The 114,930-nt window shown below is 50.9% G+C and carries 106 protein-coding genes, 1 tRNA gene, 5 pseudogenes and 1 other annotated feature (1 of these 113 cut by a window edge); of the genes and pseudogenes, 64 read left to right on the top strand and 48 right to left on the bottom strand.

The window, feature by feature from the left end; all coding sequences use genetic code 11:
- The first annotated feature begins 310 nt into the window (after positions 1–310).
- Entirely contained in the window at positions 311–1,003 is a 693-nt protein-coding gene (locus tag D9742_RS01780) for a FadR/GntR family transcriptional regulator (protein WP_130235785.1), read from the top strand.
- Between the two features lie 22 nt (positions 1,004–1,025).
- Positions 1,026–2,453, top strand: coding sequence for a multidrug transporter subunit MdtD (gene mdtD / locus D9742_RS01775; protein WP_130235784.1), 1,428 nt, complete (start codon positions 1,026–1,028; stop codon positions 2,451–2,453).
- On the opposite strand, the gene rbsR is transcribed toward mdtD, so the two are convergent.
- The 7 genes from rbsR to kup form a co-directional block, all read right to left on the bottom strand.
- Positions 2,419–3,411 carry a ribose operon transcriptional repressor RbsR gene (gene rbsR / locus D9742_RS01770; RefSeq protein ID WP_130235783.1) on the bottom strand — a complete coding sequence of 331 codons (993 nt, stop codon included), beginning with the start codon at positions 3,409–3,411 and terminating at the stop codon, positions 2,419–2,421. The two genes, mdtD and rbsR, sit on opposite strands and share 35 nt — an antisense overlap.
- A 4-nt stretch (positions 3,412–3,415) precedes the next feature.
- Positions 3,416–4,345, bottom strand: coding sequence for a ribokinase (rbsK, locus tag D9742_RS01765; RefSeq protein WP_130235792.1), 930 nt, complete (start codon positions 4,343–4,345; stop codon positions 3,416–3,418).
- Between the two features lie 125 nt (positions 4,346–4,470).
- Positions 4,471–5,361, bottom strand: a complete 891-nt coding sequence (gene rbsB / locus D9742_RS01760) for a ribose ABC transporter substrate-binding protein RbsB (RefSeq protein ID WP_001056273.1) — start codon at positions 5,359–5,361, stop codon at positions 4,471–4,473.
- A 24-nt stretch (positions 5,362–5,385) separates the two neighbouring features.
- Positions 5,386–6,351: a ribose ABC transporter permease gene (gene rbsC / locus D9742_RS01755; RefSeq protein WP_000211858.1), complete on the bottom strand. Its 966-nt coding sequence runs from the start codon at positions 6,349–6,351 to the stop codon at positions 5,386–5,388.
- A gap of 4 nt (positions 6,352–6,355) precedes the next feature.
- Entirely contained in the window at positions 6,356–7,861 is a 1,506-nt protein-coding gene (rbsA, locus tag D9742_RS01750; RefSeq protein ID WP_130235782.1) for a ribose ABC transporter ATP-binding protein RbsA, read from the bottom strand.
- Positions 7,862–7,868: 7 nt separating this feature from the next.
- Complete coding sequence (gene rbsD / locus D9742_RS01745) at positions 7,869–8,288, bottom strand: D-ribose pyranase (protein ID WP_130215072.1); 420 nt, start codon at positions 8,286–8,288, stop codon at positions 7,869–7,871.
- 168 nt (positions 8,289–8,456) lie between these two features.
- Positions 8,457–10,325: a low affinity potassium transporter Kup gene (gene kup, locus D9742_RS01740; protein WP_000102319.1), complete on the bottom strand. Its 1,869-nt coding sequence runs from the start codon at positions 10,323–10,325 to the stop codon at positions 8,457–8,459.
- A 222-nt stretch (positions 10,326–10,547) separates the two neighbouring features.
- Between kup and ravA the strand changes: the two genes are divergently transcribed.
- A complete protein-coding gene (gene ravA / locus D9742_RS01735) occupies positions 10,548–12,044 on the top strand; it encodes an ATPase RavA (protein ID WP_130235781.1) in 1,497 nt (498 codons plus the stop codon).
- Entirely contained in the window at positions 12,038–13,489 is a 1,452-nt protein-coding gene (gene viaA / locus D9742_RS01730) for an ATPase RavA stimulator ViaA (RefSeq protein ID WP_130235780.1), read from the top strand. The genes ravA and viaA overlap by 7 nt, the downstream gene beginning before the upstream one ends.
- A 4-nt stretch (positions 13,490–13,493) precedes the next feature.
- Here the strand turns inward: viaA and asnA are convergent, their stop codons facing one another.
- Positions 13,494–14,486 (bottom strand): aspartate--ammonia ligase, encoded by a 993-nt coding sequence (asnA, locus tag D9742_RS01725; protein WP_130235779.1) that lies wholly within the window; start codon positions 14,484–14,486, stop codon positions 13,494–13,496.
- 151 nt (positions 14,487–14,637) lie between these two features.
- Here asnA and asnC point away from each other — a divergent pair, with 151 nt between their 5' ends.
- From asnC to phoU, 25 genes are all read left to right on the top strand, one after another.
- Complete coding sequence (gene asnC / locus D9742_RS01720; RefSeq protein WP_053292303.1) at positions 14,638–15,096, top strand: transcriptional regulator AsnC; 459 nt, start codon at positions 14,638–14,640, stop codon at positions 15,094–15,096.
- An 89-nt stretch (positions 15,097–15,185) separates the two neighbouring features.
- A complete protein-coding gene (gene mioC / locus D9742_RS01715) occupies positions 15,186–15,629 on the top strand; it encodes an FMN-binding protein MioC (RefSeq protein WP_000763742.1) in 444 nt (147 codons plus the stop codon).
- Between the two features lie 378 nt (positions 15,630–16,007).
- The gene (gene mnmG / locus D9742_RS01705) at positions 16,008–17,897 is read left to right on the top strand and encodes a tRNA uridine-5-carboxymethylaminomethyl(34) synthesis enzyme MnmG (protein WP_105285010.1); all 1,890 of its coding nucleotides are present in this window, start codon (positions 16,008–16,010) and stop codon (positions 17,895–17,897) included.
- 63 nt (positions 17,898–17,960) lie between these two features.
- On the top strand, positions 17,961–18,584 hold the full coding sequence (rsmG, locus tag D9742_RS01700; RefSeq protein ID WP_033804388.1) for a 16S rRNA (guanine(527)-N(7))-methyltransferase RsmG: 624 nt from the start codon (positions 17,961–17,963) through the stop codon (positions 18,582–18,584).
- A 616-nt stretch (positions 18,585–19,200) separates the two neighbouring features.
- Positions 19,201–19,581: a F0F1 ATP synthase subunit I gene (gene atpI / locus D9742_RS01695; protein WP_130235791.1), complete on the top strand. Its 381-nt coding sequence runs from the start codon at positions 19,201–19,203 to the stop codon at positions 19,579–19,581.
- An 8-nt stretch (positions 19,582–19,589) separates the two neighbouring features.
- Positions 19,590–20,405: a F0F1 ATP synthase subunit A gene (gene atpB / locus D9742_RS01690; RefSeq protein ID WP_130235778.1), complete on the top strand. Its 816-nt coding sequence runs from the start codon at positions 19,590–19,592 to the stop codon at positions 20,403–20,405.
- 46 nt (positions 20,406–20,451) lie between these two features.
- Entirely contained in the window at positions 20,452–20,691 is a 240-nt protein-coding gene (gene atpE, locus D9742_RS01685) for a F0F1 ATP synthase subunit C (protein ID WP_000429386.1), read from the top strand.
- A gap of 61 nt (positions 20,692–20,752) precedes the next feature.
- Entirely contained in the window at positions 20,753–21,223 is a 471-nt protein-coding gene (gene atpF, locus D9742_RS01680; protein ID WP_001052219.1) for a F0F1 ATP synthase subunit B, read from the top strand.
- Positions 21,224–21,237: 14 nt separating this feature from the next.
- Positions 21,238–21,771 (top strand): F0F1 ATP synthase subunit delta, encoded by a 534-nt coding sequence (gene atpH / locus D9742_RS01675; protein ID WP_001288587.1) that lies wholly within the window; start codon positions 21,238–21,240, stop codon positions 21,769–21,771.
- Positions 21,772–21,783: 12 nt separating this feature from the next.
- On the top strand, positions 21,784–23,325 hold the full coding sequence (atpA, locus tag D9742_RS01670) for a F0F1 ATP synthase subunit alpha (protein WP_001176745.1): 1,542 nt from the start codon (positions 21,784–21,786) through the stop codon (positions 23,323–23,325).
- A gap of 50 nt (positions 23,326–23,375) precedes the next feature.
- Complete coding sequence (gene atpG / locus D9742_RS01665; RefSeq protein WP_130235777.1) at positions 23,376–24,239, top strand: F0F1 ATP synthase subunit gamma; 864 nt, start codon at positions 23,376–23,378, stop codon at positions 24,237–24,239.
- Positions 24,240–24,265: 26 nt separating this feature from the next.
- On the top strand, positions 24,266–25,648 hold the full coding sequence (atpD, locus tag D9742_RS01660; protein WP_000190506.1) for a F0F1 ATP synthase subunit beta: 1,383 nt from the start codon (positions 24,266–24,268) through the stop codon (positions 25,646–25,648).
- Between the two features lie 20 nt (positions 25,649–25,668).
- Positions 25,669–26,088: a F0F1 ATP synthase subunit epsilon gene (locus tag D9742_RS01655; RefSeq protein ID WP_001251965.1), complete on the top strand. Its 420-nt coding sequence runs from the start codon at positions 25,669–25,671 to the stop codon at positions 26,086–26,088.
- Between the two features lie 387 nt (positions 26,089–26,475).
- Positions 26,476–27,846: a bifunctional UDP-N-acetylglucosamine diphosphorylase/glucosamine-1-phosphate N-acetyltransferase GlmU gene (gene glmU, locus D9742_RS01650; protein ID WP_130235776.1), complete on the top strand. Its 1,371-nt coding sequence runs from the start codon at positions 26,476–26,478 to the stop codon at positions 27,844–27,846.
- A 162-nt stretch (positions 27,847–28,008) separates the two neighbouring features.
- Positions 28,009–29,838, top strand: coding sequence for a glutamine--fructose-6-phosphate transaminase (isomerizing) (glmS, locus tag D9742_RS01645; RefSeq protein ID WP_130235775.1), 1,830 nt, complete (start codon positions 28,009–28,011; stop codon positions 29,836–29,838).
- 700 nt (positions 29,839–30,538) lie between these two features.
- Positions 30,539–31,141 carry a long polar fimbria major subunit LpfA2 gene (gene lpfA2 / locus D9742_RS01640; protein ID WP_000804045.1) on the top strand — a complete coding sequence of 201 codons (603 nt, stop codon included), beginning with the start codon at positions 30,539–30,541 and terminating at the stop codon, positions 31,139–31,141.
- A gap of 108 nt (positions 31,142–31,249) precedes the next feature.
- On the top strand, positions 31,250–31,930 hold the full coding sequence (locus D9742_RS01635) for a fimbrial chaperone (protein ID WP_240780501.1): 681 nt from the start codon (positions 31,250–31,252) through the stop codon (positions 31,928–31,930).
- A gap of 21 nt (positions 31,931–31,951) precedes the next feature.
- Entirely contained in the window at positions 31,952–34,486 is a 2,535-nt protein-coding gene (locus D9742_RS01630; RefSeq protein ID WP_000168517.1) for a fimbria/pilus outer membrane usher protein, read from the top strand.
- Between the two features lie 11 nt (positions 34,487–34,497).
- Positions 34,498–35,589, top strand: coding sequence for a fimbrial protein (locus D9742_RS01625; RefSeq protein WP_000722805.1), 1,092 nt, complete (start codon positions 34,498–34,500; stop codon positions 35,587–35,589).
- Between the two features lie 27 nt (positions 35,590–35,616).
- Entirely contained in the window at positions 35,617–36,699 is a 1,083-nt protein-coding gene (locus D9742_RS01620) for a fimbrial protein (protein ID WP_130235773.1), read from the top strand.
- A gap of 211 nt (positions 36,700–36,910) precedes the next feature.
- Complete coding sequence (gene pstS, locus D9742_RS01615; protein ID WP_053901344.1) at positions 36,911–37,951, top strand: phosphate ABC transporter substrate-binding protein PstS; 1,041 nt, start codon at positions 36,911–36,913, stop codon at positions 37,949–37,951.
- Positions 37,952–38,036: 85 nt separating this feature from the next.
- On the top strand, positions 38,037–38,996 hold the full coding sequence (pstC, locus tag D9742_RS01610) for a phosphate ABC transporter permease PstC (RefSeq protein ID WP_000741620.1): 960 nt from the start codon (positions 38,037–38,039) through the stop codon (positions 38,994–38,996).
- Entirely contained in the window at positions 38,996–39,886 is an 891-nt protein-coding gene (gene pstA, locus D9742_RS01605) for a phosphate ABC transporter permease PstA (protein ID WP_001251991.1), read from the top strand. Before pstC ends, pstA begins: the two co-directional genes overlap by 1 nt.
- Before the next feature lie 170 nt (positions 39,887–40,056).
- Positions 40,057–40,830 carry a phosphate ABC transporter ATP-binding protein PstB gene (pstB, locus tag D9742_RS01600; RefSeq protein ID WP_000063126.1) on the top strand — a complete coding sequence of 258 codons (774 nt, stop codon included), beginning with the start codon at positions 40,057–40,059 and terminating at the stop codon, positions 40,828–40,830.
- A 14-nt stretch (positions 40,831–40,844) separates the two neighbouring features.
- On the top strand, positions 40,845–41,570 hold the full coding sequence (gene phoU, locus D9742_RS01595) for a phosphate signaling complex protein PhoU (RefSeq protein WP_059228751.1): 726 nt from the start codon (positions 40,845–40,847) through the stop codon (positions 41,568–41,570).
- A 59-nt stretch (positions 41,571–41,629) separates the two neighbouring features.
- On the opposite strand, the gene cbrC is transcribed toward phoU, so the two are convergent.
- Positions 41,630–42,217 carry a PF03691 family colicin E2 tolerance protein CbrC gene (gene cbrC / locus D9742_RS01590; protein ID WP_130235772.1) on the bottom strand — a complete coding sequence of 196 codons (588 nt, stop codon included), beginning with the start codon at positions 42,215–42,217 and terminating at the stop codon, positions 41,630–41,632.
- A gap of 196 nt (positions 42,218–42,413) precedes the next feature.
- Positions 42,414–43,079 carry a 6-phosphogluconate phosphatase gene (yieH, locus tag D9742_RS01585; RefSeq protein ID WP_130235771.1) on the bottom strand — a complete coding sequence of 222 codons (666 nt, stop codon included), beginning with the start codon at positions 43,077–43,079 and terminating at the stop codon, positions 42,414–42,416.
- A 166-nt stretch (positions 43,080–43,245) separates the two neighbouring features.
- Here yieH and adeP point away from each other — a divergent pair, with 166 nt between their 5' ends.
- Entirely contained in the window at positions 43,246–44,583 is a 1,338-nt protein-coding gene (gene adeP, locus D9742_RS01580; RefSeq protein WP_010377951.1) for an adenine permease AdeP, read from the top strand.
- Positions 44,584–44,636: 53 nt separating this feature from the next.
- On the opposite strand, the gene yieF is transcribed toward adeP, so the two are convergent.
- The 12 genes and pseudogenes from yieF to D9742_RS01520 all read right to left on the bottom strand — a co-directional run bounded on the left by yieF (position 44,637) and on the right by D9742_RS01520 (position 54,783).
- Positions 44,637–45,203 carry a class I chromate reductase YieF gene (gene yieF, locus D9742_RS01575; RefSeq protein WP_130235770.1) on the bottom strand — a complete coding sequence of 189 codons (567 nt, stop codon included), beginning with the start codon at positions 45,201–45,203 and terminating at the stop codon, positions 44,637–44,639.
- Positions 45,204–45,224: 21 nt separating this feature from the next.
- Entirely contained in the window at positions 45,225–45,974 is a 750-nt protein-coding gene (locus tag D9742_RS01570) for a 4'-phosphopantetheinyl transferase superfamily protein (protein WP_130235769.1), read from the bottom strand.
- Positions 45,975–46,129: 155 nt separating this feature from the next.
- Positions 46,130–47,089, bottom strand: coding sequence for an HTH-type transcriptional regulator YidZ (gene yidZ, locus D9742_RS01565; RefSeq protein WP_130235768.1), 960 nt, complete (start codon positions 47,087–47,089; stop codon positions 46,130–46,132).
- Positions 47,064–48,239, bottom strand: coding sequence for a multidrug efflux MFS transporter MdtL (gene mdtL, locus D9742_RS01560; RefSeq protein WP_130235767.1), 1,176 nt, complete (start codon positions 48,237–48,239; stop codon positions 47,064–47,066). Before mdtL ends, yidZ begins: the two co-directional genes overlap by 26 nt.
- Positions 48,240–48,547: 308 nt before the next feature.
- Positions 48,548–49,796 (bottom strand): annotated as a pseudogene (gene tnaB, locus D9742_RS01555) (low affinity tryptophan permease TnaB).
- Positions 49,797–49,887: 91 nt separating this feature from the next.
- Positions 49,888–50,520 (bottom strand): annotated as a pseudogene (locus D9742_RS01550) (tryptophanase); the annotation flags it as partial.
- A 96-nt stretch (positions 50,521–50,616) separates the two neighbouring features.
- A complete protein-coding gene (gene mnmE / locus D9742_RS01545) occupies positions 50,617–51,981 on the bottom strand; it encodes a tRNA uridine-5-carboxymethylaminomethyl(34) synthesis GTPase MnmE (protein WP_001282361.1) in 1,365 nt (454 codons plus the stop codon).
- A 105-nt stretch (positions 51,982–52,086) separates the two neighbouring features.
- Positions 52,087–53,733 (bottom strand): membrane protein insertase YidC, encoded by a 1,647-nt coding sequence (gene yidC, locus D9742_RS01540; protein ID WP_000378258.1) that lies wholly within the window; start codon positions 53,731–53,733, stop codon positions 52,087–52,089.
- 2 nt (positions 53,734–53,735) lie between these two features.
- Positions 53,736–53,993: a membrane protein insertion efficiency factor YidD gene (gene yidD, locus D9742_RS01535; protein ID WP_001307474.1), complete on the bottom strand. Its 258-nt coding sequence runs from the start codon at positions 53,991–53,993 to the stop codon at positions 53,736–53,738.
- A complete protein-coding gene (gene rnpA / locus D9742_RS01530; RefSeq protein ID WP_000239730.1) occupies positions 53,957–54,316 on the bottom strand; it encodes a ribonuclease P protein component in 360 nt (119 codons plus the stop codon). The genes yidD and rnpA overlap by 37 nt, the downstream gene beginning before the upstream one ends.
- A gap of 16 nt (positions 54,317–54,332) precedes the next feature.
- A complete protein-coding gene (gene rpmH / locus D9742_RS01525; protein WP_000831330.1) occupies positions 54,333–54,473 on the bottom strand; it encodes a 50S ribosomal protein L34 in 141 nt (46 codons plus the stop codon).
- Positions 54,474–54,711: 238 nt separating this feature from the next.
- Positions 54,712–54,783 (bottom strand): hypothetical protein, encoded by a 72-nt coding sequence (locus D9742_RS01520; protein ID WP_130235790.1) that lies wholly within the window; start codon positions 54,781–54,783, stop codon positions 54,712–54,714.
- Positions 54,784–55,079: 296 nt separating this feature from the next.
- Between D9742_RS01520 and dnaA the strand changes: the two genes are divergently transcribed.
- From dnaA to gyrB, 4 genes are read left to right on the top strand one after another with little or no spacing between them, the layout of a single operon-like run.
- The gene (dnaA, locus tag D9742_RS01515; protein WP_000059098.1) at positions 55,080–56,480 is read left to right on the top strand and encodes a chromosomal replication initiator protein DnaA; all 1,401 of its coding nucleotides are present in this window, start codon (positions 55,080–55,082) and stop codon (positions 56,478–56,480) included.
- A 4-nt stretch (positions 56,481–56,484) separates the two neighbouring features.
- Entirely contained in the window at positions 56,485–57,585 is a 1,101-nt protein-coding gene (gene dnaN, locus D9742_RS01510; RefSeq protein WP_000673464.1) for a DNA polymerase III subunit beta, read from the top strand.
- Complete coding sequence (gene recF / locus D9742_RS01505; protein WP_130235765.1) at positions 57,585–58,658, top strand: DNA replication/repair protein RecF; 1,074 nt, start codon at positions 57,585–57,587, stop codon at positions 58,656–58,658. Before dnaN ends, recF begins: the two co-directional genes overlap by 1 nt.
- Before the next feature lie 28 nt (positions 58,659–58,686).
- Positions 58,687–61,101: a DNA topoisomerase (ATP-hydrolyzing) subunit B gene (gene gyrB / locus D9742_RS01500; RefSeq protein ID WP_130235764.1), complete on the top strand. Its 2,415-nt coding sequence runs from the start codon at positions 58,687–58,689 to the stop codon at positions 61,099–61,101.
- Positions 61,102–61,124: 23 nt separating this feature from the next.
- Here the strand turns inward: gyrB and D9742_RS23650 are convergent.
- A pseudogene (locus D9742_RS23650) lies at positions 61,125–61,223 on the bottom strand (hypothetical protein); the annotation flags it as partial.
- A gap of 117 nt (positions 61,224–61,340) precedes the next feature.
- On the opposite strand from D9742_RS23650, the gene D9742_RS01495 reads away from it, so the two are divergent.
- Together D9742_RS01495 and yidA are read left to right on the top strand one after the other, a co-directional pair.
- Positions 61,341–61,739, top strand: coding sequence for a YidB family protein (locus tag D9742_RS01495; protein ID WP_000522208.1), 399 nt, complete (start codon positions 61,341–61,343; stop codon positions 61,737–61,739).
- 114 nt (positions 61,740–61,853) lie between these two features.
- Positions 61,854–62,666: a sugar-phosphatase gene (gene yidA / locus D9742_RS01490; protein WP_130235763.1), complete on the top strand. Its 813-nt coding sequence runs from the start codon at positions 61,854–61,856 to the stop codon at positions 62,664–62,666.
- Positions 62,667–62,711: 45 nt separating this feature from the next.
- Here the strand turns inward: yidA and D9742_RS01485 are convergent, their stop codons facing one another.
- Entirely contained in the window at positions 62,712–63,368 is a 657-nt protein-coding gene (locus D9742_RS01485; RefSeq protein ID WP_130235762.1) for a hypothetical protein, read from the bottom strand.
- Positions 63,369–63,503: 135 nt separating this feature from the next.
- Between D9742_RS01485 and D9742_RS23305 the strand changes: the two are divergent.
- A pseudogene (locus tag D9742_RS23305) lies at positions 63,504–63,617 on the top strand (hypothetical protein); the annotation flags it as partial.
- On the opposite strand, the gene cbrA reads toward D9742_RS23305, so the two are convergent.
- Positions 63,614–64,678: a colicin M resistance lipid reductase CbrA gene (gene cbrA / locus D9742_RS01480; RefSeq protein WP_130235761.1), complete on the bottom strand. Its 1,065-nt coding sequence runs from the start codon at positions 64,676–64,678 to the stop codon at positions 63,614–63,616. The pseudogene D9742_RS23305 and the gene cbrA sit on opposite strands and share 4 nt — an antisense overlap.
- A gap of 100 nt (positions 64,679–64,778) precedes the next feature.
- Between cbrA and D9742_RS01475 the strand changes: the two genes are divergently transcribed.
- Positions 64,779–65,993 carry a DUF3748 domain-containing protein gene (locus D9742_RS01475; protein WP_205712863.1) on the top strand — a complete coding sequence of 405 codons (1,215 nt, stop codon included), beginning with the start codon at positions 64,779–64,781 and terminating at the stop codon, positions 65,991–65,993.
- A 1-nt stretch (position 65,994) separates the two neighbouring features.
- Here D9742_RS01475 and D9742_RS01470 read toward each other — a convergent pair whose 3' ends face one another.
- Positions 65,995–66,327 (bottom strand): YceK/YidQ family lipoprotein, encoded by a 333-nt coding sequence (locus tag D9742_RS01470; protein ID WP_130235760.1) that lies wholly within the window; start codon positions 66,325–66,327, stop codon positions 65,995–65,997.
- Between the two features lie 239 nt (positions 66,328–66,566).
- Positions 66,567–66,639 (top strand) — a sequence feature (ROSE (Repression Of Heat Shock gene Expression) occurs in the 5'-region of heat shock genes and acts as an RNA thermometer to modulate expression.).
- On the opposite strand from D9742_RS01470, the gene ibpA reads away from it, so the two are divergent.
- From ibpA to D9742_RS01455, 3 genes are all read left to right on the top strand, one after another.
- Complete coding sequence (ibpA, locus tag D9742_RS01465; protein ID WP_001243437.1) at positions 66,633–67,046, top strand: small heat shock chaperone IbpA; 414 nt, start codon at positions 66,633–66,635, stop codon at positions 67,044–67,046. Its footprint overlaps the feature before it by 7 nt.
- A gap of 110 nt (positions 67,047–67,156) precedes the next feature.
- Positions 67,157–67,585, top strand: coding sequence for a small heat shock chaperone IbpB (gene ibpB, locus D9742_RS01460; protein WP_001243426.1), 429 nt, complete (start codon positions 67,157–67,159; stop codon positions 67,583–67,585).
- A gap of 196 nt (positions 67,586–67,781) precedes the next feature.
- A complete protein-coding gene (locus tag D9742_RS01455) occupies positions 67,782–69,443 on the top strand; it encodes a putative transporter (RefSeq protein WP_130235759.1) in 1,662 nt (553 codons plus the stop codon).
- An 89-nt stretch (positions 69,444–69,532) separates the two neighbouring features.
- Here the strand turns inward: D9742_RS01455 and D9742_RS01450 are convergent, their stop codons facing one another.
- Positions 69,533–70,399 carry an AraC family transcriptional regulator gene (locus D9742_RS01450; protein ID WP_130235758.1) on the bottom strand — a complete coding sequence of 289 codons (867 nt, stop codon included), beginning with the start codon at positions 70,397–70,399 and terminating at the stop codon, positions 69,533–69,535.
- A gap of 166 nt (positions 70,400–70,565) precedes the next feature.
- Here D9742_RS01450 and D9742_RS01445 point away from each other — a divergent pair, with 166 nt between their 5' ends.
- A complete protein-coding gene (locus tag D9742_RS01445; protein ID WP_130235757.1) occupies positions 70,566–72,281 on the top strand; it encodes a solute:sodium symporter family transporter in 1,716 nt (571 codons plus the stop codon).
- The gene (locus D9742_RS01440; RefSeq protein WP_130235756.1) at positions 72,278–73,771 is read left to right on the top strand and encodes a sulfatase-like hydrolase/transferase; all 1,494 of its coding nucleotides are present in this window, start codon (positions 72,278–72,280) and stop codon (positions 73,769–73,771) included. The genes D9742_RS01445 and D9742_RS01440 overlap by 4 nt, the downstream gene beginning before the upstream one ends.
- A gap of 46 nt (positions 73,772–73,817) precedes the next feature.
- Here D9742_RS01440 and yidI read toward each other — a convergent pair whose 3' ends face one another.
- Positions 73,818–74,267, bottom strand: a complete 450-nt coding sequence (gene yidI, locus D9742_RS01435) for a protein YidI (RefSeq protein ID WP_130235755.1) — start codon at positions 74,265–74,267, stop codon at positions 73,818–73,820.
- A 108-nt stretch (positions 74,268–74,375) separates the two neighbouring features.
- Between yidI and D9742_RS01430 the strand changes: the two genes are divergently transcribed.
- From D9742_RS01430 to D9742_RS01420, 3 genes are read left to right on the top strand one after another with little or no spacing between them, the layout of a single operon-like run.
- Positions 74,376–74,723, top strand: coding sequence for a YidH family protein (locus D9742_RS01430; RefSeq protein ID WP_000703955.1), 348 nt, complete (start codon positions 74,376–74,378; stop codon positions 74,721–74,723).
- Positions 74,713–75,075 (top strand): DUF202 domain-containing protein, encoded by a 363-nt coding sequence (locus tag D9742_RS01425; protein WP_130235754.1) that lies wholly within the window; start codon positions 74,713–74,715, stop codon positions 75,073–75,075. The genes D9742_RS01430 and D9742_RS01425 overlap by 11 nt, the downstream gene beginning before the upstream one ends.
- Positions 75,072–75,569: a radical SAM protein gene (locus D9742_RS01420; RefSeq protein ID WP_130235753.1), complete on the top strand. Its 498-nt coding sequence runs from the start codon at positions 75,072–75,074 to the stop codon at positions 75,567–75,569. The genes D9742_RS01425 and D9742_RS01420 overlap by 4 nt, the downstream gene beginning before the upstream one ends.
- 7 nt (positions 75,570–75,576) lie before the next feature.
- Here D9742_RS01420 and emrD read toward each other — a convergent pair whose 3' ends face one another.
- Both emrD and tisB read right to left on the bottom strand, forming a co-directional pair.
- On the bottom strand, positions 75,577–76,761 hold the full coding sequence (gene emrD / locus D9742_RS01415; protein WP_130235752.1) for a multidrug efflux MFS transporter EmrD: 1,185 nt from the start codon (positions 76,759–76,761) through the stop codon (positions 75,577–75,579).
- A gap of 283 nt (positions 76,762–77,044) precedes the next feature.
- Positions 77,045–77,134: a type I toxin-antitoxin system toxin TisB gene (gene tisB, locus D9742_RS01410; RefSeq protein WP_000060506.1), complete on the bottom strand. Its 90-nt coding sequence runs from the start codon at positions 77,132–77,134 to the stop codon at positions 77,045–77,047.
- Positions 77,135–77,697: 563 nt separating this feature from the next.
- Between tisB and ivbL the strand changes: the two genes are divergently transcribed.
- The 7 genes from ivbL to uhpT all read left to right on the top strand — a co-directional run bounded on the left by ivbL (position 77,698) and on the right by uhpT (position 84,978).
- On the top strand, positions 77,698–77,796 hold the full coding sequence (gene ivbL, locus D9742_RS01405; protein WP_001300753.1) for an ilvB operon leader peptide IvbL: 99 nt from the start codon (positions 77,698–77,700) through the stop codon (positions 77,794–77,796).
- 105 nt (positions 77,797–77,901) lie between these two features.
- Entirely contained in the window at positions 77,902–79,590 is a 1,689-nt protein-coding gene (gene ilvB / locus D9742_RS01400; protein WP_130235751.1) for an acetolactate synthase large subunit, read from the top strand.
- Positions 79,591–79,593: 3 nt separating this feature from the next.
- Positions 79,594–79,884 carry an acetolactate synthase small subunit gene (gene ilvN / locus D9742_RS01395; protein WP_001181706.1) on the top strand — a complete coding sequence of 97 codons (291 nt, stop codon included), beginning with the start codon at positions 79,594–79,596 and terminating at the stop codon, positions 79,882–79,884.
- A 72-nt stretch (positions 79,885–79,956) separates the two neighbouring features.
- Complete coding sequence (gene uhpA, locus D9742_RS01390; protein WP_047612689.1) at positions 79,957–80,547, top strand: transcriptional regulator UhpA; 591 nt, start codon at positions 79,957–79,959, stop codon at positions 80,545–80,547.
- Positions 80,547–82,055 (top strand): signal transduction histidine-protein kinase/phosphatase UhpB, encoded by a 1,509-nt coding sequence (uhpB, locus tag D9742_RS01385; protein WP_130235750.1) that lies wholly within the window; start codon positions 80,547–80,549, stop codon positions 82,053–82,055. The genes uhpA and uhpB overlap by 1 nt, the downstream gene beginning before the upstream one ends.
- Positions 82,056–82,064: 9 nt before the next feature.
- Entirely contained in the window at positions 82,065–83,384 is a 1,320-nt protein-coding gene (gene uhpC, locus D9742_RS01380; protein ID WP_130235788.1) for an MFS transporter family glucose-6-phosphate receptor UhpC, read from the top strand.
- A gap of 202 nt (positions 83,385–83,586) precedes the next feature.
- On the top strand, positions 83,587–84,978 hold the full coding sequence (gene uhpT / locus D9742_RS01375; RefSeq protein WP_130206773.1) for a hexose-6-phosphate:phosphate antiporter: 1,392 nt from the start codon (positions 83,587–83,589) through the stop codon (positions 84,976–84,978).
- 46 nt (positions 84,979–85,024) lie between these two features.
- On the opposite strand, the gene adeD is transcribed toward uhpT, so the two are convergent.
- Complete coding sequence (gene adeD, locus D9742_RS01370) at positions 85,025–86,791, bottom strand: adenine deaminase (protein ID WP_130235749.1); 1,767 nt, start codon at positions 86,789–86,791, stop codon at positions 85,025–85,027.
- A 175-nt stretch (positions 86,792–86,966) separates the two neighbouring features.
- Between adeD and adeQ the strand changes: the two genes are divergently transcribed.
- Both adeQ and D9742_RS01360 read left to right on the top strand, forming a co-directional pair.
- Complete coding sequence (gene adeQ, locus D9742_RS01365) at positions 86,967–88,301, top strand: adenine permease AdeQ (protein WP_130235748.1); 1,335 nt, start codon at positions 86,967–86,969, stop codon at positions 88,299–88,301.
- Positions 88,302–88,353: 52 nt separating this feature from the next.
- A complete protein-coding gene (locus tag D9742_RS01360; RefSeq protein WP_130235747.1) occupies positions 88,354–88,806 on the top strand; it encodes a DUF1198 domain-containing protein in 453 nt (150 codons plus the stop codon).
- 124 nt (positions 88,807–88,930) lie between these two features.
- Here the strand turns inward: D9742_RS01360 and D9742_RS01355 are convergent, their stop codons facing one another.
- On the bottom strand, positions 88,931–89,254 hold the full coding sequence (locus D9742_RS01355) for a DNA-binding transcriptional regulator (RefSeq protein ID WP_130235746.1): 324 nt from the start codon (positions 89,252–89,254) through the stop codon (positions 88,931–88,933).
- Positions 89,238–89,591: a type II toxin-antitoxin system RelE/ParE family toxin gene (locus tag D9742_RS01350; RefSeq protein ID WP_130235745.1), complete on the bottom strand. Its 354-nt coding sequence runs from the start codon at positions 89,589–89,591 to the stop codon at positions 89,238–89,240. The genes D9742_RS01355 and D9742_RS01350 overlap by 17 nt, the downstream gene beginning before the upstream one ends.
- Positions 89,592–89,824: 233 nt before the next feature.
- On the opposite strand from D9742_RS01350, the gene nepI reads away from it, so the two are divergent.
- Positions 89,825–91,015 (top strand): purine ribonucleoside efflux pump NepI, encoded by a 1,191-nt coding sequence (gene nepI / locus D9742_RS01340; protein WP_130235743.1) that lies wholly within the window; start codon positions 89,825–89,827, stop codon positions 91,013–91,015.
- A gap of 40 nt (positions 91,016–91,055) precedes the next feature.
- Here the strand turns inward: nepI and yicS are convergent, their stop codons facing one another.
- Entirely contained in the window at positions 91,056–91,349 is a 294-nt protein-coding gene (gene yicS, locus D9742_RS01335; RefSeq protein WP_130235742.1) for a protein YicS, read from the bottom strand.
- 220 nt (positions 91,350–91,569) lie between these two features.
- Between yicS and nlpA the strand changes: the two genes are divergently transcribed.
- Entirely contained in the window at positions 91,570–92,388 is an 819-nt protein-coding gene (gene nlpA / locus D9742_RS01330) for a lipoprotein NlpA (RefSeq protein ID WP_130235741.1), read from the top strand.
- Between the two features lie 3 nt (positions 92,389–92,391).
- Here the strand turns inward: nlpA and D9742_RS01325 are convergent.
- Positions 92,392–93,316, bottom strand: a pseudogene (locus tag D9742_RS01325) (carboxylate/amino acid/amine transporter).
- A gap of 203 nt (positions 93,317–93,519) precedes the next feature.
- On the opposite strand from D9742_RS01325, the gene fliB reads away from it, so the two are divergent.
- Positions 93,520–94,734, top strand: coding sequence for a flagellin lysine-N-methylase (gene fliB / locus D9742_RS01320; RefSeq protein WP_130235739.1), 1,215 nt, complete (start codon positions 93,520–93,522; stop codon positions 94,732–94,734).
- A 152-nt stretch (positions 94,735–94,886) separates the two neighbouring features.
- Here the strand turns inward: fliB and D9742_RS01315 are convergent.
- Positions 94,887–94,981 (bottom strand) — tRNA-Sec (locus tag D9742_RS01315).
- A gap of 319 nt (positions 94,982–95,300) precedes the next feature.
- Between D9742_RS01315 and yicI the strand changes: the two genes are divergently transcribed.
- Positions 95,301–97,619 (top strand): alpha-xylosidase, encoded by a 2,319-nt coding sequence (gene yicI / locus D9742_RS01310; RefSeq protein WP_130235738.1) that lies wholly within the window; start codon positions 95,301–95,303, stop codon positions 97,617–97,619.
- A gap of 52 nt (positions 97,620–97,671) precedes the next feature.
- On the opposite strand, the gene D9742_RS01305 is transcribed toward yicI, so the two are convergent.
- Both D9742_RS01305 and xanP read right to left on the bottom strand, forming a co-directional pair.
- Positions 97,672–99,381, bottom strand: coding sequence for an AsmA family protein (locus D9742_RS01305; protein ID WP_130235737.1), 1,710 nt, complete (start codon positions 99,379–99,381; stop codon positions 97,672–97,674).
- Positions 99,382–99,502: 121 nt separating this feature from the next.
- On the bottom strand, positions 99,503–100,894 hold the full coding sequence (gene xanP, locus D9742_RS01300) for a xanthine/proton symporter XanP (protein WP_130222452.1): 1,392 nt from the start codon (positions 100,892–100,894) through the stop codon (positions 99,503–99,505).
- Positions 100,895–101,174: 280 nt separating this feature from the next.
- Between xanP and gltS the strand changes: the two genes are divergently transcribed.
- A complete protein-coding gene (gene gltS, locus D9742_RS01295) occupies positions 101,175–102,380 on the top strand; it encodes a sodium/glutamate symporter (RefSeq protein WP_062883740.1) in 1,206 nt (401 codons plus the stop codon).
- Between the two features lie 187 nt (positions 102,381–102,567).
- Here the strand turns inward: gltS and recG are convergent, their stop codons facing one another.
- The 5 genes from recG to gmk are packed head-to-tail and all read right to left on the bottom strand — an operon-like array spanning position 102,568 to position 108,431.
- Positions 102,568–104,649: an ATP-dependent DNA helicase RecG gene (gene recG / locus D9742_RS01290; RefSeq protein ID WP_130235736.1), complete on the bottom strand. Its 2,082-nt coding sequence runs from the start codon at positions 104,647–104,649 to the stop codon at positions 102,568–102,570.
- A 5-nt stretch (positions 104,650–104,654) separates the two neighbouring features.
- Complete coding sequence (gene trmH, locus D9742_RS01285) at positions 104,655–105,344, bottom strand: tRNA (guanosine(18)-2'-O)-methyltransferase TrmH (RefSeq protein ID WP_001070177.1); 690 nt, start codon at positions 105,342–105,344, stop codon at positions 104,655–104,657.
- Between the two features lie 6 nt (positions 105,345–105,350).
- The gene (gene spoT, locus D9742_RS01280; protein WP_105458627.1) at positions 105,351–107,459 is read right to left on the bottom strand and encodes a bifunctional GTP diphosphokinase/guanosine-3',5'-bis pyrophosphate 3'-pyrophosphohydrolase; all 2,109 of its coding nucleotides are present in this window, start codon (positions 107,457–107,459) and stop codon (positions 105,351–105,353) included.
- Between the two features lie 18 nt (positions 107,460–107,477).
- The gene (gene rpoZ / locus D9742_RS01275; protein WP_000135058.1) at positions 107,478–107,753 is read right to left on the bottom strand and encodes a DNA-directed RNA polymerase subunit omega; all 276 of its coding nucleotides are present in this window, start codon (positions 107,751–107,753) and stop codon (positions 107,478–107,480) included.
- A 54-nt stretch (positions 107,754–107,807) separates the two neighbouring features.
- Positions 107,808–108,431 (bottom strand): guanylate kinase, encoded by a 624-nt coding sequence (gene gmk / locus D9742_RS01270; protein ID WP_010344504.1) that lies wholly within the window; start codon positions 108,429–108,431, stop codon positions 107,808–107,810.
- 107 nt (positions 108,432–108,538) lie between these two features.
- On the opposite strand from gmk, the gene D9742_RS23095 reads away from it, so the two are divergent.
- Together D9742_RS23095 and ligB are read left to right on the top strand one after the other, a co-directional pair.
- Positions 108,539–108,784, top strand: coding sequence for a hypothetical protein (locus tag D9742_RS23095; protein WP_131131016.1), 246 nt, complete (start codon positions 108,539–108,541; stop codon positions 108,782–108,784).
- On the top strand, positions 108,690–110,372 hold the full coding sequence (gene ligB / locus D9742_RS01265) for an NAD-dependent DNA ligase LigB (protein WP_130235735.1): 1,683 nt from the start codon (positions 108,690–108,692) through the stop codon (positions 110,370–110,372). Before D9742_RS23095 ends, ligB begins: the two co-directional genes overlap by 95 nt.
- Here the strand turns inward: ligB and D9742_RS01260 are convergent.
- Together D9742_RS01260 and D9742_RS01255 are read right to left on the bottom strand one after the other, a co-directional pair.
- Positions 110,369–110,986: a trimeric intracellular cation channel family protein gene (locus tag D9742_RS01260; RefSeq protein ID WP_064526048.1), complete on the bottom strand. Its 618-nt coding sequence runs from the start codon at positions 110,984–110,986 to the stop codon at positions 110,369–110,371. The genes ligB and D9742_RS01260 overlap by 4 nt on opposite strands.
- 249 nt (positions 110,987–111,235) lie before the next feature.
- Complete coding sequence (locus D9742_RS01255) at positions 111,236–112,099, bottom strand: YicC/YloC family endoribonuclease (RefSeq protein WP_000621336.1); 864 nt, start codon at positions 112,097–112,099, stop codon at positions 111,236–111,238.
- A gap of 126 nt (positions 112,100–112,225) precedes the next feature.
- Between D9742_RS01255 and rph the strand changes: the two genes are divergently transcribed.
- Together rph and pyrE are read left to right on the top strand one after the other, a co-directional pair.
- Positions 112,226–112,942: a ribonuclease PH gene (gene rph, locus D9742_RS01250; RefSeq protein WP_001247086.1), complete on the top strand. Its 717-nt coding sequence runs from the start codon at positions 112,226–112,228 to the stop codon at positions 112,940–112,942.
- Positions 112,943–113,007: 65 nt separating this feature from the next.
- Positions 113,008–113,649 carry an orotate phosphoribosyltransferase gene (pyrE, locus tag D9742_RS01245; protein ID WP_000806154.1) on the top strand — a complete coding sequence of 214 codons (642 nt, stop codon included), beginning with the start codon at positions 113,008–113,010 and terminating at the stop codon, positions 113,647–113,649.
- A 36-nt stretch (positions 113,650–113,685) separates the two neighbouring features.
- Here the strand turns inward: pyrE and slmA are convergent, their stop codons facing one another.
- From slmA to coaBC, 3 genes are all read right to left on the bottom strand, one after another.
- On the bottom strand, positions 113,686–114,282 hold the full coding sequence (gene slmA, locus D9742_RS01240; protein WP_000818603.1) for a nucleoid occlusion factor SlmA: 597 nt from the start codon (positions 114,280–114,282) through the stop codon (positions 113,686–113,688).
- Positions 114,283–114,388: 106 nt separating this feature from the next.
- Positions 114,389–114,847 carry a dUTP diphosphatase gene (gene dut, locus D9742_RS01235; RefSeq protein ID WP_000976070.1) on the bottom strand — a complete coding sequence of 153 codons (459 nt, stop codon included), beginning with the start codon at positions 114,845–114,847 and terminating at the stop codon, positions 114,389–114,391.
- A protein-coding gene (coaBC, locus tag D9742_RS01230; protein WP_130235734.1) for a bifunctional phosphopantothenoylcysteine decarboxylase/phosphopantothenate--cysteine ligase CoaBC crosses the window boundary here: on the bottom strand, positions 114,825–114,930 show its final stretch. 1,115 nt of this gene lie beyond the right edge of the window; 106 of the gene's 1,221 nt are visible here — the last part of the coding sequence; its start codon lies beyond the right edge, outside the window; it ends in the stop codon at positions 114,825–114,827. Before coaBC ends, dut begins: the two co-directional genes overlap by 23 nt.

Raw genomic sequence — 114,930 nt, 5'->3', positions numbered from 1 at the left:
CGCGGGGTGTGCATAATACGCTTTCCCGCTACAGAGTCAAGCATTTTTTCGCTTTTCTCTGTCGGAATTCTCAGGAGAATCCCGCTGACCCGGCGGCTTGTTTGCCGTTGTTCCGTGTCAGTGGTGGCGCATTATAGGGAGTTATTCTGAGCTGACAAGAGGAAATTTAAAATAATTTTCCGAATGCGCGTTTTTTCAGCAAAACACCTGTAAGCGTGCCATAAAACAAGCAATTTGCCGTTTTTGCAACCGCAATCACACTTCCAGGTGGCATACTAAAGAGGAATAAAAAGAAAAAGGAAGATAAGTAATGCCTTTAAGCGCACAACAGTTAGCTGCACAGAAAAACCTTTCATATGTTCTGGCTGAGAAGCTGGCACAACGAATCTTAAAAGGTGAATACGCACCTGGCACCATTTTGCCAGGTGAAATTGAACTGGGTGAGCAATTTGGTGTGAGTCGTACTGCAGTACGCGAAGCGGTTAAAACATTAACGGCAAAAGGGATGGTTTTACCGCGTCCGCGAATTGGTACCCGGGTCATGCCACAATCCAACTGGAACTTTCTTGATCAGGAATTGCTCACATGGTGGATGACAGAAGAGAACTTTCATCAGGTCATTGATCACTTTCTGGTTATGCGTATCTGTCTGGAGCCGCAAGCCTGTTTACTGGCTGCAACGGTAGGAACAGCAGAACAGAAGGCGCATCTCAACACGCTAATGGCTGAAATGGTTGCATTAAAAGATAACTTTCGCCGAGAACGTTGGGTTGAGGTCGATATGGCCTGGCATGAGCACATCTATGAAATGAGCGCCAATCCGTTTTTGACCTCTTTCGCCTCGCTATTCCATTCGGTTTATCACACTTACTTCACGTCAATAACCAGCGACACCGTGATAAAGCTGGATCTGCACCAGGCGATCGTCGATGCGATTATCCAAAGCGATGGCGACGCGGCATTTAAAGCTTGTCAGGCGCTACTACACACTCCGGATAATTGATAACCAGACAAAGGGACATTGAATGAGCGAGAAAAAGAAGCGCAGTATGGCGGGTTTGCCATGGATTGCGGCGATGGCTTTCTTCATGCAGGCACTTGATGCCACTATCCTGAATACTGCCCTACCCGATATCGCTCATAGTCTTAATCGCTCCCCTCTTGCTATGCAATCAGCCATCATCAGTTACACGCTGACGGTGGCGATGCTTATTCCGGTCAGCGGATGGCTGGCCGATCGCTTCGGCACGCGCCGCATTTTTACCATTGCTGTTAGCTTGTTCACGTTGGGTTCTCTGGCCTGCGCACTCTCAAACTCGCTGCCACAACTGGTTGTCTTCCGTGTTATTCAGGGGATAGGCGGCGCAATGATGATGCCGGTCGCTCGCCTGGCGTTACTACGCGCATACCCTCGCAATGAACTCCTCCCTGTACTGAATTTTGTCGCCATGCCGGGTCTGGTTGGGCCGATTTTAGGGCCTGTTCTTGGGGGCATGTTGGTCACCTGGGCAACATGGCACTGGATCTTTTTAATCAATATTCCTATTGGTATTGCGGGCCTTCTCTACGCTCGCAAACATATGCCTAACTTCACCACAGCACGTCGAAAATTTGATATCACTGGTTTCTTACTGTTTGGTCTTAGCCTTGTGCTCTTCTCAAGTGGAATCGAGCTGTTTGGTGAGAAAATTGTTGAAACCCGGATTGCCTTGACGGTCATTGTGGCCAGCATAGTGTTACTGCTTCTCTATATTCTCCATGCCCGACGCACACAAAACCCATTAATCTCATTAGATTTATTTAAAACCCGCACTTTCTCGATCGGTATCGTAGGCAATATCGCAACCCGTCTGGGGACTGGCTGTGTACCGTTTCTTATGCCATTGATGTTACAGGTAGGATTTGGTTATCAGGCGTTTATTGCCGGCTGCATGATGGCACCGATAGCGTTAGGCTCCATTATTGCGAAATCGATGGTTACGCAGGTTTTACGGCGTCTGGGCTATCGCCATACGTTAGTTGGAATTACGGTGATTATTGGTCTGATGATCGCCCAGTTCTCATTGCAATCTCCGGCAATGGCGATATGGATGCTAATTTTGCCGTTGTTTATTTTAGGGATGGCGATGTCGACGCAATTTACCGCTATGAATACCATAACACTTGCCGATCTGACAGATGACAACGCCAGCAGCGGTAACAGTGTTCTGGCTGTCACGCAACAGTTGTCGATCAGTTTAGGCGTAGCCGTTAGCGCAGCCGTTCTTCGCGTTTATGAAGGGATGGAAGGCACGACGATTGTCGAACAATTCCACTATACGTTTATTACGATGGGGATTATTACGGTTGCTTCAGCAGCGATGTTCATGCTCCTGAAGGCAACTGATGGTAATAATTTGATTAAACGTCAGCAAAAATCTAAGCCGAGCCGCGCGCCATCAGAACAGGAGTAAGTTGTAATCGTTGTTGCTGTAAGGTTGGCTGCGCCATTCGGTGGATGAGCACATCAATCGCCAGCTCTCCCAGTTCATCTTTCGGTTGATGGATAGTGGTGAGCGGTGGCGTCATAAAGCTTGCCAGTTCAATATCGTCATACCCAATCACCGCAATATCCTGCGGGACATGCAATCCAGCCTGATACAACGCCTGGTAAACCCCCACTGCCATTGCGTCATTTCCGGTAAAGACCGCCTGAGGACGCAGAGGATGCAACAACAGCTGTCGCATCGCGTCAAACCCGCCGTTAAATTCAAAATCGCCAATCACTTCATAGCCATCGGGAATGTCGAGGCCAGCACGTTTCATCGCCGCCCGATAACCTTCCAGCCGCAAACGTGCAGGCGTTTTATCCAGAGGCCCGGTAATACAGGCTATACGAGTATGGCCTTTGTCGATCAGATATTGCGTTGCTAAATCGCCTCCCAGCAATGAGTTATCCTGAATGAGATCGCTGTCGCCATCGAACGGCGCCCAGTCCATCATCACGGTAGGCACTGTCGGATAACGTTGCATGATTTCACGCGAAGGCTGATGCGTTTCGGTGCAGAGTAACAGCAAGCCATCAACACGCTTTTGCATCAACGTTTCCAGATTACGATTCATTCGCTGCTCATCGCCTTCGGTATTACAAAGGACAAGACTATAACCGCGTTCGAAGCAGCTGCGTTCAACACCACGCACCAGTTCAGAATAGAAAGGATTGGTACTGGCGGTGATCAACATGCCAATGGTATGTGTTTGATTAAGCTTGAGGCTACGCGCCAGGGCTGATGGCGCGTAATTGAGTTCTTTAATCGCCGCTTCAACTTTGGCGGTAATCGCTTCACTGACGAAGCGATCTTTATTGATGACGTGAGAAACTGTTGAGGTAGAAACGCCCGCCAGGCGGGCAATATCTTTCATTGTAGCCAAGGCGTCACCTCTGCCTGTCTAAAAACGCGTCAATCTCTTTACGCCACGGTACTGACGGTTGTGCGCCTTTACGCGTTACGGCAATAGCAGCGGCGGCATGAGCAAAACGAATCGCCTCTGGCAACGGTTTTTCTTCCAGCAACGCCGTGATTAACGCGCCGTTAAAGGTATCTCCGGCAGCAATGGTGTCAACTGCCTGAACACGAAAACCGGGAACGCGCTGACCTTCGCCATTCATGCTAGCCCACACGCCACGACTCCCTAAGGTAATCAGGACAGTACGGATACCTTTCTCATGCAGTACCTGCGCAGCTTTCGCCGCATCTTCATCATTTTCAACACGAATGCCGGTAAGTTTTTCCGCTTCCGTTTCGTTTGGCGTAATGATGTCCACCAGCGCCAGCAATTCATCGGGTAATTCGCGAGCCGGAGCCGGGTTAAGCGCAACGATAGTCTTATTTTGATGGGCAATTTTCGCTGCTGCCATCACACTTTCGAGTGGTGATTCCAGCTGCATTAATAATGCTGAGGCATTCGCAATACGCTCGCGTTGCGCTTCTACCAGCACAGGGGAAAGGGCAGCGTTAGCTCCGGAATGAATACCGATGACGTTCTCGCCTTCACCATTAACAAAAATCAACGCCACACCAGTTGATTCACCTTTGATCACGCTTACAGGTGAAATATCAATGTTATCGGTGGCTAGCTGCTGACGAACACTCTCGCCAATACTGTCATCGCCAGTGCAGGCAATAAACGAGATATTCGCGCCGCTACGCCCTGCAGCCACAGCCTGATTCGCACCTTTGCCGCCAAATGCGACTTGATAGTGGTTACCGGTTACGGTTTCGCCTGGAGTAGGAAAAGATTGAAGATTAAGGATATGGTCAGCATTAATGCTGCCAAGAACAACGAGGCTGCCTGCGTTTTGCATATTCGGGATGTCCATAAAATGCGCCACCGGGTTAGGGTGGCGCGTGCCCTGCTTTTCTTTATATTACACGTTCATCTGTCGATGACGTATTGATGCCACTATCAGGTTATAAAACCTGACTAAGACTACTGCTTAACAACCAGTTTCAGATCAACCGGATATTTCGCCTGAACTTTTTCGCCTTTCAGAACTTTATCAGCGGTTTCGACACCTTTCGCGCCAATCTGATCGGGTAACTGAGCGATAGTCGCTGCCAGTTTGCCATCATTTACTGCTTTTTCGCCATCAGGTGTACCGTCAAATCCGACGACCATCACATCTGATTTACCAGCAGTTTGCAGTGCACGCAGTGCGCCCAGCGCCATTTCATCGTTCTGCGCGAACACAGCCTGCACATCCGGATGAGCGGTCAACAGGTTCTGCATTACGTTCAAACCTTTAGTGCGGTCGAAGTCTGCCGGCTGGCTGGCCAGGACGTTAAATTTGTGAGCAGCAACAGCCTGCTGAAAACCTTCACCACGTTCACGAGCTGCGGATGTACCGGCAATACCTTGCAGTTCGATAACTTTTGCACCTTCGCCAGCTTTCTTCGCGATGTAATCACCTGCGATTTTACCGCCCAGTACGTTGTCAGAAGCAATATGGCTAACCACTTCGCCTTTCGTTGCCTGACGGTCAAGGGTGATAACCGGGATATTCGCCTGGTTTGCCATCTTCACGGCGTTACCCACCGCGTCGGAGTCGGTCGGGTTAATCAGCAGAATTTTGGTGCCGCGAACGGTTAAGTCCTGCACGTTCGCCAGCTCTTTTGCCGGGTTGTTCTGAGAATCCAGCACCACCAGGTTATAGCCGAGTTTATCCGCCTCTTTCTGCGCACCATCTTTCAGCGATACAAAGAACGGGTTATTGAGCGTGGAAACCACCAGCGCAATGGTGTCTTTTGCCATTGCATTCGCACTAACGGTGGCGCTTAGCGCAACAGCAGAAACCAGGGTAGCCAGTTTTTTCATGTTCATATTCAAGATGTCCTGTAGTCGTTATTACTGTTTTTTGTTGTCTACCAGCACCGCCAGCAAAATCACCACAGCTTTGACGATCATCTGGTAATAGGAGGAAACACCTAACAAATTCAAACCATTATTAAGGAAGCCAAGAATTAATGCGCCGATCAACGTCCCAACAATGCGACCTTTACCGCCCGCCAGACTTGTACCGCCCAGAACCACTGCCGCAATGGCATCCAGTTCATAGCCAGTCCCCGCAGTCGGTTGGGCGGAGGAGAGACGCGCCACTTCAATGATCCCGGCCAGCGATGCCAGCAGACCACAAAGAGAATAGACGATGATTTTGATTTTATTGACGTTGATACCAGAAAGACGCGTTGCCGCTTCGTTGCCGCCCAGCGCGTAGATATAACGCCCCAGACGCGTGTGATGCAGCATGTACCAGGCCGCGAGGAAGACAATCCCCATAATCCACACTGGCGTAGGTACGCCCAGCGGACGACCAATACCGAACCAGCCAAACAGATCGGCGTTCTCGGTAAAGCCTGTATTCACCGGGCTACCGTTGGTGTAAACCATGGTCACACCGCGCAGTAAAAGCATCATAACCAGCGTAGCGATAAACGCCTGGACGCGACCTTTCGCCACAATCACTCCGGTTACCGCACCAATTGCGGCACCTAACGCGAGAGCGGCAGCGACAGCCACCAGCGCATTGACTTCAATGCCGACGATAGATGCAGCAACTGCGCCGGTCAGCGCCAACAGAGAACCTACCGATAAGTCGATGCCCGACGTCAGGATCACCAGCGTCATCCCGACCGCCATAATGGCGTTCACCGAGGTTTGCTGGAGAATGTTGAATAAGTTATTGATGGTGAAAAAGTTTGGACTTAACGTCGAGACAATCGCGATCAGCACCAGCAGAGCGATAAGCGATTTCTGCTCCATCAGCCACGCTTTCGTGAAATAACGGCGACCAGAGACAGTCTGGGTTGTCATTTTTTTACTCCTGATTCACGCGATTAAGCTTGCCCACAGCGGCAGCCATTAACACTTCCTGGGTGGCCTGCTCACGAGTAAATTCCCCGCTGAGATGCCCTTCATGCATGACGATGATGCGATCGCTCATGCCTAATACTTCTGGCATCTCCGATGACACCAGAATGATGCTCAAGCCATCGGCTTTGAACTGGTTAATCAGTTGATAGATCTCTTTTTTCGCGCCGACATCTACGCCACGGGTAGGTTCATCAAGGATAAGCACTTTTGGGCGCGTCATCAGGCCACGGGCAATCGCCACTTTTTGCTGATTGCCGCCGGAGAGCAGACCAATTGCCTGTTCCATTGACGGCGTTTTCACATTAAACAGACGAATGAAATCACTCACTGCCTGCTGTTCATCGGCATGCTTCAAACTGCCGCCAGTACGGCTGAAGTAGCGCAGCGCAGTCAGCGACATATTTTCTTTTACTGACATGCCCAGTACTAAACCGTCGCGTTTACGGTCTTCAGAGATATACACAATGCCGTTTGCCAGGCCATCCTGCGGCGAACGGGTAATAACTTCATGCCCATCCAGCGTGACATAGCCGCTAGTGCGCGGCAGTGCGCCATAGAGCACTTTCATCAATTCGGTACGCCCCGCCCCCATCAAACCAGAGACGCCAAGGATTTCGCCATTGCGTAGGGTAAAAGAGACGTTGTTAACACCAGGTCCGCAGAGATTATCTACTTTCAGGCGGATATCTCCCGGCGCTTTGTCCAGGTGTGGATATTGATCTTCCAGTTTGCGGCCCACCATCATCTCAATCAGCGAATCTTCGGTCAGTGATGCCACTTCACGCTCGGCAATAAATTGCCCGTCACGAAAAACGGTAACGTCATCGCAAATCTCGAAGATTTCTTTCATACGGTGAGAAATATAGACAATGCCGCGGCCTTGCGATTTCAGTTCGCGGATGACGCGGAACAGGGATTCGGTTTCGGTATCGGTCAGCGCATCGGTCGGTTCATCCATAATGATGACTTTCGACTCAAAGCTCAGCACTTTGGCGATTTCAACCATTTGCTGGTCACCGATGGAAAGATCGCCCACCAGCTTGTCGCTTTTAAAACGCAGGTTAAGTTTAGCCAGCAATTTATCCGCTTCGGCATACATGTTTTTCCAGTCAATTTTGCCAAAGCGATTAACAAACTCACGACCGAGGAAAATGTTTTCCGCAATGGTCAACTGCGGGATCAGGTTCAGTTCCTGGTGGATAATACCAATGCCAGCTTCCTGGGAGGATTTTGGCCCGGTAAACGTCGTTTCTTTACCCAACCATAAAAGCGTACCGGCATCACGACTATAGATGCCAGTAAGCACTTTCATCATGGTGGATTTACCCGCGCCGTTTTCGCCTACCAGCGCCATCACGCGGCCCGGATAGACATTTAACGCGGCGCCCGAGAGGGCTTTTACGCCCGGAAAGGCTTTATCAATACCTTTAAGCTGTAGTAATGCTTCCATGACGGCCTCAGAACGTCACGCCAGCACAGAGAATGATATTCGCATACGGAGAACATTCTCCGCTGCGAATTACCGCCTGACTTTCTGCGGTTAGTTGTTTGAATTGTTCATGCGTGGTGTAACGAATTTCAATGGTGTTTCCCTGGTGTTGTTGCAGCTGCTCAAGGTGAGTGAGCAACGTTTCGTGGAGTTGCGGATTATGTTGTTTGATCTCTTCCGCAATAATGGCTGCCTCAACCTGCATTTCACTCGTAACAACTCCCAGCACCTGCATAAAAGAAGGCACGCCCTGGGTTAATGCCATATCGATACGCGTTGTACTTTTTGGGATGGGTAAACCAGCATCACACACCACCAGCGTATCGGTATGCCCCAGACGGGAGATCACCGACGAAATATCAGAATTAAGAACGGCGCCTTTTTTCATTTTTTTCTCCATCAGCGAAACGTTTCGCTGACCAGCAGTTTAATCCTGACAGAGCAGAGAAAACCATCGCAACGTTACTGAAATGTGATCAACATCGAAACGTTTTACATCGTGATTAAGCATGAAAAACAAAAACGCCCCCTTTATGGAGAAAGGAGGCGTCTGGCGTTAGATTTCGACCTGAGTACCCAGTTCAATAACCCGGTTTGGTGGGATTTCAAACTGATCCGGTGCGCGCAGTGCATTACGCTGCAACAGCAAGTACAGTTTGCCACGCAAACGTAAGTACCACGGGCGTTTACCGAGGATCAGCGACTCATGGGACATAAAGAAGGAGGTTTCCATCATCCGACAACTTAACCCTTCCAGGCCACAGCGGTGGAAAACTTCTTCCACGTTTGGCGTTTCCCGCCAGCCGTAACTTGCCACCACGCGCCAGAAAGTGGGCGACAGTTGTTCAATCTGTACCCGACGAACGTTATGGACATATGGCGCGTCTTCGGTACGCAGAGTTAACAGAATCACCCGCTCATGCAATACCTTGTTATGTTTCAGGTTATGCATCAGAGCAAAGGGAATGACATTGATTGCACGCGACATATACACCGCGGTTCCGGGAACACGAACGGGCGGTGATTTCTCCAGCGAAGCAATCATCGCTTCCAGAGAATTACCATGTTCGTGCATCCGCCGCAGCAGGCGGAAACGCTCGCTTTTCCAGGTGGTCATCACGATAAACATCACCGTACCGAGGCTCAATGGCAACCAGCCGCCGGAGAGCAGTTTATCGAGGTTAGCGGTGAATAGCGGAATATCGACACAAAGGAAAGCAATCAGGATCAGCGCAACAAAATACTTATTCCAGTGCCAGTTCTGACGCGCCACGGTAGTCGAAAGAATAGACGTCAGTACCATCGTTCCGGTCACCGCAATCCCATACGCCGCAGCCAGGTTACTGGAATGCTCAAAGCTAACAATCACAATCACAACTGCGACATAGAGCATCCAGTTCACAAACGGTATGTAGATTTGCCCTGACTCCATTTCTGAAGTGTGAATGATGCGCATCGGCGACAGATATCCCAGACGTACCGCCTGACGCGTCAACGAGAAGACGCCAGAGATAACCGCCTGCGAAGCTATTACCGTCGCCAGTGCGGCGATGATCAGCAGCGGGATCAGCGCCCAGTCCGGTGCTAACAGAAAGAATGGGTTCTTAATTGCTTCCGGGTTCTTTAACAACAGCGCTCCCTGGCCGAAGTAATTAAGGGTTAAGGAAGGCAATACGACGGTGAACCACGCCAGACGAATCGGGAACTTACCAAAGTGCCCCATATCGGCATACAGCGCCTCGACACCAGTAATCGACAGCACCACCGCCCCTAATGCAATAAAAGAAACGGTTTTATATTCAAGGAAGAAATGCACCGCCCACATCGGATTCAGCGCATGCAGCACTTCCGGGTTAGCAATAATGCTACGTAACCCTAGTCCTGCCAGAATCAAAAACCAGGTCAGCATGATCGGCGCAAACAGTTTACCGACCATTGCCGTGCCATGTTTTTGAATCATAAACAGTAACGTGAGAACGATGATTGAGAGGGGAACTATCCAGGTATCCAGTTGCGGGGCGACGATTTCCAGACCTTCGATGGCAGACATCACCGAAATGGCGGGTGTTATGACGACTTCACCATAGAAAAAGCTGCCGCCGATTAGCCCCATAATCACTAACATTGAGGTCGTTCGAGCCGACGTATTACGCCCGGCAAGCGACATCAACGTCAGAATCCCCCCTTCTCCGGCGTTATCCGCGCGCATCACGAAGGTAAGATATTTGATGGAAACCACAAAGATTAACAGCCAGAAAATCAGCGATAAAAAGCCAAACACGGCATCGCGTTCAACGCCAAAACCAAACTGGCCGGACAAACATTCACGAAGTGTATATAACGGGCTGGTACCAATATCGCCGTAGACAACTCCAATCGCCGCGAGGGTAATCGCGGGCAACGATTGCTTATTATCAGTGCTCATAGACTAGTCTTTCGTTGAAATATGAAATGTGTGCGTAGTCCCTTGGCCCACAAAAAAGCGCTCAGTATGCACGATTAACGGCAAAATCGTACTCCTAAATGCGGCCACATTAACCTGGCTCAAAGAAAAATATCCCTTCTTTGAGACTATTTTTGCCACCAGCAAGAAACGTCTATACTCGCAATTTACGCAGAACTTTTGACGAAAGGACGCCACTTCATTATGGCTCACCCTCATTTATTAGCGGAAAGAATTTCCCGCCTGAGCAGCGCGCTGGAAAAGGGGCTTTATGAACGTAGCCACGCCATCCGCCTTTGTTTGTTAGCGGCATTAAGTGGTGAAAGCGTGTTCCTGCTTGGCCCGCCAGGTATTGCTAAAAGTTTGATCGCCCGGCGCTTAAAATTTGCCTTCCAGAATGCGCGCGATTTTGAATATCTGATGACCCGCTTCTCCACCCCGGAAGAAGTTTTTGGCCCCCTTTCCATTCAGGCGTTAAAAGATGAGGGACGCTATGAACGCTTAACCAGCGGTTACCTGCCAGAAGCGGAAATCGTCTTTCTGGATGAGATCTGGAAAGCGGGCCCGGCAATTCTTAATACCCTGCTCACCGCCATTAACGAACGCCAGTTCCGCAACGGCGCACACGTAGAAAAAATCCCGATGCGCTTGCTGGTGGCGGCCTCCAACGAATTGCCAGAAGCAGACAGCAGCCTGGAAGCATTATATGACCGCATGCTGATTCGACTGTGGTTAGATAAAGTGCAGGATAAAGCGAATTTCCGCTCCATGCTAACCAGTCAACAAGATGAAAATAACAATCCGGTTCCTGCCGCCTTGCAGGTCACAGATGAAGAATATGAACGCTGGCAGAAAGAGATTGGTGAAATTACGCAGCCCGATCATGTATTTGAGCTGATTTTTACGCTACGTCAGCAACTGGATAAATTACCGGATGCGCCATACGTCTCCGATCGTCGCTGGAAAAAAGCGATCCGTTTATTACAAGCCAGCGCCTTTTTTAGTGGTCGCAGTGCTGTTGCCCCGGTTGATCTTATCTTGCTGAAAGATTGCCTGTGGTATGACGCGCAAAGCCTGAATTTGATTCAACAACAGATTGACGTATTGATGACCGGTCACGCATGGCAACAGCAAAGTATGTTGACGCGTCTGGGCGCGATTGTGCAGCGTCGCCTGCAACTCCAGCAGCAACAAAGCGATAAAACAGCCTTAACGGTAATTCGTCTGGGCGGTATTTTCAACCGTCGTCAGCAGTATCAACTTCCAGCCGACTTAACCGCGTCCACGCTGACTCTACTGCTGCAAAAACCATTAAAACTGCACGACATGGAAGTGGTTCATATTTCCTTTGAGCGCAGCGCGCTGGAACAGTGGTTGAACAAAGGCGGTGAAATTCGCGGCAAACTGAACGGTATCGGTTTTGCCCAGAAACTGAATCTGGAAGTTGATAGCGCCCAACATCTTGTCGTTCGCGATGTAAGTTTACAAGGCAGTACGCTGGCACTTCCCGGTTCATCGGCTGAAGGTCTGCCAGGGGAAATAAAACAACAACTGGAAGAGCTTGAAAGCGACTGGCGCAAGCAACACGTTTTATTTAGCGAACAGCAAAAATGTCTGTTTATCCCTGGCGACTGGTTAGGTCGCATTGAAGCCAGCCTACAGGATGTCGGCGCCCAGATTCGCCAGGCGCAACAATGCTAACTCTGGATACGCTTAATGTGATGCTGGCCGTCAGCGAAGAGGGATTGATCGAAGAGATGATCATCGCGCTGTTGGCCTCACCGCAGCTGGCGGTCTTCTTTGAAAAATTTCCGCGCCTCAAGGTGGCAATCACTGATGATGTTCCTCGCTGGCGTGAGGTGCTGCGCAGTCGGCTGAAAGATGCGCGAGTCCCGCCGGAACTCACCGAAGAGGTGATGTGCTATCAGCAAAGCCAGCTCCTCTCCACGCCGCAGTTTATTGTGCAGCTACCACAGATCCTGGACTTACTGCATCGTCTGAATTCTCCATGGGCAGAACAAGCCCGACAGTTGGTTGATGCTAACAGCACGATCACTTCAGCGTTACACACACTTTTTCTCCAGCGTTGGCGTTTAAGTCTGATCGTGCAAGCAACGACGTTAAATCAACAGTTATTAGAAGAAGAACGCGAACAACTGTTGAGCGAAGTTCAGGAACGCATGACATTAAGCGGACAGCTCGAACCAGTTCTGGCGGATAACAACACCGCGGCCGGTCGTCTATGGGATATGAGCGCCGGTCAGCTTAAACGCGGCGACTATCAGTTGATTGTGAAATACGGTGAATTTCTTAACGAACAGCCGGAACTGAAGCGTCTGGCGGAACAGCTGGGACGTTCGCGGGAGGCCAAATCAATACCGCGCAACGATGCGCAGATGGAAACCTTCCGCACCATGGTGCGCGAACCGGCGACCGTTCCTGAGCAGGTTGATGGCCTGCAACAAAGCGATGATATTTTACGCCTTCTTCCGCCGGAACTGGCGACACTGGGTATCACTGAACTGGAATATGAATTTTATCGTCGGCTGGTGGAAAAACAGTTGCTCACCTATCGCCTGCACGGTGAATCATGGCGTGAAAAAGTGATCGAACGCCCGGTGGTACATAAAGATTACGACGAACAGCCGCGCGGGCCGTTTATTGTCTGCGTGGATACTTCCGGCTCAATGGGTGGTTTTAATGAACAGTGTGCGAAAGCGTTCTGCCTGGCATTGATGCGCATAGCCCTCGCTGAAAATCGACGCTGCTATATTATGTTATTTTCCACCGAGATCGTTCGTTACGAGCTTTCAGGCCCACAAGGTATTGAACAAGCGATCCGCTTTTTAAGTCAGCAGTTTCGTGGCGGCACCGATCTTGCCAGTTGTTTTCGCGCTATTATGGAGCGATTGCAAAGTCGGGAATGGTTTGACGCCGATGCGGTGGTGATTTCTGATTTTATCGCCCAGCGGTTGCCTGACGACGTGACGAGTAAAGTGAAAGAGTTGCAGCGGGTACATCACCATCGCTTTCATGCCGTGGCGATGTCAGCACATGGCAAACCCGGCATCATGCGCATTTTCGATCATATCTGGCGCTTTGATACCGGGATGCGAAGCCGCCTGCTCAGACGCTGGCGGCGATAAATTATTACAGCAGAGAAGGGACGCTCTCGCGAACAGCAGCTGGCCATACACCACACTGAACCTGACCAATATGTGGCAGTTGCAGCAGCAGCATGGTCAAACGAGACTGGCCGATACCGCCGCCAATGGTTTGCGGCATTTCACCACGCAGCAGCGCCTGATGCCATTCCAGCTGCAGACGATCTTCATCCCCGGTCAGCGCCAGTTGATGCTTCAGCGTGTTGGCATCCACGCGGATCCCCATGGAAGAAAGCTCAAACGCATCTTCCAGTACCGGGTTCCACACCAGAATATCGCCGTTCAGCCCTGCATGTCCCAGCTCTGACGGAGTGCTCCAGTCATCATAATCCGGTGCGCGTACGTCGTGACGATGACCATCGCTCAGCTTGCCGCCAATCCCGACAAGGAATACCGCGCCAAGATCTTTCGCAATCGCCCGCTCACGCCCTTTGGCGTCGAGATCCGGATAACGAGACAGTAATTCCTGGCTGTGTACGAAGTGGATCTGATCCGGCAGGAACGGTGCCAGACCAAACTCTTCGCTAACAGCAGCTTCGGTTGCTTTAATTCCCGCCCAGATCGCCTCTACTGTGCTTTTCAAAGTGGAGAATTGACGCTCACCGTCGCCCATTACGCGTTCCCAGTCCCACTGGTCAACATAGACCGAGTGCAGCGGGGAAAGACGGTCTTCATCGGGGCGAAGGGCTTTCATGTGCGTGTACAGCCCTTCGCCCACGCTGAAGTCGTGTTGCCCTAATGTCTGACGTTTCCACTTCGCCAGTGAATGAACCACTTCGAACTGGGCATCAGGCAGAGCTTTCACTTTTACCTGTACCGCTTTTTCACAGCCCGACAAGTTATCCTGCGTGCCATCCCCCACACGGCTAAGAATAGGCGCCTGGACTTCGATAAGCCCTAAGCGTTCTTCCAGTTGACGAGAAAAGTGAGATTTCACGAAGCTAATTTGACGTTGTTTGGCAATGTAAGCGGTTTTCATTTTTTATACTCCTGCGTCCTGTTGAATATGATTAAGCAACAGAAACCGGCACGTATGCAATATTCATTCAATAAAAAGCCTTACTCACTTTTGATTCATTAAAAAAGAAAGCTAAAATAGAATTAATCATCAATTCACATAAGAAAATCCTATGGAAAATTATCTGATCGACAATCTGGACCGCGGCATCCTGGAAGCGCTAATGAGCAATGCACGCACCGCTTACGCCGAACTGGCGAAACAATTTGGCGTAAGCCCGGGGACAATTCACGTTCGTGTAGAGAAAATGAAGCAGGCGGGGATCATTACCGGGGCGCGTATTGATGTTAGCCCGAAGCAGCTCGGTTATGACGTAGGCTGTTTTATCGGCATTATCCTGAAGAGCGCAAAAGACTATCCTTCCGCGCTGGCGAAGCTGGAAAGTCTCGACGAAGTCACCGAAGCCTATTACACAACTGGCCACTACAGCATCTTTATCAAAGTGATGTGCCGCTCGATCGACGCCCTCCAGCATGTACTTATCAACAAGATCCAAACAATTGATGAAATTCAGTCCACTGAGACATTGATCGTCCTGCAGAACCCGATCATGCGTACCATCAAGCCATGAGCGGCTTTTTTAATCCCATACTTTTCCACAGGTAGATCCCAACGCGTTCACAGCGTACAATACGCCACTCTTAATAAAGGTGGCGGTTTATGGCAGATATCACTCTTATCAGCGGCAGCACCCTCGGCGGTGCCGAATATGTAGCAGAACACCTGGCTGAAAAGCTGGAAGAGGCGGGTTTTACCACCGAAACGCTGCACGGTCCGCTGTTAGAAGATTTATCTGCCTCTGGGATCTGGCTGGTTATCAGCTCAACCCACGGTGCCGGAGACATTCCGGACAACCTTTCTCCTTTCTATGAAGCATTGCAGGAGCAAAAGCCCGATCTTTCTGCGGTACGCTTTGGCGCAATTGGTATTGGCAGTCGTGAATACGACACCTTTTGTGGGGCTATCGATAAACTCGAGGCAGAACTCAAAAATTCCGGTGCAAAACAGACAGGCGAAACACTGAAGATCAACATACTTGATCACGACATTCCTGAAGATCCGGCAGAAGAATGGCTGGGATCGTGGATTAATTTACTCAAATAAGTATACAGATCGTGCGATCTACTGTGGATAACTCTGGTAGGAAGCTTGGATCAACCGGTAGTTATCCAAAGAACAACTGTTGTTCAGTTTTTGAGTTGTGTATAACCCCTCATTCTGATCCCAGCTTATACTGTCCAGGATCACCGATCATTCACAGTTAATGATCCTTTCCAGGTTGTTGATCTTAAAAGCCGGATCCTTGTTATCCACAGGGCAGTGCGATCCTAATAAGAGATCACAATAGAACAGATCTCTAAATAAATAGATCTTCTTTTTAATACCCAGGATCCCGGGTCTTTCTCAAGCCGACAAAGTTGAGTAGAATCCACGGCCCGGGCTTCAATCCATTTTCATACCGCGTTATGCGAGGCAATCACCATGTTTTATCCGGATCCTTTTGACGTCATCATCATTGGCGGGGGTCATGCAGGCACCGAGGCCGCGATGGCCGCGGCGCGTATGGGTCAACAGACTCTGCTTTTGACACACAATATCGACACTCTGGGGCAGATGAGCTGCAACCCAGCGATCGGCGGTATTGGGAAGGGACATCTGGTAAAAGAAGTGGATGCACTCGGCGGTCTGATGGCGAAAGCGATCGATCAGGCTGGTATCCAGTTTAGGATACTAAACGCCAGCAAAGGGCCGGCGGTTCGCGCCACCCGAGCTCAGGCGGATCGCGTGCTCTATCGTCAGGCAGTACGCACGGCGCTCGAGAACCAACCGAATCTGATGATCTTCCAGCAGGCGGTTGAGGATCTTATTGTCGAAAACGATCGCGTAGTCGGCGCTGTCACCCAGATGGGTCTTAAGTTCCGTGCTAAAGCGGTCGTGCTCACTGTTGGGACTTTCCTTGACGGTAAAATTCATATCGGTCTGGATAACTACAGCGGTGGTCGTGCTGGCGATCCGCCGTCCATTCCGCTCTCACGCCGTTTGCGTGAGCTTCCATTGCGCGTTGGTCGTCTGAAAACCGGAACGCCGCCGCGTATTGATGCACGCACTATCGACTTCAGCGTGCTGGCGCAACAGCATGGCGATAACCCAATGCCGGTGTTCTCATTCATGGGCAATGCGGCCCAGCATCCCCAGCAGGTGCCGTGTTATATCACCCATACCAATGAGAAAACCCATGACGTGATCCGCAGTAACCTTGATCGCAGCCCAATGTACGCAGGGGTGATCGAAGGTGTTGGCCCACGCTACTGCCCGTCGATCGAAGACAAAGTCATGCGCTTCGCCGACAGAAATCAGCATCAGATCTTCCTTGAACCGGAAGGGCTGACGTCAAACGAAATTTATCCGAACGGTATCTCCACCAGCCTGCCGTTCGATGTGCAGATGCAAATTGTCCGCTCCATGCAGGGGATGGAAAACGCGAAGATCGTCCGTCCGGGTTATGCCATTGAGTATGACTTCTTCGATCCGCGCGACCTGAAACCGACGCTGGAGAGCAAGTTTATCCAGGGTCTGTTCTTTGCCGGGCAGATTAACGGCACTACCGGTTACGAAGAAGCCGCTGCGCAAGGTTTGCTGGCCGGTCTTAACGCTGCCCGTTTGTCCGCAGACAAAGAAGGCTGGGCACCTGCGCGTTCCCAGGCATATCTTGGCGTGCTGGTGGATGACCTCTGCACGCTGGGTACCAAAGAACCGTACCGTATGTTTACCTCCCGCGCAGAATATCGTTTGATGCTGCGCGAAGATAACGCGGATCTCCGTCTGACCGAAATCGGTCGTGAACTGGGCCTGGTGGATGACGAACGCTGGGCGCGCTTTAACGAGAAGCTTGAGAATATCGAGCGTGAACGTCAGCGTCTGAAGTCAACCTGGGTAACGCCTTCGGCGGAAGCTGCAGCCGAAGTGAATGCTCACCTGACTGCGCCGCTTTCCCGTGAAGCCAGTGGTGAAGATCTGCTGCGTCGTCCGGAAATGACTTATGAAAAATTAACCACGCTGACGCCGTTTGCCCCTGCGTTGACAGACGAACAGGCGGCGGAACAGGTTGAGATTCAGGTTAAATACGAAGGTTATATCGCGCGCCAGCAAGATGAGATCGAAAAGCAGCTGCGTAACGAGAACACCCTGCTACCAGCGACGTTGGATTACCGCCAGGTATCCGGTCTTTCTAACGAAGTGATCGCCAAACTAAACGATCACAAACCGGCCTCTATCGGCCAGGCTTCGCGTATTTCTGGCGTCACGCCTGCGGCTATTTCCATTCTGCTGGTGTGGCTGAAAAAACAGGGTATGCTGCGTCGTAGCGCATAACGCATTAAAAATGCCTGGTAAGCACCCGCTTACCGGGCAACGCATCAAGAACAGGTAATCACCGTGCTCAACAAACTCTCTTCACTGCTGAAAGACGCAGGAATTTCGCTTACCGATCACCAGAAAAATCAGCTTATCGCCTACGTAAATATGCTGCATAAATGGAATAAGGCGTACAACCTGACCTCGGTCCGCGATCCTAACGAGATGCTGGTACGCCATATTCTCGACAGCATTGTCGTTGCACCATATCTGCAAGGTGAGCGTTTTATAGACGTGGGAACCGGACCGGGGCTGCCTGGCATACCGCTTTCCATCGTGCGTCCTGAAGCCCATTTCACGCTGCTGGATAGCCTCGGTAAACGTGTGCGTTTCCTTCGTCAGGTGCAACATGAACTGAAACTGGAAAACATTGAACCGGTACAGAGCAGGGTAGAAGAGTTTCCGTCAGAGCCGCCATTTGATGGCGTAATTAGCCGCGCTTTTGCGTCTTTGAACGATATGGTGAGCTGGTGCCACCATCTGCCTGGTGAGCAAGGCCGTTTCTACGCACTGAAAGGGCAAATGCCGGAAGATGAAATCGCTTTGTTGCCCGAAGAATATCAGGTCGAATCAGTGGTTAAACTTCAGGTTCCAGCCCTGGATGGCGAACGTCATCTGGTGGTGATTAAAGCAAATAAAATTTAATTTTTATCAAAAAAATCATAAAAAATTGACCGGTTCGACTGTTAACAACAACCAGGTTTTTTACTGATATAACTGGTTACATCTAACGCCACGTTCACTCTTTTGTATCAATGAAGTAACGTGGCTTTTTTTGGTAAGCAGAAAATGGGTCATTAGTGAAAATATCAGCCTGCTAAAAATTGGCGCTAAGAACCATAATTGGCTGTTAAAATTTTATTAAGAATGTCAATGGTTGGTTTTTGTTGTGTAAATGCTATTTATGAAAACAGTATCTGTTTTTAGACTGAAATATCAGAAGCTTGCAATGGCATCATTTGCCAAGTAAATAAATATGCTACGGGTGAACATGCTCGATATGTGATCTGAAGCACGCTTTACCTCTAGTGTTTACGCGTTATTTACAGTTTTTCATGATCCACCACGGTTAGCAGAAAAGTCGCAATTGTATGCACTGGGAAAATATTTAAACATTTATTCACCTTTTGGCTACTTATTGTTTGAAATCACGGGGGCGCACCGTATAATTTGACCGCTTTTTGATGCTTGACTCTAAGCCTTAAAGAAAGTTTTATACGACACGCGGCATACCTCGAAGGGAGCAGGAGTGAAAAACGTGATGTCTGTGTCGCTCTTGAGTCGAAACGTTGCTCGGAAGCTTCTGCTCGTTCAGTTACTGGCGGCGATAGCAAGTGGATTGCTGTTCAGCCTCAAAGACCCCTTCTGGGGCGTCTCTGCGTTAAGTGGAGGCCTGGCAGTCTTTCTGCCTAACGTTTTGTTTATGATATTTGCCTGGCGTCACCAGGCGCATACACCAGCGAAAGGCCGGGTGGCCTGGACGTTCGCTTTCGGCGAAGCTTTCAAAGTTCTGGCGATGTTGGTGTTACTGGTGGTGGCGTTGGCGGTTTTAAAGGCGGTATTCTTGCCGCTGATCGTTACGTGGGTTTTGGTGCTGGTGGTTCAGATACTGGCGCCGGCTGTAATTAACAACAAAGGGTAAAAGGCATCATGGCTTCAGAAAATATGACGCCGCAGGATTACATAGGACACCACCTGAATAACCTTCAGCTGGACCTGCGTACATTCTCGCTGGTGGATCCGCATAACCCCCCAGCCACCTTCTGGACAATTAACATTGACTCCATGTTCTTCTCGGTGGTGCTGGGTCTGTTGTTCCTGGTTTTATTCCGCAGCGTAGCCAAAAAGGCAACCAGCGGCGTGCCAGGTAAGTTTCAGACCGCGATTGAGCTGATAATCGGCTTTGTTAATGGTAGCGTGAAAGACATGTACCATGGCAAAAGCAAGCTGATTGCTCCGCTAGCCCTGACGATTTTCGTCTGGGTGTTCCTGATGAACCTGATGGATTTACTGCCTATCGATCTGCTGCCGTACATTGCTGAGCATGTACTGGGTCTGCCAGCACTGCGTGTGGTTCCGTCTGCGGACGTGAATGTAACGCTGTCTATGGCACTGGGCGTATTTATCCTGATTCTGTTCTACAGCATCAAAATGAAAGGCGTCGGCGGCTTCACGAAAGAGTTGACGCTGCAGCCGTTCAATCACTGGGCGTTCATCCCTGTCAACTTAATCCTTGAAGGGGTAAGCCTGCTGTCCAAACCAGTTTCACTCGGTTTGCGACTGTTCGGTAACATGTACGCTGGTGAGCTGATTTTCATTCTGATTGCTGGTCTGTTGCCGTGGTGGTCACAGTGGATCCTGAATGTGCCGTGGGCCATTTTCCACATCCTGATCATTACGCTGCAAGCCTTCATCTTCATGGTTCTGACGATCGTCTATCTGTCGATGGCGTCTGAAGAACATTAATTTACCAACACTACTACGTTTTAACTGAAACAAACTGGAGACTGTCATGGAAAACCTGAATATGGATCTGCTGTACATGGCTGCCGCTGTGATGATGGGTCTGGCGGCAATCGGTGCTGCGATCGGTATCGGCATCCTCGGGGGTAAATTCCTGGAAGGCGCAGCGCGTCAACCTGATCTGATTCCTCTGCTGCGTACTCAGTTCTTTATCGTTATGGGTCTGGTGGATGCTATCCCGATGATCGCTGTAGGTCTGGGTCTGTACGTGATGTTCGCTGTCGCGTAGTAAGCGTTGCTTTTATTTAAAGAGCAATATCAGAACGTTAACTAAATAGAGGCATTGTGCTGTGAATCTTAACGCAACAATCCTCGGCCAGGCCATCGCGTTTGTCCTGTTCGTTCTGTTCTGCATGAAGTACGTATGGCCGCCATTAATGGCTGCCATCGAAAAACGTCAAAAAGAAATTGCTGACGGTCTTGCTTCCGCAGAACGAGCACATAAGGACCTTGACCTTGCAAAGGCCAGCGCGACCGACCAGCTGAAAAAAGCGAAAGCGGAAGCCCAGGTAATCATCGAGCAGGCGAACAAACGCCGCTCGCAGATTCTGGACGAAGCGAAAGCTGAGGCAGAACAGGAACGTACTAAAATCGTGGCCCAGGCGCAGGCGGAAATTGAAGCCGAGCGTAAACGTGCCCGTGAAGAGCTGCGTAAGCAAGTTGCTATCCTGGCTGTTGCTGGCGCCGAGAAGATCATCGAACGTTCCGTGGATGAAGCTGCTAACAGCGACATCGTGGATAAACTTGTCGCTGAACTGTAAGGAGGGAGGGGCTGATGTCTGAATTTATTACGGTAGCTCGCCCCTACGCCAAAGCAGCTTTTGACTTTGCCGTCGAACACCAAAGTGTAGAACGCTGGCAGGACATGCTGGCGTTTGCCGCCGAGGTAACCAAAAACGAACAGATGGCAGAGCTTCTCTCTGGCGCACTGGCGCCAGAAACGCTCGCCGAGTCGTTTATCGCAGTTTGTGGTGAGCAACTGGACGAAAACGGTCAGAACCTGATTCGGGTTATGGCTGAAAATGGTCGTCTTAACGCGCTCCCGGATGTTCTGGAGCAGTTTATTCACCTGCGTGCCGTGAGTGAGGCTACCGCTGAGGTAGACGTCATTTCCGCTGCCGCACTGAGTGAACAACAGCTCGCGAAAATTTCTGCTGCGATGGAAAAACGTCTGTCACGCAAAGTTAAGCTGAATTGCAAAATCGATAAGTCTGTAATGGCAGGCGTTATCATCCGAGCGGGTGATATGGTCATTGATGGCAGCGTACGCGGTCGTCTTGAGCGCCTTGCAGACGTCTTGCAGTCTTAAGGGGACTGGAGCATGCAACTGAATTCCACCGAAATCAGCGAACTGATCAAGCAGCGCATTGCTCAGTTCAATGTTGTGAGTGAAGCTCACAACGAAGGTACTATTGTTTCTGTAAGTGACGGTGTTATCCGCATCCACGGCCTGGCCGATTGTATGCAGGGTGAAATGATCTCCCTGCCGGGTAACCGTTACGCTATCGCACTGAACCTCGAGCGCGACTCTGTAGGTGCGGTTGTTATGGGTCCGTACGCTGACCTTGCCGAAGGCATGAAAGTTAAGTGTACTGGCCGTATCCTGGAAGTTCCGGTTGGCCGTGGCCTGCTGGGCCGTGTGGTTAACACTCTGGGTGCACCAATCGATGGTAAAGGTCCGCTGGATCACGACGGCTTCTCTGCTGTAGAAGCAATCGCTCCGGGCGTTATCGAACGTCAGTCCGTAGATCAGCCGGTACAGACCGGTTATAAAGCCGTTGACTCCATGATCCCAATCGGTCGTGGTCAGCGTGAATTGATCATCGGTGACCGTCAGACCGGTAAAACCGCACTGGCAATCGATGCCATCATCAACCAGCGCGATTCCGGTATCAAATGTATCTATGTCGCTATCGGCCAGAAAGCGTCCACCATTTCTAACGTGGTACGTAAACTGGAAGAGCACGGCGCACTGGCTAACACCATCGTTGTGGTAGCAACCGCGTCTGAATCCGCTGCACTGCAATACCTGGCACCATATGCTGGTTGCGCAATGGGCGAATACTTCCGTGACCGCGGTGAAGATGCGCTGATCATTTACGATGACCTGTCTAAACAGGCTGTTGCTTACCGTCAGATCTCCCTGCTGCTCCGTCGTCCGCCAGGACGTGAAGCATTCCCGGGCGACGTATTCTACCTCCACTCTCGTCTGCTGGAGCGTGCTGCGCGTGTTAACGCCGAATACGTTGAAGCTTTCACCAAAGGTGAAGTGAAAGGGAAAACCGGTTCTCTGACCGCGCTGCCGATTATCGAAACTCAGGCGGGTGACGTTTCTGCGTTCGTTCCGACCAACGTAATCTCCATTACCGATGGTCAGATCTTCCTGGAAACCAACCTGTTCAACGCCGGTATTCGTCCTGCGGTTAACCCGGGTATTTCCGTATCCCGTGTTGGTGGTGCAGCACAGACCAAGATCATGAAAAAACTGTCCGGTGGTATCCGTACCGCTCTGGCACAGTATCGTGAACTGGCAGCGTTCTCTCAGTTTGCATCCGACCTTGACGATGCAACACGTAAGCAGCTTGACCACGGTCAGAAAGTGACCGAACTGCTGAAACAGAAACAGTATGCGCCGATGTCCGTAGCGCAACAGTCTCTGGTTCTGTTCGCAGCAGAACGTGGTTACCTGGCGGATGTTGAACTGTCGAAAATCGGCAGCTTCGAAGCCGCTCTGCTGGCTTACGTCGACCGTGATCACGCTCCGTTGATGCAAGAGATCAACCAGACCGGTGGCTACAACGACGAAATCGAAGGCAAGCTGAAAGGCATCCTCGATTCCTTCAAAGCAACCCAATCCTGGTAACGTCTGGCGGCTTGCCTTAGGGCAGGCCGCAAGGCATTGAGGAGAAGCTCATGGCCGGCGCAAAAGAGATACGTAGTAAGATCGCAAGCGTCCAGAACACGCAAAAGATCACTAAAGCGATGGAGATGGTCGCCGCTTCCAAAATGCGTAAATCGCAGGATCGCATGGCGGCCAGCCGTCCTTATGCAGAAACCATGCGCAAAGTGATTGGTCACCTTGCACACGGTAATCTGGAATATAAGCACCCTTACCTGGAAGACCGCGACGTTAAACGCGTGGGCTACCTGGTGGTGTCGACCGACCGTGGTTTGTGCGGTGGTTTGAACATTAACCTGTTCAAAAAACTGCTGGCGGAAATGAAGACCTGGACCGACAAAGGCGTTCAATGCGACCTCGCAATGATCGGCTCGAAAGGTGTGTCGTTCTTCAGCTCCGTGGGCGGCAATGTTGTTGCCCAGGTCACCGGCATGGGGGATAACCCTTCCCTGTCCGAACTGATCGGTCCGGTAAAAGTGATGTTGCAGGCCTATGACGAAGGCCGTCTGGACAAGCTTTACATTGTCAGCAACAAATTTATTAACACCATGTCTCAGGTTCCGACCATCAGCCAGCTGCTGCCGTTACCGGCATCAGATGATGATGATCTGAAACATAAATCCTGGGATTACCTGTACGAACCTGATCCGAAGGCGTTGCTGGATACCCTGCTGCGTCGTTATGTCGAATCTCAGGTTTATCAGGGCGTGGTTGAAAACCTGGCCAGCGAGCAGGCCGCCCGTATGGTGGCGATGAAAGCCGCGACCGACAATGGCGGCAGCCTGATTAAAGAGCTGCAGTTGGTATACAACAAAGCTCGTCAGGCCAGCATTACTCAGGAACTCACCGAGATCGTCTCGGGGGCCGCCGCGGTTTAAACAGGTTATTTCGTAGAGGATTTAAGATGGCTACTGGAAAGATTGTCCAGGTAATCGGCGCCGTAGTTGACGTCGAATTCCCTCAGGATGCCGTACCGCGCGTGTACGATGCTCTTGAGGTGCAAAATGGTAATGAGCGTCTGGTGCTGGAAGTTCAGCAGCAGCTCGGCGGCGGTATCGTGCGTACCATCGCAATGGGTTCCTCCGACGGTCTGCGTCGCGGTCTGGATGTAAAAGACCTCGAACACCCGATCGAAGTCCCGGTAGGTAAAGCGACTCTGGGCCGTATCATGAACGTACTGGGTGAACCGGTCGACATGAAAGGCGAGATCGGTGAAGAAGAGCGTTGGGCGATTCACCGCGCAGCACCTTCCTACGAAGAGCTGTCAAACTCTCAGGAACTGCTGGAAACCGGTATCAAAGTTATCGACCTGATGTGTCCGTTCGCTAAGGGCGGTAAAGTTGGTCTGTTCGGTGGTGCGGGCGTAGGTAAAACCGTAAACATGATGGAGCTTATTCGTAACATCGCGATCGAGCACTCCGGTTACTCTGTGTTTGCGGGCGTAGGTGAACGTACTCGTGAGGGTAACGACTTCTACCACGAAATGACCGACTCTAACGTTATCGATAAAGTATCCCTGGTGTATGGCCAGATGAACGAGCCGCCGGGAAACCGTCTGCGCGTTGCTCTGACCGGTCTGACCATGGCTGAGAAATTCCGTGACGAAGGTCGTGACGTACTGCTGTTCGTTGACAACATCTATCGTTACACCCTGGCCGGTACGGAAGTATCCGCACTGCTGGGCCGTATGCCTTCAGCGGTAGGTTATCAGCCGACTCTGGCGGAAGAGATGGGCGTTCTGCAGGAACGTATCACCTCCACCAAAACCGGTTCTATCACCTCCGTACAGGCAGTATACGTACCTGCGGATGACTTGACTGACCCGTCTCCGGCAACCACCTTTGCGCACTTAGACGCAACCGTGGTACTGAGCCGTCAGATCGCGTCTCTGGGTATCTACCCGGCCGTTGACCCGCTGGACTCCACCAGCCGTCAGCTGGACCCGCTGGTGGTTGGTCAGGAACACTACGACACCGCGCGTGGCGTTCAGTCCATCCTGCAACGTTATCAGGAACTGAAAGACATCATCGCCATCCTGGGTATGGATGAACTGTCTGAAGAAGACAAACTGGTGGTAGCGCGTGCTCGTAAGATCCAGCGCTTCCTGTCCCAGCCGTTCTTCGTGGCAGAAGTATTCACCGGTTCTCCGGGTAAATACGTCTCCCTGAAAGACACCATCCGTGGCTTTAAAGGCATCATGGAAGGCGAATACGATCACCTGCCGGAGCAGGCGTTCTACATGGTCGGTTCCATCGAAGAAGCTGTGGAAAAAGCCAAAAAACTTTAACGCCTTAATCGGAGGGTGATATGGCAATGACTTACCACCTGGACGTCGTCAGCGCAGAGCAACAAATGTTCTCTGGTCTGGTCGAGAAAATCCAGGTAACGGGTAGCGAAGGTGAACTGGGAATTTACCCAGGCCACGCGCCGCTGCTCACCGCCATTAAGCCTGGTATGATTCGCATCGTGAAACAGCACGGTCACGAAGAGTTTATCTATCTGTCTGGCGGCATTCTTGAAGTGCAGCCTGGCAACGTGACCGTTCTGGCCGACACCGCAATTCGCGGCCAGGATCTCGACGAAGCGCGAGCCATGGAAGCGAAACGTAAGGCTGAAGAGCACATTAGCAGCTCTCACGGCGACGTAGATTACGCTCAGGCGTCTGCGGAACTGGCCAAAGCGATCGCGCAGCTGCGCGTTATCGAGTTGACCAAAAAAGCGATGTAACACCGGCTTGAAAAGCACAAAAGCCAGTCTGGAAACAGGCTGGCTTTTTTTTCGCGCGCCGCAGCGAGATTGGTTCTGCTATATCCTGCGCATTTTTATATCCCGCAATTAAACTCATTTTTATAAATCCGCAAAATCCTTAGCTGGTTTTCCTGTTTATTCATTGATCGAAATAAGAGCAAAAACATCAGCCTGACGCTTAAATAAAGGTGGTGTCTTACTTTTATGAAGACAAAAGGCGTGACGATGGTCGAAAATGGCTCTTTTGCTAGCGGGGATAATCCGTTATTGAACAATTTATCCTCTGTCCATTTCACGATGAAAAAAATGTAGTTTTTTCAAGGTGAAGCAGTTTAAATTCGTTCTAAAATTACAGTCAGGACGCGTATGTTGAATAATGCTATGAGCGTAGTGATCCTTGCCGCAGGCAAAGGCACGCGCATGTATTCCGATCTTCCGAAAGTGCTGCATACCCTTGCCGGGAAAGCGATGGTTCAGCATGTCATTGATGCTGCGAATGAATTAGGTGCAGCGCACGTTCACCTGGTGTACGGTCACGGTGGCGATCTGCTTAAACAGGCGCTGAAAGATGACAACCTGAACTGGGTGCTTCAGGCAGAACAGCTGGGTACGGGTCATGCAATGCAGCAGGCCGCACCTTTCTTTGCCGATGATGAAGACATTTTAATGCTCTACGGCGACGTGCCGCTGATCTCTGTCGAAACACTTCAGCGCCTGCGTGATGCTAAACCGCAGGGTGGCATTGGTCTGCTGACGGTGAAACTGGATGACCCAACCGGTTATGGTCGTATCACCCGCGAAAACGGCAAAGTTACTGGCATTGTTGAGCATAAAGATGCCACCGATGAGCAGCGTCAGATTCAGGAAATCAACACCGGCATTCTGATCGCTAACGGCGCAGATATGAAACGCTGGCTGGCGAAGCTGACCAACAATAATGCTCAGGGCGAATACTACATCACCGACATTATTGCGCTGGCGTATCAGGAAGGACGTGAAATCGTTGCTGTTCATCCACAACGTTTAAGCGAAGTTGAAGGCGTGAATAACCGCCTGCAACTCTCTCGTCTGGAGCGCGTTTACCAGTCCGAACAGGCCGAAAAACTGTTGTTAGCCGGCGTTATGTTGCGCGATCCGGCCCGTTTTGATCTGCGCGGTACGCTAACTCATGGGCGCGATGTTGAAATTGATACTAACGTTATCATCGAGGGCAACGTGACTCTCGGTAATCGCGTGAAAATCGGCACCGGTTGCGTGATTAAAAATAGCGTGATTGGCGATGATTGCGAAATAAGCCCGTATACCGTGGTGGAAGATGCTAATCTGGCAGCAGCCTGTACCATCGGTCCGTTTGCCCGCCTGCGCCCCGGAGCTGAGTTGCTGGAAGGCGCACACGTCGGTAACTTCGTTGAGATGAAAAAAACGCGTCTGGGTAAAGGCTCGAAAGCTGGCCATCTGACTTACCTGGGCGATGCAGAAATCGGCGATAACGTTAACATCGGTGCGGGAACCATTACCTGCAACTATGATGGTGCGAATAAATTTAAGACCATTATCGGCGATGATGTCTTTGTCGGTTCCGACACTCAGCTGGTGGCCCCGGTAACAGTAGGCAAAGGCGCGACCATTGCTGCGGGTACAACTGTGACGCGTAATGTCGGCGAAAACGCCCTGGCGATCAGCCGTGTGCCGCAGACTCAAAAAGAAGGCTGGCATCGTCCGGTAAAGAAAAAGTAATTCTGGCTGGGTAAATCCGGCCTCCTGGGATGAGGAGATAACATAATCTCCCTCCCACAAGCAGTAACTATAAAAATAACCCCACTCTCTACAAGGCTCGGGGCGCCCGAAAAAACGGGCATACAGGTTGACCGACAACGATATAAACCGGAATCAAAAACTATGTGTGGAATTGTTGGCGCGATCGCGCAACGTGATGTAGCAGAAATCCTTCTTGAAGGTTTACGTCGTCTGGAATACCGCGGTTATGACTCTGCTGGTCTGGCGGTTGTTGATGCAGAAGGTCATATGACCCGTCTGCGTCGTCTCGGTAAAGTACAGATGCTGGCTCAGGCAGCGGAAGAACATCCTCTGCATGGCGGTACGGGTATTGCTCATACTCGCTGGGCGACGCACGGCGAACCTTCAGAAGTGAATGCGCATCCGCATGTTTCTGAACACATTGTGGTGGTGCATAACGGCATCATCGAAAACCATGAACCGCTGCGTGAAGAGTTAAAATCGCGTGGTTATACCTTCGTTTCTGAAACCGACACCGAAGTGATTGCGCACCTGGTGAACTGGGAACTGAAACAGGGCGGCACTCTACGTGAAGCTGTTCTGCGCGCTATTCCGCAGCTGCGTGGCGCTTATGGCACGGTAATTATGGATACCCGTCACCCGGATACCCTGTTGGCGGCACGTTCTGGTAGTCCACTGGTGATTGGCCTCGGTATGGGCGAAAACTTTATCGCTTCTGACCAGCTGGCGCTGCTGCCGGTGACCCGTCGCTTTATCTTCCTCGAAGAGGGCGATATCGCTGAAGTAACTCGCCGTTCGGTAACCATCTTCGATAAATCAGGCGCGGAAGTGAAACGTCAGGATATCGAATCCAATCTGCAATATGACGCGGGCGATAAAGGTATTTACCGTCACTACATGCAGAAAGAGATCTACGAACAGCCTAACGCGATCAAAAACACCCTTACCGGGCGCATCAGCCACGGTCAGATAGATTTGAGCGAGCTGGGACCGAACGCCGACGAACTGTTGTCGAAGGTTGAGCATATTCAGATCCTCGCCTGCGGTACTTCTTACAACTCCGGTATGGTTTCCCGTTACTGGTTTGAATCGCTGGCTGGTATTCCGTGCGACGTCGAAATCGCTTCTGAATTCCGCTATCGCAAATCTGCCGTGCGTCGTAACAGCCTGATGATCACCTTGTCACAGTCTGGAGAAACCGCAGATACCCTGGCTGGCCTGCGTCTGTCGAAAGAGCTGGGTTACCTTGGTTCGCTGGCAATCTGTAACGTTCCGGGGTCTTCTCTGGTGCGTGAATCCGATCTGGCGCTGATGACCAACGCAGGTACGGAAATTGGCGTGGCCTCCACCAAAGCCTTCACCACCCAGTTAACCGTGCTGCTGATGCTGGTGGCGAAACTGTCTCGCCTGAAAGGTCTGGATGCCTCCATTGAACATGATATCGTGCATGGTCTGCAGGCGCTGCCGAACCGTATTGAGCAGATGCTGTCTCAGGACAAACGCATTGAAGCCCTGGCAGAAGATTTCTCTGATAAACATCACGCGCTGTTCCTGGGACGTGGCGATCAGTACCCAATCGCGCTGGAAGGCGCATTGAAGCTGAAAGAAATCTCTTACATTCACGCTGAAGCCTACGCTGCGGGCGAACTGAAACACGGTCCGCTGGCGCTGATTGACGCCGATATGCCGGTTATCGTCGTCGCGCCGAACAACGAGTTGTTGGAAAAACTGAAATCCAACATTGAAGAAGTTCGTGCGCGTGGCGGTCAACTGTACGTCTTCGCCGATCAGGATGCTGGTTTTGTAGGTAGCGATAACATGCACATCATCGAGATGCCGCATGTGGAAGAGGTGATTGCACCGATCTTCTACACCGTTCCGCTGCAGTTACTGGCTTATCACGTCGCGCTGATCAAAGGCACCGACGTTGACCAGCCGCGTAACCTGGCAAAATCGGTAACGGTTGAGTAATATTTTTCATTTGCTGAACGAAGGGCTGCCTTTTGGCGGCCCTTTTACTTACCAGCATTAATAATCTAACCTCATTCCAGATAATTAACTTCAGCTATTATTTGGGGCACCGTTGAACACTTGTTTTAACCGTAGTAGTAATTAAATACTTCGAATCATTGACAAACAATTGCCATAATTGACGTACTTTGTAATGAATAGCACGTTTTGTTCATTCAAGAATCGCTTGTAAAATAATCATCAATATGTAATTTGATTTAACTATGTAACAATGTGTGATAATAAATTATCACTGCAAATGTATAGTCTTTCCACAAATATAGGTAAAAAATATAACTTGGAAGTATGATTTACTAAAAAATAAGACTGTTTATACGCAAACTCATAGCCATGGTTTATGTAAATATGAAAAAATTGTCTGACATTCTGATATGTGATATAATTACAAAATCACATCGCCATAAAAATAATATTTATATCCATTTATTATTCACTCTTCTTTTAAGCAATCACATAACGATATAAATTTAGTTTTGCTTAACACCTAATTTAATTTATCTAAATGTATAAAATAAAAACCACTTGCGCCAAAGTATATTGGTAGTACTATTTGGCTTCTGATCAAATACCGATCGGGTTTATCCAAATTTAATAAATGGATAACACACAGGAATAATATCAAATTAATGGAGTTATATTTATGAAACCAAATATGATTGTAGGAGCATTAGCGTTAACTTCTGTGTTTATGGCAGGTCACCTACAAGCGGCTGATGGAACAGTCCATTTCCGTGGTGAAATTATTGACAGTACTTGCGAAGTCACACCTGAAACTAAAGATCAGGTCGTTGACTTAGGCAAAGTAAACCGTACAGCCTTTAGTGGCGTCGATGATGTGGCTGCCCCGACGGCTTTTTCTATCGATCTGACTCAATGCCCGGAAACCTTTAAGTCCGCCGCAATTCGTTTCGATGGTAATGAAGATGCTCATGGTAATGGCAACCTGGCAATCGGTACCCCGCTTGATAACTCTAACGATGCTGCCGCTGGTATTAGCCCGAGTGATAACAGTGGGGATTATACTGGTGCGGGTGCCGTTAGTGCAGCGAAAGGCGTAGCTATTCGTTTATATAACCGTGCAGATAACACACAGGTCAAGTTATATGAAAATTCTGCATCAACTCCGATTTCTAATGGTAATGCATCCATGAAGTTTATGGCTCGTTATATTGCCACGGAAACGACTATTGACCCTGGTACAGCTAACGCCGACTCGCAGTTTACAGTTGAATATATAAAATAAATCATTCTTAACATAATACCTTAAATAAAATGGCGCTCGCCATTATGGTTCTCTTTTACTAAAAAGAAGGGCGTCATTATTATATCTTTATGAGATACATTTATGCCTATGTATTTACTTAGATTATTTTTTGCTGTCACATTGATTACCCAGACGTCGATGGCTATGGCTGGTATTGTTGTTGGGGGAACTCGCGTTATTTTTTATGGTGACAAACCTGATACCACAATCTCTATTTTTAATAAAGAAACGAACCTTCCTTATCTATTGCAGACATGGGTTGATCCATTTAATAAAGAGGATAAAAGCAAACCGCCATTTTCAGTGATACCTCCCGTTTCTCGCATTGAACCACAGCAAGAGAAAATATTACGCATTTTAAAAACGGCTGGCGAGTTACCAAAAGATCGGGAGTCCGTATTCTGGTTGAACGTGAAAAACATCCCTCCTTCAATTGATAAAAAAAATACCAATGTTCTTGAGATAGCCATAAAAACAAGAATTAAGTTATTCTGGCGACCAGCCGCGGTAAAGATAATCCCTGAGCAGGCTATTAAAAATGTTAAATGGTCGCGGCAGGGTAATAATCTCATCGTCGAAAATCCAAATCCGATCCATATTAATGTAATGAGTGTGACGGTGGACGATAAAGACGTGTCGCTAAATATGATCCGCCCTTTTGAAACATTGACATTACCAATTCCGGCTGGCGTGGCAGGAAAATCGCTCGTTTGGCGCTTTATTAATGATTACGGTGCAATTAGTCAACCACTAAAGAAAAACCTTTAAGCGCCGGATAAGGATATATCGATGGCCTCTTCGCATCTTTTCATTACGCTTGCATCGGGCATATGTCTGCTCTGTTCCATATCTGCTTTTGCCCGGGATAGCTTGTTCAACCCCAGATTACTGGAACTGGATCATCCTGCGGATAATATTGATATTCACCAGTTCAACCGTTCGAATACCTTACCTGCGGGAACATACAAAGTTGATGTGATGATCAACGGCATGCTCTTCGAACGCCAGGAAGTTAAATTCGTCCAGGATAACCCTGATGCTGAACTCCACCCATGCTACGTGGCGATAAAAAACGTGCTGGCGACCTATGGTATAAAAGTTGATGCGATAAAATCTCTGGCGAATGTTGATGACAAAACATGCGTAAATCCAGTTCCGCTGATCGACGGGGCTACCTGGTTACTGGACGCCAGTAAGCTGGCATTGAATATTACTATTCCGCAAATTTATCTCAACAATGCAGTTAATGGTTATATCAGCCCTTCCCGTTGGGATCAGGGGATCAATGCCATGATGATGAATTATGATTTTTCGGCATCGCATACCATCCGGTCAAATTATGACGACGACGATGACAGTTATTATCTGAATTTGCGTAATGGTATTAATTTAGGCGCATGGCGTTTTCGTAATTACAGCACCCTGAATTCTTATGACGGTAATGTGGACTACCATTCCGTCAGTAATTACATTCAGCGCGACATCATGGCATTACGTAGCCAGATTATGATTGGCGATACCTGGACGGCAAGCGATGTATTTGATAGTACACAGGTGCGTGGCGTGCGGCTGTATACCGATGACGATATGTTGCCCTCCAGCCAGAACGGCTTTGCGCCAGTGGTACATGGAATTGCGAAAACTAACGCCACGGTGATCATCAAACAAAACGGCTACGTTATTTATCAATCAGCCGTACCACAGGGCGCATTTGCCCTCACCGACTTAAACACGACCAGTAGCGGCGGCGATCTCGATGTCACTATCAAAGAAGAAGATGGCAGCGAGCAGCACTTTATTCAGCCATTTACTTCACTGGCCATTCTCAAGCGTGAAGGTCAGACCGATGTAGACCTTAGCATTGGAGAAGTGCGCGACGAAAGCGGCTTTACGCCTGAGGTCTTGCAGTTACAAGCAATGCACGGTTTCCCTTTGGGAATAACTTTGTATGGCGGAACACAATTGGCAAATGATTACGCTTCTGCCGCGCTGGGTATTGGTAAAGATATGGGGGCGCTGGGCGCGATTTCTTTTGACGTGACTCATGCCCGCTCGCAGTTTGACTACGGCGATAATGAGAGTGGTCAATCGTATCGTTTTCTCTATTCCAAACGTTTTGAAGACACCAATACCACCTTTCGTCTGGTGGGTTATCGCTACTCTACGGAGGGGTTCTACACCCTCAATGAATGGGTGTCGCGACAGGATAATGATTCTGATTTCTGGGTAACGGGCAACCGTCGCAGCCGCTTCGAAGGCACCTGGACGCAATCTTTCACGCCAGGCTGGGGCAATATTTATTTAACATTCAGTCGACAGGAATACTGGCAGACCGATGAGGTCGAGCGTTTATTACAGTTCGGCTATAACAACAACTGGCGAAACATCTCCTGGAACGTTTCCTGGAACTATACGGACTCGATCAAGCGCTCATCGAGCAACCATCATGATGATAACAATGATAATTTCGGCAAAGAACAGATTTTCATGTTCTCAATGTCGATACCGCTATCGGGCTGGATGGAAGACAGCTACGTCAACTATTCGTTAACACAAAACAACCACCATGAAAGCACGATGCAGGTCGGTCTGAACGGAACGATGCTGGAAGGGCGTAACCTGTCTTATAACGTACAGGAATCGTGGATGCACTCTCCTGATGACTCCTACAGCGGCAATGCCGGAATGACCTATGACGGGACTTATGGCTCGGTCAATGGTAGCTATTCCTGGAGCCGTGACTCCCAACATTTTGATTATGGCGCCAGAGGCGGCGTGCTGGTGCATAGTGACGGAGTGACCTTCTCGCAGGAACTGGGCGAAACGGTGGCATTGGTCAAAGCGCCGGGCGCAGAAGGCCTGTCCATTGAAAACGCTACCGGGATTTCTACCGACTGGCGTGGTTATACCGTAAAAACGCAGCTTAGCCCGTATGACGAAAACCGCGTGGCATTGAACAGCGACTATTTCTCCAAAGCCAATATTGAACTGGAAAACACCGTCATCAACCTGGTACCAACGCGCGGTGCGGTGGTGAAAGCCGAATTTGTCACCCATGTCGGTTATCGCGTGCTATTTAACGTCCGCCAGGTCAACGGTAAACCAATAATGTTTGGCGCGATGGCAACCGCCTCTCTCGAAACGGGCACAGTCACCGGGATTGTCGGTGATAACGGCGAACTGTATCTCTCCGGGATGCCTGAAAAAGGCGAGTTTTTATTGAGTTGGGGACAAGCTGCGGATGAAAAATGTAAGGCGGCCTATCACATCACCCATAAACCTGATGATACCAGCCTGGTTCAAATGGATGCGATTTGTCGCTAAAGGAAGCATGAATGAAAAAAATATTATCAGGGTTGATTCTGCTGCTTTGCTGTCCTTATGGTTTCGCCGCTAATGGTGATGGCGTTTGTTTTAATAGTGATGGCGCAACGCACATGTCAAATTTATCATTTGGTCCGCTCACGGTGGCTGCGGCGAATAACCACTCCGGATACAATATTTTCGAGGCACTGAGCAACACGACTGGAACATACCCGGTGCGCTGTCACTGTGATGACACGCATGGCGGACCGGGCCAACAAACAGCATTTTTTCCTATCTTCTACACGGGGGATGCCGCACCGGGGCTTGTGCTTGAGCGCACTCTTAATGGGTTAAATTACTATGCTCTGAATGATTATTTATCGGTCGGCGTGACGATTTTTATTATTAATAACCAATATGCGGCCATTCCTTTTGAACACTTATCCAACCAATCCACCTCACCGCAACATACCTGTGGAGCAGGTAAAAATGGGAGCACTGTAAATCTGGATTCAGGGCGCTCGGCAAAATTATCTTTCTATGTTCGGCATTCTATTACTGGCACGGTGACAATACCCACAACGGAAGTCGCCTGGTTGTACGCGGGCATGTCCGATCATTTTCCCAAAACGACCCCCGTTTCTAAAGTGACAATTCGCGGACAACTAACGGCCCCGCAGAACTGTGAGTTAACGCCAAATCAGAGCATCGATGTCGATTTTCAAAAAATTAATAGCGCTGAGTTCTCCTCAACGGCGGGTTCAATTATTGCCGAAAGAAAGATCAAAACCGAAGTGACTGTATCCTGTACCGGGATGGAAGACGTAAGGTCCACGGAGGTGGTGAGTGCGTCGATGATTGCGGCAAACAGAAGTGCCGATGCCACGATGATCGTGACGAGTAATCCGGATGTGGGAATTAAGATTTTTGATAAGAACGACCGTCCAGTGAATGTGGATGGGGGCAACTTACCCGCTGATATGGGTGCTATTAGTCGATTAGGAAAAACCGATGGTAGCGTAACGTTTTATTCAGCGCCCGCCAGTCTGACGGGAGCAAAACCAGCGCCTGATAATGGATTTACCGCTACAGCCACGCTGGTTATTGAATTTACTAACTAATCTTGTGTTAGTAAAAGGAATAATTTCATGAAAAAATGGCATTATATATTTTGCATAATTCTCTTTCATTTAGGGTTGCCGTGCGGGTATGCGGCAAATGATGGCACTTGTGCAACAAGAGGCGGCACACATACGTTAAGCCTTAATTTTCCTTTGACAACGGTCAGTGCAGCAAATAATGTGCCTGGAAAAACATTAATAGATATTGCTAATGCAACATCTTCTGAAAATTATAGCGTTCTGTGTAACTGTGATTCAAAACATAGCAATGGCGCTTATCACGAAATATATTATACCGCAGACCCTGCTCCCGGTATGGTTTATAGCACCACCGCAAGTGGTCTTGCTTTTTACTATCTTAACGAATATGTCGATGTGGGAACAAAAATATCTGTGCTAAATGCGGGGTATACGGCAGTTCCTTTTGAACATGTTTCCAACCAGGCAACTACAACAGATCACACTTGTCAGGGAAACAAAACTACAGCGGTTGGCGTGAGCCTGAAAACCGGAGCAGATGCGAAGATTTCATTTCGTATTAAACGTTCAATAAATGGAACGGTAGTAATGCCTATCACCGATATTGCATTGCTGTATGCCAACATATCCAGCACCACGACCCGTGGTGAGGCGATTGCAAAAGTTCGAATTTCAGGCAGTTTGACCGCACCACAGTCTTGTCAGATAAATGCAGGACAGGTGATTTATTTTGATTTTGATACTATTCCTGCGTCCGAATTTTCATCTACTGCCGGGCAAGCCATTACTTCACGAAAAATCACTAAAACAGTGAGTATTGAGTGTACGGGGATGGGGGATGAGCGTACGCAGAAAGTCGATGCTTCTTTTACAGGGACGAATCGAAGCAGTGACGATACGATGGTTGCGACAGACAATGCCGATGTCGGGATCAAAATTTACAATAAATCGAATGCTGAAGTTAGCGTCAACAACGGAAAGTTACCCGCAGACATGGGCAACACGACCATTTTTGGTCGTAAAAATGGTTCGGTAACTTTTTCGGCAGCACCTGCCAGCTTTACCGGTGCCCGGCCTCAGCCCGGCGTTTTTAACGCTACCGCGACCTTAACCATTGAATTTGTAAACTAACCTTTTGCGGCTGTTTTATGACAGCCGTTCATATTTCCTCTCCTTTCATGAAAAAATGCTGATATTTTTCCCCTTCAATATCAATAAGTAATAACTTTCCTTTGGGTGTCATCAAACTGTCACATTCCTTACATATAACTGTCACCTGTTTGTCCTATTTTGCTTCTCGTAGCCAACAAACAATGCTTTATGAATCCTCCCAGGAGACATTATGAAAGTTATGCGTACCACCGTCGCAACTGTTGTCGCCGCGACCTTATCGATGAGTGCTTTCTCTGTGTTTGCAGAAGCAAGCCTGACAGGCGCAGGTGCAACCTTCCCTGCGCCGGTGTATGCCAAATGGGCTGACACTTACCAGAAAGAAACCGGTAATAAAGTTAACTACCAGGGTATCGGTTCTTCCGGTGGCGTAAAACAGATTATTGCCAATACCGTTGATTTTGGTGCCTCTGACGCGCCGCTGTCTGATGAAAAACTGGCTCAGGAAGGTCTGTTCCAGTTCCCGACCGTGATTGGTGGCGTGGTGCTGGCGGTTAACATTCCAGGTCTGAAGTCTGGTGAGCTGGTGCTGGATGGTAAAACCCTCGGCGACATCTACCTGGGCAAAATCAAGAAGTGGGATGATGAAGCCATCGCCAAATTGAATCCGGGTCTGAAACTGCCGTCACAGAACATCGCTGTAGTACGCCGCGCAGATGGCTCCGGGACTTCCTTCGTCTTCACCAGCTACCTGGCGAAAGTGAACGAAGAGTGGAAAAACAACGTTGGTACTGGCTCTACCGTAAAATGGCCGATCGGTCTGGGCGGTAAAGGTAACGACGGTATCGCCGCGTTCGTTCAGCGTCTGCCGGGTGCAATTGGTTACGTTGAATATGCTTACGCGAAGCAAAACAACCTGGCGTACACCAAACTGATCTCCGCTGATGGTAAACCTGTTTTGCCGACTGAAGAAAACTTCGCTAATGCAGCAAAAGGTGCAGACTGGAGCAAAACCTTCGCTCAGGATCTGACCAACCAGAAAGGCGAAGATGCATGGCCTATTACCTCTACCACGTTCATTCTGGTTCACAAAGATCAGAAGAAACCAGAGCAGGGTGTAGAAGTCCTCAAGTTCTTCGACTGGGCGTACAAAACCGGGGCTAAACAGGCAAATGACCTGGATTACGCCAGCCTGCCGGATAGCGTAGTGGAACAGGTTCGCGCTGCGTGGAAGACCAATATTAAAGACAGTAGCGGTAAGCCGCTGTACTAATAAAATTCCAGGCCGGATAAGGCATTAACGGCTTATCCGGCATTACAAAATGACTTTGTAAACGCGTTTAACTGAAGAGTAACTTATGGCTGCAACCAAGCCTGCTTTTAACCCACCGGGTAAAAAGGGCGACATAATTTTCAGCGTGCTGGTAAAACTGGCGGCGCTGATTGTGCTATTGATGTTGGGTGGCATTATTGTCTCTCTGATCATCTCCTCATGGCCGAGCATTCAGAAATTTGGTCTGGCTTTCCTGTGGACCAAAGAGTGGGATGCACCGAATGATATCTACGGGGCGCTGGTGCCAATCTACGGTACGCTGGTGACTTCGTTTATCGCGCTGCTGATCGCCGTCCCGGTGAGTTTCGGTATCGCCCTGTTCCTGACTGAGCTTGCTCCTGGTTGGCTGAAGCGCCCGCTGGGTATCGCCATTGAACTGCTGGCAGCTATTCCAAGTATCGTTTATGGCATGTGGGGCTTGTTTATCTTCGCGCCGCTGTTTGCCGTCTACTTCCAGGAGCCGGTCGGCAATATCATGTCGAATATCCCGATTGTTGGCGCGCTGTTCTCCGGCCCGGCCTTTGGTATCGGTATCCTCGCGGCAGGCGTGATCCTCGCCATCATGATTATTCCGTACATTGCGGCGGTAATGCGTGATGTATTCGAACAAACCCCGGTGATGATGAAAGAGTCGGCCTACGGTATCGGCTGCACCACCTGGGAAGTTATCTGGCGTATCGTTCTTCCGTTCACCAAAAATGGTGTTATCGGCGGCATCATGCTGGGGCTGGGGCGTGCGCTCGGTGAAACCATGGCGGTGACCTTTATTATCGGTAACACCTACCAGCTCGATAGCGCCTCGCTGTACATGCCGGGCAACAGTATCACCTCTGCGCTGGCCAACGAATTTGCCGAAGCGGAATCCGGTCTGCACGTTGCCGCACTGATGGAACTGGGCCTGATCCTGTTTGTGATTACCTTCATCGTCCTCGCCGCATCGAAGTTTATGATTATGCGCCTGGCTAAGAATGAGGGGGCACGCTAATGGCTATGGTTGAAATGCAAACCACTGCGGCACTGGCTGAATCCCGCCGCAAAATGCAGGCGCGTCGCCGCCTCAAAAACCGTATTGCACTTACGCTCTCAATGGCGACGATGGCCTTCGGTCTGTTCTGGCTGATCTGGATTTTAATGTCCACCATCACCCGCGGTATCGACGGTATGTCGCTGGCGCTGTTCACCGAAATGACGCCGCCGCCAAATACGGAAGGCGGTGGTCTGGCGAACGCCCTGGCGGGTAGCGGCCTGTTAATTTTGTGGGCCACGGTATTCGGTACGCCGCTGGGCATTATGGCGGGGATTTATCTGGCGGAATATGGTCGTAAATCCTGGCTGGCAGAAGTGATTCGCTTCATTAACGACATTTTGCTTTCCGCACCGTCGATTGTGGTTGGTCTGTTTGTTTACACCATCGTGGTGGCGCAGATGGAGCACTTCTCCGGTTGGGCGGGCGTGATTGCGCTGGCGCTGTTGCAGGTACCGATTGTTATCCGCACCACCGAGAACATGCTGAAACTGGTGCCGGACAGCCTGCGTGAAGCGGCTTATGCACTGGGTACGCCGAAGTGGAAGATGATCTCCGCGATTACGCTGAAAGCGTCGGTGTCCGGGATCATGACCGGTATCCTGCTGGCGATTGCCCGTATTGCCGGTGAAACCGCGCCGCTGCTGTTTACCGCGCTCTCCAACCAGTTCTGGAGCACGGACATGATGCAGCCGATCGCCAACCTGCCGGTGACGATCTTTAAGTTTGCGATGAGCCCATTTGCAGAATGGCAGCAACTGGCCTGGGCTGGGGTGTTGATTATTACCCTGTGCGTCCTGCTGCTGAACATTCTGGCGCGCGTTGTTTTTGCGAAGAATAAACACGGTTGATATTGCTTATACGGTTTTCCCCTCTCCCCAGAGGGGCGAGGGGACCGATCGAGCGCCTTTTTGACTCTGTACACGGTTAACACTTTGCCGGATGCGGCGTGAATGCCTGATCCGGCCTACGGTAAGCCTGATTAGCGAAGTGCATCAGGCACGATGAGGAAAAGATTGCAATGAGTATGGTTGAAACTGCCCCGAGTAAAATTCAGGTTCGTAATTTGAACTTCTACTACGGCAAATTCCATGCCCTGAAAAACATCAACCTGGATATCGCTAAAAACCAGGTAACGGCGTTTATCGGGCCGTCCGGCTGCGGTAAATCGACGCTGCTGCGTACCTTCAACAAAATGTTTGAACTGTACCCGGAGCAGCGCGCAGAAGGTGAAATTCTGCTCGATGGCGACAACATCCTGACCAACACTCAGGATATCGCCCTGCTGCGTGCGAAAGTGGGCATGGTGTTCCAGAAGCCTACGCCGTTCCCGATGTCCATTTACGACAACATCGCCTTTGGTGTCCGTCTGTTTGAGAAGCTCTCCCGTGCCGACATGGACGAGCGCGTACAGTGGGCATTGACCAAAGCCGCATTGTGGAACGAAACCAAAGATAAATTGCACCAGAGCGGTTACTCTCTCTCTGGTGGTCAGCAACAACGTCTGTGCATTGCGCGTGGTATCGCAATTCGTCCGGAAGTGCTGCTGCTCGACGAACCGTGTTCGGCGCTCGACCCTATCTCTACCGGGCGTATTGAAGAGTTGATCACCGAACTGAAGCAGGATTACACCGTGGTGATCGTAACCCACAACATGCAGCAGGCTGCGCGTTGTTCCGACCACACGGCGTTTATGTACCTGGGCGAATTGATTGAGTTCAGCAACACGGACGATCTGTTCACCAAGCCAGCGAAGAAACAAACAGAAGACTACATCACCGGTCGTTACGGTTGATTAAGGAGTGCGTTATGGACAGTCTCAATCTTAATAAACATATTTCCGGCCAGTTCAACGCCGAACTGGAAAGTATCCGCACGCAGGTGATGACCATGGGCGGCATGGTGGAGCAGCAGCTAACTGATGCCATCACGGCGATGCACAACCAGGACAGCGATCTGGCGAAGCGGGTGATCGAAGGCGACAAGAACGTCAACATGATGGAAGTGGCGATCGATGAAGCCTGCGTGCGCATTATCGCCAAACGTCAGCCGACGGCGAGCGATCTGCGTCTGGTGATGGTGATCAGCAAAACCATTGCCGAACTGGAGCGTATTGGCGACGTGGCGGACAAAATCTGTCGTACTGCGCTGGAAAAATTCTCCCAGCAGCATCAGCCGTTGCTGGTGAGCCTGGAGTCGCTGGGCCGTCATACCATCCAGATGCTGCACGACGTGCTGGACGCATTCGCGCGTATGGATATTGACGAAGCGGTGCGAATTTATCGGGAAGATAAAAAAGTCGATCAGGAGTACGAAGGCATTGTACGCCAACTGATGACTTACATGATGGAAGATTCGCGCACCATTCCAAGCGTACTTACCGCGCTGTTCTGTGCGCGTTCTATCGAACGTATAGGCGACCGCTGCCAGAATATCTGCGAATACATCTTCTACTACGTGAAGGGGCAAGATTTCCGTCACGTCGGCGGTGATGAGCTGGATAAGTTACTGGCGGGGAAAGATCCGAAAGAGTAACGCTAAGCGTGCACTGCACCAGGCACTCTGCCCGGTAAAACTTACCGGGCAGAGTAGCATTACGAAAAATCGCCCCACAGTCTCAGCTTGCCGCAGTGGAGACAGCGGAACAGATACCCCTGACAATCACCGCCGTTTTGTAAACATTTAGCTAGATCAGAATTTTTAATACCGAAATTTTCACAATCTTCTTCAAGATTGGCAAATTCATCGAGGCGATCTTTTATCTCATTCCAGCCCACATAGCCGATAAAAGCACAGAAATCGCCACAATGTGCGAGCCAGAATGCCTGCTGCCATCCATGATAACCTGGCGTGCGTTCAACCAATTCTTTCAGCATATCGTCAGGATATGTGTTCTTAACACCGGCAAATTCGCCCTCTTCATCATACTCAAATTCAACGCCTTCGATGTCTGTGTCATCCTGAAAACTACCTGCAAACTTTTCTGCCGCAGAACCGTCCGCAATGCACCATGGACAGAGATATTCAACTTCATCAACACAATAAAAAGGACCAGAGTAATAAACTGACGTCGGTTGTTCACAGCAATCGCACTCTACGGTTTTATCCTGCTTAAATGCGCCTGTTTCCAGTGGTTTTGGATGATATTTGAATAGGGGTAACGGCCTGATATTTTGAGTCATAGAAACATCCTGTCTGCTTTTGAGTAGATTAAAGATAAAGCATCCCGCTTAGCGTAAAGAGTCTGCTTCAGGACATTAAATACCTAATCCTGGTAGACGCGTGATGCATTACCCGACGTTGAACTGACATATCAAACTCCCTTTGCTTACCTTTGAGCGCCTTGCCGGGTGGAGTAAGTGAAGGGAGTTTGAAGCGTTATTCCGTAATATCCCAGCCTCGAGCCTTCCAGAGTGCAGGTAACTGCGCCAACTCGGTAAAGGTGGTGACTTTCGGATGAACGATCGGTTTATTGTGCGGATCAGCGCAGAAGTAGAACACTTCCATACCCGCATCGATTCCTGACTGCGCACCAGCGCTGGAATCATCGACCAGAATGCAGTTTTCAACGTTTACATTCATCGCTTTTGCCGCATGGAACATTAACGCCGGGTCGGGCTTCCAGCGTTGGATGTCATAGCCACTGAACAACTTTTCCGGGAAATAGTGCAGCATATTGAGCTTACCAAGCGAATGCTGCATCTTGCTGACCGGACCGTTAGAGACGACGCACATCGGCACTTTCATGCTTTCCAGCAAAGCATTTGCTCCTGCAATCACCTCAAGTTCGCTATCAAACAGGCGCGCCACTTCCGCACGGTAAACGTGTTCGGCATCGGCACGGACCATTTCTACGCCCTGTTCTTTGCTAATGATGTCGATGATTTCGTAGAGTTTTACGCCTTTAAAGCGGGTAAAAATTTCTTCAAGGTCAACGTTAATGCCAAATTCCCTGAACATCGTGACATAGGCACGAGAACAAATGACCTCGCTGTCGACCAGCGTACCGTCGCAGTCGAAAAATACTGCTTCTATCTGGGACATGTCTTTCCTTTATCGTTAGTTTAACGTTTTCGTCAGGCATATTCGCATGACGCAATCGTTGCCGTATAAGCAAATACAATGAAAAAAAGTTATCTTCAGCCGTCCATATTGTCTCATTTTGGTATACGATAGCGACGTATTTTCCCTCCTTGTTCGGAAATAGATAATGAGTCAACAACACACAACCCAGGCTTCTGGTCAGGGGATGCTGGAACGCGTGTTTAAACTGCGCGAACATGGCACGACGGCACGGACCGAAGTGATCGCCGGTTTTACCACCTTCCTGACGATGGTTTACATCGTTTTTGTTAACCCGCAAATTCTTGGCGTTGCTGGCATGGACACCAGCGCCGTCTTCGTAACCACCTGTCTGATTGCTGCATTCGGCAGTATTCTGATGGGGCTGTTTGCTAATCTTCCAGTTGCGCTGGCACCAGCTATGGGCCTGAACGCATTCTTCGCTTTTGTCGTTGTACAGGCGATGGGCTTACCGTGGCAGGTCGGGATGGGCGCAATCTTTTGGGGCGCAATTGGTCTGCTGTTACTGACAATCTTCCGCGTTCGCTACTGGATGATTGCCAACATTCCGGTGAGCCTGCGTGTGGGGATCACCAGCGGTATCGGCCTGTTTATTGGCATGATGGGGCTGAAAAACGCAGGTGTGATTGTCGCTAATCCGGAAACGCTGGTGAGCATCGGTAATCTGACTTCTCACAGTGTGCTGCTGGGTATCCTCGGCTTCTTCATCATCGCCATTCTGGCTTCGCGCAACATTCACGCAGCGGTGCTGGTTTCCATTGTGGTGACAACGCTGTTGGGCTGGATGTTGGGTGATGTGCACTACAATGGCATTGTCTCCGCGCCGCCGAGCGTGATGACCGTGGTGGGGCATGTGGATTTAGCTGGGTCGTTTAACCTCGGACTGGCAGGGGTGATTTTCTCCTTCATGCTGGTCAACCTGTTTGACTCCTCCGGTACGCTAATTGGCGTGACCGATAAAGCAGGTTTGGCAGATGAAAAGGGTAAATTCCCGCGCATGAAGCAGGCGCTGTATGTCGACAGTATCTCTTCTGTTACCGGGTCGTTTATCGGTACCTCTTCCGTTACTGCGTACATTGAATCTTCTTCCGGCGTTTCTGTTGGCGGGCGTACTGGTCTGACGGCAGTGGTTGTTGGCCTGCTGTTCCTGCTGGTTATTTTCCTGTCGCCGCTGGCGGGGATGGTGCCGGGCTACGCCGCGGCTGGCGCGCTGATTTACGTTGGCGTACTGATGACCTCAAGTCTTGCGCGCGTGAAATGGCAGGATCTTACCGAATCCGTTCCGGCGTTTATTACCGCCGTGATGATGCCGTTTAGCTTCTCGATTACCGAAGGTATTGCGCTGGGCTTTATCTCCTACTGCGTAATGAAAATTGGCACAGGCCGTCTGCGCGACCTTAGCCCGTGCGTGGTTATCGTGGCGCTGCTGTTTATTCTGAAGATTGTCTTTATCGACGCTCACTAAAATCGATAGCGCGTTAAAAACCCGCCATGCATGATTGCTGGCGGGTTTTTTATTTAGATCTTAACTCTCTGAATAAACTCGCCAAATGCGGTCAACTGCCCGGTCAGGTGGTCCAGCGTTCCCTGATCAATCACTTCTCCAGTCTGTGGATCGACTTTGTTCTGAATCACGCCGCCCATAAACTCCGGTTTGTTCATTACCATTGCATCCAGGAAGACCAGAATCTGACGCAGATGATACTGACAGCGTGCGCCGCCAATTACGCCCATTGAGCTGGTCTGAATCAACACCGGTTTACCGGCCAATGGCTGATCAGGCAGGCGGGAAAGCCAGTCGATGGCATTTTTCAGTCCACCCGGCACCGAGTAGTTATATTCCGGCGTCACGATCACCACACCATCCGCCTGACGAATCTGTTCCGCCAGAGCTTCAACCGTTGCTGGAAAACCGTCTTCCTGCTGTACGTCTGCGTCATATAAGGGAATGTCAGCAATGGATGGTAACGCGTTAACTTCCATACCCGCTGGGGCAATTTTTGGCAGAGTACGTGCAACCATGCCATTAAATGAGCCTTTGCGCAGGCTTCCCAATAACGTAACCACCTTCAATTTTTCAGACATGATGACTCCTGTGGTTGTCTATCAATTTGACAAAAATGACTTAACGGTAGAGAGCTGGGCAAAACGCATCATCCGGCTGGTAGGATTATTGGCGCGGCTGTGAATATCCGGCAGGTTTTTCCAGCCTTGCTTGCCATCAAACTCCCAGACATTGAGCTTTTCAATCGCTGGGCTGACCGCCACGGACCATACCAGCACCTCCTCTGCGTCGCATATCGCTTCTACATGATTTACATGGGCACATTTCAGGCGTCCCGCAATGGGCATCAACTGCAGATTTCGCGGGTCGTCATTCAACACATCACCGGTAAGTTTTAGCACGCTTCGGCGGAGCGTGATGAGCTGCGCTCGCGCTTCGTTAGGATCGTTCTGCTTACTGATCCATAGTGATTCATTGCTGGAAAAAGCATGGTTATCGGGCGCATGAGGGCTATGAAACCCGCGAGTCGCGCGCTGTAGTTCCATATCGAGGCCACATTCACCTTCTGTTGTTAACGCCACTCCGACCATGTTTCCGGCATAGGATATTGAAAATGATGGCAAGTTTTTATCGTAGAAAACCGGCTTTCCTTTAGCCTGGGTGACGATTTCCGGCAATTCGCTAATGCCGTACAGCAAGAACATCAGTTCTGCGAGTAAACCTCTGGACGCCAGGAAACGACTTTGACGATGAGGGGGAAGATTCAGGGCTTCTTGATGACACTGGGAGGGTAGACGAACAGATATCAGGTGTCCTTCCGTTAAAATCCCTCGGGCAAAATGAGTCGCCATTTTTCGCTCCATGCTTAATGGTCCATTATGAATACAGAGTAATCATTTACTGAAATTATGGACAGACTAAAGCGGCGAAAAGTTCGATTCAGACAAGCTTATTACATGTTTTTTACATTTTATCGCGAAATGTGGTCGCGTTTCATACGATTTAATTATGCCATCGAGGCGTAAAGATTTTTAATGGTTTCCCGTAACCAGACGATCTTCGGGTTATGGCTGTTCCGTTTGTGCCACAGCAGAGTAAACGGCACTTCCAGCTTTTTTTGCTGGATTTCGTCAAACGGGAGAGGGAGTGCAACCAGTGGAAGCTGGTGGAGCTGGTTGTAGTACTGACAGTAGCGCGGTGCGGTCGCCAGTAGCAGATTGTCAGGCTGCGCCGCCATAAACAGCGACTGCTCGAATTCTGGCAGACTCATGGCAATCGTGCGTTCGCGTCCTGATTCCTGCAACACATTGTCCAGCGCCCAGGTATCGCTCTGTTCCCAGCAAATGCTGATATGCGGATAACGTAAAAAAGTATCCAGATCCCATGCTTCACGCAGCGCCGGATGATCTTTGCGTAACCAGACGCACGGTAAGTCTGTAAATAATACTTCATAATCAATAGACAATGGCAGAAGACTAAGCTGTTCTCGCGAGCGTGGGTGGCTTTCTCGTCCGGTAAAACCGATATCCACTTCGCCACGAATAATTGCATCCAACGAGTCGTAATCCCAGTTGCGCAGTTTAATCGTCGCCTGTGGATAACGCTGGTAAATATGTTTCGACAGTGCATTAAACATAATCATCATCAGCGGCGATTCTGCTGCCAGCTCAAACTTCAGACCACGTGGCATTTGGTGGTGCGGTTTATCCAGCAGCAGATTGCTCATTTGCATCCACTCCGCCAGATTTTGCTCCATGCTGACCATCAGCGGCGTTGGCGTCAGGCCCAGCGGTGAGTTCACAAAGAGCAGGTCATCAAACCATATCCGAAGCTTTGCCAGAGACTTGCTCACCGCCGAAGGCGTCACGTTCATCCGTTTCGCCGCTTTGGTCACGCTGCGCTCCTGCATCAGCAGTTGCAGGCAGAGCAGCAAATTCAGATCAAGTGTGGTGATGGATTTCTTCATGAGCAGTAATGGGGCGTCCAGGCGCGACGAGCATAATCAGCAACAGACTCACTATGCTACAGGCAATCAGAATCCCGATCAGCATATTCCATGCACCTACGCCGACTACCGCCGCTAGCCAAATCCACAGTGATGAACCGCAAACCTGTGCAATGCCTAACGTCGAACTGGCCACGCCAGCGCGTAATGAAAACGGCCCTAAAGCCTGACTCATTGCCACGCCGAATCCCACCGAAAAGCCGGCGCAAATCAACGTGATGCCAAACAGCGAAACAGCATGGGAAGGCGAAATTGCAAGGATGATTCCCGCCGCCAGAAATAACACTTGCGAGGCGATCATCAATGTACGTGGCTTAAAAATCCCCAACGCAAATGGCGTGGAGAACGATACGGTCATGCTGACACCTGCGGTCAACGCCATAATGGTGGCGTATTCTCCGCGCGCAAAACCCATGATTTCCATCAGCAATACTGGCGAGGTATTCACGAAGGTAAGGATGACGGAGACGCTGAGGGTGGTGATAAGCACTCGGCTGAGGAAAAAGCGGTTAAGCAGCGACTCGGTATTTTCTCGTGGTTTACCCGAAGTGGTAGGTACCGCAGGGCGGGTTTCTTTTAAAATAAACAATGACAACATGAGTACCGCGACACCCATCAGCGCCATTACCCAGAACAGGCTTTGCCACGGGAACTTAAGCATAATCAGGTGGCCGAGCACTGGAGCTAACACCGGAATGATGCAGGTAATGCCGTTGAGTAATGACAGTACTTTTGCCCGACGTCGATCGTCCAACGTGTCGCGTAAAATCGCGAACGCCACCACGTAACAACAGCCCGCGCCCAGGCCCTGCAGAAAGCGTCCTGCAAGAAATAACGCGCTGGTTTCAGCCAGTGAACAGAGCACAGAGGCGATAATAAACAGCGCCGCGCCGGGGATGGCGACAGGTTTTCTCCCTGAACGATCGGCCACTTTACCGGCAAATAACATTGCTGCCGCCATCCCTGCAAGGTAAACGGAGAACGCAATATGCAACTGCGCCTCGCTGGCATTGAGATCGGCGGCGATGCGCGGTAAGCCGACCAGGTACATATCAATACCTGCGGGATAGAGTAAAACCAGGGCAAAACTACAAATTAAAAAGCGGGACATGAGATAAAGCGTCCTGACGGGAAGGTGACGCAAAGCATACGTGGTGAAGGAGAATCAGGCGAGTTGCCATTTGGACAAAAGAGATTTCCTGTCAGGCAACAAGCCAGAGAAATGGCTAGCTTCAGGTTGTTGACAACGTGCACTTTATTCATGCCGGATGCGGCGTAGACGCCTTATCCGGCCAACGAAAATACGCAAATTCAAAACATTACAGAGATCAGGTAGGCCTGATAAGCGTAGCGCATCAGGCAATTTTACGTTTGTCATCAGTCTTAAGCCAGCGAATGACCGCTGGCTTCTTTAAGGGTTTAGCCAAATTTAGGTAACACGTTAAAGACGTTACCGAACCAGCATAAAATTACGATTATACCAAAGAGAATGACAATCGCCGGAATAAGATTGCCGCCCCAGACCGTGAACATCTGATTGGGAAACTTCTTGCGAGCTTTGATTGCCAGCACTACGGGAATAATGACCGCCCAGATAGTGGCGCACAGCCCGGCACCGCCAATCCCGTAAATAAAGCCATTCGGGAAGACGAGATACAACAACGCGGGTGGCAGGAAGGTTAACAGCACGGTTTTGAAACGCCCGCCGTGGGAGTTATCAATCTTAAACAGATCCGCCAGATAATCGAACAATCCCAGCGTGACACCAAAGAACGAACTGGCAACAGCTAAGTTAGAGAACACCAGCAGGCAAAACTCGATAATGCCGTGCTGTTTGGTGCCGAGGAATGATTTCACCAGCGAATCAACGTTGCCGCCTGAGGAGATTATCGCCTTAAAGCTTTCGCGCGGAATATTCCCCATGGTGCAATAGAGCCAGAAGAGATAAATCACCAGCGCCAGCAGAGAACCGAAGACCACGCTTTTGATTAGCTTATCTTTGCGTTTGCCATAGCAAATAATCAGACTGGGAATATTGCCGTGGAAACCAAATGACGCCAGACACACCGGCAAAGCCATAAAGATATACGGGAAGTAAGACGTTCCCGCAGTGGAGCTGGTGGCATCGCGCAGAATGGAGTAATCGACCTGGAAGAAGAAAGAACCAAACACGATCACAAAGGAGATAATCTTCAGCCCGAGGAACAATGAGGTAATACGACTGGCGGCTAACGAGCTTATCCACAATACGCTGGCAACGAAAATGGCCGTACAGATCCCGACAATGCGTGGATTAGCGTGATAGCCCAAATTCATCGATATTGTTTCACTAATGATTGCGCCGTTAGCAGAGATATAGGCATAAGTGAGAATATAGAGAACGAAGGCAACGGTAATGCCGCTAATAATGTTCCAGGTGTTGCCAATTAAATCTTTAGTGATGGTGTTAAAACTGGAGCCGACGGGATAATTTAAGTTTGCTTCTAATAATAATAGCCCTGAGTGTAACATTGAAAACCAGGCGATAATAAGAATAAAAGCGCCCCAAAAAAACCAGGCACCGGCAAGGTCAACAGGTAAAGCAAACATCCCACCGCCAATTACTGTACCGGCTATAACCATAACCCCCCCAAAATGCAGAGTGCTTTTTTTCAGCTTGATCAGTCATGATGCCACCTTTAGAGGAAGGCTATTTTTGTTTTTGAGGATGTAGGGTAAGAGAGTGGCTAATATCCTTATAGCCACTCTGAATGTTTTAATTAAACTTCTTTCAGTTTTGCGGTGAAGTGACGCAATACTTTTGGTTCGTAGGTAAAGGTTAACCCTTTAATATTCGCCGCGTTCTCTCTCACATGTTTAAAGGCTTCAATAATGAAGTCCATATGTGTTTGAGTATATGTTGCTCGCGGAATGGTTAAACGCAGCAGTTCAGCCGGGCATGGCAGTTGTTTACCGGTTTTCGGATCGCGGCCTAACAGGAAAGAACCAATTTCTACCGCACGGATACCGGCGACTTTATACAGCTCGCACGCCAGCGCCTGTGCCGGGAATTGATCTGCCGGGATATGCGGCAACAGTTTACCGGCATCAACGAATGCCGCGTGACCGCCCGCCTGCTGGCAGACAACGCCAATCTCTTCCAGACCATCGACCAGATACTGCACCTGCGCAATACGATAAGCCAGCCAGTCCAGATTCATGCCGTCATACAGACCTACCGCCAGACGCTCCATCGCGCCGCCTTCCAGACCACCATATGTCGGGAAGCCTTCCTGTACCACGCAAAGGGTTCTGCACTCGGTGTACACATCAAAGAAGCTGTCGTCTTTCATGCACAGCAAGCCGCCCATCGGCACCATCGCATCTTTCTTGGCGGACATCGCCAGCATATCGTTTTAATGTTTAAAAAAAGGATTGAGGAATAACAGGAGTGCTAACAATGAAGCGAAGCCGCATCTGACAGTCAGAATGCGGCTTCGTAATCGCGGTTACTTACCGATACAGAAGCTGGAGAAAATCCGCCCCAGCAGGTCGTCAGACGTAAATTCCCCGGTGATTTCGCTTAAGTTCTGCTGTGCCAAGCGCAACTCTTCCGCCAGCAGCTCGCCCGCCCAGGCACCTAACAGTTGCGCTTTGCCCTGTTGCAAATGCTCCGCTGCCTGTTCCAGCGCCTGTAAGTGGCGACGACGCGCCAGGAAGCCGCCTTCCATATTGGTGTCAAAGCCCATGCTCTGTTTGAGATGGTTACGCAACACATCTACGCCTTCGCCAGTCCTTGCAGACAGACGAATCAACGCATGACCGTTCACTTCACTCATTCCCAGCGTTTCGCCGGTGATATCGGCTTTATTGCGCACCACGGTGATCGGCAGTTTCGCTGGCAGACGGGCGATAAATTCCGGCCAGATCTCTGCCGGATCAACGGCATCCGTGGTGGTGCCATCGACCATAAATAACACGCGGTCGGCTTGTTCAATTTCCTGCCACGCGCGCTCGATACCAATACGTTCCACTTCGTCGCTGGCTTCGCGTAATCCGGCGGTGTCGATGATATGCAGCGGCATCCCGTCAATGTGGATATGCTCACGCAGCACATCACGCGTGGTTCCGGCGATATCTGTCACGATTGCCGCTTCACGGCCCGCCAGCGCGTTTAACAGGCTAGATTTACCGGCGTTAGGACGCCCGGCAATCACTACTTTCATCCCTTCGCGCAACAAACTGCCCTGACGAGCTTCGGCGCGTACCGCGTCGAGATCGGCAATCACGTCATTGAGCTGGGCTTCAATTTTTCCGTCGGAGAGGAAATCGATCTCTTCATCGGGGAAATCAATCGCCGCTTCGACGTAAATGCGCAAGTGGGTGAGGGCTTCTACCAGATGATTAACCCGTGCGGAGAACGCGCCTTGCAGCGAATTAAGCGCCGAACGGGCCGCCTGTTCCGAGCTGGCATCGATCAGATCAGCAATCGCTTCGGCCTGGGCTAAATCGAGTTTATCGTTAAGAAACGCGCGTTCTGAAAACTCGCCAGGGCGGGCAATCCGCAGGCCTGGAATGGTCAGAATACGTTTTAACAGCAGGTCGAGGATCACCGGACCGCCATGACCTTGCAGTTCCAGCACATCTTCGCCGGTGAACGAGTTCGGGCCAGGGAACCATAGCGCAATCCCCTGATCGAGCACGCTGCCGTCTGCGTCTTTAAATGGCAAATAGTCGGCGTAGCGCGGCTTAGGCAGTTTACCCAGCACGGTTTCGGCAACTTCGCGTGCTTTGAGGCCGGAGATGCGCAGGATGCCAACGCCGCCACGTCCTGGAGGCGTGGCCTGGGCTACGATAGTGTCATTATCGCTCATGATGTTCCTGTTGCTTTGTTTGGCGGATGCGCTGTGCTTATCCGCCCTACGAAAAGAAAAAAGGCGGTCAACTGACCGCCCTTATTTTAGCGAAAACTCACCGAATCAGGATTTTTTCTTCTCGCGGCTATGCAGGCCACGTTTTTCCAGACCACGGTAAATCAACTGCTGCTGGATAATGGTTACCAGGTTGCTGACGATATAGTACAGCACCAGACCTGACGGGAACCACAGGAAGAACACGGTGAAGATGACCGGCATAAAGGTCATGATCTTCTGCTGCATCGGGTCGGTCACAGTGGTCGGCGACATCTTCTGAATGAAGAACATCGTTACGCCCATCAGGATCGGCAGGATGTAGTACGGGTCCTGTGCAGACAGGTCGTGGATCCACAGTGCGAACGGCGCCTGACGCAGTTCAACGGAACCCATCAGCATGTAGTACAACGCCAGGAAGATTGGCATCTGGATCAGCAGCGGGAAGCAGCCGCCCAGCGGGTTAACCTTCTCAGCTTTGTACAGCGCCATCATTTCCTGGCTGATACGCTGTTTGTCATCGCCCAGACGCTCACGCATAGCCTGAATCTTCGGCTGCAGCATCCGCATCTTCGCCATGGAGGTGTACTGCGCTTTGGTCAGCGGGTACATGATGCCACGAACGATAAAGGTGATGATGATAATGGAGAAGCCCCAGTTACCTACAAAGCTATGGATCCATTTCAGCAGTTTGAACAGCGGCTGAGAGATGAACCACAACCAACCGTAATCAACGGTCAGATCCAGGTGCGGAGCAACAGCTGCCATTTTGTCCTGGATTTCCGGGCCAACCCACAGGGTGCTGTTCATCGCGCCAGTCTGGCCAGGCTGAACCAGTACCGGCTGAGACTTGTAGCCGATAGCGGCGATGCCATTACCCAGATTAGCGGTGTAGAAGTTGTTGGTGCCGTCGTTATGTGGGATCCACGCAGTCGCGAAATACTGTTGCAGCATCGCCACCCAACCACCTTTTGAAGAGATGTTCAGGTTTTCGTTATCGGCAATGGTATCGAACTTGTATTTCTCGTACTTCTCGTCAGGCGTGGAGTACGCCGCGCCACGGAAGGTGTGCAGCGCAAAGTTGCTGCTTCCGGTGTCGAGATGCGGTGGCAGAGTGATGGATTGCTTCAACTGACCAAAGGTGGAGATCTCCAGCGGTTTCTCGCCAGCGTTCTGCACGTTGTAGTTGACGTTGACAGCGTAATCACCGCGTTTCAGGACAAACGTTTTGGTAAACGTGTTGCCTGCCGCGTCGGTATACGTCATCGGCACCTGCAGTTCGTTTTGGCCTTCAGCCAACACATAAGCGTCTTTTTCAACGTTATACAGCGGACGCGGGCCGTTAGCCGGGTTATCCGGGCCATCACGACCGGTCAGACCGCTCTGTGCCTGATAAATAAACTGCGGTGAAGTTTCCAGCAGCTGGAACGGCTGGGTAGAGTTCAGCTCTTTCGGGTAAGCCGGCAGCAGAGCCTGTTCAACATCACCACCACGGGTGTTGATGGTCAGATCAAGCACGTCGGTCTTAACAGAAATCAGTTTCCCCTGGCCACTGGCCGGTACGCCCTGGTCGGCGGCGCTACCCGCTGCGGTGGTCGTTGTCTGCGTGGTCTGTTGAGCTTGAGGTTGCGGATTTTTATCCTGCTCCCAGGCTTGCCAGATCATGAAAGACACGAACAGCAAAGCGATGACTAAAAGATTGCGTTGCGAATCCATCGTTAGTGTTCTCTGGTATCAAATGGTCCGGGCGGGACGGGATCGTCACCACCAGGGTGTAAAGGGTGGCATTTTAATACGCGTTTCACCGTCAACCAACTGCCTTTTATCACTCCAAACCTGCGCAATGCCTCAATTCCGTAGCTTGAACAGGTTGGAGTGAAACGACAATGCGGCCCGAGTAGCGGACTAATCAGGCGTTGATAGACCCGAATGAGGGCTATCAGGACCCGCGAGCCAGGCGACAGTGGCGGCGCCATAATTTTTCCAACGCTTCCGAGAGAGCACGGTTATCGAGGTCGGCAACCCCTTTTTTCGCCACCACCACGAAATCCATAGCCGGGAGTTCATGTTGGCGCAGACGGAAGCTTTCACGCGTCAGACGTTTAATCCGATTGCGTTCATGGGCGCGTCGAACGTTTTTCTTGGCGACTGTAAGACCGATACGGGGATGCCCCAGCGAATTCAGGCGGCCGAGAATGGTAATTTGCGGCGTGCCAGCCCGTTGTGGCTGCTGGAAGACGAATGTGAATTGACTGGGAGTTAACAAACGTAACTCCCTGGGAAATGCGAGCTTAACCACGCAGGGGTTAGCTATATTACTTAGAAACGGTCAGACGAGCGCGGCCTTTAGCACGACGACGTGCCAGAACCTGACGACCATTTTTAGTAGCCATACGAGCACGGAAGCCGTGAGAACGGTTGCGCTTCAGTACAGACGGTTGAAAAGTGCGTTTCATGGCGATTTCTACCTAAACTTGAATAAATTCAATGGCTTTATTGGATATCCGCCGAAAAATGAAACGATGGACACCGAAGCCATGGGTGATTAAAGAGGCCGGATTGTAATAATTGTACACTCCGGAGTCAATTCTCTTTCCTTATTTACCGCGCTTTTCCGCACCTTTTCGCTGGGAAAATGTACGGTCTCACACCAGTTAAAACCAGCATGGCGCGCCGGGGGGAGGATTATACGGGCTACCAGGTAAAGCGCAAGGATCGTCCAGGATCTTTATTAGATCGATTAAGCCTAATTTTGTCTAAGGTCATTAAATTTTCCAATATGCGGCGTAAATCGTGCCCGCCTCGCGGCAGGATCGTTTACACTTAGCGAGTTCTGGAAAGCCCTGTGGATAAATCGGGAAAATCTGTGAGAAACAGAAGATCTCTTGCGCAGTTTAGGCTATGATCCGCGGTCCCGATCGTTTTGCAGGATCTTGATCGGGCATATAACCGCAGACAGCGGTTCGTGCGTCACCCTCATGCAGGGTCTTTTCGACGTGCGTCAACAATCATGAATGTTTCAGCCTTAGTCATAATCGACTTTTGTTCGAGTGGAGTCCGCCGTGTCACTTTCGCTTTGGCAGCAGTGTCTTGCCCGATTGCAGGATGAGTTACCAGCCACAGAATTCAGTATGTGGATACGCCCATTGCAGGCGGAACTGAGCGATAACACGCTGGCCTTGTACGCGCCAAACCGTTTTGTCCTCGATTGGGTAAGGGACAAGTACCTTAATAATATCAATGGACTGCTAACCAGTTTCTGCGGAGCGGATGCCCCACAGTTGCGTTTTGAAGTGGGCACAAAGCCCGTGACACAAACGCTGAAAGTCCCTGCCAGCAATACAGTTGCACCCGCTCAGGCAGCGCAGGTGCAGCCACAACGTGCTGCGCCTGCGGCGCGCTCAGGCTGGGATAACGTTCCGGCTCCGGCAGAACCGACCTATCGTTCCAACGTCAACGTTAAACATACGTTTGATAACTTCGTCGAAGGTAAATCTAACCAACTGGCGCGCGCGGCGGCTCGCCAGGTGGCAGACAACCCGGGCGGCGCCTATAACCCGCTGTTCCTTTATGGCGGCACGGGGCTGGGTAAAACTCACCTGCTGCATGCGGTGGGTAACGGCATTATGGCGCGCAAGCCGAATGCCAAAGTGGTTTATATGCACTCCGAGCGCTTTGTTCAGGACATGGTAAAAGCCCTGCAAAACAATGCGATCGAAGAGTTTAAACGCTACTACCGTTCCGTTGATGCGCTGCTGATCGACGATATTCAGTTTTTCGCCAATAAAGAACGATCCCAGGAAGAGTTTTTCCATACCTTTAACGCCCTGCTGGAAGGTAATCAGCAGATCATCCTCACATCGGATCGCTATCCGAAAGAGATCAACGGCGTCGAGGATCGTTTGAAATCCCGCTTCGGCTGGGGACTGACTGTGGCGATCGAACCGCCAGAGTTGGAAACCCGCGTGGCGATCCTGATGAAAAAGGCAGACGAAAACGACATTCGTTTGCCGGGCGAAGTGGCGTTCTTTATCGCCAAGCGTCTACGATCTAACGTACGTGAGTTGGAAGGGGCGCTGAACCGCGTTATTGCTAACGCCAACTTTACCGGACGGGCGATCACCATCGACTTCGTGCGTGAGGCGCTGCGCGACTTGCTGGCATTGCAGGAAAAACTGGTCACCATCGACAATATTCAGAAGACGGTGGCGGAGTACTACAAGATCAAAGTCGCGGATCTCCTTTCTAAGCGTCGTTCTCGCTCGGTAGCGCGTCCACGCCAGATGGCGATGGCGCTGGCGAAAGAGCTGACTAACCACAGTCTGCCGGAGATTGGCGATGCGTTTGGTGGTCGTGATCATACAACGGTGCTTCATGCCTGCCGTAAGATCGAGCAGTTACGTGAAGAGAGCCACGATATCAAAGAAGATTTCTCTAATTTAATCAGAACATTGTCATCGTAAACCTATGAAATTTACCGTAGAACGTGAGCATTTATTAAAACCGCTACAACAGGTGAGCGGTCCGTTAGGTGGTCGTCCTACGCTACCGATTCTCGGTAATCTGCTGTTACAGGTTGCTGACGGTACGTTGTCGCTGACCGGTACTGATCTCGAGATGGAAATGGTGGCACGTGTTGCGCTGGTTCAGCCGCATGAACCAGGGGCGACGACCGTTCCGGCGCGCAAATTCTTTGATATCTGCCGTGGTCTGCCTGAAGGTGCTGAAATCGCCGTGCAACTGGAAGGTGAGCGGATGCTGGTACGCTCCGGGCGTAGCCGTTTTTCGCTTTCTACCCTGCCAGCGGCAGATTTCCCGAATCTCGATGACTGGCAGAGCGAAGTCGAATTTACCCTGCCGCAGGCGACGATGAAGCGTCTGATTGAAGCGACCCAGTTTTCTATGGCGCATCAGGATGTTCGCTATTACTTAAACGGTATGCTGTTCGAAACCGAAGGTGAAGAACTGCGTACCGTGGCAACCGACGGCCACCGCCTGGCGGTCTGCTCCATGCCAATTGGTCAGTCTTTGCCGAGCCATTCGGTGATCGTACCGCGTAAAGGCGTGATTGAACTAATGCGTATGCTCGACGGCGGCGATAATCCGCTGCGCGTGCAGATTGGTAGCAACAATATTCGCGCCCACGTAGGCGACTTTATCTTCACTTCCAAACTGGTTGATGGTCGCTTCCCAGATTACCGCCGCGTTCTGCCGAAGAACCCTGACAAACATCTGGAAGCAGGCTGTGATCTGCTCAAGCAGGCGTTTGCTCGTGCGGCAATTCTCTCTAACGAGAAATTCCGCGGCGTGCGTCTGTATGTCAGCGAAAACCAGCTGAAAATTACCGCCAACAACCCGGAACAGGAAGAAGCGGAAGAGATCCTCGACGTTACCTATAGCGGTGCGGAGATGGAAATCGGCTTCAACGTCAGCTATGTGCTGGATGTTCTCAACGCGCTGAAATGCGAAAACGTGCGCATGATGCTGACCGATTCGGTTTCCAGCGTGCAGATTGAAGATGCCGCATCACAGTCGGCTGCCTATGTTGTCATGCCAATGAGACTGTAATGTCCCTCACCCGCTTGTTGATCCGCGATTTCCGCAATATCGAAACCGCGGATCTCGCCTTATCTCCCGGCTTTAACTTTCTGGTAGGTGCCAACGGCAGTGGCAAAACCAGCGTGCTGGAAGCCATCTATACGCTCGGCCACGGTCGGGCGTTTCGCAGTTTGCAGATTGGCCGCGTCATTCGCCACGAGCAGGAAGCGTTTGTGCTCCACGGGCGTTTGCAGGGCGAAGAGCGCGAGACGGCGATTGGCTTAACCAAAGACAAACAGGGTGACAGCAAAGTCCGCATCGACGGTACTGACGGGCATAAAGTCGCGGAGCTGGCGCACCTGATGCCGATGCAACTGATAACGCCGGAGGGGTTTACTTTACTCAACGGCGGCCCCAAATACAGAAGAGCATTCCTCGACTGGGGATGCTTTCACAACGAACCCGGATTTTTCGCCGCCTGGAGCAATCTCAAGCGGTTGCTCAAGCAGCGCAATGCGGCGCTGCGTCAGGTGACACGTTACGAACAGCTACGTCCGTGGGATAAAGAACTGATCCCGCTGGCGGAGCAAATCAGCACCTGGCGCGCGGAGTATAGCGCCGGTATCGCGGCTGATATGGCCGATACCTGTAAGCAATTTCTCCCTGAGTTTTCTCTGACTTTCTCTTTCCAGCGAGGCTGGGAGAAAGAGACAGAGTACGCTGAGGTGCTGGAACGTAATTTTGAACGCGATCGCCAGCTAACCTACACCGCGCACGGCCCGCATAAAGCGGACTTACGCATTCGCGCCGACGGTGCGCCGGTGGAAGATACCTTATCGCGTGGGCAGCTCAAGCTGCTGATGTGCGCCTTACGTCTGGCGCAAGGAGAGTTCCTCACCCGTGAAAGCGGGCGGCGGTGTCTCTACCTGATAGATGATTTTGCCTCTGAGCTTGATGATGAGCGTCGCGGGCTGCTTGCCAGCCGCTTAAAAGCGACGCAATCACAGGTCTTTGTCAGCGCGATCAGTGCTGAACACGTTATAGACATGTCGGACGAAAATTCGAAGATGTTTACCGTGGAAAAGGGTAAAATAACGGATTAACCCAAGTATAAATGAGCGAGAAACGTTGATGTCGAATTCTTATGACTCCTCCAGTATCAAAGTCCTGAAAGGGCTGGATGCGGTGCGTAAGCGCCCGGGTATGTATATCGGCGACACGGATGACGGCACCGGTCTGCACCACATGGTATTCGAGGTGGTAGATAACGCTATCGACGAAGCGCTCGCGGGTCACTGTAAAGAAATTATCGTCACCATTCACGCCGATAACTCTGTCTCTGTACAGGACGACGGGCGCGGTATTCCGACCGGTATTCACCCGGAAGAGGGCGTATCGGCGGCGGAAGTGATCATGACCGTCCTGCACGCAGGCGGTAAATTTGACGATAACTCCTATAAAGTGTCCGGCGGTCTGCACGGCGTTGGTGTTTCGGTAGTAAACGCCCTGTCGCAAAAACTGGAGCTGGTTATCCAGCGCGAGGGTAAAATTCACCGTCAGATCTACGAACACGGTGTACCGCAGGCTCCGCTGGCGGTTACCGGCGAGACTGAAAAAACCGGCACCATGGTACGTTTCTGGCCTAGCCTCGAAACCTTCACCAATGTGACCGAGTTTGAATATGAAATTCTCGCGAAACGTCTGCGTGAGTTGTCGTTCCTTAACTCCGGCGTTTCCATTCGTCTGCGCGACAAGCGTGACGGCAAAGAAGACCACTTCCACTACGAAGGCGGTATCAAGGCGTTCGTTGAATATCTGAACAAGAACAAAACGCCGATCCACCCAAATATCTTCTACTTCTCCACCGAAAAAGACGGTATCGGCGTTGAAGTGGCATTGCAGTGGAACGATGGCTTCCAGGAAAACATCTACTGCTTTACCAACAACATTCCGCAGCGTGACGGTGGTACTCACCTGGCAGGCTTCCGTGCGGCGATGACCCGTACCCTGAACGCCTACATGGACAAAGAAGGCTACAGCAAAAAAGCCAAAGTCAGCGCCACCGGTGACGATGCGCGTGAAGGCCTGATTGCGGTCGTTTCCGTGAAAGTGCCGGACCCGAAATTCTCCTCCCAGACCAAAGACAAACTGGTTTCTTCTGAGGTGAAATCGGCGGTTGAACAGCAGATGAACGAACTGCTGGCAGAATACCTGCTGGAAAACCCAACCGACGCGAAAATCGTGGTCGGCAAAATTATCGATGCTGCCCGTGCGCGTGAAGCTGCGCGTCGCGCTCGTGAAATGACCCGCCGTAAAGGTGCGCTCGACTTAGCGGGCCTGCCGGGTAAGCTGGCGGACTGCCAGGAACGCGACCCGGCGCTCTCCGAACTGTACCTTGTGGAAGGGGACTCTGCGGGTGGCTCTGCGAAGCAGGGGCGTAACCGCAAGAACCAGGCGATTCTGCCGTTGAAAGGTAAAATCCTCAACGTCGAGAAAGCCCGTTTCGATAAGATGTTGGCTTCCCAGGAAGTGGCGACGCTTATCACCGCGCTTGGCTGCGGGATTGGTCGTGACGAGTACAACCCGGACAAACTGCGTTATCACAGCATTATCATCATGACCGATGCGGACGTCGACGGCTCGCACATTCGTACGCTGCTGTTGACCTTCTTCTATCGTCAGATGCCGGAAATCATCGAACGCGGTCACGTTTACATTGCCCAGCCACCTCTGTACAAAGTGAAAAAAGGTAAGCAGGAACAGTACATTAAAGACGACGAAGCGATGGATCAGTACCAAATCTCCATCGCACTGGATGGTGCGTCCTTGCATACCAACGCCAGTGCACCTGCTCTGGGTGGCGAAGCGTTAGAGAAGCTGGTGTCTGAGTACAATGCGGCGCAGAAAATGATCAACCGCATGGAACGTCGTTATCCGAAAGCGCTGCTGAAAGAACTTATCTATCAGCCGACGCTGGCGGAAGCCGACCTTTCCAACGAGCAGACCGTTACCCGTTGGGTGAACGCGCTGGTCAGCGAGCTGAATGACAAAGAACAGCACGGCAGCCAGTGGAAGTTTGATGTCCACGCTAATGCCGAGCAAAACCTGTTCGAGCCGATTGTTCGCGTGCGTACTCACGGCGTGGATACTGACTATCCGCTGGATCACGAGTTTATCACCGGCGGCGAATATCGTCGTATTTGTGCACTGGGTGAGAAACTGCGTGGTTTGCTGGAAGAAGATGCCTTTATCGAACGTGGCGAACGTCGTCAGCCGGTAGCCAGCTTCGAGCAGGCGCTGGACTGGCTGGTGAAAGAGTCCCGTCGCGGTCTCTCCATCCAGCGTTATAAAGGTCTTGGCGAGATGAACCCGGAACAGCTGTGGGAAACCACTATGGACCCGGAAAGCCGTCGTATGCTGCGCGTTACCGTTAAAGATGCGATTGCCGCTGACCAGCTGTTCACCACGCTGATGGGCGACGCCGTTGAACCGCGCCGTGCGTTTATTGAAGAGAACGCCCTGAAAGCGGCGAATATCGATATTTAATGGCGTAAACCATGCGAGCGTGCCTGATGCGCTACGCTTATCAGGCCTACGAGACTCCTGCAATGTATTGAATTTGCATGATTTTGTAGGCCGGATAAGGCGTTAACGCCGCATCCGGCAAGAAGCTATAAGAAAAGGGCGGAGATCATCTCCGCCCTTTTTATTCCTGCAATCCGCAATTATCATTCCACAGAACTATACTTTTTGAGTCAACACGTAACGCTTTACAGGTGATTATCATGGGGCTTTTTGATGAAGTTGTCGGTGCCTTTCTGAAAGGCGATGCGGGGAAATATCAGGCTATTTTAAGTTGGGTTGAGGAGCAGGGCGGCATTCAGGTGCTGTTGGAAAAACTGCAAAGTGGCGGCTTGGGTGCCATTCTCTCAACCTGGTTGAGTAATCAACAGGGCAATCAATCAGTTAGCGGCGAGCAACTGGAATCGGCACTCGGCACGAATGCGGTGTCCGATCTCGGGCAAAAACTTGGTGTGGATACCAGTACGGCTTCCAGCCTGCTGGCAGAACAATTGCCGAAGATTATTGATGCCCTCTCGCCACAGGGCGAAGTGTCACCACAAGCCAATAACGATCTGCTTTCCGCAGGCATGGAACTGCTGAAAGGGAAACTTTTCCGCTAAGCAAAAGGGGAGCATGCAACGCGCGTTGCATCCCCCTTTTCCCTCAGGTGTTGTACTGATTTTTGAGCGGAATCGCGTTAGCATGGGTCAGGAACCAATCTACCTGGGGAACTCATGGCTATCAAACTCATTGCTATCGATATGGATGGCACCCTTCTGCTGCCCGATCATACCATTTCACCCGCCGTTAAAAATGCGATTGCCGCAGCTCGCGCCCGTGGCGTGAATGTTGTGCTAACGACGGGCCGCCCTTATGCAGGCGTTCACAACTACCTGAAAGAGCTGCATATGGAACAGCCAGGCGACTACTGCATTACTTACAATGGCGCGCTGGTGCAGAAGGCCGCCGATGGCAGCACCGTGGCGCAAACCGCTCTCAGCTATGACGACTACCGTTTCCTGGAAAAACTCTCTCGCGAAGTCGGTTCCCATTTCCACGCACTGGACCGCACAACGCTGTACACCGCCAACCGCGATATCAGCTACTACACGGTGCATGAATCATTCGTTGCCACCATTCCGCTGGTGTTCTGCGAAGCGGAGAAAATGGACCCTAATATCCAGTTCCTGAAAGTGATGATGATTGATGAACCCGCCATCCTCGACCAGGCTATCGCGCGTATTCCGCAGGAAGTAAAAGAGAAATATACCGTGCTGAAAAGTGCTCCGTACTTCCTCGAAATCCTCGATAAACGCGTGAACAAGGGTACGGGCGTGAAATCGCTGGCCGACGTGTTGGGCATTAAACCGGAAGAAATTATGGCGATTGGCGATCAGGAAAACGACATCGCGATGATTGAATACGCAGGCGTCGGTGTGGCAATGGATAATGCTATTCCTTCGGTGAAGGAAGTGGCGAACTTTGTCACTAAATCCAACCTTGAAGATGGCGTGGCGTTTGCTATTGAAAAGTATGTGCTGAATTAATCAGTGGGCGGGCAAACTGCATAAACGCGTTTGCCCGCTTACTGATTATTGGTTTACTGCGTATACAACCAGAAATTGCAGCGGTGCAGTGATAATATCTAGCGTAACGGTCACTGGCAGTAATGCTGCGGTAACGCCATCCGGAATACCACTGGGTGAATGGTATTCATAAAATCGCACTTTAAATGGGTGGTAGAAAGCCATTACGTTTGAGTAATCCATGTTTTTATTTTTCTCATGGATAGTACCCTCCAGGTTTTCTACTGTCCGGGTACAGTGCTGAACACCACAGGCAAAACGATATTGTGTCACTCGTGCTTTTTCTTCTTCTGTGCTCCAGTTGTAATAGAGTGATATTGTGCCGGTAAATTTCTTTTTTCCCGCATTTAAAACAAATCTTGCGTCGTCAGCGACCTGAATATTATGTCTGTTAAGAGCTGGATCCTTGAGCATCTTAACGATGTCATCGGCACCATCAGTGATAAGGTAATCCAGCGATTCCCCTACAAAAACATAGCCTTTTGTTCCATTACTATCTTTTGCCTGCGATAGCCCCGTGATGGTGTCTGACTGCGATTGATACTTTCCTGAAGTACCCTTTGCGGTATGGGAAACCAGGGCATACGAGATACAGCCTGAAAGCATCAGTGCTAGTGGGAATAAACTGGCAGCCTTAAAAAATCCCTTAAAATTCAACTTCATGATTAATCCTTTAAACGAGTAGCTAAGCTATTGAAAGCATACTCTTCTTTCCCTCCTGTTTAGCACCTGATCTCCCTTTTCAGATTTCTGCCCGATATAAGACCTTTTCTTATGAGGTGTTTTTTTGTGGACTAATATCTGTTGCAAGGCTATGGGTTCGCCCCGGCACTGGTTTATATCTCCGCCGTCGCGTTTATTGGCGGGCTCTCTTACATCCTACTGGTGGGCGATGTGAAGCGCGTTGGCTAATCCTTCAACTGTGGAATATGCGCCACACCACTGCGCATAATCCACTTTCTCAAGGCCGGTGCAGTTAAGCATCGGCTTTTTACTATCTTGCCGAAGAGTTTTAAACGTAGTTTGCGGGTGGCGCGCCAGTAGGCTGCGTTGCACTTCTCTGGCTGCTTCAGTAACACCGAACGCAGAATGTCTGCGCTATCCAGCGCATAGCTAATTCCCTCCAGCGAGCTGGCGCTGATAAATCCCGCCGCTTCACCAATGAGAAAAGCATTGTCCTTACCGCAGACAAAATCCTGCCAGCGTGAGGGAAACAACACGGTGCATTTTTCGCTTTTCACCGCTTTGCCAAACTGGAACTGAAAGGCGCTCATTTTCTCTTTCAGTGCCGCAAAGCGCGCCTGGCCGTCTTTCATCGGATAGGCACCACCAAAGATAAAATAACCGTCTTTGCTGATACTCCATGAATAACAGTTAGTTATCGCATTATCAAAGATGCAGGAGTAGAACGGTACCGGATGTTTCTCTGCGAACCACTGCTGGATAGCGACATATTTACGAATCTGATGATCCGGGTAGAGATATCGCCGCACCATCGAGTTGGCACCATCGGCACCGACCAGATATCGGGCAGTAATATGCTGCTCCCAGCCGTCTGCGCGAAAAATGACATGCCATTTATCATCCTCACGCCAGATTTTCCGACACAGGCTGTCGTGGTAAACGTCAACGCTGGTGGGGATCAGCGACTTCATCCACAAGTCGAAGGCATGACGATTGATATTGATATAGCTTCGCTGGTAGTTACGCGTGAGCGACGCGGCGACGTCGACGGTTTTGACGCTGAAAATCTGCGGGTTGGCGATCACATCGACAGGAAGCGTCAGTCCATCGCGAATAAAAGATCGCTGCGCATCCGGTGCCAGCAGACCGCCGCAAGGCTTGCTGAAACCTTCTGTTCCGCACTGGTGCTTTTTATCCAGCGCGATCACCTGCATTTTGCCTGCCAACTTTCGCGCCAACGCCGACCCTGCCGGGCCGAGGCCAATAATCGCCACGTCGAAATGTTCCATCTTTTCACTCACATTCATCACGATGGCAAAAGACTATTGTCTGAAAGTGAAGTCCTTGTGAAGTATGATGGCGGGAACCGTTTTGTATCAGGACCGCGCCATGAAACAGATAACCTTTGCTCCCCGTAATCACCTGCTCACCAATACCAATACCTGGACGCCCGACAGCCAGTGGCTGGTATTTGACGTGCGTCCTTCTGGCGCGTCGTTTACCGGCGAGACCATTGAGCGTGTGAATATCCATACCGGCGAGGTCGAGGTTATCTATCGCGCGTCACAGGGCGCACACGTCGGCGTGGTGACCGTTCATCCAAAGTCAGAGAAATATGTCTTTATCCACGGACCTGAAAATCCTGATGAAACATGGCATTACGATTTCCATCACCGTCGCGGCGTGATTGTTGAAGGCGGCAAGATGAACAATCTCGATGCAATGGATATTACCGTTCCGTACACATCAGGGGCGCTGCGTGGCGGCAGCCATGTGCATGTCTTTAGCCCGAACGGTGAAATGGTGAGTTTTACCTATAACGACCATGTAATGCATGAACGCGATCCTGCGCTGGATTTGCGAAACGTCGGGGTGGCGGCGCCGTTTGGTCCGGTCAATGTGCAAAAGCAGCATCCGCGTGAATACAGCGGTAGCCACTGGTGCGTTCTGGTGAGCAAAACCACACCAATACCGCGGCCGGGCAGTGATGAAATCAATCGTGCTTATGAAGAAGGATGGGTAGGAAACCACGCACTGGCGTTTATTGGCGATACGCTTTCGCAAAAGGGCGAGAAAGTGCCGGAGCTGTTTATTGTCGAGTTGCCGAAAGATGAAGCTGGCTGGAAAGCAGCTGGTGATGCGCCGTTAAGCGGAACGGAATCAACTCTGCCCGCACCGCCGTGTGGCGTTGTGCAGCGACGTTTAACCTTTACGCACCATCGTTCTTACCCGGGCTTAGTCAACGTCCCACGCCATTGGGTGCGGTGTAACCCTCAAGGAACGCAAATCGCGTTTTTGATGCGTGATGATAACGGCATTGTGCAACTGTGGCTTATCTCGCCACAGGGCGGCGAACCGCGCCAGTTAACCAATAACAAAACAGATATTCAGTCGGCGTTTAACTGGCATCCGTCAGGAGAATGGTTGGGCTTTGTGCTGGATAATCGGATTGCTTGCGTACACGCGCAAAGCGGAAAGGTTGAATATCTAACCGAAAATCACGCCAGTTCACCTTCGGCGGACGCGGTGGTCTTCTCGCCGGATGGTCAATGGCTGGCGTGGATGGAAGCCGGCCAGCTGTGGATCACCAAAACTGGCCGCTAAATCAGTTCACGGGCATTCGGGCGGGGGGAATAACGGCATTGGTGGCTTGCGTGTCTGCTTCGCTTTTTTCAACGCGAGAGCGCAACGAGCTGTCTTTACGGAACACATCCCACGGCAGGAGTAACGTATCCATAACTGCGGTAAATGGCATGTCGAGAACTGCCAGCGATTTAGTGCCCCAGTTGGTGTCACTGTCACCAATCATGGTGGCACTGGCGCGGGTGCCGGGATACGTTCCCTCTTTCCCCCCGGTATGGGACATTACACTGGAGCATCCTCCGAGTAATGTCATTCCGCTGCATATCATGAGCGCTAACAACACATTTCTTATCATAATAAATTCATCTGTTGATCGTTGGTGTTGGCATGATGTGTTATAGCGATCCCTTGCTGAAAATAACATCATCATCATGTCGCACTGTGGCGGCTATCGCACTTTAACGTTTCGTGCTGTCCCCCCAGTCTATGCAATAGACCACAAACTGCAAAAAAAAGTCCGTCGAAAAGACTTGAAAAGTGCACATCCAGACCCATTTTTATACCGTAGCCAATGAGAACGCGCCTGATGGGTGTTCTGGCTATCCGACCTGTCCATTGTGGAAGGTCTTACATTCTCGCTGATTTCAGGAGCTATTAATTATGCGTAACTTTGATTTATCCCCGCTTTACCGTTCTGCTATTGGATTTGATCGTTTGTTTAACCACTTAGAAAACAACCAGAGCCAGAGTAATGGCGGCTACCCTCCGTACAATGTTGAACTGGTAGACGAAAACCATTACCGCATTGCTATCGCGGTGGCTGGCTTTGCCGAAAGTGAACTGGAAATTACCGCCCAGGACAATCTGCTGGTGGTGAAAGGTGCTCACGCCGACGAACAAAAAGAGCGCACCTATCTGTACCAGGGCATCGCTGAACGCAACTTTGAACGTAAATTCCAGTTAGCCGAGAACATTCATGTTCGTGGCGCTAACCTGGTGAACGGTCTGCTGTATATCGATCTCGAACGCGTGATTCCGGAAGCGAAAAAACCGCGCCGTATCGAAATCAACTAATTCTCTAAGGCCGCAGTGCGCGGCCTGACATTTGATGCTCGCCGTCAGGGAGCATATGCGAATCTTCGGATTTGCAGGTACTTACTCGCTTCTTAGAAGGAGAAATGACTATGCGTAACTTCGATTTATCCCCACTGATGCGTCAATGGATCGGTTTTGACAAACTGGCCAACGCTCTGCAAAACGCCGGTGAAAGCCAGAGCTTCCCGCCGTACAACATTGAGAAAAGCGACGATAACCACTACCGCATTACCCTTGCGCTGGCAGGTTTTCGTCAGGAAGATTTAGATATTCAACTGGAAGGTACGCGCCTGAGCGTAAAAGGCACGCCTGAGCAGCCAAAAGAAGAGAAAAAATGGCTGCATCAGGGGCTTATGAATCAGCCGTTTAGCCTGAGCTTTACGCTGGCTGAAAATATGGAAGTCTCTGGCGCAACCTTCGTTAATGGTTTACTGCATATTGATTTAATTCGTAATGAGCCTGAACCCATCGCAGCGCAGCGTATCGCTATCAGCGAACGTCCCGCGTTAAATAGCTAATTAGCTATTCTCTTTGCCCCGCCAGTTTGGTGGGGCTTTTTTTTACCTGCAATCTTCAACAATGTTTTAATTTTCGCCAGGTTAAGATATTCCGGCACTTTCTTTACCGTGATAATGTGCGCTGTAAGGCAAATCTGCTTCACCGATTCAGCCATAATCCGTAGCAATTAAAATGTTATTTCAAGAGAAATGGACGATGAGTGATATAGCATTAACAGTCAGCATCCTGGCTCTGGTGGCGGTCGTCGGTTTGTTTATCGGCAACGTCAAGTTTCGCGGCGTTGGATTGGGCATTGGCGGCGTACTGTTCGGCGGGATCATCGTCGGCCATTTTGTGTCACAGGCGGGGATGACATTAAGTAGCGACATGCTGCATGTTATCCAGGAATTTGGTCTTATCCTGTTCGTGTACACCATCGGGATTCAGGTGGGGCCGGGCTTCTTTGCCTCGTTGCGTGTCTCCGGGTTACGCCTCAATTTGTTTGCTGTTCTGGTTGTCATCCTCGGTGGTCTGGTCACGGCCATCTTACATAAACTGTTCGATATCCCACTTCCTGTGGTGCTGGGGATTTTCTCTGGCGCGGTCACCAATACGCCAGCACTGGGGGCAGGGCAACAGATCTTACATGACCTGGGCACACCGATGGATATGGTTGACCAGATGGGGATGAGCTATGCAATGGCGTATCCATTTGGGATTTGCGGCATTTTGTTCACTATGTGGATGCTGCGGGTTATTTTCCGCGTCAATGTTGAGACGGAGGCGCTGCAACACGAGTCCACGCGGACCAACGGTAGCGTGCTGATCAGGACCATTAACATCCGTGTTGATAACCCTAACTTACATAATTTAGCGATTAAAGATGTACCGATTCTCAATGGCGATAAAGTTATCTGCTCGCGATTGAAACGAGAGGAAACCCTCAAAGTACCTTCTCCGGAAACCATTATTCAGTTGGGGGACTTGCTTCATCTGGTGGGGCAGCCTGCGGATTTACATAATGCGCAATTGGTGATTGGTCAGGAAGTGGATACCTCGCTGTCGACGAAAGGCACCGATCTGCGCGTCGAACGCGTGGTGGTCACCAACGAGAATGTGCTTGGTAAACGTATTCGCGACCTGCACTTTAAAGAGCGCTATGACGTCGTTATCTCGCGCCTGAACCGTGCTGGCGTTGAATTAGTTGCAAGTAGCGATATTAGCCTGCAATTTGGCGATATTCTCAACCTGGTTGGACGCCCGTCCGCGATTGATGCCGTAGCGAATGTTTTAGGTAATGCGCAGCAAAAATTACAACAGGTGCAGATGTTACCTGTGTTTATTGGTATTGGGCTTGGCGTATTGTTGGGCTCCATTCCTGTGTTTGTGCCTGGATTCCCGGCTGCGTTGAAGTTGGGGCTAGCGGGGGGGCCGCTGATTATGGCGCTGATCCTCGGGCGTATTGGCAGCATTGGTAAGCTCTACTGGTTTATGCCGCCAAGTGCCAACCTGGCGCTGCGCGAACTGGGTATCGTACTGTTTCTCTCGGTAGTTGGCCTGAAATCCGGTGGCGATTTTATCCATACACTGGTGGATGGCGAAGGATTAAGCTGGATAGGTTATGGTGCATTGATTACTGCAATTCCGCTGATCACGGCCGGCATTCTGGCGCGGATGTTAGTCAAAATGAATTATCTCACGATGTGCGGGATGCTCGCGGGTTCAATGACCGATCCTCCGGCGCTGGCGTTTGCCAATAATCTTCATCCTACCAGTGGCGCGGCGGCGCTCTCTTACGCAACGGTGTATCCGTTAGTCATGTTCCTGCGCATTATCACACCGCAGTTACTGGCAGTACTTTTCTGGAGTATTGGCTAACTCCTTTTTGGGTGGAGTTACCGTCAATGGTACTCCACCTGGTATTTCTGAACATCATCGAGTCATTTACATACTCGCCATTCTGGTTATTACTGGTTTGTATTCTTCAGTACGGCTGACGGCGCATAACCAAATTTATGCTTAAAGGCTTTGCTAAAATGAAAAGAGTCGAAGAAGTTGAGCGTATCAGCGACTTCGCCAACCGAGTTCCCTTCTTGCTTTAATAGTGAGAGCGCAAGATCCAGACGCGCATCAAGGTAATATTCTTTCGGTGTCTTACCGGTGTAGCGTAAAAACAGGCGACGTAGCCAGGTTTCGCTACAGGGGATGGTGGCGGCCATATCGGCAACACTCCAGCGTTGTTGCAGGCTGGCATGTAAAGTAGCAATTAATTTTTCAATTTGCTGCCGTTGCGGATCTTTTTTGCCGTCTGCGTACATAAGACAAATCCACTGGTAAATAATTTTCGTCAGAAAAGCGACCGCCAGATTGTTTTTTATCGCCTCTGCTGAAGTAATTAATTCAGCAACCTCTGTGAGTTCTTGATTATAAACTTCGCCATTGTAAATAACGCTCTGTTGACCGACAGGAATATCCATCATGCTGGTGGGTGTAAATTCCATCCAGTACTGTTCCCAGACTAAACCTTCACAGTGATAAGAGTGAATATCCATCGGTTTTAAAAATATAATACAGTTGCCATGCAGTGTTATTTGTTCACCATTCTTTAAAAGAATTTTTCCACATCCTTGCACGGTATACACCGCCACCCAAGAGTTGGCGATAAGCGGTTTCTTCTTGTCTCGCGGCCAGATTACGCGGTAATGCTCATCGGCATAGGTATGCCAGAGTGAGATCAGAGAAATTCCGCTGGAGATCACATTTTCGTTAATCAATAAGGGAATATTGTATGGAGTATCGTTTTTTACATCCGAACTTTGCAAGTTTCCATTCATTTTAATATCCCTCCGGCGAATTATGCTCACAACCTGAACTTAACAGAAAACAATCCGTTCAGGGATATGACGTTTGTATTTTAAGAATCTGACTGCCTGACCCGACGCATTTTACCTCTCCCTATATTCATGCGTCCGGGACATAAACATAAATAAGGGCTATGAGATGAATTCGTTACAAATCTTGAGTTTTGTCGGTTTTACGCTGCTGGTGGCGGTCATCACCTGGTTGAAAGTTCGCAAAACAGATACCGGATCGCAACAAGGCTATTTTCTTGCCGGACGTTCACTAAAAGCGCCGGTTATTGCCGCTTCGTTAATGCTAACCAACCTTTCCACGGAACAACTGGTTGGCCTTTCCGGGCAGGCCTACAAAAGCGGCATGTCGGTGATGGGCTGGGAAGTGACTTCTGCGGTGACGCTGATCTTCCTCGCGCTAATCTTTTTACCGCGCTATCTGAAGCGCGGCATTGCCACCATCCCCGATTTTCTGGAGGAACGTTATGATAAAACGACGCGTATTATCATCGACTTCTGCTTCCTCATTGCCACCGGCGTCTGCTTTCTGCCGATTGTTCTCTACTCCGGCGCGTTGGCGCTCAACAGCCTGTTTCACGTCGGGGAATCGTTACAAATTTCCCACGGCGCGGCTATCTGGTTACTGGTGATTTTGCTCGGTCTGGCGGGGATTCTGTACGCGGTGATTGGTGGGCTGCGCGCGATGGCGGTGGCGGATTCCATCAACGGTATTGGGCTGGTTATCGGCGGGTTGATGGTGCCGGTGTTTGGCTTGATCGCGATGGGCAAGGGCAGCTTTTTGCAAGGTATTGAACAAATCACGACTGTTCATGCCGAGAAATTAAACTCAGTAGGCGGCTCGACCGATCCCTTACCGATTGGCGCAGCGTTCACCGGTTTGATTCTGGTTAATACCTTTTACTGGTGTACTAATCAGGGCATCGTGCAACGCACGCTGGCGTCAAAAAGTCTGGCGGAAGGGCAGAAAGGGGCGCTGTTAACGGCGGTACTGAAAATGCTCGACCCGCTGGTACTGGTGCTGCCAGGGTTGATTGCGTTTCACCTGTATCAGGATTTACCGAAAGCTGACATGGCCTACCCGACGCTGGTCAATAACGTTCTGCCAGTGCCATTGGTGGGGTTCTTCGGCGCGGTGTTATTTGGTGCGGTGATCAGTACCTTCAACGGCTTTCTGAATAGCGCCAGTACGTTATTCAGTATGGGTATTTACCGGCGCATCATTAACCAGAATGCCGAGCCGCAACAGCTGGTCACCGTCGGGCGCAAATTTGGTTTCTTTATCGCCATCGTTTCGGTGATGGTCGCGCCGTGGATCGCCAACGCGCCGCAGGGGCTGTATAGCTGGATGAAACAGCTCAACGGCATTTACAACGTGCCGCTGGTTACCATCATCATTATGGGCTTTTTCTTCCCGCGCATCCCGGCGCTGGCGGCAAAAGTGGCGATGGGGATTGGCATAATCAGCTACATCACCATCAACTATCTGGTGAAGTTCGACTTCCATTTCCTCTATGTGCTGGCCTGTACGTTCTGCATCAACGTGGTCGTGATGCTGGTGATCGGTTTTATTAAACCGCGCGCCACGCCGTTCACCTTCAAAGATGCGTTTGCGGTGGACATGAAACCGTGGAAAAACGTCAAGATCGCGTCAATTGGCATCCTGTTCGCGATGATTGGTGTCTATGCCGGGCTGGCTGAATTCGGCGGCTATGGTACGCGCTGGTTAGCGATGATCAGTTATTCCATCGCTGCCGTAGTGATTGTCTACCTGATTTTTGATAGCTGGCGGCATCGTCACGACCCAGCCGTAACGTTTACTCCCGACGCGAAGGATAGCCTATGAAACGCCCCAATTTTCTGTTCATTATGACTGACACCCAGGCCACCAATATGGTCGGTTGCTATAGCGGTAAGCCGCTGAATACGCAAAATATTGATTGTCTGGCGGCGGAAGGTATTCGCTTTAATTCCGCCTACACTTGTTCGCCGGTTTGTACACCTGCACGGGCCGGACTGTTTACTGGCATCTACGCTAATCAGTCCGGGCCGTGGACCAACAACCTTGCGCCAGGCAAAAACATCTCCACCATGGGGCGCTACTTTAAGGATGCGGGCTATCACACCTGTTACATCGGCAAATGGCATCTCGACGGCCATGACTATTTCGGCACTGGCGAGTGTCCGCCGGAATGGGACGCCGATTACTGGTATGACGGGGCGAACTACCTTAGCGAATTGACTGAAAGAGAGATCAGCCTGTGGCGTAACGGCTTAAACAGCGTCGAAGATTTAAAGGCAAACCATATCGACGAAACCTTTACCTGGGCGCATCGCATCAGCAATCGGGCAGTGGATTTTCTGCAACAGCCCGCGCGCGCCGAGGAACCTTTCCTGATGGTGGTTTCGTATGACGAGCCGCATCACCCGTTCACCTGTCCGGTGGAGTATTTAGAGAAATACGAAGACTTTTACTACGAATTGGGCGAGAAAGCTCAGGATGACCTGGTGAACAAACCGGAACATCACCGTTTATGGTCGCAGGCAATGCCATCGCCAGTCGGTGATGACGGGTTTTATCATCATCCGCTCTATTTTGCCTGCAATGACTTTGTTGATGACCAAATCGGACGAGTTATCCACGCATTAACGCCAGAACAACGTGAAAATACGTGGGTCATTTATACCTCCGATCACGGTGAAATGATGGGCGCACATAAGCTCATTAGCAAAGGAGCGGCGATGTATGACGATATTACTCGCATCCCGCTGATTATCCGCTCGCCGCAAGGCGAGTCGCGACAGGTTGATACGCCAGTCAGCCATATTGATTTACTACCGACAATGATGGCGCTGGCGAATATTGAAAAACCTGAAATTTTACCAGGGGAAAATATCCTCACAGCGAAAGAACCTCGTGGCGTGATGGTGGAATTTAACCGTTATGAGATTGAACATGACAGCTTTGGCGGCTTTATTCCGGTTCGTTGCTGGGTAACAGATGACTATAAACTGGTGCTTAACCTTTTCACCAGTGATGAACTTTACGATCGCCGTAACGACCCAAATGAACTGCATAACGTGATTGATGATGTCAATTTTGCCGACGTTCGCAGCAAGATGCATGACGCCTTACTGGATTATATGGACAAAATTCGCGATCCGTTCCGCAGTTATCAATGGAGCCTGCGTCCGTGGCGCAAAGATGCGCAACCGCGCTGGATGGGGGCGTTCCGTCCACGCCCACAGGATGGTTATTCTCCAGTGGTACGGGACTATGACACCGGTTTACCGACGCAAGGAGTGAAGGTCGAGGATAAAAAACAGAAGTTCTGACGATGATGCCCGCTGGCGGAAGCCTGGCGGGCAATATTCAGGCCGCTTAAACCAGTGAACCGCCGGTCAGGAAGGAAAAGATAAGGAATATCAGCAAAATGCTGCACACGATGCCGATACCAAAAAGCAAGGTATGGAAAGCCAGCGTCCCGCCGCCAAATACCAGTGCGCCGCGAATGCCCCAGCGATTTTCCTTACGCATACCGCCAATAAATGCGCAGAGTAGCGCGGCAATGGCCAGTGCGATACCACCTTGATCGAGGATTTTATCGACATCAACCGTCTCTTTTTTCTCCACCGTAGTAATTTTTTCATCTTTTATTCCGGCGAGAAGACCTCTTTTAATTTCAGCCGTTTTGTCCGCCACGATGCTTTCCAGCGTTGGAGGCGGTGCGGCAAAAGGGCCGAATGAAAAGTGGATAATACCCATCAATAAAGCGATGGCACCGAATAGCATGCCCAGTGAACTGCTTTTATTTTGCGCTATGATACCCATCAGACCTCCTTGTAGTGGATGGCAAAAGCATATCAGGAAACGGGCGGACCAAATTCTTAAAAATAACCGCTAAAGGCAGAGCGTTAGTGAAAGTGCAAAGGAGCAACAATGAAAATTTCCCGCCTCGGAGAAGCGCCTGATTACCGCTTTTCGTTGGCTAATGAACGTACATTTCTGGCATGGATCCGTACTGCGTTGGGATTTCTGGCGGCGGGCGTCGGGCTGGATCAACTTGCGCCAGACTTCGCCACGCCCGTCATTCGTGAACTGTTGGCGTTATTGTTGTGCCTGTTTTCCGGCGGGTTAGCGATGTATGGCTACCTGCGCTGGTTACGCAATGAAAAAGCGATGCGTTTGAAAGAGGACTTACCCTATACCAACAGCTTATTAATCATCAGCTTAATATTGATGATCGTGGCGGTAATAGTCATGGGGCTGGTACTGTATGCCGGATAGTCGTAAAGCCAGACGTATTGCTGATCCCGGACTTCAGCCAGAACGTACATCGCTGGCGTGGTTTCGCACCATGCTGGGCTATGGCGCGCTGATGGCGCTGGCAATTAAACACAACTGGCATCAGGCCGGCGCGTTGTTCTGGATTTCTATTGGCATCCTCGCCATTGTGGCACTAATACTTTGGCGCTATACCCGTAATCGTAATTTAATGGATGTGACTAATAGTGATTTTTCTCAATTTAACGTAATCCGTGACAAATTTATGATCTCCCTCGCGGTGTTATCTCTTGCAATACTGTTTGCTGTAACGCATATACATCAACTAGTCGTATTGATTGAGAGAGTCACATGACAGGAAGTCAGGTTGTCAATGCTGAAGAGGACAGGCATAAACTAGTTGTAGAGTATAAAGATGCGCTACAACCTGCCGATTTTTATCAGAATTTCAAACAGCGGGGTCTTCGCTCCGTGCAACTTATTCCCCATATAGAATTTGATGACCGGGGCAAGCTGACAGCTTCTTCGGTGACAGCTGAACTGTGGGGGCAATTTTTAATCGCTCTGTTCGAGCGTTGGGCGCGTGAAGATATTGGTCGTATATCAGTCGAACTTTTTGACGCCACGCTGCAAAAATGGTGCGGGAGCGAAAACGTACAACTTCGGCGGGAGTGTCAGATGTGCGACTGGCATCGCTTGTGTCTGCATTCCCCAGAGGATTGTCCTGACAACGCGCTTTGTGTTGGCTATCAAGCTTTTTATTCCTACTCTGCGCCGCACATGCGGGTGATGCGTGACTTGATAAAGCAGCATCGTTCTCCAATGGAGTTGATGACGATGCTGCGGTGACGTGAGCTTAAACGGGCTGCCCCTGATGCGACATCCGCGTCGCCAGCGGTAGCCAGCACAGCACGATCAACAATCCCATTAAGGTCATCAACAACCCCAAGCTACCCTGACCGGTTTGCGGCAGCATCGCGGAGAGCGACGCCAGCACGCCGGAACCAATATTTTGCAGGCCGCCGACTAGCGCGCCAGCCGTGCCAGCCAGGAAGGGGAATGGCTCCATTGCGCCACTGGTTGCCAGCGGAAACAACATCCCGGCACCGAAAAAGAACAGCGCGGCGGGAACGAGTAACGTCCAGACATTCATCACGCTAAACCAGCCGGGGATCCACATCATCATTCCTGCCAACAGGCAGCAGATAACCGACTGCCACATTAACGTAGAGAAGCGTTTGTTCGGTCGACCAGCAAACCATGCGCCGAAGAATGCCGCTGGAATTGGCAGAATAAACAAAATACTGACTGTCATGCTGCTTAACCCTAACACTGCACCCATCAACACACCGGAACAGGCTTCGAAAGCGGCAATCCCTGCCAGACCACCAATTAACATCAGCAAATAGCAGTTAAAGCCGCTATTGCCAAAGAGAGTTTTATAACTGGTGAGCAGGCGCGTACGCGGCGCGTCGACAGGGCGTGTTTCTGGCATCCAGCGCGCCATGCTGAACGTCACACCGGCACAAAGCACCAGTAAAAACAGATAACAGGCCCGCCAGCTCCAAAGGGTATTCAGCAGGCCGCCAATGAGTGGTGCGAGCAACGGACTAACAAGAATCCCCATATTTAACATGCTATTAGCGTGACGAAGCTGTGTCCGTTCATATAAATCACGCGGTAATGTACGCGCCATTACGCCGCCGACGCCGGTCCCCATCCCCTGTATCGCACTGGCGGCAATTAACACCGTCAGGCTGGAAGTGGTGACTGCTATCAATGTCGCCAACATAAAAATGGACATTCCGACGAGGATCACCGGGCGGCGTCCCACCCTGTCGGAAATTGGGCCATAAAATAGTTGTGAGATACCGTAGGTCAGCAGATAAGCGCCCATTACGCTCTGCACCGCCCCTTCACGGACGTTGAGATCTTGTGCCATATCGGCAATAGCAGGAATATAAATAGTTTGTGCCATCTGACCGACGGCCACGAGTAATACCAACATCAATAATAAATTGACGTTTCTATGCCTTTTCATTATCACAGACGCTTTTAAAAATATATTTAGAATAAGTTACTACGCATTCGAATAAATGCAGGAGAGGAATCTATCACATTGATAAATGTTAGCCAGATATATATACGGAATGATGAATAACAAAACGGCAGAAAATATAAACAACAGCGGCAATAAATGTTGCCGGAGTAGGGGGGGAACGTTTACGCCCTATTCCGCCAGCATCGCATCCGACACCAATTCGCAAGCAGAATATGAAAGGGGAGCGGTTTCCCACTCCCCTTAAGTGCGGCTTGAATCTGAATTACTTAAGATATTTCAGAACAGCATCAAGCAGTTGCAGTGCTGCAACAATGAGTTTGAGGATAAGAATGGCGATATCCACCAGGCTCATACGCGTCTCCTGTGGTTCAGGAGCACTGCCAGCTGACGTACCTTTCCGCTGCCTGTTGCCAGCTGTTGCGCACGCGGCTTCTTCAGAAGAAACGTTGTGCTTGTTGACATAACACAGTGTGCTCACGCGGGGTTAAGGCGCTGACGGCACCACCCGTTTCAGCCAGGACTTAGTGCGCCGGGTAACGATGCGGCCCCGCATAACACATTGCGTACAGTGATATTATAGAATTGCACTGTATAAATAAACAGTGAAAGTTAGACAAAATCAAAACTGTGATCGATACTCAATTATGCGCTAAATAAGTCAAAATTCGTGCCGAAATTGCGCGTTCTGCGCGGAACACGTATACTTTCAGTGTTGACATAATACAGTGTGCTTTGCGGTTACCAGCCGTGGGCGGCTGAAGGAACCTCGCTCCGGCGGGGTTTTTTGTTGCCTGCGTTTCAGTACAAAACGTGATCAATCCCCCAATTATTCCCTGATGAAAAATTTTCCATTGTCTCCCCTGTAAAGCTGTGCTTGTATAAATATTGTTAAACACAAAACCAACAAGGTCCCCAATGACTACTTCCATGCTCAACGCAAAACTACTACCAACTGCGCCATCCGCCGCAGTGGTCGTCGTGCGTGTGGTGGTGGTCGTCGGCAATGCGCCGTAGGGACTGGAACAACACACGATTCCAAAACCCCGCCGGCGCAAACCGGGCGGGGTTTTTCGTTTAAACACCTCCCGGAAAGTCGGCCCAGAAGAAAAGGACTGGAGCATGGCAAGTTCGGGCACAACATCGACACGTAAGCGTTTTACAGGCGCAGAATTTATCGTTCATTTCCTGGAACAGCAGGGTATTAAGATTGTGACGGGGATTCCGGGCGGTTCGATTCTCCCTGTTTACGACGCCTTAAGCCAAAGCACGCAAATCCGCCATATTCTGGCTCGTCATGAACAGGGCGCGGGGTTTATCGCCCAGGGAATGGCTCGCACTGATGGCAAACCGGCGGTTTGTATGGCCTGTAGCGGACCGGGTGCGACTAACCTGGTGACCGCCATTGCCGATGCGCGGCTGGACTCCATCCCGCTGATTTGCATCACTGGTCAGGTTCCCGCCTCGATGATTGGCACCGACGCCTTCCAGGAAGTGGACACCTACGGCATCTCTATCCCCATCACCAAACACAACTATCTGGTCAGACATATCGAAGAACTCCCGCAGGTCATGAGCGATGCCTTTCGCATTGCGCAATCAGGCCGCCCTGGCCCGGTGTGGATAGACATTCCTAAGGATGTGCAAACGGCAGTTTTTGAGATTGAAGCACAGCCCGCTGTGGCAGAAAAAGCCGCCGCGCCCGCCTTTAGCGAAGAAAGCATTCGTGACGCAGCGGCAATGATTAACGCAGCCAAACGCCCGGTGCTTTATCTGGGGGGCGGTGTCATTAACGCGCCCGCGCGGGTGCGTGAACTGGCTGAGAAAGCGCAGCTGCCTACCACCATGACCTTAATGGCGCTGGGCATGTTGCCAAAAGCGCATCCGCTGTCGCTGGGTATGCTGGGGATGCATGGCGTGCGCAGCACTAACTATATCTTGCAGGAGGCGGATCTGCTGATTGTTCTCGGTGCTCGTTTTGATGACCGGGCGATTGGTAAAACGGAAGAGTTCTGCCCGAACGCCAAAATTATACATGTGGATATCGACCGCGCGGAGCTGGGTAAAGTTAAACAACCGCACGTGGCGATTCAGGCGGATGTTGATGATGTGCTGGCGCAGCTGATCCCACGCGTGGAAGCCCAGCCGCGTACAGAGTGGCACCAGTTGGTGGCGGATTTGCAGCGCGAATTCCCGTGTCCTATTCCGAAAGCGTGCGATCCATTAACACATTACGGGCTGATTAACGCCGTTGCCGCCTGTGTCGATGACAATGCGATTATCACCACCGATGTAGGTCAGCATCAGATGTGGACCGCGCAGGCTTATCCTCTCAATCGCCCACGCCAGTGGCTGACTTCTGGTGGGCTGGGAACGATGGGCTTCGGTTTACCCGCAGCGATAGGTGCGGCGCTGGCTAACCCGGATCGCAAAGTGTTGTGTTTCTCCGGCGACGGCAGCCTGATGATGAATATTCAGGAGATGGCCACCGCCAGCGAAAATCAGCTGGATGTCAAAATCATTCTGATGAACAACGAAGCACTGGGACTGGTACATCAGCAACAGAGTCTGTTCTACAAGCAGGGTGTTTTTGCCGCCACCTATCCGGGCAAAATCAACTTTATGCAAATTGCTGCTGGGTTCGGCCTCGAAACCTGTGATTTAAATAATGAAACCGATCCGCAGGCGGCATTACAGGAAATTATTAATCGCCCTGGTCCGGCGCTGATCCACGTACGCATTGATGCCGAAGAAAAAGTGTACCCAATGGTGCCGCCAGGCGCGGCAAATACTGAAATGGTGGGGGAATAAGCCATGCAAAACACAACTCATGACAACGTGATTCTGGAACTCACCGTTCGCAACCATCCGGGCGTAATGACCCACGTTTGTGGCCTTTTTGCCCGCCGCGCTTTTAACGTTGAAGGCATTCTTTGTCTGCCGATTCAGGACAGCGACAAAAGCCATATCTGGCTACTGGTCAATGACGATCAGCGACTGGAACAAATGATAAGCCAGATAGACAAACTGGAGGATGTGGTGAAAGTGCAGCGTAATCAGTCCGACCCGACAATGTTTAACAAGATAGCCGTATTTTTTCAGTAACCGCTCAAGGCTTGAACAGTGACGCGCTTATCGTTAAGGTAAGCGCGTTTTTTTACCCGCCAGGACAAGACCATGATAACCGTTGCCCTTATAGACGATCACCTTATCGTCCGCTCCGGCTTTGCGCAGCTGCTGGGGCTGGAACCTGATTTGCAGGTAGTTGCCGAGTTTGGTTCCGGGCGTGAGGCGCTGACTGGCTTACCTGGTCGCGGTGTGCAGGTGTGTATTTGTGATATCTCAATGCCGGATATTTCTGGGCTGGAGCTATTAAGCCAGCTACCGAAAGGTATGGCGACAATTATGCTCTCCGTTCACGACAGTCCGGCGCTGGTTGAACAGGCGCTTAACGCGGGGGCGCGCGGTTTTCTCTCTAAACGCTGTAGCCCGGACGAGCTGATCGCTGCTGTGCATACGGTTGCAACTGGCGGTTGTTATCTGACACCGGATATCGCTATTAAACTGGCATCGGGCCGTCAGGACCCGCTAACCAAACGCGAACGCCAGGTGGCGGAAAAACTGGCGCAAGGAATGGCGGTGAAAGAGATTGCCGCCGAACTAGGTTTGTCGCCAAAAACTGTGCATGTACATCGTGCCAATCTGATGGAAAAACTGGGCGTCAGCAACGACGTTGAACTGGCGCGCCGCATGTTTGATGGCTGGTGATGAAGACGTTGTTCTCCCGCTTAATTACCGTTATTGCCTGCTTTTTTATCTTCTCTGCCGCATGGTTTTGCCTGTGGAGTATCAGCCTGCACCTGGTTGAACGCCCGGATTTGGCGGTATTGCTGTTTCCGTTTGGTCTGCGTCTGGGGCTAATGTTGCAATGCCCGCGCAGATACTGGCTGGTGTTGATGGGCGCAGAATGGCTGCTGATTTACTGGCTGACGCAGGCGGTTGGGTTAACGCATTATCCGTTATTGATGATCGGTAGTTTACTAACGTTACTTCCTGTGGCGTTGATTTCCCGTTATCGCCACCAGCGCGACTGGCGTACGTTGCTGTTACAGGGCGCGGCACTGACGGCGGCGGCGTTATTACAGTCGTCACCCTGGCTTTGGCATGGGTACGGAAACGAGCCCTGGAACGCCCTGTTGATGACCTTAACCGGCGGTCTGACGCTGGCCCCCATTTGTCTGGTGTTCTGGCACTATCTGGCGAATAACACTTGGCTACCGCTGGGGCCATCGCTGGTTTCCCAGCCTATCAACTGGCGTGGGCGGCATCTGGTCTGGTATTTGCTGTTGTTTGTTATCAGCCTGTGGTTGCAACTGGGGCTGCCGAACGAACTCTCGCGCTTTACCCCGTTTTGCCTGGCGCTGCCGATTATCGCCCTGGCCTGGCACTATGGCTGGCAAGGGGCGCTGATTGCGACGTTGATGAACGCCATCGCGCTGATCGCCAGTCAGACCTGGCGCGATCATCCGGTCGATTTATTGCTTTCACTGCTGGTGCAAAGCCTCACTGGCCTGTTGCTGGGCGCAGGCATCCAGCGGTTACGCGAACTTAACCAGTCGCTGCAAAAGGAACTGGCGCGTAATCAACATCTTGCCGAGCGGTTGCTTGAAACTGAAGAGAGCGTGCGTCGCGACGTAGCGCGTGAACTGCACGACGATATCGGCCAGACCATCACCGCCATTCGTACCCAGGCGGGCATTGTCCAGCGGCTGGCGGCGGATAACGCCAGTGTGAAACAGAGCGGACAGCTAATCGAACAACTGTCGCTGGGCGTTTACGACGCGGTGCGCCGCTTGTTAGGGCGGTTACGTCCGCGCCAGTTGGATGATCTGACCCTGGAGCAGGCCATCCGTTCATTGATGCGGGAAATGGAGCTGGAAGGGCGCGGCATTGTCAGTCATCTCGAATGGCGGATCGATGAATCAGCGTTAAGTGAAAACCAGCGTGTGACGCTGTTTCGTGTCTGCCAGGAGGGGCTGAACAACATTGTGAAACATGCCGATGCCAGCGCGGTTACACTGCAAGGTTGGCAGCAGGATGAGCGTTTAATGCTGGTGATTGAAGACGATGGTAGCGGTCTGCCGCCAGGTTCCGGGCAACAAGGTTTTGGCCTCACTGGAATGCGCGAGCGCGTAACCGCGCTAGGCGGCACCTTGACCATCTCCTGTCTGCACGGCACGCGTGTCAGTGTCTCTCTACCTCAACGTTATGTTTAAGGCTTGATGATGTTGCCGTTTCTGAAAGCGCCTGCCGACGCACCGCTGATCAGCGATAAAAGTGAAATTGATGCTCGCTACCGCTACTGGCGTCGGCATATTTTGCTGACCATCTGGCTGGGCTATGCGCTGTTTTACTTCACCCGTAAAAGTTTTAATGCCGCCGTGCCGGAAATCCTCGCCAACGGCGTACTCAGCCGTAGCGATATCGGCCTGTTAGCAACGCTGTTTTACATTACCTACGGCGTATCGAAGTTTGTCTCCGGCATTGTCAGCGATCGCTCAAATGCCCGTTATTTTATGGGGATAGGGCTTATCGCCACGGGCATTATCAACATTCTGTTTGGCTTTTCGACGTCGCTATGGGCGTTTGCCGTGCTGTGGGTGTTGAACGCCTTTTTCCAGGGCTGGGGTTCACCGGTTTGTGCGCGTCTGTTAACCGCCTGGTATTCACGTACCGAGCGCGGCGGTTGGTGGGCGTTATGGAACACGGCGCATAACGTCGGCGGCGCACTAATTCCCATCGTGATGGCCGCTGCTGCGCTGCATTATGGCTGGCGTGCCGGGATGATGATTGCCGGTTGTATGGCGATAGTCGTGGGGATTTTTCTCTGCTGGCGGCTGCGCGATCGCCCGCAGGCGTTAGGTTTACCGGCGGTCGGAGAATGGCGGCACGATGCGCTGGAAATTGCCCAACAACAAGAAGGGGCGGGGCTGACGCGTAAAGAGATCCTCACCAAATATGTGTTGCTGAATCCGTATATCTGGCTGCTTTCGTTTTGCTATGTGCTGGTCTATGTGGTCCGGGCGGCAATCAACGACTGGGGCAACCTGTATATGTCCGAGACGCTGGGCGTCGATCTGGTCACGGCGAATACGGCAGTGACGATGTTTGAACTGGGCGGATTTATCGGTGCGCTGGTAGCCGGTTGGGGCTCGGACAAGCTATTTAACGGCAACCGCGGGCCGATGAATTTGATTTTTGCTGCGGGGATTTTACTCTCCGTTGGCTCGCTATGGTTGATGCCATTTGCCAGCTACGTGATGCAGGCGACCTGCTTCTTCACCATTGGTTTTTTTGTCTTTGGCCCGCAGATGTTAATTGGTATGGCGGCGGCAGAGTGTTCTCACAAAGAAGCTGCGGGGGCGGCGACGGGGTTTGTCGGCTTGTTTGCTTATCTGGGGGCGTCACTTGCCGGTTGGCCGCTGGCGAAAGTGCTGGATACCTGGCACTGGAGTGGTTTTTTCGTGGTTATCGCCATTGCCGCCGGGGTTTCGGCACTGTTGTTACTGCCCTTTTTGAATGCCCAGGCTCCGCGCGAAGCGTGATGCATCTCACTTTTCTACCTCATATCCGGCAAAACTAAGAAATTTTCCTGGTTTTGCCTGGACGCTATCTCAAGCCTGATTTGCTGCTGGTTTTTACAATGCCATCATTCGTTAATTCTTTCCCCAAATAATTCAAGTTGCAGGAATGCGTGCAGCTAAGGCACTTGCGGCCTGAAGTATGAAGGGAAATCAGGAGTAACCCATGCTGGCTTTCTTAAACCAGGTCCGCAAACCGACCCTGGACCTTCCGCTCGAAGTGCGGCGCAAAATGTGGTTCAAACCGTTCATGCAATCCTATCTGGTGGTCTTTATTGGCTACCTGACGATGTACCTGATTCGCAAGAACTTTAACATCGCACAGAACGACATGATCTCGACCTACGGGTTGAGCATGACGCAGCTGGGGATGATTGGCCTGGGCTTCTCCATCACTTACGGCGTGGGTAAAACGCTGGTTTCCTACTACGCCGACGGCAAAAATACCAAACAATTCCTGCCGTTCATGCTGATCTTGTCCGCTATTTGTATGCTGGGCTTCAGCGCCAGCATGGGCAGCGGCTCGGTTAGCCTGTTCCTGATGATTGCCTTCTACGCCTTAAGTGGCTTTTTCCAGAGTACCGGCGGTTCGTGCAGTTACTCCACGATTACCAAATGGACGCCGCGTCGTAAGCGCGGGACCTTCCTCGGTTTCTGGAACATTTCCCACAACCTCGGCGGCGCGGGGGCGGCGGGTGTGGCGCTATTCGGCGCAAATTACCTGTTCGACGGTCACGTGATCGGCATGTTTATCTTCCCGTCGATTATCGCGTTGATTGTCGGTTTTATCGGTCTGCGTTACGGCAGCGACTCCCCTGAAGCGTATGGTCTTGGCAAAGCTGAAGAACTATTCGGTGAAGAGATCAGCGAAGAGGACAAAGAGACGGAATCCACCGACATGACCAAGTGGCAGATCTTTGTCGAATATGTTTTGAAAAACAAAGTGATCTGGCTGCTGTGCTTCGCCAACATCTTCCTGTACGTGGTACGCATTGGTATCGACCAGTGGTCAACCGTGTACGCTTTTCAGGAACTGAAACTTTCTAAATCGGTGGCGATTCAGGGCTTTACGCTGTTTGAAGCCGGTGCTCTGGTTGGCACGCTGCTGTGGGGCTGGCTCTCTGACCTGGCGAACGGGCGCCGTGGCCTGGTGGCGTGTGTTGCACTGGCGCTGATTATCGCCACGCTTGGTGTGTATCAACACGCCAGCAACCAATATATCTATCTGGCTTCTCTCTTTGCATTAGGTTTCCTGGTATTTGGTCCGCAACTGTTGATTGGCGTGGCGGCTGTTGGCTTCGTACCGAAAAAAGCGATCGGCGCTGCCGATGGGATTAAAGGCACTTTCGCCTACCTGATTGGTGACAGCTTTGCCAAATTAGGTCTGGGAATGATTGCCGATGGTACGCCAGTGTTCGGCCTCACTGGCTGGGCAGGCACCTTCGCCGCACTGGATATCGCCGCTATTGGCTGTATCTGCCTGATGGCGATAGTCGCGGTGATGGAAGAACGAAAAATCCGCCGCGAGAAAAAAATTCAGCAGTTGACAGTGGCATAAACGTAACTGGTGACTTTTGCCCGGCATGACGCCGGGCTTTTTTTTATTATTCCGTGACTTCCAGTGTGGTGAAGGCAAATTTCTCCCCATCAAACAGCCCCTGACTGGTCAGTTTCAATGCGGGGATCACCGGCAGGGAAAGAAACGCCATCTGAATAAACGGTTCATCGGGTAACGGACCACATTCACGGGCAGCGACTTTTAACGCGTCAATTTGCTCTGCCAGCGACTGCGCCGTGTCGGTGCTCATCAGCCCGGCAATGGGCAACGGCAGATGACTCTGTACTTGGCCGTTACGGACCACGCACAGCCCGCCGCCATCCTGAATCACCTGATTGACCGCCAGCGCCATCTCTTCTGCGCTACGACCGATCACCACAATATTATGGCTGTCATGGCTGACTGTCGCCGCCAGCGCGCCTTCATTCAGGCCAAAGCCGCCGAGCAAACCACAGGCCGGAGCCCGACGTTGCCCGTAACGCTCAAGTACGGCAATAAAACACACATCATCGCGATCAAAACCATTTTCTCTGTAGACGCTGGAGCGGGAGTGCGTGATCAGTTCGTTATGGATGACATCAATGACGCGATAGCGTTTTCCGGGGGTAAATTGCAGGGCAAAGTCGCTGGCGGAAACTGGCTGGCGATCAATGGTACTGCCATATGGCGGGGCGGATTGTGCCAGTCTCGCCGACTCTTCTGCCTGCAAGGTTTGTGCGTCAATCGGTTCGCCTTTCACCAGTACCTGTTGCACTGTGACTTTACGCGCGTCACTTAACAGGACAATGTCGGCCTGCTTGCCGGGAGCCAGTAAACCGAGATGATTCAGACCAAAATGGCGCGCCGTCGACCAGCTGGCTACGCGATATGCCACATGCAGCGGCACATTGTGTTGTTCAATCAGGCGGCGAATTAAGGCGTCGATATGCCCTTCGTGAGCGATTTCCCACGGGTTACGGTCATCAGTACAAAGCATGCATTGTGGGCTGTTAAATTCGTTGATCAACGGAGCCAGCGCGTTGAGATTGCGGGCAGCGGACCCTTCGCGGATCATCAACGACATGCCAAGTTGTAATTTCCGGCGTCCTTCTTCCAGCTGATAACTTTCGTGGCAGTTTTCAATACCCGCTGCAATATAGGCGTTAAGTTCTTTACCGCTTAGACCGGGGCAGTGACCATCCAGAGTCAGATGGCGAAAGGCGTCCAGTTTATCGAGCAGCGCATTTTGTCCGCTAATTACGCCAGGGTAGTCCATCATTTCTGCAAGGCCGGTAACCTGCGGATGGTCGCGCCAGGCGAGCATCTGTTCGAGGGTAAAACTGGCACCGTTAACATCGCAGCCTTCCAGGGCGGGTACGCAAGAGCTGACCTGCAAATACTGGTTTTGCTTTGCCTGTTCGGCACAGCGAGCAAACCAGGCAAACCCGGCTTCGCCCATCACGTTGACGATTTCATGAGGATCACAAATAACAGTCGTCAGGCCGCGCGGCAGGGTGGCAGTTTCAAAGGTGACTGGGGTCATCATGCTGGATTCAATATGCAGGTGAGCATCAATAAACCCTGGTACTGCCGTTGCGCCATGGGCATCAATTCGGCGCGAAGCCGGAGCGTCAGCGTATTCTGCGCCGACACCGGCAATGTAACGTCCTTTAATCACTATTGGGCCGGGAATTTCTCCGCCATTGATCAGATCCAGAATAGAGACATTATCAATAATATAATCGGCAGCGGCTTCGCCACGGGAAACGGCTAACAATTCCTGGTATTCTACCCGACTAATGTAATGAAATTTATGGCTAATAGAATTGTTCATATTTTTTCTCATTTTGATTTTATCAATTTGATTATTATTTATCATAAAGAAACGTCGCGAGATTATTAAAGAATATCCATTAATGTGCAATTGAAATGTGATAATTATCACTGAACCGTTGTTGTCATTTGTTTTACAAAAGCAAGGGATTAAATCTCCTCCAATGGACAAAAAAATGAATAATGACAATACCGATTACGTGAGTAATGAATCAGGGACGCTTTCGCGCTTATTTAAACTACCGCAACACGGAACAACCGTTCGCACAGAATTGATTGCGGGTATGACCACTTTTTTAACCATGGTGTACATCGTTTTTGTTAACCCACAAATTCTTGGCGCAGCGCAAATGGATCCAAAGGTGGTGTTTGTTACTACCTGTTTGATTGCGGGCATTGGCAGTATTGCGATGGGCGTTTTTGCTAATCTTCCCGTCGCGCTGGCGCCCGCGATGGGGCTGAATGCGTTTTTCGCCTTCGTGGTGGTTGGGGCGATGGGTATCACCTGGCAGACGGGAATGGGCGCTATTTTCTGGGGCGCAATTGGACTATTTTTGCTGACTCTTTTTCGTATCCGTTACTGGATGATCTCCAACATTCCGTTAAGTTTACGTATTGGTATCACCAGTGGTATCGGGCTATTTATTGCCTTAATGGGATTAAAAAATACCGGTGTTATTGTCGCCAATAAAGACACGCTGGTGATGATTGGTGATTTAAGTTCCCACGGCGTGTTGTTAGGTATTTTAGGGTTTTTTATTATAACCGTGTTGTCATCACGTAATTTTCATGCGGCAGTGTTGGTTTCCATCGTCGTCACTTCCTGCTGTGGATTATTTTTCGGAGATGTTCATTTCAGCGGAATCTATTCTATTCCACCTGATATTAGCGGTGTTATTGGCGAAGTTGATTTGAGCGGGGCGTTATCGCTTGAGCTTGCCGGTATCATTTTCTCCTTTATGCTGATCAACCTATTTGATTCATCAGGAACATTAATTGGTGTAACTGATAAAGCTGGCTTAATAGATAGTAACGGTAAATTCCCTAACATGAATAAGGCGCTATATGTTGATAGCGTGAGTTCGGTGGCTGGCGCGTTTATCGGAACTTCCTCTGTTACCGCCTATATTGAAAGTACTTCTGGCGTGGCGGTCGGCGGTCGCACGGGGCTGACTGCGGTTGTTGTTGGCGTTATGTTCCTGCTGGTTATGTTCTTCTCACCGCTGGTGGCGATGGTTCCGCCTTACGCCACCGCCGGGGCGTTAATCTTCGTTGGCGTATTGATGACATCGAGCTTGGCACGCGTTAACTGGGATGATTTTACCGAATCGGTACCCGCATTTATCACCACGGTAATGATGCCTTTTACTTTTTCGATCACTGAAGGGATTGCGCTCGGCTTTATGTCGTACTGCATCATGAAAGTGTGTACTGGTCGCTGGCGCGATCTGAATCTGTGTGTAGTGGTTGTAGCGGCATTGTTTGCGCTGAAAATCATCCTGGTGGATTAGTATCTGATAAGCGTTTCCAGATATCATGAGTGCCGGTTACGCAGGAGAACTCATGATCTGGATAATGCTCGCTACGCTGGCGGTGGTATTTGTTATTGGCTTTCGGGTACTGACATCCGGGGCCAGAAAAGCGATTCGCCGCCTCAGCGATCGGCTGAATATTGATGTTGTACCCGTTGAGTCAATGGTCGATCAAATGGGAAAGTCAGCCGGTGACGAATTTTTACGTTATCTGCATCGCCCGGATGAGTCGCACCTGCAAAACGCCGCGCAGGTGTTGCTTATCTGGCAGGTTGTCATTGTCGATGGCAGCGAACAGAACCTGCAACAGTGGCATCGGATCTTGCAAAAAGCCCGCCTCGCCGCGCCCATAACTGACGCACAGGTCAGGCTGGCGCTGGGTTTTCTGCGAGAATTAGAGCCTGAAATGCAGGAGATTAATGCATTCCAGATGCGCTACAACGCGTTCTCTCAGCCTGCTGAGGGCGTTTACTGGCTGCATTAAAACCGCTTTGCCTGATGCGACGCTGGCGCGTCTTATCATGCCTACATATGTAGAGGGAATAAGGCGTTCAGGCCGTATCCGCTATCGGATTTGGCAGTAGACGGATGCATTCTCTACGTTCTATTTACAGCAGCACCTCTAGCCCGTGTTTTTGCACAATACTAAGTAGTTTTAATGACATACCGCTGGGGCGTTTAGTGCCACTTTCCCATTTTTGTACAGTTGAAACACTGGTATTGAGATAGTGAGCGAAGACGGGTTGACTCACTTTTAATTTTTCCCGTAGTGCTTTTATCTCAACAGGTTGTAAGTCTGGCACGCTGGTCAGGCAGGCTTTGTCAAAAGTACGCATTGTTTCGGCAGAAATGGCATCAACGCTGGACAATCCAGCAGCTGCGCTGTGAATGGCCTCAAATGCAGGGCTTTTGAATTTAGTTTTTGCAGTCATAGCAGATCTCTGTCAGTTCTTTACTGTTAATCATGGCCGTCAGTTGGGCTTTCGTCAGGAAGGCATAATGCTTTGCAAGTTCTCGAAATCCAGCCAGTTCCTGACTATTGATGTTCGACATATCCTGTTTTGCATATAAAAACGTGTAAAACCAATTGCTGCCCCCTTTCGCCAGAATAATTGCACGCTCACGATTTTGGTGAAGTCGCTTTTTAAAAACGCCACCACCAAGCGCATCAGCTTTACCTTGATCCGTTTCTAAAATGGCCTGGCACAACTCTTCATCTGTTATTGCATGAGACCTGGCTTCCCTTGCAAACCATTTGGTTTTAAACACACGCATATCGTTGATGTCCTGTTATTAAAGTATATCACTAAGTGCGATACTTTATCCCTTGTTTCCAACGAAATCGCGTCAATGCATATCACCTTGCCATATGATTTTTATTTCCTCGAGCAGCCTCGAACTTTTCCCACAACATCGTAAAAGTTGCAAAAACGTTAAATACGTCACACATTTCAATGTTAGACTGGTCGGCTTTTCCCCTGAAACATGCCACGGGTAACACCATGAGTGAAATTATTGCCGAAAACCGCGGCGCGGATGCCATCACCCGACCGAACTGGTCAGCCGTTTTCTCGGTGGCGTTTTGCGTCGCCTGTCTGATTATCGTTGAGTTTTTGCCCGTCAGTTTGTTGACGCCGATGGCGCAGGATTTAGGAATTTCGGAAGGGGTTGCCGGGCAATCGGTGACCGTTACCGCTTTTGTGGCGATGTTTGCCAGTTTGTTTATTACCCAGACCATTCAGGCCACCGACCGGCGCTACGTTGTCATTCTGTTCGCCGTTTTGCTGACGCTCTCCTGCTTGCTGGTTTCCTTTGCCAACTCATTTAGTCTGCTGTTAATCGGTCGAGCCTGTCTGGGACTGGCACTGGGCGGATTTTGGGCGATGTCGGCGTCGCTGACCATGCGCCTGGTGCCGCCTCGTACGGTGCCGAAGGCGCTGTCGGTGATCTTCGGCGCGGTGTCCATCGCGCTGGTTATTGCCGCTCCACTGGGCAGTTTTTTAGGCGAGCTTATCGGTTGGCGCAATGTCTTTAATGCGGCGGCGGTGATGGGCGTACTGTGTATTATCTGGATTATCAAATCATTACCTTCGCTGCCTGGCGAACCGTCACATCAGAAACAAAATGCCTTTCGCCTGTTGCAGCGTCCGGGAGTAATGGCCGGGATGATCGCCATCTTCATGTCCTTCGCCGGGCAGTTTGCTTTTTTTACTTATATTCGTCCGGTGTATATGAATCTGGCGGGATTCGGTGTTGATGGTTTAACGCTGGTGCTGCTGAGTTTTGGTATCGCCAGTTTTGTCGGGACATCGCTTTCGTCCTTTATTCTCAAACGTTCGGTGAAACTGGCCTTAGCGGGCGCACCGTTTGTGCTCGCCCTGAGTGCGCTGGTTCTGACGCTGTGGGGAAGCGATAAAATTGTTGCTACTGGTGTGGCGATTATCTGGGGGCTTACCTTTGCTTTAATTCCCGTTGGCTGGTCAACGTGGATCACTCGCTCATTGGCCGATCAGGCAGAAAAGGCTGGGTCTATTCAGGTGGCCGTTATTCAGCTTGCCAATACCTGCGGTGCGGCAATCGGCGGTTACGCGTTGGATAACATTGGTCTGACTTCGCCGCTGATGTTGTCTGGCACATTGATGTTGCTGACTGCATTGTTGGTTACTGCAAAGGTGAAAATGAAGAAATCCTGATATCAGGTAAAGAAGCGTTGGTCAGTGGTTATTGCCGCTCTTACATATCCGGGCATTCTACCTTACCCAACGCTTCCCAATAATTGCTCTGATTATTACGTTCCATCGCCACGATGGCTTCGCGTATGTGTTGTTTATTATTTTCATCTGACAACATTAACTTTTCCCACGCTTCATCTGACAACGATGCCTTCGGGGTGCAAATTTTCCGCAAATCCTCTAATACCGTATTTTTCTCTTTTGCGGACTGCAGTGAGCTAAAAGGCGACTCGGCGTATACGATGCCGGGCATAGCGAAAACAGTGAAAATAAGCAGTAGTGTCGTTGGTTTCATGGATTCAACCTTTTACAAATGTGTATCGAATGAAGCATAAGTGTAGTTTGCTTTTATCGCTCTCATCATGCTGTACGAAACTCGCTTGTTTGGTCAGTAAGAAGTGCCAGACCTTATATTCCACTTTTATTCCTTTTTATTCTTATCGATAGCGTTTCGTTTTTTAAACCGCAGCGACCTTACCGCTATAGTCAGGTAATCATTAATAAAAGGATAAAAAATGAAACTGACAACACATCATCTACGGACAGGGGCTGCATTATTTCTGGCGGGGATCCTGCTGGCAGGCTGCGACCAACAAAACAGCGATGCCAAACACATTAAAGTTGGCGTCATTAACGGTGCTGAACAGGATGTGGCTGAAGTCGCTAAAAAAGTGGCCAAAGAGAAGTATGGCCTTGAAGTTGAATTAGTTGGGTTTAGTGGTTCGTTGTTGCCGAACGATGCAACCAATCAGGGTGAACTGGATGCCAATGTCTTCCAGCATCGTCCTTTCCTTGAACAGGATAATCAGGCGCACGGTTACAAATTGGTGGCGGTAGGAAATACCTTTGTCTTCCCCATGGCGGGCTATTCGAAAAAAATTAAAACGATCGATCAGCTAAAAGAAGGGGCGACAGTAGCGATTCCGAATGATCCGACCAATCTGGGTCGTGCGCTGTTACTGCTGCAAAAAGAGAAACTTATTACCTTGAAAGAGGGGAAAGGTTTACTGCCAACGGCGCTGGATATTACTGAGAATCCGCGCCATTTGCAGATAATGGAGCTGGAAGGGGCACAGTTGCCACGTGTACTGGACGACCCGAAAGTGGATGTAGCGATTATCAGCACCACTTACATCCAGCAAACAGGACTTTCTCCGGTGCATGACAGCGTATTTATTGAAGATAAAAACTCACCGTATGTGAATATTCTGGTGGCGCGGGAAGATAATAAGGATGCAGAAAACGTGAAGGAGTTTCTGCAATCTTATCAGTCACCAGAAGTTGCTAAAGCGGCAGAAACCCTCTTTAACGGTGGCGCGGTGCCTGGCTGGTAATGATCAACCGTGCCGCGCCGGATGATTACATTTTTCTGGCGCGGCGGCGGGAATCCATTGAAATCAAAATCACCGATGACAGAATCAGCAGCGTTCCCAGCCAATCTGGTAATGTGAAGGTGATCCCCAGTAACAGCAAAGAGAGTAGCGCGCTACTTAATGGTTCTGCGCAACTCAAAATACTGGCTTTCGGCCCGCCAATTAACTGTGCACCTTTCAGATACAGACTAAAGGTCAGTGAAGTTCCAATCACCACCAGATAGAAAAAAGCCAGAATCAGGCTGCCATTAACCACGAAATGTGTTCCTTGCCCGGCATAAAAGGGCAGCAGGACCAGCCCGCCAATGAGCATACTCCAGCCGACGACGGGCAACGTGCCGTAACGGGCAATGAGCGTTGAGGGGTATGTCGTATAGAATGCGGCAGCAAAGGCTGAAGCAACTCCCCAGAACAGCGCAGCAGGAGAGATCGACAACGATGTTGGATTACCGTGGGTGACCAGCAAAAATGTGCCTATCAGGGAGGTCAAAATCGCGGTAAATACCAGAATACCGGGGCGCGATTTTCGTACCAGTGAGAACCAGGCCACGATAATCGTTGGTGATAAAAATTGCAGCACCGTTGCTGTAGCTGCATTGGATTTTTCAATCGTCAGTAAGAAAGTAAGCTGGACGGTCAGAGCGCCAACAATAGAAAAAATAAGCAGGCTGACGGCATCCTTATGATTCTTAATGATCGAGAAGACTTTATCGCCGTGGACAAAAGAGAGCGTCAGCAGAATAAATCCGGCAAATATTAGTCGCGTCATAGTCAGAAACTGCGATGACATCTGACTTTGCTCCATGATGTATTGCGCGCAAACGCCTGAACTTCCCCATAATACGGCGGCAATCAGAACGTTTATCATCCCCTTTCTGGTGGAACCCATTTTTCCCTCTGCATACTGTTTTGTCGTTTATGTATGCAGGCATGATAGCAAAAATGGTGAGAATGCCCCCTTCCGGTAAACCAGTCATTTGATGGGACGAGATTTATGAAACGGGTGAAATACTTGTTAAACCGTCAGGTTATGACGTTATCATTTTGTTCTGACAGCGTGCTACTGTTCGCTTTTTATACGCGAAGATAGTTATGCAAATCCATAAAGTGATAACCCCCGAGTTTGTGAAGAAGTTTGCCTGCGTCGGTCCCAACTGCCTGATTTCCTGCTGTCAGGGATGGAAGATACACATCGACAAGAAAACCCATCATACTTACCTCAACGAACAACACCCGAAAATTGCCCAGTTGGCGAAAGAGAATCTATTACGGGTGCGAAATGGTAAAAGCCGCTATTCGATAATCAAACTAGACGCGCAGGGGCAGTGTCCGTTTCTCGATGAAAATAAACTCTGCATGGTCCATCGTGATCTGGGAGAAAAAGCGCTTTCAGACACCTGTGCTGTGTATCCACGTAGCAAAAGGCACTACGCGGATACAACTCGCCATTCGATGGTGCTCTCATGCCCAGAAGTAGCCCGACTGGTATTGTTTGATGCCGACAGCATGTTATTGCACGAACAGGATGAACTGTTGGCGAAGGCGAAAAATACCTTCACCGCCAAGCCGTCAGTTAATCAGATCCACCAGATTGTGCATCTCTTTGCCTGGCACCTCCTACAAGCTCCATCGTTGAACGTTGAAGAGAATCTGATGGCGCTGGCACAGTTTATGATTTACCTACAGCGCATTGAGTTCGATCTGCACAACCATTTTGCGCAGGCTGAACAGTACCATCAGGAACTAATAAGCAAGTTGGCGGCAGGTATGAGTCTGAATCGTCAATCAACCCCTACGGAGTCGGTGGGATTGAAGGTACGTGCGCTGACGGTATTGGGTTCGCTTGTCGCGAATAAGAGCAGCAGGGATCGTATTATTACTGACTTGCATCGTAAGATGGCGGTGTATTTAGACGTGGCAAACAGACCGGATAAGCAGGTTATGGCTGACAAGTTTGCTGTGCTGAACAAACAATGGCAGCAGCTATGCCAGGATTCTATCCTCAGTGCCCCGCATGTATTGCGCAATTTGCTGACCTACAAAATTTACCACAGTTATTTTCCGGGAGCTGATTTCTCAACGGCCATGCGTCAGGTTTACCATTTGATCCTCGACTATTTCTACATTAAGCATCTGTTGAGTCTGGTATCGCTGGAGGTCACTCCAGATGAGGCGACGGTACTGAAGATTGTGGCGAGTCTTGCCGAGACAACCTTGCACTCGCCAACTATTTACCAGCGGATGAATAAAGCGATCGACATGATTAATGCCGGGGACGATCTCTCCTGCCTGCTGTTGATTCGTTAAATTCGCCTGTCGGGGAGTGGGTTAAGCGTTTGTCTGACATGTCGCTTCCGTTGTAATAAATATTAAGAACAACTCCGGTAAAGCAGATTGAGAGGAAATTATCTGCTTTAAACGGTATTACAAGGGATTGCTGAACGTCAGGAGAGGAACTTTGGCGGAAGATCACAGGAGTCGAACCTGCCCGGGACCGCTGGCGGCCCCAACTGGATTTGAAGTCCAGCCGCCTCACCGGAGACGACGATCTTCCGCGCCTCGATTGCTACATGGAGGCGGGGCGCATTATAGCTAGTTCCTCGCCTTATCACATCCCCCATCACACTTTTTTCCGCTTCGTTTCACCTTGCCATGATCCCCTTCACAGAAACCTTCAGCAAATCCATAAGTTACATTTTGGCGTTACCACGATCACAGAAAACAAGAAACGTAATTTGATAACAAAAAATAGCAATATCCCCACTCTTTCGGATGGTTTACAAAGCAAGTCTGGGTATCGGGCTGCCTTACTGGTGTTTTCTTCTCTTGTCATGCCTGGAGTAACAAAACTTTCAGAGCGAAAGGAACGAATTATGAAAATCAGCGATGGAAACTGGCTCATTCAACCTGGTCTTAATTTGATTCACCCCATCCAGGTTTTTGATGTTGAGCAACAGGAAAATGAGATGGTGGTTTACGCCGCGCCGCGTGATGTGCGCGAACGCACCTGGCAGCTGGATATGCCGCTGTTTACGCTGCGCTTTTTCTCGCCGCAGGAAGGTATCGTTGGTGTAAGAATTGAGCATTTTCAAGGGGCGCAGGATAACGGCCCCCATTACCCGCTTAATGTGTTGTATGACGTTCCGGTGGAGATGCAAAACACCAGTGAGTTTGCCGAGCTGAAGAGCGGTAATTTGAGCATCCGTGTGACCAAAGGGGAGTTCTGGTCGCTCGATTTTCTGCGCAACGGCGTGCGTATCACGGGTAGCCAGTTGAAAAACAGCGGCTATGTGCAGGATACCAACACCCATCGTAACTACATGTTTGAGCGCCTGGATCTCGGTGTTGGTGAAACCGTTTACGGTCTGGGGGAACGTTTCACCGCGCTGGTGCGTAACGGGCAGACGGTAGAAACCTGGAACCGCGACGGCGGCACCAGCACCGAACAGGCATACAAAAACATCCCGTTCTATATCACTAATCGCGGCTACGGCGTGCTGGTCAATCATCCGCAGTGCGTCTCGTTTGAAGTGGGATCTGAGAAAGTCTCCAAAGTGCAGTTCAGCGTCGAGAGTGAATATCTCGAATATTTTGTTATCGACGGTCCGACGCCGAAAGCGGTACTCGATCGCTATACCCGTTTTACAGGGCGTCCGGCGCTGCCGCCCGCATGGTCATTCGGTCTGTGGTTGACGACCTCATTTACCACCAACTACGACGAAGCCACGGTAAATAGCTTTATCGACGGTATGGCAGAGCGCAATTTGCCGCTACATGTTTTCCACTTCGACTGTTTCTGGATGAAAGCCTTCCAGTGGTGCGATTTTGAGTGGGATCCGATAACCTTCCCGGACCCGGAAGGGATGATCCGCCGCCTGAAAGCGAAAGGGCTGAAAATTTGCGTCTGGATTAACCCCTATATCGGGCAAAAATCACCCGTCTTTAAAGAGTTACAAGAAAAAGGCTATTTACTCAAACGCCCGGATGGTTCGCTGTGGCAGTGGGATAAATGGCAGCCAGGTCTGGCGATTTATGACTTTACCAATCCGGATGCCTGCAAATGGTACGCCGATAAACTGAAGGGTCTGGTCGCGATGGGCGTTGATTGCTTTAAGACCGACTTTGGCGAACGTATTCCAACAGATGTTCAGTGGTTTGACGGTTCCGATCCGCAGAAAATGCATAACCATTATGCGTACATCTATAACGAACTGGTATGGAACGTGTTGAAAGACACCGTCGGTGAGGAAGAAGCTGTCCTGTTTGCCCGTTCTGCTTCTGTCGGCGGACAGCAATTTCCGGTGCACTGGGGCGGCGACTGCTACGCCAATTATGAATCGATGGCGGAAAGTCTGCGCGGTGGTTTATCTATTGGCCTTTCTGGTTTTGGCTTCTGGAGTCATGATATTGGCGGCTTTGAAAATACCGCACCGGCGCATGTTTACAAACGCTGGTGCGCATTTGGCTTGCTCTCCAGCCATAGTCGTCTGCATGGCAGCAAATCCTACCGAGTACCGTGGGCCTATGATGATGAATCCTGCGATGTTGTGCGCCACTTTACGCAGCTGAAATGCCGCATGATGCCATATCTGTATCGCGAAGCCGCTCGCGCTAACGCGCAGGGTACGCCGATGATGCGTGCAATGGTGATGGAGTTCCCGGACGATCCGGCTTGTGATTACCTTGACCGTCAGTATATGTTGGGCGACAGCGTGATGGTTGCGCCGGTGTTCACTGAAGCGGGCGATGTACAGTTTTATCTGCCGGAAGGTTGCTGGACGCACCTGTGGCATAACGATGAAATCGACGGTAATCGCTGGCATAAACAGCAGCATAATTTTATGAGTTTGCCGGTTTACGTGCGTGATAATACCTTACTGGCGCTGGGCAACAACGATCAACGTCCTGACTACGCATGGCATGACGGCACGGCTTTCCAGCTCTTTAATCTGCAAGACGGGCGTGAAGCCGTCTGTGAAGTGCCGGCCGCCGATGGTTCTGTGCTTTTCACCCTGAAAGCGGCGCGTAGTGGCAGCACGATTACCGTGACAGGCGCGGGGGAAGCGAAGAACTGGACGCTGTGCTTGCGCAATATTGTGAAAGTAAGTGGTCTACAAGGCGGTTCGCAGGCTGAAGGTGAGCAGGGGCTGGTGGTGACGCCTCAAGGGAATGCGCTAACAATTAATTTGTAATTTATTGAAGGAATGCCGGGTACGGCTGTGTCGTACCCGGAGAGATTGATTTTTACTGCACTGGTTCTGTCGACGTGACTTCACCGCTGGAAACGACGCCAGCATTCATGGTCTGGGTCACTTGCTGTTTCTCGGCGTTAACCGCATGGAGTTGCCCGTTAACCGTGGGTTTTAGCGGTGCATCGGCCTGAATATTGCCGTTGGCGGTGAGCTGAATATTGCCATCGCCAGTAATCGGTAGCTCTGGCCATCCCCACTGTTGCAGAATATTCACCGGCACACCGCGCCCGTTCAGGCTGATATGCGTCTGGCGCTGGGGCGTTTGTGAAACGCTGGCAGTGGCTTCCAGAATGCCTTTCTCGGTAAACGCGCTAAGTTCGCTGATATTCACCGTGCTGCTGTTAGCGGCCAGCGCCAGCGACGGACGGCGAACATCAACACGATTGAACGTCGCGGCGGCGGCATTCAGATTCGTTGTGCCACTCCAGATGCCCCATTGATGATTGGCAACCAGTGTCAGATTCGCGCCATAGCCATCGAGCGCGGTGAGTTGCCATGGAAAGTCAGGGTCGATATCAATGATCAGGTTGCGGCTGGCGCTAAATCTCTTCAGTTGCAGGCTGTTTAACCAGCCGGGTGTCGTTTCCATCCATAACTGTTGCCAGTTTTTTGGCAGGGTATATTCCAGCCCGACAATTGCCGCATCATCGAGGATCAGCGTTTTCCCGTCGCGTTGCCAGTTTCCTGATGTTCTGACCATTCCCCCTTCCCAGCGGCTGGTGAACTGGCGCAGCGCCACGCCCTGCGGGGAGAATTCTGCGTTCATAATCGGGTCAAACAAATGCAGCGAACCATAAATAAACTCGCTGGCGTTCATCGACAGCTTGCCTTCCTGTGTCTGCCAGTCATCTTTACTGAAGGTCATGTTGCGCAAGCTGAGATCGAGATCGGTCACCGCCCAGTCCGGACCTTGCAGGCGAGCATCTATCACTTCCAGTCGACCAATCTGTAACGAAGGTACAGAGCGCAATGGCGCAAAGAAATCAGTCAGTGATTTTTCGCTTTGCAGACGGATATCCGCCATGCGCAGGTTTTCCACCTGCCAGCTACCGTCGGCGTTACGCTGCGCGTTTCCGGTTAATGTGCCACGCGCGATATCGGCACCCAGATTGGTCAGCGTAACGCGATCGTTATCAATACTGCCTTCAACCAACACATTGGTGGCAGGGACATCATTGAGCGACAGGGAGCCAGCACTGAACTGAATCTGCGCTTTCGTTCCCAACACTTTACCGGCTTCTGGTGACCACGGAATGACGCCGCCATTTACCCGCTGCGCACTCAATTTCCACTCGCTATTTGGGCTATTAAATGCCATATCGCGCAGTTGCAGGCGATCGGCTTTGAACGGTAACGGCGCGGTCTGGTCGGTGAGATTCAGCGTCCCGTTTTCCAGCAGAATGGTATCGACATGGCGTGGTTCGGTCAGTTGTCGACTACTCAAGGCGATATCAACACTTTTTGCCACCAGGGTAGCGGGCTGTCCATCACGACCAAATGTGACGTTCTCCAGTATGATATGAGATGGCGCGGAAAAGCGGTGATCCATTGCCCCGAAGGCCAAATGATAGTCGCTATTTTCGGAAATCCATGCGCTGATATGCTCCGCACCCCAACGGGTTTGCAGAAGAAAATAGAGGCCAGTTATCACTACGAGTAGCGCGACGAAAATGTAGAGAAGCAGCTTCCCAATAAATTTCATAGTCTTCCATCCCGCGAAATACACATAAGGGAGTTATGCACGATTTACGCGCATTCCTCAAGGCGGGAATGGTGAAAGTGAGTCGCTGCGGCGGTACAGAAACTTACCGCCGCTAAGTGAATTACGGTTTTTCCGGCGGGAAAATCAGGTTCAGCACAATGGCAGTAATACCGCCAGCGGCAATACCTGAAGAGAGCAGATTTTTCAGCCAGTCAGGGGCAAATTGCAAAATCAGCGGCTGCTGAGAAACGCCCAGACCGACGGCCAGCGACAGCGCAATAATCAGAATTGCCCGACGGTTCAGCGGCTCGCGGGAAACGATGCGCACACCGGATGCGGCGATGGTGCCAAACATCACAAGCGTAGCGCCGCCCAGAACTGGCTCTGGGATGTGTTGCACAAAACCGCTCACTGCCGGGAACAGACCCAGCACTATCAACATCAGTGCCACCACAAAACCGACATAACGGCTGGCAACACCTGTTAACTGGATTACACCGTTGTTCTGTCCGAAGCAGGAGTTCGGGAAGGTGTTAAATACTGCTGAGACAAACGAGTTCAGGCCGTTTGCCAGCACGCCGCCTTTCAGACGTTTCATGTACAGCGGACCGGAAACCGGCTGTTCGGAAACGTCGGAGGTCGCGGTGATATCGCCAATGGTTTCCAGCGAGGTGATCATAAAGACCAGCATCAGCGGCAGCAGCAGACTCCATTCAATACCAAGACCGTAATAGAGCGGCGTTGGCACCATAATCAGTTCTTGCGTCATCGGCTCGTTGCTTTCTGGCAACATGCCCATAAACCACGCCAGCGCATACCCGGCCGCCATCGCAATCACCAGAGAGGCCACGCGTAAGTAAGGGTTACGTTGGCGGTTAAGCAGAATGATTAAGGCTAAGACCACGCCCGCCAGTAGCAGGTTTTTCGGTGCGCCAAAGGTATTGTCGCTCATGGCAGCATAGCCGCCACCAATGGACGTTAACCCAACCTGAATCAGCGACAGGCCGATAATCATCACCACGACGCCAGAAACCAGCGGCGTAATAATGCGGCGCGCCAGATGCAGAACACGGGAGATCACCATCTCCGTGCAACTTGCCAGCATCAGCGTACCGAACAGCGCTGCCATCATGGTGGGAACATCAGCACCGCCGGTCTTCAACGCCGTGCCGCCCATAATCAGCGGGGCAACGAAGTTGAAACTGGTACCCTGAATCGACAACAACCCGGAACCTACCGGCCCCCAGGCTTTAATCTGAATAATTGATGCCACACCGGAGGCAAACAGCGACATACTAATAATGTGTTGCGTGTCCTGTGCCGGTAAACCTAACGCCTGGCAGATTAACAGTGCTGGCGTGATTACCGCGACAAACATCGCCAGCAGATGCTGACAGGCGGCAAACAGAGTTTGAGCAAGCGGTGGACGATCTTCAAGACGATAAATCAGTTCGCTGTTTTGAGTCTGCGCAACCGGTTGCGCATTTTCTGACTCGAGGGTGGAAACAGACATCGAAAACAATCCCGTGGTAGCAAAGCGGGCATTTTAGCTGACCGAAGGGCAAAAGCAAACGTTTGCCATGCATTCTTATAAATATTTAAATGCGATAAATGCACTTTTTTATATAACTTTTGGTTGTTTTCTGCTTAAAATCCATGCCATTTTTTTATTTTCAGCTAAGAATTCGAACCGGGAATGCATGACTCGAAACTCGTCATAGTGCACCTTACAGTACATGTGCGATGAAGTATGACGAGTATGAAAGAGTGGTGCGGATACAAAGGAGCTATCTATGTTTCATCTCGACACTTTAGCAACGCTTGTTGCCGCAACGCTGACGTTGCTGCTCGGGCGCAAATTAGTTCACTCTGTCTCCTTTTTGAAGAAATACACCATACCGGAACCTGTTGCGGGTGGTTTGCTGGTGGCGCTGGCGCTGCTGGTGCTGAAAAAAAGCATGGGCTGGGAAGTCAACTTTGATATGTCGCTGCGCGATCCGTTGATGCTGGCTTTCTTTGCCACCATCGGCCTGAACGCCAACATTGCCAGCTTACGTGCCGGTGGACGTGTGGTGGGTATCTTTCTGATTGTGGTTGTTGGCTTACTGGTGATGCAAAACGCCATCGGTATTGGTATGGCCAGCCTGTTAGGACTTGATCCGCTGATGGGGCTGCTGGCCGGTTCTATTACGCTTTCCGGCGGTCACGGTACGGGAGCTGCGTGGAGTAAATTGTTCATTGAACGTTACGGCTTTACTAACGCGACGGAAGTGGCGATGGCCTGTGCAACGTTCGGTCTGGTACTGGGCGGGTTGATTGGTGGCCCGGTGGCGCGTTATCTGGTGAAACACTCCACCACACCGAACGGTATTCCGGATGACCAGGAAGTCCCGACGGCGTTCGAAAAGCCAGATGTAGGGCGTATGATCACCTCGCTGGTGCTGATTGAAACTATCGCGCTGATTGCTATCTGCCTGACAGTGGGCAAAGTCGTTGCTCAACTTTTGGCTGGCACTGCTTTTGAATTACCAACCTTCGTTTGTGTGCTGTTTGTAGGCGTGATTTTGAGCAACGGCCTGTCAATGATGGGCTTTTATCGCGTCTTTGAACGTGCGGTATCGGTGTTGGGTAACGTAAGTCTGTCGTTGTTCCTGGCGATGGCGCTGATGGGCCTGAAGCTGTGGGAGCTGGCTTCGCTGGCGCTGCCGATGCTGGCGATTCTGGTGGTACAGACCATCTTCATGGCGTTGTACGCCATATTTGTCACCTGGCGCATGATGGGCAAAAACTACGATGCGGCGGTGCTGGCTGCGGGTCACTGTGGTTTTGGCCTCGGTGCAACGCCAACGGCAATCGCTAACATGCAGGCGATCACCGAACGTTTTGGCCCTTCACATATGGCCTTCCTGGTGGTGCCGATGGTCGGTGCGTTCTTTATCGATATTGTTAACGCGCTGGTGATTAAGCTGTATTTGATGTTGCCGATTTTTGCGGGTTAACCGATGAAGCGGCGGTGTAAGTGCCGCCGCAACAAAGACAAATGCCAGATGCGCTTCGCTTATCAGGCCTATGTATTGATCACCATTTATTGAGTTCGTAAGTTTCTGTAGGCTGGATAAGGCGTTCACGCCGCATCCAGTAGGAAGGTAGATCAACCTGAAACGGCGGTCTTCTCACCGCCGTCTTTTACGCGTTGGAGTAACGTTCTGTTTCTGGCATCCAGCGTTCTATCAGGGCTTTAGCCTGTTGTGGATAACGTTCGTGAATATGCCGCGCCAGGCGTTGAACTTCCGGGATCATCGCCTGATCGCGCAGTAAATCTGCCACTTTAAATTCAGCATTACCCGTCTGACGCGTGCCTAACAGTTCACCCGGTCCGCGAATCTCTAAGTCTTTCTGTGCAATCACAAACCCGTCGTTGCTGTCGCGCAGCACTTGCAGGCGAATTTGCGCCGTTTTAGACAGCGGCGTTTTGTAGAGCAGCACACAGTGAGAAGCCACCGCGCCACGACCTACGCGCCCGCGAAGCTGGTGCAACTGTGCCAGACCCAGACGCTCCGGGTTTTCGATGATCATCAGGCTGGCGTTAGGCACATCAACGCCGACTTCAATAACGGTTGTGGCAACCAGCAGGTGTAGCTCACCTTGTTTAAACGACGCCATCACTGCCTGCTTCTCGGCTGGTTTCATCCGTCCGTGTACCAGGCCAACGTTCAGTTCTGGCAACGCCAGTTTCAACTCTTCCCACGTAGCTTCTGCTGCCTGTGCTTCCAGTAACTCTGACTCTTCAATCAACGTACAAACCCAGTACGCCTGACGCCCTTCAGTCATGCAGGCGTGGCGTACGCGGTCGATAATGTCGTTACGACGCGTATCCGGGATTGCCACTGTCGTCACTGGGGTACGTCCTGGCGGCAGTTCATCAATGACTGAGGTATCGAGATCAGCATACGCAGTCATCGCCAGCGTGCGGGGGATCGGTGTGGCGGTCATGATCAACTGATGCGGATGGAAGCCTTGCTGCTGGCCTTTCTCCCACAATGCCAGACGCTGATGCACGCCAAAGCGATGCTGTTCGTCGATAATCACCAGCGCCAGGCCGTTAAACTGCACCTGTTCCTGGAAAATAGCGTGAGTGCCAACAATCATCTGTACCTGACCGCTGGCAATGGCTTCTTGCTGAGCCAGTCGCGCTTTACCTTTCTGTTTACCGGCGAGCCAGCCCACTTCGATACCGAGCGGTTCAAACCAGTTGCGGAAGTTATTGGCGTGCTGTTCAGCAAGCAGCTCGGTTGGTGCCATCAATGCCACCTGTTTACCGTGAGCAATAGCACGCAACGCGGCGAGGGCGGCAACCAGCGTTTTACCGGAACCTACATCGCCCTGCACCAGGCGCATCATCGGCACATCCAGCGCCATGTCGCGCTCGATCTCCGCCACTACGCGTGCCTGTGCGCCCGTTGGCTTGAATGGTAAGGCAGCGAGGAGTTTATTTTTCAGCGCGTCGTTGGCGCTAAGCGGCTGGGCATGAAAACGTTGTGCTCCGGCGCGTAACGCCAACATGCTGAGGTTGTGCGCTAGCAGTTCTTCCAGAATCAGACGACGTTGCGCCGGATGCTGCCCGGTTTCCAGATCGCTTAGTTGCAGCGTCGGCGGTGGGCGATGCAGGGTGCGCAAGGCCTCCGGTAACGTCATCATTCCTTTTGATAACTCTGGCGGTAATAACTCTTCAATGGCGCAGGTGTCGAGCAGATCCAGTGCCTGGTCGGTTAATTTACGCAGCGTTGTCTGCTTTACGCCTTCGGTAGTTGGATAAACCGGTGTGAGTGTCTCCTGCAACTCCGGCATGCTGAGATCGCCCTGTACGCGGTATTCTGGGTGGATCATCTCCGCACCATATTTGCCACGCTTTGCTTCGCCGTAAGCCAGCACGCGTCGCCCGGTCGCCAGGCTATTTTTCATCGCCGCGCTGAAATTGAAAAAGCGCATGGTGAGAATGCCGGAACCGTCGCTAATCTGGCAGGTCATCATGCGCCGACCGCCGAAGGAGATATTGCAGTTCAGTACTTCGCCTTCTACCGTGGCATAAACACCTGGCAGTAGCTCACCGATGGGGTAGAGATGGGTACGATCTTCGTAGCGCAAGGGAAGGTGTAAGAGTAAATCCTGCACGGTATGCAGGTTGATTTTCGCCAGTTTGTTACTTTGCGCTGCGCCCACGCCCGTTAGGGAACTGAGCGGGACAGCATCTAACAGGCGACCTTTCATGGCGTTTACCCTGCGGCCTGCATAGTGGCCCACCAGTCTGCATCAGCTTCAATCTCGCCTTGCTGATTGACATGGGGGTAGGGCAGACCTTTGCGTTTCGCGACCTTTGCCAGCACCGGATAGCCGCCTTCAAACAGCAGACGTTGTTGCTCTGCTTCCGGCAACATACTGTTTTCACGCAGATACATGCCTGCATTTTGCCGCTGACGTTGGGCTTCGTAGAGAATGAGAGCGGAGGCAACAGAGACGTTCAGTGACTGCACCATGCCGATCATCGGAATGATGATGTCCTGATCCGCCAGTGCTAACGCTTCCTGAGTGATGCCCGTTTTCTCCTGACCCATCAAAATACAGGTCGGGCGGGTGTAATCAATTTCGCGGAAATCGACAGCGTTATCAGAAAGATGGGTTGCCAGAATCTGCATGCCCTGACCTTTCAGATGGGCGACGGCATCGCCAATGGTACGGTGTGTCTTCACTTGTACCCAGCTGTTGCTGCCCGCTGCTGCTGAGGCCATGGTGCGCATTCGGCTGCCTGGCCAGACGGCGTGGACTTCGTGTACACCAACGGCATCTGCGGTACGAATGATCGCAGAAACGTTATGAGGTTTGTGGACCTGCTCCATGCAGACGGTCAGATCAGGCTGCCGCCTGGCGAGCATTTCGCAGATACGTGCATAACGTGTTGGGTTCATAAAGCATTAATTTCGGTTTCGGGTGACTTTAATCACGTCTGGCATCACGCGGATTTTGCGCATGATATTCGCCAGATGCACGCGGTCACGGGCGGTCAGACGAATAAAGGCGCTGTAGACGCGACCATCTTTCTCTTCCGTATTCAAACTTTGAATATTGGAGGTCGTGGTGTTAATTGCCGCCGTCAGGTTTGCCAGTGCGCCCTGGTGGTTAAACATCTCCACCTTAATTTCGGTGATGAACTCCTGCGCCGTCTCTTTATCCCATTCCACAGCCATAAACTTCTCTGGCTCTTTCTGGTAGCCACGGATGTTACGGCAGGATTCATGGTGGATCACCAGACCTTTGCCGGGGCTGACGTGGGCAATAATCGGGTCGCCAGGGATAGGGCGGCAGCATTTTGCAAAGGTGATCAGCACGCCATCGGCACCTTTAATCGGCAGATGCCCGTGACTTTGGGTCGCTGGCGGAATGGAAGCGTCACCATGTTGCAGATTTTTCGCGACCACCACGCTCATTGCGTTACCAAGGCCGATTTCCGCCAGCAGATCGTCAAGAGTCGCCAGCTTCATGCGGTCCAGTTCGCGCTGAATATTTTCCTGCGGGATTTCATTGAGCTTACGGCTACCACCCAACGCGTGGTTGAGCAGGCGACGCCCCAGGCTAACGGAGTCATCACGCTTGAGGTTTTTCAGCAACTGACGAATCTTGGCGCGCGCTTTCGAGCTGACGACAAAGTTCAGCCACGCAGCATTCGGGCGAGCGCCCGGTGCGGTAATGATTTCAACGGTCTGGCCGCTGGAGAGCGGCTGCGACAGCGGGTAAGGCTGACGGTCAACACGTGCGCCCACGCAGGCATGACCGATATCGGTATGCACCGCATAAGCGAAGTCGACAGGCGTTGCACCGGCAGGCAGCTCGACAATGCGCCCTTCCGGTGTGAAAACGTAAATCTCATCCGGGAAGAGATCGGATTTAACGCTCTCGATAAATTCGAACGAGCTACCGGCGCTCTGTTGCAGCTCCAGTAGGCTTTGCATCCAGCGCTGGGCGCGGATTTGTGCGGTAGTGCTGGTTTCGCCGTGCTCTTTATAAGCCCAGTGCGCGGCAACACCCATTTCTGCCATCTGATCCATATCTTCGGTACGGATCTGGACCTCAACCGGCACGCCGTGCGGGCCAATCATCGAGGTGTGCAAAGACTGATAGCCGTTTGCTTTTGGAATGGCGATGTAGTCTTTCACGCGACCTGGACGCGGCTTATACAGGCTGTGCATCTGGCCGAGCACGCGATAACAGGTGTCGGAATCATTGACGATCACGCGGAACGCGTAGATGTCCATGATTGAGTGAAAACGCTGCTCTTTGAGCACCATTTTGCAGTAAATCGAATAAAGATGTTTCTCGCGACCACTGACGCGGCACGGAATTCCCGCTTCCTGCAAACGCCCTTCGATTTCCGAGAGGATTTTTTGGATCATCTCTTTACGATTGCCGCGCGCGGCTTTCACCACTTCTTTAATTACGCGATAACGGTTGGGATACAGCGCCTCAAAACCCAGCTCTTCGAGTTCGGTTTTAATGTGGTGGATACCTAAACGGTGCGCCAGCGGGCTGTAGATTTCGAGAGTTTCACGGGCGATGCGGCGACGTTTATCCGGGCGAAGTGAGCCCAGCGTGCGCATGTTGTGGGTACGGTCGGCAAGTTTGATGAGAATGACGCGGATATCCTGCACCATCGCCATAATCATCTTGCGAAAGTTTTCGGCCTGCGCCTCTTTCTTATCGCGGAACTTGAGTTTATCAAGTTTCGACACCCCCTCTACCAGTTCGGCGACGCTTTTACCAAAAAGCTGTTCCATATCCTGGTAGGTGGCGGGAGTATCTTCAATTACGTCATGCAGTAGCGCTGCCATCAGCGTTTCATAGTCGAGTTTCATCTCGGCCAGAATGCAGGCAACCGCCACCGGGTGCGTGATATAGGGTTCACCGCTTGAACGTGTTTGCCCCTCGTGAGCATCACGTGCAACGAGATACGCCTGCCGCAGACGCTTGATTTGGTCTTCCGGCAGGTAGGTTTGAATCAGTTGATTCAGGCTTTCAAACAGATACAAGGGCGACCCGCTTTGTGATTAACGACGACCTTCAGCAATAGCGGTAACGGCTTGTAATTCAGCGGCTTCCTGCTCTTGCTGTTCCTGGCGTTCGCGAACGTCGAGGATCTGGTTGTTGATCAGACCTTCTTCGATTTCGCGCAGCGCGATTACTGTGGTTTTATCGTTTTCTTCCGGTACCAGCGGATCCTTTCCGCCTACCTGCATCTGACGAGCGCGACGCGCGGCGACCAGTACCAGGTCAAAACGGTTACCAATTTTCTCTACAGCGTCCTGAACAGTTACGCGTGCCATACTTAAAAAGCTCCACAGGTGAAGAAATGACTGGGCATGATACTGAAAGAAGGTTCAGTCTGCCAACAATTTGCTGATTAAAGCGTCATGACGTTGCTTTTGGCGACTCATGCGCAAGCGTTCGGCGCGAATGATAGTCTTTAGATCACCCAGAGCGGTGTCGAAATCATCATTCACTATTAAATAATCATATTCGGCGTAATGGCTCATTTCTGCAACTGCTTGCGCCATTCGCTTTGCAATGACCTCTTCGCTGTCCTGACCTCGACCCCGTAAACGGCGGTCTAACTCAATTTTGGACGGCGGTAAAATAAAGATACTCCGCGCATGTGGCATCTTCTGGCGAATTTGCTGCGCGCCCTGCCAGTCAATATCCAGAAAAACATCCACGCCGCTCGCCAGTACTTGCTCAATGGCCTCGCGTGAAGTGCCATAGTAATTACCGAACACTTCCGCGTGCTCAAGGAATGCATCTCTGCTAATCATCTCTTTAAATTCATCATGATTAACAAAGAAGTAGTGTTCGCCATGTACTTCACCTGGGCGCGGTGCGCGCGTGGTGTGTGAAACAGAAACCTGAGTGTCGTACAACGGTTGGGTTTTTAATAAAGCCTGAATCAGGCTGGATTTACCCGCGCCACTGGGGGCAGAAACAATATAAAGCGTGCCTTGAGCCATGAGTATCTTTCGTATGTGATTAAGCGAAATAAAGCCTACATACGGGCTTATTATACACGGCGCAGCCATGTGACGTAGCCCTTGCTCACACTTTTTGCGCAAAGTTGTTGCGTTTTGCGTACCTGTTTCCGCAATTCCCGGTCATTTACTGCAACAAGGACGATTCTCTGGAAGCGTCCTCGCAGACTCCGTTTTTGCCACTCGGCTTTGCCTTCACCACGTTGTATATCTGCCCGCCTGACTACAGCGGAGGTGACGATGAAAGTATGGATTGCAGTGGTAATGAGTATTTTGTGCTGGCAATCATCAGTGAAGGCGGTCTGCCCGGCCTGGTCGCCAGCCAGAGCGCATGAAGAAATCTCCCGCCTGCAACAGCAAGTAAAACAGTGGGACGATGATTACTGGAAAAAAGGGAAAAGTGACGTGGAAGACGGGGTTTACGATCAGTTAAGCGCCCGCCTTGCACAGTGGCAACGCTGTTTTGGGAACGAGACCCGCGATGTGATGATGCCGCCTTTAAACGGTGCGGTTATGCATCCGGTTGCCCATACGGGTGTACGCAAAATGGCGGATAAAAACGCATTAAGTCTGTGGATGCGCGAACGTAGCGATCTTTGGGTGCAGCCAAAAGTTGATGGCGTTGCGGTAACCCTGGTTTATCGGGACGGGAAACTGAACAAAGCAATCAGTCGTGGCAATGGCCTGAAAGGCGAGGACTGGACGCAGAAAGTTAGTTTAATTCCCGCTGTGCCGCAAACCGTTAGCGGGCCTTTAGCCAATAGTACGCTTCAGGGGGAAATATTTCTCAAACGCGAGGGGCATATCCAACAACAAATGGGGGGAATAAATGCCCGCTCAAAAGTTGCTGGTCTACTGATGCGCCAGGACGATAGCGACACGCTGAATTCACTGGGCGTTTTTGTCTGGGCATGGCCGGATGGACCGCAGTTAATGACCGATCGTTTAAAAGAGCTGGCTACCGCAGGTTTTACTCTAACGCCGACGTATACCCGTGCGGTTAAAAATGCTGATGAGGTTGCGCGCGTACGCAATGAGTGGTGGAAAGCGAAATTACCCTTCGTCACCGATGGCGTGGTTGTGCGTGCGGCGAAAGAACCCGAATCCCGTCATTGGCTACCGGGTCAGGCGGAGTGGCTGATAGCGTGGAAATATCAGCCTGTAGCCCAGGTTACTGAAGTGAACGCGATACAGTTTGCTGTCGGTAAGAGCGGAAAAATCTCGGTGGTGGCGTCACTCGCGCCTGTCTTGCTGGATGATAAAAAAGTCCAGCGGGTGAACATTGGTTCCGTCAGACGATGGCAGGAGTGGGATATTGCACCTGGCGATCAAATCCTCGTGAGCCTTGCCGGTCAGGGTATTCCACGCATTGATGAAGTGGTCTGGCGCGGTGCTGAACGCACAAAACCGACGCCGCCAGAAAACCGTTTTAACGCGTTCACCTGCTACTTTGCTTCTGATGTTTGTCAGGAACAATTCATATCGCGATTAGTCTGGCTGGGATCAAAACAGGTTTTGGGGCTGGAGGGCATCGGTGAATCTGGCTGGCGCTCGCTACATCAGACGCATCGCTTTGAGCATATTTTTTCCTGGCTTTCATTAACGCCAGAGCAATTGCAGCACACACCGGGGATCGCGAAAAGTAAAAGTGAGCAGTTATGGCATCAGTTTAATCTGGCACGTAAGCAGCCTTTTACCCGCTGGGTGATGGCAATGGGAATACCGTTAACCCAAGCGGCGCTTAATGCTAACGACATCAGCACCTGGGAGCAACTTTTGCAGAGAAGCGAACAGTATTGGCAGCAACTACCGGGGACAGGACTGCGTCGCGCAAGTCAGGTTATGGAATGGAAGGATAATGCGCAAATCAAGATGCTGGGCAACTGGCTGGCTGCCCAGCAGCTCACAGGTTTTGTGCCTTAGTGGCCTTCGTGGCTGTAATAAAAGACCGGCAATCCCAGTTTAAGACGCAGCGCCAGCAAGCGAGCGAAAAAGCCGAATACCAGGGTGGAGATAATCACCACATCATGGTTGGAAACATAGTGTTGCAGCGCGATGTAAAGCACGGCGGAAGCAAAAGAAACCCCGGCGTACAACTCTTTCTGGAATACCAGTGGGATGCGTTTGCAGAACATATCGCGCAAAACGCCGCCAAACACGCCGGTCGTCACAGCTGCGACAACGGCAATGATCGGGCCGTGCCCCATATCCAGCGCGACTTGTGCGCCAATGATAGAAAAAACCACCAGTCCGAGTGCATCGAGCACCAAAAAGACTTTACGCAGGTAAGGCATCACGGGAGCAACGATGGTGGTGAACACGGCGGCGGTGGCGACGATAATCACATACTCCGGGTGTTTTACCCAGCCGAGCGGATAGTGGCCCAGCAGAATATCACGTACTGATCCTCCGCCAATTGCGGTGGCGGTAGCAATGATAATTACGCCAAATGTATCCATGCGCCGCCGTCCGGCCGCCAGCGCCCCTGTCATGGCTTCGGCAGTAATGCCAACCAAATACAAAATGTGTAACAGCATGGTTTTCTCCCTAAAAATCTGCCTGGCAGGGTAGCGATTTGTGCGCATTGTCACGATTGAGATTTTTTAAGGAGAGAGGTTATTGATAAGTTTTATTTATGTGAAATGATTATTTTCTATAGCGTAGATGCATTTTTCTGATGTTGTGTTAAGAAAAATGCATTAGAAAAAGTATGGGGATTTTGACGTCTTTTGGGTAGGTGTACGTAGAGCCGCTGAAATTAACAACGGCCTACAATACTATGTCGCTTACTCAATATTCTGAATCTGCTCGCGCATCTGTTCGATCAACACTTTCAGCTCGATGGCGGAGTTTGTCACTTCGGCATTGATAGATTTCGACGCAAGAGTGTTCGACTCGCGGTTAAATTCCTGCATCATAAAGTCCAGTCGACGGCCAACCGCTTCTTTTTTCTTCAGAATGTTGTACGTTTCTTTAACATGCGCTTCGAGGCGGTCCAGCTCTTCGGCAACGTCAATTCGTTGTGCCAGCAGAACCAACTCCTGCTCCAGACGGTTGTTTTCCAGTTGCACCTGGGCGTCTTCCAGCTTCGCAACCAGACGCTCACGCTGCCATTGCAGGATTTCCGGCATATGGGCGCGCACTTTGACCACTTCGGCGGTGACGCCTTCCAGACGCTGCTCAATCAACGCTTTCAGCGCCTGACCTTCGGTTTCGCGTGCGACGATAAAGTCGTCCAGCGTACCATCGAGAGCAGCGAGAATTTCAGCAGCAATGGCGTCGAGGTCTTGCTCCTGGGCTGCCATCACACCTGGCCAGCGCAGAATATCAACCGGGTTGATTTCCCCTTCGTCACTCTGCATTTTCACCCAGTTCGCGGCAGTTACCAGCTGTTTAGCCAGTTTTTCGTTGAGAATCAGTTCACCTTGCGCGCTAACATCTGGTTCATAGCGCAGGGTACATTCCACTTTACCGCGCGTCAGACGAGAGCGAATACGCTCACGAACGACAGGTTCAAGGCTACGGAACTGCTCCGGCAGACGAAAGTAAGTTTCCAGATAACGCTGGTTTACCGAGCGCATTTCCCAGGTTGCGCTCCCCCATTCACCCTTGATTTCACGCCGGGCGTAGGCGGTCATACTGCGGATCATAGACGTTCCTGTTTATAAAAGGAGAGGTGGAAGGATTATAGCCATCGATGCCTTGTCAGGATAGGAATAACCGCCGGAAGTCCGTATAATGCGCAGCCACATTTGTTTCAAGCCGGAGATTTCAATATGCGTCCAGCAGGCCGTAGCAATAATCAGGTGCGTCCCGTTACCCTGACTCGTAACTATACAAAACATGCAGAAGGCTCGGTGCTGGTCGAATTTGGCGATACCAAAGTGTTGTGTACCGCCTCTATTGAAGAAGGCGTGCCGCGCTTCCTGAAAGGTCAGGGCCAGGGCTGGATCACCGCAGAATACGGTATGCTGCCGCGTTCTACCCACACCCGTAACGCTCGTGAAGCGGCGAAAGGTAAGCAGGGTGGACGCACAATGGAAATCCAGCGTCTGATCGCCCGTGCTCTTCGCGCGGCAGTAGATTTGAAAGCGCTGGGTGAGTTTACCATTACGCTGGACTGCGACGTGCTTCAGGCCGATGGCGGCACCCGCACTGCTTCTATCACCGGTGCTTGTGTTGCACTAGCCGATGCGCTGAATAAACTGGTTGAAAATGGCAAGCTGAAAACCAATCCAATGAAAGGGATGGTGGCCGCGGTTTCTGTCGGTATTGTTAACGGCGAAGCGATTTGCGATCTGGAATATGTAGAAGACTCCGCTGCTGAAACGGATATGAACGTGGTGATGACCGAAGACGGGCGCATTATTGAAGTACAGGGGACGGCAGAAGGCGAGCCGTTCACCCATGAAGAGCTACTCACCTTGTTGGCGCTGGCCCGAGGGGGAATCGAGTCCATTGTAGCGACGCAGAAGGCGGCGCTGGCAAACTGATTTTTAAGGCGACTGATGAGTCGCCTTTTTTTTGTCTGTAGAAAAGTAAGATGAGGAGCGAAGGCATGAAACCATATCAGCGCCAGTTTATTGAATTTGCGCTTGGCAAACAGGTATTAAAGTTTGGCGAGTTTACGTTGAAGTCCGGGCGCAAAAGCCCTTATTTCTTCAACGCCGGGCTGTTTAATACTGGGCGTGACCTGGCACTGTTAGGGCGTTTTTACGCTGAAGCGTTAGTGGATTCTGGCATTGAGTTCGATCTCCTGTTTGGCCCAGCTTACAAAGGGATTCCGATTGCGACCACTACCGCCGTGGCGCTGGCGGAGCATCATGACCTTGACTTGCCGTACTGCTTTAACCGCAAAGAAGCAAAAGATCACGGTGAAGGCGGCAATCTGGTCGGTAGCGCGTTACAAGGGCGTGTGATGCTAGTGGATGATGTGATCACCGCTGGGACGGCGATACGCGAGTCGATGGAAATTATTCAGGCCAATGGCGCGACGCTTGCTGGCGTGCTGATTTCGCTCGATCGTCAGGAACGGGGGCGCGGCGAGATTTCGGCGATTCAGGAAGTTGAGCGTGATTACAACTGCAAAGTGATCTCTATCATCACCCTGAAAGACTTGATTGCTTACCTGGAAGAGAAGCCGGAAATGGCGGAACATCTGGCGGCGGTTAAGGCCTATCGCGAAGAGTTCGGGGTTTGATAAAAAACGCCGGATGGTAAATCATCCGGCGTCTTCTTACTGCAACTGCGCGGCAATTAGCGGCCAGCGGGCGTCAAAATCATCCGTCGGGCGGTATTTAAATTCGCTGCGGACAAAGCGTGACAACATCCCTTCACAAAATGCCAGCAACTGGCTTGCCAGCAGCGTTTCATCGGTGGTGTAACCTTCACCCTCACGCATTCTCTTTTCACGCAATACCTGACGCAGCTGCGCTTCAATACGCTCGAACAGTTGGTTGATGCGCCCTTGCAGGCGGTCTTGTTCAAACATCAGCGCATGCCCGGTAAGGATGCGGGTCAGGCCAGGATTACGCTCACCAAAACCGAGGAGCAACAACACGATTAGACGCAGGCGCGCTGTGGTGTCCTTCTCATCTTTCAGAATCAGATTGATGCGAGTAATCAGGCTATCTTCGATAAACTCAATCAGGCTATCGAACATGCGGGTCTTACTGGGGAAGTGGCGATACAGAGCCGCTTCGGAAACGCCGACAGAGGCGGCCAGTTTCGCTGTCGTGATACGTTGGCTTCCATCGCTGGATTCCAGCATCAGCGCCAGAGACTGAAGTATTTCTTCGCGACGGTTCCTTTTCGCAGTTTGTTTTTCTGCCATGTTACAAAATACCCCTGAAAATAAGCACTTGCCAGGCGGCACCCACGCTATGACCGCAAACGAAATGTTTGCGGCAATGTTATGACGTTATTCGGATGCGTATATGTTACTGACGACCAGAGTGACCAAAGCCGCCTTCACCGCGGTCGGTGGCGTCAAAATCTTCCACCAGATTAAATTCGGCCTGTACCACCGGAACAAAAATCATCTGCGCGATACGTTCGCCAGGTTGAATGGTGAAGCTGTCCTGACCACGGTTCCACACGGAGATCATCAACTGACCCTGATAGTCAGAATCGATCAATCCCACCAGGTTGCCGAGCACGATGCCGTGCTTATGGCCCAACCCGGAGCGTGGTAGCATCATCGCCGCCAGTGAAGGGTCGGCAATATGAATCGCCAACCCGGTCGGTACCAGGGTGGTGTCGCCCGGCGCCAATTCTACGGCGTCGTCGAGACAGGCGCGCAGGTCAAGTCCGGCAGAACCAGAAGTGGCATAAGTCGGGAGCGGAAATTCCTTCCCAACGCGCGGGTCCAGAATCTTAACGTCGATTTTTTTCATCATAACGGGTCACGATCTCGTCGAGTAATAATTGGCCAAGGAGCTCTTTACGCTCAAGCGGTAAGACTTTATCTCCGTCTTGCCAG

Origin of the sequence: Escherichia sp. E1V33, from assembly GCF_004211955.1 — a bacterium.
Taxonomy (GTDB): domain Bacteria; phylum Pseudomonadota; class Gammaproteobacteria; order Enterobacterales; family Enterobacteriaceae; genus Escherichia.
This window is presented reverse-complemented; position numbering and strand designations above follow the sequence as displayed.

Coding starts and splice junctions, on each gene's coding strand:
- D9742_RS01780 (WP_130235785.1), top strand. CDS start 311: ATGCCTTTAAGCGCACAACAGTTAGCTGCACAGAAAAACCTTTCATAT.
- mdtD (WP_130235784.1), top strand. CDS start 1,026: ATGAGCGAGAAAAAGAAGCGCAGTATGGCGGGTTTGCCATGGATTGCG.
- rbsK (WP_130235792.1), bottom strand. CDS start 4,345: ATGCAAAACGCAGGCAGCCTCGTTGTTCTTGGCAGCATTAATGCTGAC.
- rbsB (WP_001056273.1), bottom strand. CDS start 5,361: ATGAACATGAAAAAACTGGCTACCCTGGTTTCTGCTGTTGCGCTAAGC.
- rbsC (WP_000211858.1), bottom strand. CDS start 6,351: ATGACAACCCAGACTGTCTCTGGTCGCCGTTATTTCACGAAAGCGTGG.
- rbsA (WP_130235782.1), bottom strand. CDS start 7,861: ATGGAAGCATTACTACAGCTTAAAGGTATTGATAAAGCCTTTCCGGGC.
- rbsD (WP_130215072.1), bottom strand. CDS start 8,288: ATGAAAAAAGGCGCCGTTCTTAATTCTGATATTTCGTCGGTGATCTCC.
- kup (WP_000102319.1), bottom strand. CDS start 10,325: ATGAGCACTGATAATAAGCAATCGTTGCCCGCGATTACCCTCGCGGCG.
- ravA (WP_130235781.1), top strand. CDS start 10,548: ATGGCTCACCCTCATTTATTAGCGGAAAGAATTTCCCGCCTGAGCAGC.
- viaA (WP_130235780.1), top strand. CDS start 12,038: ATGCTAACTCTGGATACGCTTAATGTGATGCTGGCCGTCAGCGAAGAG.
- asnA (WP_130235779.1), bottom strand. CDS start 14,486: ATGAAAACCGCTTACATTGCCAAACAACGTCAAATTAGCTTCGTGAAA.
- asnC (WP_053292303.1), top strand. CDS start 14,638: ATGGAAAATTATCTGATCGACAATCTGGACCGCGGCATCCTGGAAGCG.
- mioC (WP_000763742.1), top strand. CDS start 15,186: ATGGCAGATATCACTCTTATCAGCGGCAGCACCCTCGGCGGTGCCGAA.
- mnmG (WP_105285010.1), top strand. CDS start 16,008: ATGTTTTATCCGGATCCTTTTGACGTCATCATCATTGGCGGGGGTCAT.
- atpI (WP_130235791.1), top strand. CDS start 19,201: ATGTCTGTGTCGCTCTTGAGTCGAAACGTTGCTCGGAAGCTTCTGCTC.
- atpB (WP_130235778.1), top strand. CDS start 19,590: ATGGCTTCAGAAAATATGACGCCGCAGGATTACATAGGACACCACCTG.
- atpE (WP_000429386.1), top strand. CDS start 20,452: ATGGAAAACCTGAATATGGATCTGCTGTACATGGCTGCCGCTGTGATG.
- atpH (WP_001288587.1), top strand. CDS start 21,238: ATGTCTGAATTTATTACGGTAGCTCGCCCCTACGCCAAAGCAGCTTTT.
- atpA (WP_001176745.1), top strand. CDS start 21,784: ATGCAACTGAATTCCACCGAAATCAGCGAACTGATCAAGCAGCGCATT.
- atpG (WP_130235777.1), top strand. CDS start 23,376: ATGGCCGGCGCAAAAGAGATACGTAGTAAGATCGCAAGCGTCCAGAAC.
- atpD (WP_000190506.1), top strand. CDS start 24,266: ATGGCTACTGGAAAGATTGTCCAGGTAATCGGCGCCGTAGTTGACGTC.
- D9742_RS01655 (WP_001251965.1), top strand. CDS start 25,669: ATGGCAATGACTTACCACCTGGACGTCGTCAGCGCAGAGCAACAAATG.
- glmU (WP_130235776.1), top strand. CDS start 26,476: ATGTTGAATAATGCTATGAGCGTAGTGATCCTTGCCGCAGGCAAAGGC.
- glmS (WP_130235775.1), top strand. CDS start 28,009: ATGTGTGGAATTGTTGGCGCGATCGCGCAACGTGATGTAGCAGAAATC.
- lpfA2 (WP_000804045.1), top strand. CDS start 30,539: ATGAAACCAAATATGATTGTAGGAGCATTAGCGTTAACTTCTGTGTTT.
- D9742_RS01635 (WP_240780501.1), top strand. CDS start 31,250: ATGTATTTACTTAGATTATTTTTTGCTGTCACATTGATTACCCAGACG.
- D9742_RS01630 (WP_000168517.1), top strand. CDS start 31,952: ATGGCCTCTTCGCATCTTTTCATTACGCTTGCATCGGGCATATGTCTG.
- D9742_RS01625 (WP_000722805.1), top strand. CDS start 34,498: ATGAAAAAAATATTATCAGGGTTGATTCTGCTGCTTTGCTGTCCTTAT.
- D9742_RS01620 (WP_130235773.1), top strand. CDS start 35,617: ATGAAAAAATGGCATTATATATTTTGCATAATTCTCTTTCATTTAGGG.
- pstS (WP_053901344.1), top strand. CDS start 36,911: ATGAAAGTTATGCGTACCACCGTCGCAACTGTTGTCGCCGCGACCTTA.
- pstC (WP_000741620.1), top strand. CDS start 38,037: ATGGCTGCAACCAAGCCTGCTTTTAACCCACCGGGTAAAAAGGGCGAC.
- pstA (WP_001251991.1), top strand. CDS start 38,996: ATGGCTATGGTTGAAATGCAAACCACTGCGGCACTGGCTGAATCCCGC.
- pstB (WP_000063126.1), top strand. CDS start 40,057: ATGAGTATGGTTGAAACTGCCCCGAGTAAAATTCAGGTTCGTAATTTG.
- phoU (WP_059228751.1), top strand. CDS start 40,845: ATGGACAGTCTCAATCTTAATAAACATATTTCCGGCCAGTTCAACGCC.
- cbrC (WP_130235772.1), bottom strand. CDS start 42,217: ATGACTCAAAATATCAGGCCGTTACCCCTATTCAAATATCATCCAAAA.
- yieH (WP_130235771.1), bottom strand. CDS start 43,079: ATGTCCCAGATAGAAGCAGTATTTTTCGACTGCGACGGTACGCTGGTC.
- adeP (WP_010377951.1), top strand. CDS start 43,246: ATGAGTCAACAACACACAACCCAGGCTTCTGGTCAGGGGATGCTGGAA.
- yieF (WP_130235770.1), bottom strand. CDS start 45,203: ATGTCTGAAAAATTGAAGGTGGTTACGTTATTGGGAAGCCTGCGCAAA.
- D9742_RS01570 (WP_130235769.1), bottom strand. CDS start 45,974: ATGGCGACTCATTTTGCCCGAGGGATTTTAACGGAAGGACACCTGATA.
- yidZ (WP_130235768.1), bottom strand. CDS start 47,089: ATGAAGAAATCCATCACCACACTTGATCTGAATTTGCTGCTCTGCCTG.
- mdtL (WP_130235767.1), bottom strand. CDS start 48,239: ATGTCCCGCTTTTTAATTTGTAGTTTTGCCCTGGTTTTACTCTATCCC.
- mnmE (WP_001282361.1), bottom strand. CDS start 51,981: ATGAGCGATAATGACACTATCGTAGCCCAGGCCACGCCTCCAGGACGT.
- yidC (WP_000378258.1), bottom strand. CDS start 53,733: ATGGATTCGCAACGCAATCTTTTAGTCATCGCTTTGCTGTTCGTGTCT.
- yidD (WP_001307474.1), bottom strand. CDS start 53,993: ATGGCGCCGCCACTGTCGCCTGGCTCGCGGGTCCTGATAGCCCTCATT.
- rpmH (WP_000831330.1), bottom strand. CDS start 54,473: ATGAAACGCACTTTTCAACCGTCTGTACTGAAGCGCAACCGTTCTCAC.
- dnaN (WP_000673464.1), top strand. CDS start 56,485: ATGAAATTTACCGTAGAACGTGAGCATTTATTAAAACCGCTACAACAG.
- recF (WP_130235765.1), top strand. CDS start 57,585: ATGTCCCTCACCCGCTTGTTGATCCGCGATTTCCGCAATATCGAAACC.
- gyrB (WP_130235764.1), top strand. CDS start 58,687: ATGTCGAATTCTTATGACTCCTCCAGTATCAAAGTCCTGAAAGGGCTG.
- D9742_RS01495 (WP_000522208.1), top strand. CDS start 61,341: ATGGGGCTTTTTGATGAAGTTGTCGGTGCCTTTCTGAAAGGCGATGCG.
- yidA (WP_130235763.1), top strand. CDS start 61,854: ATGGCTATCAAACTCATTGCTATCGATATGGATGGCACCCTTCTGCTG.
- D9742_RS01485 (WP_130235762.1), bottom strand. CDS start 63,368: ATGAAGTTGAATTTTAAGGGATTTTTTAAGGCTGCCAGTTTATTCCCA.
- cbrA (WP_130235761.1), bottom strand. CDS start 64,678: ATGGAACATTTCGACGTGGCGATTATTGGCCTCGGCCCGGCAGGGTCG.
- D9742_RS01475 (WP_205712863.1), top strand. CDS start 64,779: ATGAAACAGATAACCTTTGCTCCCCGTAATCACCTGCTCACCAATACC.
- D9742_RS01470 (WP_130235760.1), bottom strand. CDS start 66,327: ATGATAAGAAATGTGTTGTTAGCGCTCATGATATGCAGCGGAATGACA.
- ibpA (WP_001243437.1), top strand. CDS start 66,633: ATGCGTAACTTTGATTTATCCCCGCTTTACCGTTCTGCTATTGGATTT.
- ibpB (WP_001243426.1), top strand. CDS start 67,157: ATGCGTAACTTCGATTTATCCCCACTGATGCGTCAATGGATCGGTTTT.
- D9742_RS01455 (WP_130235759.1), top strand. CDS start 67,782: ATGAGTGATATAGCATTAACAGTCAGCATCCTGGCTCTGGTGGCGGTC.
- D9742_RS01450 (WP_130235758.1), bottom strand. CDS start 70,399: ATGAATGGAAACTTGCAAAGTTCGGATGTAAAAAACGATACTCCATAC.
- D9742_RS01445 (WP_130235757.1), top strand. CDS start 70,566: ATGAATTCGTTACAAATCTTGAGTTTTGTCGGTTTTACGCTGCTGGTG.
- D9742_RS01440 (WP_130235756.1), top strand. CDS start 72,278: ATGAAACGCCCCAATTTTCTGTTCATTATGACTGACACCCAGGCCACC.
- yidI (WP_130235755.1), bottom strand. CDS start 74,267: ATGGGTATCATAGCGCAAAATAAAAGCAGTTCACTGGGCATGCTATTC.
- D9742_RS01430 (WP_000703955.1), top strand. CDS start 74,376: ATGAAAATTTCCCGCCTCGGAGAAGCGCCTGATTACCGCTTTTCGTTG.
- D9742_RS01425 (WP_130235754.1), top strand. CDS start 74,713: ATGCCGGATAGTCGTAAAGCCAGACGTATTGCTGATCCCGGACTTCAG.
- D9742_RS01420 (WP_130235753.1), top strand. CDS start 75,072: ATGACAGGAAGTCAGGTTGTCAATGCTGAAGAGGACAGGCATAAACTA.
- emrD (WP_130235752.1), bottom strand. CDS start 76,761: ATGAAAAGGCATAGAAACGTCAATTTATTATTGATGTTGGTATTACTC.
- tisB (WP_000060506.1), bottom strand. CDS start 77,134: ATGAGCCTGGTGGATATCGCCATTCTTATCCTCAAACTCATTGTTGCA.
- ivbL (WP_001300753.1), top strand. CDS start 77,698: ATGACTACTTCCATGCTCAACGCAAAACTACTACCAACTGCGCCATCC.
- ilvB (WP_130235751.1), top strand. CDS start 77,902: ATGGCAAGTTCGGGCACAACATCGACACGTAAGCGTTTTACAGGCGCA.
- ilvN (WP_001181706.1), top strand. CDS start 79,594: ATGCAAAACACAACTCATGACAACGTGATTCTGGAACTCACCGTTCGC.
- uhpA (WP_047612689.1), top strand. CDS start 79,957: ATGATAACCGTTGCCCTTATAGACGATCACCTTATCGTCCGCTCCGGC.
- uhpB (WP_130235750.1), top strand. CDS start 80,547: ATGAAGACGTTGTTCTCCCGCTTAATTACCGTTATTGCCTGCTTTTTT.
- uhpC (WP_130235788.1), top strand. CDS start 82,065: ATGTTGCCGTTTCTGAAAGCGCCTGCCGACGCACCGCTGATCAGCGAT.
- uhpT (WP_130206773.1), top strand. CDS start 83,587: ATGCTGGCTTTCTTAAACCAGGTCCGCAAACCGACCCTGGACCTTCCG.
- adeD (WP_130235749.1), bottom strand. CDS start 86,791: ATGAACAATTCTATTAGCCATAAATTTCATTACATTAGTCGGGTAGAA.
- adeQ (WP_130235748.1), top strand. CDS start 86,967: ATGAATAATGACAATACCGATTACGTGAGTAATGAATCAGGGACGCTT.
- D9742_RS01360 (WP_130235747.1), top strand. CDS start 88,354: ATGATCTGGATAATGCTCGCTACGCTGGCGGTGGTATTTGTTATTGGC.
- D9742_RS01355 (WP_130235746.1), bottom strand. CDS start 89,254: ATGACTGCAAAAACTAAATTCAAAAGCCCTGCATTTGAGGCCATTCAC.
- nepI (WP_130235743.1), top strand. CDS start 89,825: ATGAGTGAAATTATTGCCGAAAACCGCGGCGCGGATGCCATCACCCGA.
- yicS (WP_130235742.1), bottom strand. CDS start 91,349: ATGAAACCAACGACACTACTGCTTATTTTCACTGTTTTCGCTATGCCC.
- nlpA (WP_130235741.1), top strand. CDS start 91,570: ATGAAACTGACAACACATCATCTACGGACAGGGGCTGCATTATTTCTG.
- fliB (WP_130235739.1), top strand. CDS start 93,520: ATGCAAATCCATAAAGTGATAACCCCCGAGTTTGTGAAGAAGTTTGCC.
- yicI (WP_130235738.1), top strand. CDS start 95,301: ATGAAAATCAGCGATGGAAACTGGCTCATTCAACCTGGTCTTAATTTG.
- D9742_RS01305 (WP_130235737.1), bottom strand. CDS start 99,381: ATGAAATTTATTGGGAAGCTGCTTCTCTACATTTTCGTCGCGCTACTC.
- xanP (WP_130222452.1), bottom strand. CDS start 100,894: ATGTCTGTTTCCACCCTCGAGTCAGAAAATGCGCAACCGGTTGCGCAG.
- gltS (WP_062883740.1), top strand. CDS start 101,175: ATGTTTCATCTCGACACTTTAGCAACGCTTGTTGCCGCAACGCTGACG.
- recG (WP_130235736.1), bottom strand. CDS start 104,649: ATGAAAGGTCGCCTGTTAGATGCTGTCCCGCTCAGTTCCCTAACGGGC.
- trmH (WP_001070177.1), bottom strand. CDS start 105,344: ATGAACCCAACACGTTATGCACGTATCTGCGAAATGCTCGCCAGGCGG.
- rpoZ (WP_000135058.1), bottom strand. CDS start 107,753: ATGGCACGCGTAACTGTTCAGGACGCTGTAGAGAAAATTGGTAACCGT.
- gmk (WP_010344504.1), bottom strand. CDS start 108,431: ATGGCTCAAGGCACGCTTTATATTGTTTCTGCCCCCAGTGGCGCGGGT.
- ligB (WP_130235735.1), top strand. CDS start 108,690: ATGAAAGTATGGATTGCAGTGGTAATGAGTATTTTGTGCTGGCAATCA.
- D9742_RS01260 (WP_064526048.1), bottom strand. CDS start 110,986: ATGCTGTTACACATTTTGTATTTGGTTGGCATTACTGCCGAAGCCATG.
- D9742_RS01255 (WP_000621336.1), bottom strand. CDS start 112,099: ATGATCCGCAGTATGACCGCCTACGCCCGGCGTGAAATCAAGGGTGAA.
- rph (WP_001247086.1), top strand. CDS start 112,226: ATGCGTCCAGCAGGCCGTAGCAATAATCAGGTGCGTCCCGTTACCCTG.
- pyrE (WP_000806154.1), top strand. CDS start 113,008: ATGAAACCATATCAGCGCCAGTTTATTGAATTTGCGCTTGGCAAACAG.
- slmA (WP_000818603.1), bottom strand. CDS start 114,282: ATGGCAGAAAAACAAACTGCGAAAAGGAACCGTCGCGAAGAAATACTT.
- dut (WP_000976070.1), bottom strand. CDS start 114,847: ATGATGAAAAAAATCGACGTTAAGATTCTGGACCCGCGCGTTGGGAAG.